Origin of the sequence: Cedecea davisae DSM 4568, assembly GCF_000412335.2 — a bacterium.
Classification (GTDB): domain Bacteria; phylum Pseudomonadota; class Gammaproteobacteria; order Enterobacterales; family Enterobacteriaceae; genus Cedecea; species Cedecea davisae.
Genome location: NZ_KE161030.1, coordinates 3029684 through 3145026 on the forward strand (window position 1 = coordinate 3029684; position 115343 = coordinate 3145026).

The following is a 115343-nucleotide window of genomic DNA, read 5'->3' on the forward strand; positions in this document are numbered from 1 at the left end:
TTGCCCCTTGTTTATTCTTGTTAATACCTCTGTCTTTCCGATCATGACGGTACGGAATGGCATGTCCGACCTTACTGAATATTCTGGCAGATTACTTTGGAGTGCTTCAAGTTCTTTCAGCGTGCCGCTTTCCTCCATTTTTTTGGAGAACTTCAGCGCTGAAGATATATGCTTTGCCATATGATAAGAACTCCTGATACTTAAGCCACTGGCTATAAATGCCTGGTAAATAGCGAGTGGTTCTCCGCTCTCTTCCGCGGCCTTAATGCTTTTACCCACAACAAGCAAATCCACCACTTTTTTTCCAACCATCAAACCATATTTCACTGAATCGCCTGCAACGTGGCTGAATCTTCCTAATTTAGCTGCAACTTTCGCATCAGGAATGGCCCCCAAAATTAAAGACATAATATTTAATATATCAGGGGGATTATGTTCCAACACATCAGCACCAATACCCGCAGCTGTTTGAGCCAAACCAATAGCAAGCCCAAGGGGTGTAAATGCAGCGGCTACATCGGAAGTGACGTCAACCCATGTGCCTATATACTCGGCCCGAATTATGTTTTGTTCTTTCTGCTGTAAAGTCTCCCCTTCGATATTGCTGAGTATTAGCTGCATCTGCCCGCCGAGTGTCGCAAAAGGACGTGAAAATGATCTTAAATATTCCTCTGGTTTTAAATTACCCCAGTCAAATTCAAGGCGGTATTTCACCTCGGTCACACTTACTTCTTGATCAGGAATTTGAGCCCCAAGGATCGCCCTATTAACCAGCTTTTTGTTATCAATCACCGCTGATTTATTTTTATAGTCCTCAGTTATGGTCTTTTCAAGTAATGTAGCGAGAACATTAATATTTATCGCCTCTGATTTATTATAATTAAAAAACCTATCAAAACTAATTACCCCATCCCTTATATCATTAACAAAACTAAAACCATTGAAAAAAGGACTATAAGCATGTCCACCAATAGATGGAATCTCTTTGTTTCTCCACTCATTTGCATCGAATGGCATTGCCCATTTGATATCCGGTAAAAGATCCTCTCCTTTCCTGACATAATAGTAAAGCACTTCCGAATCCAGACGAATAAGCATTCCGGATTTAGAGCCAGGAGAATCAGGCAGTAAAAATGTGTTATTAAGTTTGTATTTATATATATCAACAGGGACTGAAAGTGTAGCACCTATACGAGCAAGATAGGCATTACGCCTGATTTCCCTCGGTAACCTCTCATCATTTTCTATTTTAAATAACGCATATTTAATACCATACAAATAAGTCGTTTTTTTCTTATCATCAGAGAAGTTGCTAAACTTCAGGGTCTTCTCAAAATCAGCATACTCCTCATGTTGATCCCCGGCGGCAAGGGCTCTCTTATTTCTGGCCCTGCCTAAAGCAGTATTATGTTTACGGTTTTCAGAGCACGAATCAGTATCTTTTTGTGGCGGTAAAGCCGCTGGCCGCCTCACAGGTTCCACGCCATTCACAGCGGCGTCCACCAGTGCTGTGGCATAAGCGACTACAGCTGTTCTGCTTCCCGCATCCAGGGCACGCCACGGCGCTTCTCCTACAATATTTTTCGCAATTTTTTTCCCTGCCCCTTCCAGTCCCCCCTCGTAAATATCGAAACACACCAGGCTCACGCCCAGCAGAGTGGTCAGTCCGGGAGGCAGTGAAAGCATGACTTTGAGGGCCGCCGTTTTGTAAGTCTGCCTGGCGTATTCCCTTACCCCATCGCTGATATCTCCCTCACCACCGCGTATTCCCTGCCGCCCTTTGCGGGCAGCCCACGCTACTTTTGCCCCCGTAATAGCAAATTTAATCCCCATGCGCAGCGGTAGTGCGGCCAGATTCGGTATTAGATTAATCCCCTCCAGACAGGCTGCCAGAAAGACCATTCTGACCAGTTTTCTTCCCGCCCAGCCTCTTATTACCTGATTGCGACTCTTCATTCCGGCGATGATTTCGTCCATCGTTGCAGGGTAAAAGGTGATACCTTTGGCTGCATTACCCATTTCGAGCCGCAGCCTCTGAAGAAGCCGATTCCCTTCAGGATCGGACTCTCCGGATAATAAGGGAAGGTAGTGCTGAACGAGCTCAAGAAATAAACTGTCATAGGCTTTTTCAGAGGCAGTCCGGTCTTCTTCAGAAAAACGACTCAGATAACGTTGCTTTTCCGCTTCGCTCCATTCGCCCATCCTCCTGGCCAGCATTCCCTGGCGAGAAAAGTTGTTAATCGACCGACCAGTGGCTTTTATGAGGCTGGTTTTCAGATTGTTTTTTATAAGTTTAAGGCGTTGTAACCCGTTTACGGTGTACTCGTGCAGCTCTTTATATCCGGCCTCTCCACGCTCCAGGAGAGGTAACAGCGCCTGGTTCATCTCCTTATCAATGCTGGCCAGTATCTCAACGACCTCTTTTATCTGCGTATCAAAATCACTGATGACGCTGTCTGATGCCATCACCCCGGGAGCCTGGTTCAATTCATCTCTTAAAGCTGACAGAAATTTTTGTTTTATATTCTCTTCGGCCAGCGTTGTTATTTCCTGGCACCTACGCCGCAGCGATTTTTTTAACTCTTCTATTTTGTTCTGCCACTTTTCAGATTCAGCACACAGCCTGGCATCCAGAATGGCGTTGGGCGGCATATCAGATAACATTCGCCTGAGCCCATCGTAATGCGTTATGGCCTGCTGTAATGGGTGACAGGTTTGTCTGGTTTTATGTATATCGGCCGTGGTTTGCTGAATTTTATCCAGCAGTATTATTCCGACCCGAAAGATAGCTTCGTTTATGTTACGTCTGGCAGTATGTGTATAAAGAGAGTTTGAGTCGTTAATATGTTTATGCAGTATACGCTGTGCATTCTTATCTATCTTACCGGTCACCATTCCAAGAGTTGATGAATATTCCTGGACGTGTATACGCACGGTTTTCCAGGACGTAACCAACTCTTTTTTTATCGTTTCAGTGAAGGTGAGAGTTTCCCTCTGTCGGGATGATCTATGCCCGACGAGCGCCCCGCCAGGTGGGGGCCGTATATACTTCCCTTCGTACTGGATGCTTTCGATAATACCCTGAAGGATCCGGCAGAGCGTCAGGATGTCACGAGCGATCCTTTGAGTCTCAGTTTTCCCCTCTGCCTTTTCCGCATAACATCTGGTGAGAACAATATCACTCAGTAATATTCCCGATAGCCCCTCGAGTTCCCTACTCAATACCTCACGGGCCATTCTTTCATCCAGCGTGACTGAGTTCACGATGGCATTAAATTTTATGTTGTCCGGATGATTTTTAGTCAAGTTGCCACGGGTTTGAGCGGAATATTGATTGTGATGATCTTCGGTGTCTATCGGGAGGAGCGCTCTGAGGAGTTCATCGTAACTTGTTTGCCGCGCGCACTCCCACGATATCTGCTGTTCCGTGCTGCTGAGCAGGCTAATAAGATGCAGAGTACCCGAGAGATGACTGCTCATGCGGTTGGCATATTTTAGTGCTTCATTGTCATCCCGAGCTTGCGGTGAATCCCAGCCAGCGTCTTTTATCGCCAGGCGAAACTTGATGAAATCAAGCGCGTTATTGTGCCACGTCTTCTCTTTTCGAAATAATCTAAACCGGTCCAGAAAAGCGCCAGCGGCCTGCTCGAGATGTTTCTGCTGCGGTTGCATAAATGCCGGTACCTGCATTGCGTTGACTCGCGCCTGTAATGCCTCGATATCGACTGGTTTGGGATACAGAATATTACAGCCCGTTCGCCGGAATTCATAAAACTCAGGCAGATAGCCGCCGATCATAGCCTGCAAACGAGCCCTCAATTCGGCCAGCTCGTCCCCAGCCTTATCCTCATGCCCGGTAGCTGAAATCCCAGGCTGTATCTCCGTATCCGGTGTGATATCTTCGGAAACAACAGATAAGCTTTCATTTTCCATTGGTTTTCTTTGGTTATTTATAGTCAAGTTAACGCAAGGCATGAAATGTCCTTAATACACGCATAAAAATATATTCACAGAAACATCAGCATCTATGAAACATCATCGAATCAGGCACTCGATTAAAACTAATTAAAATAATTTGTTATGAACCCCGGATAAAAAGACACTTCCTGTGCCATATCTCACATCATCTAATAATTAAACGAACCACATTAATCAATTATTTACTCCTGAAGATAAAGCTCTGAAATATCCTTTATTTTTTTAAGGTAACATCTCTGTAAACACAAAACAAACCACACCGGTCACAATTATATAAATTCAGAATAAGAAGCGGAGCTGGCAGGAAAATAAAAAAAAGGATAAAAAATACCCGCCAGATGGCGGGTAGTTGAAATGACTTATAAATAATTAACAATAGATTAGAAGCTGTAATCCAGCGCCATAAAGTAGCGACGCCCGTCCTCGTTATAGCTATAAACATCGCGATTCAGGTCTTTATCGCCCAGGTTTTGCACCCCGGCTCGTACCTTCACGTTTTTGGTCGCTTTCCAGGCTGCGCCCGTGTTCCAGACTACATAGCCACCCGGCGTTTTATCCGATGCCGATACGGCACGCTGCTTGCCGGTGTAGTTTGCCGACACATAGAACGACCAGTCATCCAACGGTGCCCAGTCGAGCGTGCCGTTAGCGGTGTGGAACGACTGCTGTTGCAGTGGTTTATTGCCGCCGTTGCTCAGGTCACGCCCGTCGTTATAGGTATAGTTAAGCGAAAGCTTCCACTGGTCGTTAAACGGTATTTTCAGCTCGGTTTCTACGCCGCGAATACGCGCTTTATTGACGTTGTAGTAGCGGAAGATTGGGTTGCCGCTCTTATCAAAACCAACGAAGTTTGAGTAGGAAGGCGCGATGCTTTTGTTGGCGGTACGCTGGATATCAATCATATCTTCAACGTTGTTCTGGAAAGCAGTCACGCTGCCGCTCACGCCGTCGAGAATACCTTCATCCCCGGCGTAGTAGATGCCCAGCTCAAAGCTCTCGCTGGTTTCCGGCTTCAGGTCAGGGCTACCGACAATCTGGCAGGCGCCGCGGCAGGATTTACTGGTCCAGTCGGGGCTAAGCTGCAGCAGAGATGGCGCTTTAAAGGCCGTTGCCCAGCCGCCTTTTACCGTTACGGTATCGGTGGCGCTATACACCAGGTAAGCACGCGGGCTCCAGTGGTCGCCATAGGTTTCGTGGTCGTCCATACGAATACCGGTGGTCAGCGCCAGCGGCTCGAAGATGCGCCATTCGTCTTCAATAAACAGCGCGTACTGGCTGGCGGAGGTTTCAGAGCCGTTGCCACCGGTAATATTGACCGGATCGGTCAGCTTGTCGTGACGCCATTCACCGCCGAAGGTCAGGAACTGGTTAATCTCTGCCAGAGGCAGCACCAGCTTGCCGTCAATGCTGTTATTGCGGGAGGTAATTGGCGAGCTGTTACCCGGGTTCAGGTTATCGATTTTGTCGCCATAGAAACGCAGCTCGGTATTACCAAAATCCCAGCGCCCGTTGTGGCCGATGGAGTAATCCTGGCGTTCGATACGGTTCTTATCCAGCGAGTCAGATTCCCTGTCCTGGCGGTCGAAACCATAGCCGAATGTAACATCCTGGTTCGCGGCCGGGGTCCATGAAAATTCGGTGCTGGCATTGCGCGCGGTAAACCCTTCAATTTGCGGAGTCAGGCCCGTGTTGTTAACCGTGGACGGCTTCTGGCCATCTTTCTGGCGCTTGCCGAGGCTGCCGTAAACCTTAACGCCCAGCACGTCGTCGATAATTGGGCCGCTGGTGAAGAAGTTGCCGTTATAGGTGTCTCCGCGATCGCGATGCTCCTGCACGGTTGAGTCAACGGTGAAAGTGCCGTGCCAGGCTTTGCCTACCTTTCGGGTAATAATGTTAACCACGCCGCCGAGGGCGTCTGACCCGTAAAGGGAAGACATTGGCCCGCGAACCACTTCGATGCGCTCGATAGCGTCAGCCGGGATCCAGTTAAGATCAAAATCGTTGTGGCGGAAGACCGCATTGCGGGAGTTTACTCGCTTGCCGTCAACCAGAATCAGGGTATAGCTGCTGTCCAGGCCGCGCAGGCTGACGCCGCGGCGATTGTCACCTTCATTGGTTAACTGAACGCCGGGCACTTCCTGAAGCACATCTTTCAGATTAGTAACTGGTTTCTTTTGCAGGTCGGCCTGAGTAATAACGCTGATACTGGCGGGAGCATCTTTGAGGTTTTGCTCGATAGCGGATGCGGTAACAACCATCGTTTCTTCACGATCGTCGGCGGCAGCGGGAAAAGCCAGACCGAGTACCGATGCGCAGAGTCCTCCCCGGACAATGGGATTCAACCTTAACATTCCTTTTCTCTCCATGAGGTGAATTACAAACGAAACAACCGTTTAGCGCTCACATTGCACTATGCGCCAGCGGCTACATTGGCCGCCGGCTGCATATTGTGTTCCTTAGTATTCCTGAAAAGCTTTGTTATACGGTGGGCGTCTCGACTAAGCCGTCGATAAGCACCTGAGCGACGCCCTGGGAACAGCGCTCTATCCGCCCCCTGACGCCGTAAACCTGAGCCAGGCTGCGCGGAGTAATAACCGCTTCCGGCTCGCCGCTTGCTACCAGCTTGCCGTCGCGCAGCATTAGCACATGCTCGCTATGGCGCAGGGCAATATTGATATCGTGAACCACCACAACTGTGACGATATTACGCTCGCGGGTTTCACGGGCAACCAGGTCCATTACGTGGAACTGGTAATTTAAATCCAGGGCGCTCAGCGGCTCATCCAGCAGCAGCAGAGAGGGCCGACGGATAAGCGACTGCGCCAGGCCAACCAGCTGTTTTTGTCCGCCGGAAAGCTGGTCGAGATAGCTGAGGGCGAGATGGGAAATCCCCAGCTGTTTAAGCAGCTGCATCACCTGCTCTTCGCTTTCGGCACTGTGGCGACCGCCGGAAGCGCGCTGGGCAACGATAATCGACTCCAGCACATGCAGATGCACGCCCTGAGGCAGAGACTGCGGCAGGTAAACAACTTTCTCAGCGCGTTTGGCAAATGGCAGCGCCATCAGGTCTTCACCGTCCAGATACAGCTGCCCTTCTGCGCGGTTCAGGCCCGCGAGCGAACGCAGCAGCGTAGACTTACCGCAGCCGTTCGGCCCCAGCAGCACGGTGATTTTGCCGCGCGGCAACGCAGGCACGTTGAGGTTTTCGATAATTTTACGCTTCGGGTAACCGGCGTTGAATGCATCAATCTTTAGACCCTGCATCACACGTTCCCCTTATGGCGCAGAATAATACTCAGGAAGAACGGCACGCCCACCAGCGAGGTAACGATCCCCACCGGAATAATAACGCCGGGGATGATGTTTTTAGAGGCAACCGACGCCAGCGACAGTACCAGGGCGCCAACCAGCACGCTGCCCGGCAGATAGAAACGGTGATCTTCGCCAAAGAGCATGCGGGCAATGTGCGGCGCAACCAGGCCGATAAAGCCGATGGGGCCAACAAACGCGACCGAGAGCGCAGAGAGTATGCTGATGCGCAGCAGCGTGCCTAAACGCAGGCGCTTCACGTCGATACCGAAGCTCACGGCACGGTCTTCGCCGAGGCGTAGCGCGGTCAACTTCCACGAGCTAAGCATTGAGATAGGCATAATGATGGCAAAGGCCAGCAGCAGCACGCCCAGTTTGTCCCACGACGCGCGGGCCAGGCTGCCCATCGTCCAGAACACCAGCCCCTGCAACGTGTCTTCGCTGGCAATAAATTGCAGCATCGACACCAGGGCATTGAAGGTGAACACCAGCGCAATACCAAACAGCACCACGCCGGAACTGGCAACGCGCGTCCAGCGGGTGATGGCGTCGAGCATTAACGCGGCAAACAGGGCAAAGACAAAGGCGTTAGCCGAGATAAACCACTGATCGGGCACCCCCGGAATACCAATTCCGAGGATAATGGCAAGCGCCGCACCAAAGGCCGCGGCGGAAGAAACACCGAGGGTAAAAGGGCTGGCCAGCGGGTTATTGAGGATGGTTTGCATCTCCGCCCCCGCCAGGCCAAGCGCCATGCCGACCAGCAGCGCCATCAGCGCATAAGGCAGACGAATGTCCCACACGATGACCCTGGTGCCGGGGTTAGCATTGGCCGGATCGATCAGGGTCTGCCACAGCGTATCCAGCGGCAGCCCGGACGGGCCAAGGGTAAAGTCCAGCAACAGCGAGGCGAGGATCGCAATGACCAGCGCTCCCATCAGCAAATAACGGTGACGCAGTACCTGCTGGTAGCGCCCCATGATGGTTTCGGGTTGCGCCTCGTTTGGCATCGGATCGGTGGTGGCACTCATCAAGTCTTACCTTCGTTACTTCTTAAGATCGGTCCAGTAGGTTCCCGTTGGCTCTACCGCAAGGAACTGTTTATAAAGTTGTTGCATAGTTTGCTCCGGATTAACCCCGGCAAACTCCTGCGGGTGGAACCAGGTCGCCATCGCCTGAATAGCGAGGATGTTGTACGGCGAATTATAGAAATTATGCCATACGCCATAGGCGCGCCCTTCTTTGACCGCCGTTAACTGGTCAATGCCTTTACGCTCCAGCACTTTTTGCAGGCTGGACTGCGCTTCAGCTTTTGTTGCCTGAGCGCCCAGGACAACGCCCGGAGCGGTGGAGCCGGGTGCTTTACCGCCGCTGGCAATATAAACCTTAGGATCGGCCGCGATGACTTTTTCCAGGTTTACCGTGCCCAACGCGCCGGGCAGCAGATTTTTAGCAATATTGATGCCGCCAGCCTGGTCGATAAAGTCGCCCATGTTGCCGTTACCGGCGGAGCCGCAGCACTCTTCCATCGCCGCAGCGCGCAGTTCGATAAACACCGACGGCTTATCTTTTTCCGCCATCTTGCCGGTGACATCGGTAATCTTTTTCAGGTTCGCTTCATAAAAGGCGATGTAATCATCGGCCTGCTTTTCGCGATGCAACACTTTGCCCAGCACACGCATGCTCGGCAAGGTATTTTTGAGCGGCGAGGTACGAAAATCAACGAACACTACCGGCACGCCCGCTTTTTCAAGCTGGGAAACCAGCTCGCTGTGGCGGCCAGGACCGTGCCCGGACAGGCCAAAAATTGCCACATCCGGGTGCAGAGTCAGCACTTTCTCCGGGCTAACGCTGTCGGCCGTGGTGCTGCCAATCAGCGGAATATCGTCAATCTTCGGGAATTTTGCTTTGTACTCCGCGTAAGTCTGGGTATCCAGCTTACGGAAGTCGCCCTGCCAGCCAACGATGCGGTCGATAGGCTTTTGCCCTTCCAGCAGCGCCAGAGCATAGAAAAGACGCCCTTCACCCAGCAGAATACGGTCAACCTTCTGAGGAATAGTGACCTCACGCCCGACGATATCGGTCACGGTAGCCGCAACCGCCGTTTGCAGGCAGCCGGCGGTTAACGCCAGTGCCAGACAGATATTTTTGAATTTAATCATATGCTTCACGCCAACTCTCCTTCGTTCCTTAAAGAATGGCGTTAACGATAAAGCAAATGATAATGGTTATCAATTTAATTGTTCTCTACTATAACCTGGAGGAATTATTGCTGGCGAGAGAAATGAAAAAAGGGCGTGGTAAACACGCCCTTTAAAGAGTAACGCCTTGTTACTGACGGAATTTCGGGAACGTCATTTCGCTGTAGCGTACGAAACGGCTGCCTTTCGTTATCTTGTAGCCGAACCAGATAGCCAGGAACAGCGGGATACCGATATAGGTTGCCGCCACGCCGCCCCAGTCGATGGTGTCGGAGAGGAACGCTTCGTAGTTCTGGCCAAGGGTGATTATCAGACACAGTACGAAGGCAAAAATCGGCCCAATCGGGAAGAAGCCCGAACGATACGGCAGGTCTTTAATATCATTGCCCTGGAGCACATAGCCGCGACGGAAGCGGTAATGGCTGATGGCGATGCCCAGCCAGGCGATGAAACCGGTCATCCCGGAGGTATTGAGCAGCCACAGGTAAACGGTCTGGTTGCCAAACATCGAGGTCAGGAAGCACAGCCCGGCAATCACGGTGGTGGCATACAGCGCGTTACGCGGTACGCCGCCTTTAGACAGCTTCGCGAAGATACGCGGCGCTTTACCGTCGCAGGCCAGGGTGTAAAGCATACGCGTTGAAGCATACATACCGGAGTTGCCCGCCGACAAAACCGCCGTCAGGATAACCGCATTCATTACGGCCGCAGCGGAGAGCAGCCCTGCGTGCTGGAAGACCAGGGTGAACGGGCTAACGCTGATGTCTTTAACGTCGTTGCGCAGCAGGCTCGGGTCGGTATAAGGGATAATCAGGCTAACAATCAGGATGGCGAACACATAGAACAGCAGGATCCGCCAGAATACCTGACGCACCGCACGCGGAATGTTTTTCTCCGGGTCAGCGGACTCACCGGCGGCAATACCGATAAGCTCGGTGCCCTGGAAGGAGAAGCCGACTATCATCGCCACGCCAATCATCGCCGCAAAACCGCCGGCAAACGGCGCGTCGCCGGTCGTCCAGTTGCTCCAGCCTACCGGCTGAGCGCCTTTGAAGATGCCGACAATCATCATCACGCCGACGATAATAAAGATAATGACGGTGGTGACTTTAATCAGCGAGAACCAGTATTCCGCTTCACCAAAGCCTTTCACCGAGATCCAGTTCAGCAGGAACATAATGCCGAGGAACAGCGCGCTCCAGATCCAGCCCGGCGTGTCCGGGAACCAGTAGTTCATCACCAGCTGCGCGGCCACGAGGTCAACGGCGATGGTTACCGCCCAGTTGTACCAGTAGTTCCAGCCCAGCGCGAAGCCGAAGCCTTCTTCAACGTATTTTTGCCCGTAGGTGGCAAAGGAGCCGGAAACCGGCATAAATGCCGCCAGTTCGCCCAGGCTTGTCATCAGGAAGTAAACCATCAGGCCAATCAGCATATAAGAGAGCAGTGCCCCGCCTGGGCCAGCCTGAGAAATGGTCGCCCCGGAGGCGACAAAAAGCCCGGTCCCGATCGATCCGCCAATGGCGATCATCGTCAGGTGGCGCGCCTTTAATTCGCGGCGTAGGCCAGGCGCTTGTGTGGTTTTATCTTGTGAAACCATAGGAAATTGTTGCCTATCCAAAAAATGAGGCGAGATTGTAACAAAACGTCTTTATTCATATAGCAGAAATCCCGGGTTATAAGAGAGCTTCATGATTGCCCGGCGATTATTAGCAAGGCGCTAATCAGGCAGGTGAACCGGAGGGAATTAAAAAAACCGCCGATCCGAAACCAGGAACCGGCGGTGAGGGGGTTAACCGAGTCCGCGCACGGACGAGATAAACTGTTGCAATTCCGGTGTACGAGGGTTGGCGAAGAACGACTTACTTTCGCCCTGCTCCCACACTTTGCCCTGATGCATAAACACCACGCGGTCGCCAACTTCTCTGGCAAAGTTCATTTCATGGGTGACCAGGATCAGGGTCATTCCCTCCCCCGCCAGCTGCTCCAGCACTTTTAGCACTTCGCCCACCAGCTCCGGGTCCAGCGCCGAGGTAATCTCATCGCAGAGCAGCACTTTAGGCTTCATCGCCAGGGCGCGGGCGATAGCAACGCGCTGCTGCTGGCCGCCGGACAAGCTGGACGGATGATAGTCCACGCGCTCGCCCAGCCCGACCTTGTTCAGCATTTCCAGCGCCAGCTCGCGGCACTCGGCGGCGCTTTTATTCAGCACCCGGCGCGGTGCCAGCATCACATTTTCCAGCGCCGTCATATGCGGGAACAGGTTAAAGTTCTGGAACACCATGCCAACCGAACGGCTGATTTCACGCGCCTGGGATTCACGGTCGGTTATCGTCATGCCGCCAAGCTTGATGCTGCCGTCCTGGTAACCTTCCAGCCCGTTCATGCAGCGCAGCAACGTGCTTTTGCCGGAGCCGCTGCGCCCGATAATCGACACCACTTCCCCCATATCGATATCAAGGCTGACGCCCTTCAGCACGTGGTTGTCGCCGTAATATTTCTGTACGTCATTAATGGTGATGAGCGGCATGGAATTTTTTCTCCAGATAACGGCTGTACCGCGACAGCGGATAGCAAAGCAGGAAGTAGCCGAGCGCCACCAGGGCAAAAACTTTGAACGGCTCAAAAGTGACGTTATTCAGCATCGTGCCCGCCTTGGTCAGCTCGACAAAGCCGATAATTGAGGCCAGCGCGGTGCCTTTAATCACCTGCACGGAAAAACCAACGGTGGGCGCAACGGCAATACGCAGCGCCTGCGGGGCAATCACCCGGAACAGCGTCTGCCCGAAGCTCAGACCCAGGCAGCGGCAGGCTTCCCACTGGCCTTTCGGCAGAGCGCGAATGCTGCCATACCAGATATCCAGCAGAAAAGCGCTGGTAAACAGGGTCAGGGCAAGCGTGGCGGCGGTCCAGGCGCTGACGTCGATGCCAAACAGCGCGAGGCCGAAGAAAGCCAGGAACAGCTGCATTAGCAGAGGCGTGCCCTGAAACAGCGCAACATAGCCGCTTATCAGGCGCTTCGGCCACGTCCACCGGCCCATGCGCAGCAGCAATAGCGGCAGCGTCACCAGCGTGCCGCAGACAAAGGCAATCAGCGACAAAAGCACGGTCCAGCGCGCGGCCAGCAGTAAATTGCGCAAGATATCCCAGTCGGTAAAAGTCATCATCCGGCATCACTCCCTAACCATTTACGCCCGGCGGCAAGCAGGAGCTGGCGCATGATAAGCGACAGCACCAGATACATCAGCGTGGTGACCAGGTAGACCTCAAAGCTGAGGAAAGTCCGTGACTGAATAAGGCTCGCGGCAAACGTCAGATCCTCGCAGGAAACCTGAGAAACCACCGACGAGCCGAGCATCACGATAATGCACTGGCTAACCAGAGACGGATAAATACGCTTCAGGGACGGCGGCAGGACAACCCGCAGAAAAGTCTGGCTGCGGGTCAGGCCGAGGACACGAGCCGCTTCCCACTGCCCTTTTGGCGTAACCTGAATCCCGGCGCGGATAATTTCCGTGCTGTAGGCTCCCAGGTTTACCAGCATAGCTATTAGCGCCGCTTCTCCGGCGGTCAGCTTCAGGCCCAGCCCCGGCAGCCCGAAGACAATAAAGAACAGCTGAACCACAAACGGCGTGTTGCGGATAAGCTCAACGTAGCCGCCCCAAATCAGGCTAAGCAGCCCTGGCCTGCCGCTGCGGATAGCCGCCCCGACAATGCCGATGGCAACGCCGCCGACCGTCGCCATGGTGGTGAGCGCCAGCGTCACCCACAGGCCGGAGACCAGCTCCGACCAATAGGGAAGCAGACCAGCAAAATCAAGTTGCGTGGTCATTCCCGGCTCCTCAGGCGCCGAGATTCGCAGGCAGCGGCGCCTGCATCCATTTCTGCGACAGGGTGTTGAGGGTGTTATCCTTCAGCGCTTCGCCAATCAACTCGTCCACCTTCGCTTTCAGCGCTGGCTCGTTTTTCTTCAGGCCGATGTAACAAGGCGAATCTTTGAGCATAAATTTGCTGACCGGCGCTTTAGTCGGGTTCTGGCGAGCAATAGCCGCGACCACAAGGTTACCGGTTGCGATGTACTGCACCTGGCCTGAGAGGTAAGCAGATATAGTCGTGTTGTTGTCTTCGTAACGCTTCACCTCAGCATCTTTTGGCGCAAGGTCGCTAAGCACCATGTCTTCCACCGCACCGCGGGTTACGCCGACGGTTTTACCGCTCAGCGCTTTCGCATCGGCTACGGTGCCATCTTTAGGACCGAAAACGCCGAGGAAGAACGGCGCGTAGGCGCGGCTAAAGTCGATAACCTTTTCGCGTTCGGCGTTCTTGCCGAGGCTTGAAATAACCAGGTCAACTTTGTCGGTTTGCAGATACGGCACGCGGTTGGCGCTGGTCACCGGCACCAGTTGGAGCTTCACCTTCAGCCCTTTCGCCAGGTAAGCCGCCATATCAATATCGTAACCCTGAGGTTTCAGGTCAGCATTCACCGAGCCGAACGGCGGGAAGTCCTGCGGAACCGCCACGCGCAGCACGCCGCGCTTTTCGATATCCTGCAATTGATCGGCCATTACCGCTCCGGCCTGAGCCAGCAGAACCGTCGCGCCAACTAAAGAGAACAACCATTTTTTCATCGTCATGTGCAGCCTCGTCGCCTGATTGAAACAAAAGATTCTTTGAATTCAAATTTGCAACTAATGTGCCAACGAGGCAGGGAAGCGAGTTTTACTGCTTCATCGCGGTGAAATGAGGGTTAACGGGGAGAGCGATGCCTCACGGTTACACCCCAGACGGGTGCAACTGCGAGGTTTTGGTGCATCACGCTTCGCAATAGCGCAGGAAACGCAGCAGCGCGTTGGAAATATGCTTCTGGCGATGGTGAATGCGGTACAGGGTGCGCACGAGGCGGGGGAGCGGAACATGGACTTCAACCAGCGAGCCGCTTTCCAGCTGCTCGGCAATCACCCGGCGCGACAGGCAGCTAATGCCCAGCCCGTGGCGCACCGCATGTTTGATAGCCTCGGAGTTGCCCAGCTCCATGCCCAACTGGAACATCGGCAGGTGCGAAAGCAGCAGGTAGTCAACAATTTCACGGGTGCCGGAGCCGCGCTCACGCAGGATCCACGGCTGCTTAGCGAGGCTTTCCAGGGTTACCGGCTGGTGCACCAGCGAGTTGCCCGGCGAGGCAAACACCACCAGCTCATCCTCCAGCCACGGTTCCGCCACCAGCTCGGACATATGGCACGGCCCTTCAATCAGGCCGATATCAACGCGAAAGTCCGCCACCGCGTTAATCACGTCCTGGCTGTTGCCGACGCTAAGCTCCAGCGGCAACTTCGGGAAGTCACGGCGGTAGCGGGCTATCATCTCCGGCAGGATATAGTTGCCGATGGTGCTGCTGGCGTAAACGCGGATTGCCCCGTTGTCTTCACGAAACAGCTGTTCTATTTCGCCAGCCTGCTCCAGCAGCCCCACAACGCGGGGGTAAAGCAGCCTGCCGTGCTCGTTAACCACCAGCCTTTTCCCAACCCGGTCGAACATCTGAACGCCAAGCTGCCCTTCAAGGTCGGCAAGCGCCGCGCTAACCGCCGACTGCGAGAGCGACAGCATCTGGGAAGCCTGGGTAGTGGAGCCGCTTTTAAGGACTTCGGCAAACACTTCAAGTTGCCGCAGGGTGATATGCATAGTGGCTTTCCTGGTGGTGGCAGCGGGTTGCTTACCACTTATAAAGATTAATTATAAATATATAATCAATTTTATTTTTATGCCAGCAAGGCGTAGCCTTTTCGTCATCACAAAGGAGAAGGTTATGACTGCACTACCCGTACAAGCTCATCGTCATACATTGCGCCACTTCCTGCCGGGACTTGCGCTTTCTGCCGCCATTACCGGGCTGGCTTTGTGGCTGGGCAATATTCCTTCGGTTGCAGGACTGGGCCTTGGTGCGCTGACGCTGGCCATTCTGTGCGGCATGATTATCGGCAATACGCTGTATCCGAAAATCTGGCAGCACTGCGACGGCGGCGTCCTGTTCGCGAAACAACATCTTCTGCGCCTCGGCATTATTCTTTATGGCTTCCGGCTGACGTTTTCGCAAATTGCCGACGTCGGCGTAAGCGGCCTGGCTATCGACGTGCTGACGCTGTGCAGCACCTTCGCCCTCGCCTGCTGGTTAGGCCAGAAAGTCTTCGGGCTGGACAAACACACCAGCTGGCTGATTGGCGCGGGCAGCAGCATCTGCGGAGCGGCGGCGATTCTGGCTACCGAGCCGGTGGTTAAAGCTGAAGCCAGCAAAGTAACGGTTGCCGTCGCCACTGTGGTTATCTTCGGTACGCTGGCTATCTTTATTTACCCGATGCTTTATCCGCTGGTTAGCCACTGGTTCACGCCGGAAGCTTTCGGGATTTATACCGGCTCCACCATGCATGAAGTGGCGCAAGTCGTCGCAGCCGGCCACGCAATCAGCCCGGAAACGGAAAATGCTGCGGTGATTGCCAAAATGCTGCGCGTGATGATGCTGGCTCCGTTCCTTATTTTCCTTGCTGCACGCGTTAAAGCGCTGGCTCCGGCGGGCGCTGCGCAAGAGAGCAAAATTACCATTCCGTGGTTTGCGGTGCTGTTCATCGTGGTAGCGATTTTCAACTCCTTCCACCTTCTGCCGCAGGCGGTGGTTAATGCATTAATTACGCTGGACACCTTCCTGCTGGCAATGGCGATGGCCGCGCTGGGATTAACAACCCACATGAGCGCGCTGAAAAAAGCCGGGGCACGCCCGCTGCTGATGGCGCTGGTGCTGTTTATCTGGCTGATTATCGGCGGCGGCGCGATTAACCTCGCGGTGCACCACCTGATGGCATAATTCGAAGCAGAAAAAATGCCCCTGACCCGCTATCATTGTTTTTTCCCCGATAGCGGGTTTTGACAGGAGAAGAAAGATGAAGTTTATTGGAGCGCACGTTAGCGCCTCAGGCGGTCTGGAAAATGCCGCCATCCGCGCCCACGAACTGGAAGCGACCGCTTTTGCCCTGTTCACCAAGAATCAACGCCAGTGGCGTGCCGCGCCGCTGACCAGCGAAGTTATCGATAGCTTTAAGGCCGCCTGCGAAAAATACCATTATGGTCCGGGCCAAATCCTTCCCCACGACAGCTATCTGATTAACCTGGGCCACCCGGTTGAAGACGCGCTGGAAAAATCCCGCGAAGCTTTTATCGACGAGCTGGCCCGCTGCCAGCAGTTGGGGCTGACGCTGCTCAACTTCCATCCCGGCAGCCACCTGAAGCAAATTCCTGAAGACGAGTGCCTGAAGCGCATCGCCGAGTCGATTAACATCGCGCTCGCGCAGACCGAGGGCGTTACCGCCGTGATTGAAAACACCGCGGGCCAGGGCAGCAACCTTGGCTTCCGCTTCGAACACCTGGCGGCCATTATTGACGGCGTGGAAGATAAGTCCCGCGTCGGCGTCTGCATTGATACCTGTCACGCCTTCGCCGCCGGTTACGACCTGCGTACCGAGGCAGACTGCGAGCAGACCTTCAACGAATTTGAGCGCATCGTCGGTTTTAAATACCTGCGCGGTATGCACCTCAACGATGCAAAGAGCGAGTTCGGCAGCAGGGTTGACCGCCACAATAGCCTGGGCGCGGGGAACATCGGCCATACGCCGTTTAGCTGGATAATGCGAGATGCCCGCTTCGACGGCATTCCGCTGATTCTGGAAACAACCAACCCGGATATCTGGGCGGAAGAGATTGCATGGCTGAAGGCTCAGCAGCATGAAGAAGCAACGGCGTAACAAAGAACATTCCTCAGGAGGTGCCAACGCGCCTCCTGACGCTATTTATCAGGCCGCAAAAGAGCGTTTTTAATAAGTTAGTGGGCGGCCAGTTCGTAGAAAAAGGCTGGATTGGCCTGTATGGTTGCCAGCACTTTTGCCGCCAGCCCGGTCGGGTTTCGCCTTTTTGACTCCCAACTTTTTATTGTATCAACGCTGGTCCCCAACGCCTTCGCCATTTCACTTTGAGAAACGTTCAACTGCTCCCTTATGGCGCGCACATCCGCTACCGTATAGCGGGTTGTCCTCGCCGGAGACTTCACCCCGTTTTTAATCTCTACAGCCTCTTCGAGAGCGCTTTTCAGGTCATTAAAAAAAGTCATTTCACACCTCATCCTTCAGTAACTTAGTCAGCTTTTTTAGCTCGGATCTCTCGGCATCGCTCAAATTATCTTTAGCGATTAGCTTGATCTCCCGGGTAAACATCGTAGTTTCGATAAACTCAATTCCATGTGTCACCGGTGTACGCACCCTTGAGGGTACTAAGTACACCAACAAGGTGACATAGTAAGCCAACATTTTATTTTCCGATCGAAATTTTCGCTTTTACCTGCGAACAAACAAGTTTGAAACGTTCAAAGCATTGGAAGGAATAAACAAATGAATGCAAATGCGGGGAGTATTTTCACTCTGGAGGGAGGAGTCTCGAGAAAATGCGAAAACAACAGAAGGTGGAGGGCATTCCCCGCGCTCTCCGCGTCCTTAACAAACGCATAGAGAGAGCGGGGAAACAGAGCGGTTATGCGGCTTTAGCAGCCAGCTCGGTTTCAGGGCGTTTCAGGAAGGCGTAAGACAGGCCCGCCACCAGCGTACCGGCGATAATCGCCAGCAGATAACCCAGCACCGGCGTGATTGCGCCAGGAATAAGCAGCACGAACAGGCCGCCGTGCGGCGCCATCAGCTTCGCGCCTACCGCCATGGAGAGTGCCCCGGTCAGCGCGCCGCCGATGATACAGCAAGGCAGAACGCGCATCGGGTCACGGGCGGCAAACGGGATCGCCCCTTCGGTAATAAAGCACAGGCCGAGAACCAGAGCCGCTTTGCCCCCTTCCTGCTGCGCTTTATCAAACTTACGGCGCGCAACCAGAGTCGCCAGGCCCAGCGCCAGAGGTGGCACCATGCCCGCAGCCATAATCGCCGCCATCGGCGCGTAGGTTTGCGTACTTAACAGCCCAACGCCGAAGGCATAAGCCGCTTTGTTCACCGGGCCACCCATGTCGGTACACATCATCCCGCCAAGAATAGCGCCCAGCAGTACCGCGTTAGCGGTGCCCATGGTTTGCAGCCAGTGCGTCAGGCCAGCAAGGATTTTGGCAACCGGGGTGCCGATCAGGTAGATCATCGCCAGGCCAACAACCAGGCTTGAGAACAGCGGAATGATCAGAATTGGCTTCAGCGCTTCCATGCTTGGCGGCAGCTTCAGCTTTGAGCTAATCAACTTCGCAATATAGCCCGCCAGGAAACCGGCGATGATCCCGCCGATAAAGCCGGAACCGGTGCTCACCGCCAGCATGCCGCCGATAAGACCCGGCGTCAGGCCAGGGCGGTCTGCGATGGAAAACGCGATATAGCCTGCAAGCACCGGCACCATCAGAGCGAAGGCAGAGCCGCCGCCGATTTGCATCAGCGCCGCAGCCAGGGTGCCTGGCTCTTTAAACGCCTGGATACCAAAGGCAAAGGAGAGCGCGATACACAGGCCGCCCGCCACCACCATCGGCAGCATGTAAGAAACCCCGGTCAACAGGTGACGGTAAGCCCCGGCGCTCTCTTTCTTGCCGGACTCCTGGCCCGCGCTCGCCTTGCCCACAGCTTCATAAGGTTTGGCTTCAGCCAGCGCTTTATCCAGTTCCTGAGAAGTTTTCTTCAGCGCAAGGCCGGTAGAGGTGCGGTACATCGGCTTACCGGCAAACTTCGCCAGATCCACTTCGATATCCGCCGCAACGATAACCAGATCTGCCGCAGCCACTTCTTCTGGCGTGATAGCGTTACCCGCGCCAACCGAGCCGCGAGTTTCAACCTTCACCCACCAGCCGCGTTTTTTGGCTTCGGTTTCAATCGCTTCCGCAGCCATAAAAGTATGCGCTACGCCTGTCGGGCAGGCTGTAACGGCTACAATACGTTTCGGGCCGCTGGCGGAAACCGCCTGGGCAGGAGCCGCAACAGCCGGAGCGGTATACGGCGTGGCTTTACCTTTGGCTTCGCTCAGGAACAGCTCAGGATGCTGAACCGCACGATCGATATCGCCGAGGAAAACTTTTTTACCGTTCAGCGCGTTGTCAGCAGGAACAGCATTCCCCACCACGATAGCCAGTTCGGCATCGTTTGGGTTGTCGATAATGTCGAGATGCGCTTTTTGCGCAGCGGCACCGAGCAGCGTCTTCGCGAGATATGCGCGCGCCTGGCCCAGCCCCGGCTCAATAATTAACAGCGTTTTCATTGCCTGTCTCCTGCTGTCAGTGGAAAGGTTTCAGGTCGACACGAGCCATCATGGCGGCCAGTTGTGTGCGATCGGTAATGCCGACATTGCTCTGGCTAACGGCCAGGGCAGCAACGGCGGTGGCAAGACGTAGAGTGTGTTCGCTGGACTCGCGCATCAGCAGGCCGTAAATCAGGCCACCAACCATTGAGTCGCCCGCGCCCACGGTGCTAACCACTTCGCAAGACGGCGGCCGCGCAATCCATTCCCCGGAGGCGTTAACCCACAGCGCGCCTTCCGCACCCAGCGAAATAACAACGTGGGCAATGCCCTGCTCGCGCAGCGCGTGAGCGGCTTCAATAACATCTTTAAGTTCTGGCAGCTTGCGGCCAGCCCAGATTTCCAGCTCGCGACGGTTTGGTTTTACCAGCCACGGCGCAGCTTTCAGCCCGGCCACTAAGGCCTCGCGGCTGCTGTCGAAGATGATGCACGGGCACTGGCTGCGCAGGCGAGTCATCCAGTCGGTGAACGCCTCAGGGGAAACGCCTGCCGGCAGGCTGCCGCTAACACAAACCATATCGAACTGGCCCAGCCAGCTCAGGGAGTCCGCCACAAAGCGTTCCCAGTCCGCGCCGGTCACTTCAAACCCGGAGAAGTTGAGGTCGGTCACTTCGCCATCTTTTTCGGTCAGCTTGACGTTAATACGGGTGCGGCCCTGTACCACCTGGAAGCGGTTAGCTATGCCCAACTCGCTGAACAGCTGCTGAAAACCGTCCTGGTTATCTTTACCGAGGAAACCGCCAACGGTGACGTCGATACCGAGATCTTTCAGGACTTTGGCAACGTTAATCCCTTTACCTGCGGCATGCAGGCCGGTGGTGCGAACGAGGTTAACTTCGCCGCGCTCAATCTCCGGGCAAAAGCCCACCAGATCGTAGGCCGGGTTCAGGGTAATAGTGGCTACACGTCTGGTCATTACGCGCCCTCCCCGAGACCGGCAGCGATGGCATCGCCAATCGCCTTCAGCGCCTGTTCAGCATCTTCACCCTGGGCGGTGAAGCGCAGGCGGTGGCCCTTCTTAACGCCGAGTGCAACAACTTTCATCAGGCTGCGTCCATTTGCCGGTTTTCCGGTTCCATCAAGGTTTGTCACGGTTATTTCGCTATTAAATTGTTTAATGGTGTTGACCAGCGCCGTACCCGGGCGGGCGTGCAGGCCGTGTTCATTGCGCACGGTGAATTCAGCGCTCAGCGCCTCTTCGGCCGGAGCCTCATCGCTGGTCAGCAGCGTCAGCAAAGTTGGCGCATCGGCGCTTAACAGTTTGTCGGCGCGATTGCCAATCAGCATATCGCTCAGGCGGTTCAGCACCTGAAGCGGCTGCTCGTCGGCAACGGCGACGGTCATCAGCAGCGAGACCGGCTGGCCTTGAGCTTCGAAAGTCGCCGCCGGGCGGCTAACGGCGACCGCGCTGGCAAGGTTGCCTTCTGCGCTGTCGTTCAGCCAGATGCCCTGCCCGAGGTAGAGCGGCTTTCCGGAAATGACATTGCTGACAAAGGCTGCATCTGCCGCGCCAGCCTGCTTGAGGCGGCCAGCGTTTAGCGCCTGCAGCGTTATCAGGTCGCTGGCGTCAACGTTCAGCGCCAGCAGGCTGTTGTCCAGCAGCAGGGCCGTGGACTGTTTTTCGCCCATTAGCAGCGCGCGTAACTCTTCCGCGCCGGTGGCCGACTTCAGCTGTTCAGCAACTTCATCGTCGCTCAGCACATGGGTCAGCTGGCGCAGCAGGCCGAGGTGTTCGTCGGAGCTGGCGGCAATACCGATGGCGACGTACGCCGTCTGGCCTTCGCCCCACTCTACGCCGTCAGGAAACTGGAACACCTGAACGCCGGTCTTCAGCACCAGGTCGCGGGTGTCGGTGGTGCCGTGCGGGATAGCAATCCCGTTGCCAAGGTAGGTAGAGGTTTGCTGCTCGCGGGCCAGCATACCGTTCACATAGCCTTCACCGACATTACCGGCCTGCACCAGGGCAGCGGCAACCAGGCGGATGGCCTCTTCTTTACTCCCGGCGGATTTACCGGGATGAATATCCTGCACAGATAACTGGAACATAAATCTCCTCTCTCGCTGAATTGAAACGATTCAGCTTTTCTGAGAAAAAATACGTCATCTCCGGGTGGCGGGATGCCTAAGATGACGCTGAAACGTTTCAAGGAGTGTTGCGCTAAATCGGCTTTCTGTGCAACATTTCTCGCATTTCAGCTTTCTAAATTTAGAGCTTCAGCACATTTTCATTTTAGCAGACGACAAAGTTCAGCGCCTGAACCGACGGTAATGGTTCGGCATCAGCAAACTTCAGCTTTTACAAACGAGCGATCACCCGGACGGGTGTTAATGAGGTTTGATGAATTATTTGTGCTGGCCGTCCGACATCCTGCGAGGGTAAATCTGTTTATTTAAGGGTAACGGGCGTACACTCCGCGCATTCTTTTTCCTGCCGCCCGATAGCATGCAAAACGCTCCCGTTACCGCCGCCCGTAAGCCTCTTGATTTCACTTCATCCGCGTTTCTGATAGTCGCATTTTTGACCGGCATCGCCGGTGCGCTGCAAACGCCGACCTTAAGCCTGTTTTTGACCGATGAAGTTCATGTCCGCCCCGCGCTGGTAGGTTTTTTCTTCACCGGCAGCGCGGTGATAGGCATTCTGGTCAGCCAATTTCTCGCCGGGCGTTCTGACCGCAAAGGCGACCGCAAAAAGCTCATTTTTGCCTGTTGCCTGCTGGGCGCCCTGGGCTGCGTGCTGTTCGCCTGGAACCGTAACTACTTTGTTCTGCTGTTCGTTGGCGTGTTTTTGAGCAGCTTTGGCTCCACGGCCAACCCGCAGATGTTTGCTCTCGCCCGCGAGCACGCCGACCACACCGGGCGCGAGGCGGTCATGTTCAGCTCTATCCTGCGCGCTCAGGTCTCTCTCGCCTGGGTTATCGGGCCGCCAATTGCCTATGCGCTGGCGATGGGGTTCGGGTTTGAAGTGATGTACCTGAGCGCCGCTTTTGCCTTTGTGATTTGCAGCGCGATGGTCTGGCTGTTTCTGCCGTCAATGCGTAAAGAGCCGGTGGTAAAAACAACCGCCACCCTGGAAGCGCCCCGCAGCAACCGCCGCGATGCGCTGCTGCTGTTCACCGCATGCACCATGATGTGGGGCTGTAACAGCCTGTATATCATCAATATGCCGCTCTATATTATTAACGAACTGCATCTGCCGGAGAAGCTGGCCGGCGTAATGATGGGCACAGCCGCCGGGCTGGAAATCCCGACTATGCTGATTGCCGGGTACTACGCAAAACGGCTGGGAAAACGCTTCCTGATGCGGGTAGCTATCGGCGCGGGACTGCTGTTTTACATCGGCATGCTGACGCTGCATAACCAATATATGCTGCTTGGGCTACAGCTGCTGAACGCTATCTTTATCGGCATTCTCGCCGGGATCGGCATGATCTATTTCCAGGATTTGATGCCGGGCCAGGCCGGTGCGGCAACCACGTTGTACACCAATACTACGCGCGTTGGCTGGATAATTGCCGGTTCTATGGCAGGTGTAGTGGCGGAAATCTGGAACTATCACAGCGTATTTTTCATCGCGCTGGGGATGATTGCGATTAGCGTTTATTGCATGGCGCGCATCAAGGATATTTAAGGCGCGGTGGCGGCCTCGAGGTCAATCAGCCAGGTAATAGCCTGCTCGCGCGTACTGCCGCACATGTCGGCCGCGGGCTGAAGGCCGCCGCAAACTTTAGGCCGCAGAGGCGAGCCAAACAGCTTACAGCGCAGCCGCTCGTCGAGCTGAACGCAGGGCGTGTTGGCGGGCTTGCCTAACATATAATTATTCACTGTTTAAAATTCACATTCCTGCTGTTAGCATCAGGTCCATCTGATCAATCAATACCATCCGAAGGGAATCACACTTAATGAAACCTAAGCTGTATTCGTACGTGCGTTTTTCATCTGTGAAACAACGGGAAGGCAACTCCCTGGAGCGTCAGCAAGATACCGCTCTAAAAATTGCGACCCGTTATAATCTCGAACTTGATACAACGGCTTTCCATGATCTCGGCATGTCCGCGTTCAAAGGAAAAAATGCTCATGAAGGGAAGCTATCGGAGTTCATCAAGCAGATTGGGGTTAAAGTTCCCGTTGGTTCGTGGCTGGTAGTCGAAAATCTTGACCGCATTAGTCGTGATGATGCCTGGAGCGCTTTGGATATATTCAAGAGCATACTTAGCAAGGGGATAGTCGTTGTTACTGGTATGGATGAAAAGGTCTATAAGTACGCGGACGTAAAGAATAATCCAACCGATTTAATCATTTCGTTGTTGATGTTCACACGCGCCCACGACGAATCGTTGACAAAAAAGAATCGGGTTGAAGCCCAGGCTCGTTCGCTGATACGACACAACCTGACAAGAGAACCGGGAACACCAGCAAAAGCCATAGAATCAGTAGGTCAGAATGTCTGGTGGGTAGACACAAAATCAGGATACGTTACCCCACACTCCATTTATTTTGCCGCAGCGCAGAAGATTATCGAACTAAAACAAAACGGTGAAACTCTTCTTGGTATCCAACGATATCTTAACGAACACTACACTGCCCCTAAAAAGAGGGTTTATAAAGACAAGACAGGTCAAGCGCTGACACCCAAAACGGAGCAATGGGGCAAACATTTGATCAGAACCTTTTTGAATCCCACTGTTCACGGACAAAAAATCTTCACGCTGGATAAACGCGATGAATCAGGTGCCATCATATACGATTCCGAATCAGATGAACCGTTGAAAGAAACATTCATTATTCCGGATTACTATCCAGCACTTATGTCGGAAGTAGACTACTTGACACTTTCGAAGTTAGATCGACATCGTGCTGTCACTCGTAGTTCATCAACATATCCAGGAGGTAATCCTGAACCTGAAATACCGCTACTCTCAGGTATCGGTATTCTTTTTTGCGGTAAATGTGGATCTTTCATGTTCAAATCTGGTTCAAGTGAAAACAAGTACCGATATATATGTGGTTCAAAAATCGTTCAGGGTAAACCTTGCGGTAAAAAAGGGTTTACGTCATACCAACTTGAGCACACTGTTTTACAACTAATCGCTGATCACGTCTGGAACAACCACCAAGAGGATAAAACAGCATGGTACGAATCTGAGATTGAAAAGGCATCTGAAGCGGTTAAGAAGCTGCTAAAACTAGCAACTTTGACAGACAACATCGAAGAATTGGCAGATCAGATTAATGCCAATAAACAAAAAAAAATTACGCTTGAGAAAGAATTTCAACAGTACAAAATCAGCCGTTCAGAAATTCAAACTACTGGCTGGGATCAATTCCGACATTTCGATGTTCATGACACAAAGAATCCTGAGCGTAAGCGGATTAGACTGAAGGTAAAGCAAGCTATCAAACGTATTGATTGTTATGACATTGATGGTCGGCACAGTCATTTTGAAGTGACCTTCGCCGACGAAACAAAGCAGAGAATAGTGATTAAGTTTAATCGCAACAGATCACCTGGTATTTCGTATGTAGAGGCACAAACAGTAAACGATCATGACTTACTAAAAATGCAGGGACTTGTGTTGCACTCCTTCATTGATGAACTGATTTCACCTGAAAAATTTGCGCAGCATATTAAAGACAAACACGAAGTCAGCATTCTAAACCCGACATTTATAACCGAGCTGGAGGATGGCGTAACCCGAGACGAAGACAGTGGAATGGCTATCAGGGTAGATGGCATTACGAGCAAATCATATGCAACTGTCAACGGCATTAAGTACGAGATTAACTCACTGGAAGACTTAGAGAAACTTTCACAGTAAATAACACGCTAAATCACTCTCCCCTTGCCTACCTGACAAGGGGAAAGCAACCAAACCGTCCCCCAGAAACCATTCCATACCAAAGCCCCGTAAAACTTTATACCGAGCGTTTTAGAGCAAGGGTTCAAATTACATCGTATTCATTATGTCTACGAACTGTGCGAGTTGCACCGCTTCTTATCGAAACACCTCTATGGTTGCCGGAAACCCCGCACAAAGTAGATGGTTATGTCTTTCAATCGCAGTATTCAAGACTAAGCGCAGCCCCGCCCCACATTAGCATCAAGCATATGAACCATACAAAAACCCTGTAAATACAATCGACTTAGTAACAATCCCCTCTCTTCCTCTCATGTTAATTGATCGTTTTTATAGATCAATTAAGCAATATTGATAGATTTTATAGATCGATGTAAGATCATGATTCTTCGGTTGGTGTTTCTCGTAAACAAGACTCATGGAATGAATACTCTGTCCACGATGGAGTGAGAACGATAGAAGGCATCCAGAATGACTATCCTTATAAAAACCTTAAAAATCATGGCGTCAGGTGTTGTTTTCGTTTCAGGTATAACCACCGCCACCAGTACCGTCTATTTCTTGCCAGAGGCAAAATCAGCAGGTGTCGCAAGCAGCGACAAAAACGCCCTGATGTTTCTCGGGATGGACAGGGATGTAAATCTGAAGGGGATATGCTTCGCGATGACAAAGCAATCCTCATCAATCGTTCCGCTGGTAGATATCACTGCTACAACTGATAACGGCAGATTCACGATGCACGGACTGCGCCCAAAGAATAACGACGATACGAAGGAATTGGTCTGTTCTCTTGGTTCAGAAGCCGGGGATTTCTTGACGGGCATTTCGAAGTCAACAGTCGTTAACGTGAAGCTGGATTTCAACGGCGAGATCCGCAGTTACAGCTTCAACACTACAGAGTTCGGAAAGATATTGACTACCAATGGGCAAGACGTGTGGGAAGAAGCAGCTAAAGGCTACGCTCAGGGAGTACGTGCCCCCGTTTTCTATGGAAGCGGCAGCGAGGCCCCCAAAAACAATAAAGTAACCTCAAATGTCGATACACCCAGTTATGAAGCAAGCGATGAGAAACTTAATGCTGTCTGGAAAAGACTTAGTCCTGAAACACGAAAACGTTTACTCCCTTCTCAAAGAGAATGGATAAAGCAAAAATCCGCCTGCAATAATGAGCAGAAATGTCTTATCGACATGACGAACAATCGCATTCGTGAACTGGAATCTGAACATGGAAAATAATGCGCTGGCTTTGGTTTTAAAAAACGATTGGGTAGCTTTATCTTCTTCTAATGCCTATACAGGAAAATACACGGTCGGACGATTTCACCTGACAGATACGTTTATCATTGAGTATATGAAGTTGATACATGAAATCGAAATACCTGATTCATGGGTCAGTAGCAGTTTCACTAACATACCAGATACCGATACCCGTAGGGTTATGTATATGGAAGGCTGCGATATGTTATCGAAAGAAACAATGAACGAAATTCGTAATACGGTGAAGTCCCCAACAGACAATATGAAAATACACCGCAATGGCAATCATGTTACCAAAATAGAATTCATGGAAGAACGAAATGAAATCACCCTATGAACGTTATATTAAAATAGCAGTCATAACCGTCGCAATAGCCTACGGCATCAATCTCCTTTACGGGCTGACGCCCCCCCCATATCAGCCTAAAACCCCCGAAGTGAAGGCCAAGGTAAATGCTGATACCGTAACTCAGCAACAACCTGAGCAACCATCCAAACCATCGATAATCGATATACTTCCGCGAATGTATACAACAGGGGAAGTTTATGCGCGGTTTGAACAACATGAATTCAGGGCAACAAATGACTTCAAAAAATGTCAGTTAATGGTAACAGGAAAAATAACTGGTATCGGTACTGTTACTTTCAGAAAAAATCCTGTAGTAACATTGGGTATTCCCGGTTCAGATGAAGGCCTGAAGTTCATATTTGAAGATACGAATTACAATAACGATAAAGTTGCTGCATTGAATATTGGGGATCTGATTATAATCGCCGGGAAGAATGCACGACCAGGAACCTTTGGTGGTATCTTTCTTGATGACTCGAAGATAATGACTGATATGATTTCAAAGAAGAAACGACAAATTTTGGTTGTCAATGGTGGCGTTTACGACCGGGAAATTTGCCAGAAGTAGCGTTGTCCTTGCCCTTGAAATGGAGGGGGAGAATCCCCTCCATCACCCCTTCAACAGGTATTGGCGCAAGCAGGAATCGAGTTTGAAGGGAGCTGCATTGCAAATTGTTTTGCGAAGCATCGCCAGTAAGATGGTACTCGAATTGTGCTTCATAACATTAAAGCAGGGCCTGCCCTGCAAAATGACCAATCCCCATAGACAAAAGCATAGCCATGGTACTCCAGAACGTAATTCTTATGATCGCCCTGACAGGAGAGGCTTTACTCAAAACCGAAGATATATAGCCAAGGACTGCCAGTGAAAAAAGGGTGGAAAGGATTATCAACAAAAAAGCCAGTTTCAGAGGGGAGAGCCATGCCACGATTAAGGGTAACACCGCACCAGCGGAAAAACTCAGGGCAGAAAAGACAGCTGCCTGTAGGGGCTGTGCAGAATTTATATCCGTCAACCCCAGTTCTTCACGGGCATGAGCATCCAGGGCATCTTTGACCATAAGTTGCTCCGCAACCTGCCGGGCAAGCTCTGGCTCCAGTCCACGTTGCATATAAAGTGAAGTCAGTTCCCGCACCTCTCCCTGATAATCAGTTTCCAGCTCCCTTTTTTCCTGGGCAAGTGCTGCGTTTTCGGTATCCGCCTGAGATGAGACGGAAACATATTCCCCTGTAGCCATTGACATAGCTCCGGCAACCAGTCCTGCAACACCTGCAAGTAAAACACCGGAAGGACTGCTATTTGCAGATGCAACCCCAAGAACAAGGCTCGCTGTCGAAACAATTCCGTCATTTGCCCCCAGTACAGCTGCCCTCAGCCATCCCACTTTTTCGATACTATGTCGTTCAAGATGCATATATTTTTTCCTTCAAATACGCATACTCATCGGAATTACGGATAAATAGAAAATGCATTGACGGATAAATGCGCGGTTATAGTCTGTTTTAGCCAACCATTACAGGGCATCTTATCCATCATAAACCTACAGCACTATTCGGTAACGGGATTTTTCCTTTGGCTACGAACGGTGAGGAAGATATGCAGCAACCCCATCGCACCATGTGCCCAGAAATAGGTTTCAATAAATACAGTCAGAAACTTATGCACATGCAGGACGGTTTCTGTCAGCACAGGTGACGTGCCAAGAGCAGTATTGAGAGCAAACCAGAATCCACCACATAATGCAACGCCCAATAGTGCAAGTACACCAAGCCCCTGAACCAGAGCAGCAATCCCACCAGCATGAGCTTCAGGAAGACGGAATGATATCAGCATTTTGATATCTTCAACCACACCTCGAAAATCAAGGACCACCCAGGCAAAATAGTAACGAAATCCTCGTTGTGTCAGCATCCATGCAAGCATGACAAACCCAAGGACAATCAGTGATAATCCAGTGATAACATGGAACCATGTTACGAACCCAGTGAGAGTATAGTCACTAAGCGCATCGCTTTCGGTAAGGTTTGAATTAATAATCTGCAATAAAATCAATACAGCTACGATGATATGCAGCACACGTAGAAATGGTGTGTTTTTGTGAGGAAGAGCATTACGTAAATTTTCGTTCATAATTTAGCCACTTTTTTTAAGGTTGGTTGACCACTCAATATTATGCCTTTTTATTAATGATAACCTTAACTTCTCAAAACCAAGATGCACTCAGTAATATCCAAACCATGTTCAAAGGCCCAGTACTCGACAGGTAAATTCAGGTTCCTGAGTGGTTCTTATCGTCGCCAGATAGCCACGAAACAACGCAATGCTGTACAGAATGCTTATATCTGAACGCTTGAAATTCCAAAAGCGACGTGGATCGTACGGCACTTAATCCGACGACCGATGAAGAGTGCAGCCATGACAAAATCCATTCACCAAGCCACATTAGGTGACGTCGGAAATGATCTTCTTACGGCAAAGCACATGGCTTAGAATCCCTGTTCCAGCCTCGAAGAGGATACTGATGATTTATTTGCCGGAAAAAAGCATCTTCATGAGGGTCTCATACCGATGATGAAGACATTACGGGCATCAGTGTGTTAATCAACGGGGAGCAGGTCAATAACTTTTGGTATACTAACTGACTCCAAATATCAAAATTGATGATACAGGTTTTCATGAGAAAGCAACTGGCACACTTATTATGATTCCTTTATCATCATTTCAACGATAACTGCCCCACGGTTCCCATGCTTTTCTGAACGCGAAAAAAACGGAACACTATTTATGAAATATAACCACCTGTTGTCAGATATCGCGCTGTTGTGTTTCCCCCTGTTGGCATTAATGTTGAGCTTTTTCAACCAGAACGCTCAATGGGGGATCAATTCAACAATTGTGTTGATCTTATCCACTCTTCCTTCGTTATTGTTAACAAGTTATGAGATGGTTAAATCTTTGCTCAAACACCAGGTTGGGGTTGATGTCCTTGCGATTATTTCAATGTCTGGTGCACTTTGGATGGGAGAGTCGGCAACGGCAGCAGTGATTGCCGCTATGACCGCCACAGGCAGATTGCTTGAAAGCTATGCTCAGGGCCGTGCCGAACGAGAAATGACCTCTCTGCTTTCTAAAGCACCTCGTTCAGCGAATAGACTTCTTAAAAACGATATTCAGGTTATCCCCGTAGAATCTATTCAGCCCGGTGATTTGCTCTTAGTTAAGCCGGGAGAAACTATTCCTGTAGACGGTCCACTGGTGAGTGCGAGCGCTGTCTTGAACGAATCCTCAATTACCGGAGAATCATTACCCGCCCCCCGGAAGGCTGGTGCACTGATGCTTAGTGGTGCAATTAATGCGGGAGATGCCCTGAAAATGTATGCAGCCCGTTCAGCAAAAGACAGCACGCTTCAGGGTATTATCCGTGTGGTAGAGCAGGCCAGTCAGTCACGTGCGTCAACAGTACGACTGGCAGACCGTTATGCCGTCTGGTTTATCCCCTTTGCCCTTGGCATTGCTCTACTGGCATGGGCCGTGAGTAACGAACCCGTTCGCGCATTGGCTGTGCTGGTTGTCGCAACCCCCTGTCCACTTTTACTGGCTGTACCGGTGGCGTTGGTCTCCGGCATTTCCCGCTCTGCACAGAGAGGGGTACTAATTAAAGGAAGTGCCGCACTGGAGCAACTGGCTCGGGCAGATCACCTATTTTTTGACAAAACAGGGACCCTGACAGGGGGGACTGCAAAACTGACGTCGATTCAGAGCCTTAATCCACATTATACGCAGCAGGATTTACTCAGGCTGGCAGCAAGTCTGGATCAGTTTTCCTGTCACATTATCGCCAGCGCTATTTTACAGGAGGCACATGAACAAGGCTTAGGCTCTTTACCAATACCGGAATCAGTGCAGGAAGTGGCCGGAGCGGGTCTGACAGGAAAAATCAACGATCAGCAAGTATGTATTGGTACATTGGATTTTGTTCTGAGCCACGCCAGAAGTGGTAGCTGGTTTGAGTCCGCACGTCAGCGCTTGTTCATTGAAAATGTGACGGTAGTTGCGATCGCAATTGATGCGGAGTTGGTCGGCTGGCTATTGCTCTCTGATCAGTTACGGCTGGAAACACCAAGAGCTTTGCGCATGTTGCGAAAAGCCGGTGTGCGCGAGATAGTTATGCTGACAGGGGACAGGCAGGAAGTGGCGGACAGTATTGGTACAGGCCTTGGTGTCGATCGTGTTCTGGCTGAACTGACCCCGGAGATGAAACTGGCGCATATATTAGATGCCTCAGACTCTTTTTGCACGATGATGGTTGGTGACGGGGTAAATGATGCCCCGGCACTTGCAGCAGCTGGGGTCGGAGTCGCAATGGGGGCAAGGGGAACCGCTGCGGCAGCAGAAAGTGCTGATATCGTACTGCTGACAGATCAGTTAGACCGATTGGTTGATGCCAGACAAATAGCCAGACTTTCCATGCGTATCGCCACACAAAGTGTCTTGCTCGGAATGGGGTTATGTTGCATAGCTATGGTTATTGCAGCCCTTGGTATGTTACCACCGTTTGAAGGTGCACTTTTACAGGAATTCATTGATCTCCTGGCTATTCTCTCAGCTTTACGGGTGCTGACCTGTCGGGTTACACGCCCACTAGACAAGGCTATAAGTAACCAACAGCTTGAAACATTGAGAAACGAGCACAAGCATTTACAACCTGTTCTTCAATGTTTGGCTGAAGTTGCTGCACGTTTCCCCCTAGCAGATCAGGAAGAGCAACGTATGCTCCTTAAGGAGCTGCATGAACAACTGGTCCAGAAGATCCTGTCTCATGAGCAACAGGATGAACAAGATCTGTACCCTTCATTATCGACAATGCTGGTCGGCGATGACCCCCTTGCTGCTTTGTATCGTAGCCACAAGGAAATATATCAGGAAGTAAGGAAGTTAGGTCGACTCAGTGAACTCCTGCAGAACACAGATGTTTCAGCTGATATTATTCGTGATGTACAACGTTCCTTGTATGGGCTTGAGGCTATTCTGCAGCTACATTTTGCTCAGGAAGAAGAGTTATACAACAGTCTTCAGGCTTAAATCTTATCCACATATCCATGGTGATCCTGCAGATCTCACTATAGGTGTCTTTAACTCCTATTGAAGTGGCATACCGATGAAATGCCAGAATTTATATACAATAAGTAGTTTTATTACCGTTAGGTTTGTTCAACTTTTCCAGGATTCCAAACATACAGCCTAGTGTGTATAAAACGAAATAAGTACCTATGTACTTCATGACCAACAAACAAAACACAGACTGACGCGTGACCACCAAATATAATTTGGCCCCCTGAATCCACCCCGCGCAACACCAATAGGTACTTAACTTATGTTGAGGCAACAAACTAAAATATGTAGCATTGATAATGCATGTTTGTTACCCCAACATTTTTATATGTATTTTGCAGATAAGATAACGTTGTGAAATTTCCTCACCAGTGCATAGCTATCTGCTTGATTACAGGCACGTGTATCATGTCAGTTCAGGGATATCTTTCCAGCATATCTACCTTCACCGAATAATTCCCGGTCTCAGTCAACACCTAGTTTATTGTGGTATTTTCTCATCAGACTGCCTAGTTTCTGTGCTGCAATTTTCCCGGCGTCAAGACCTTCCTTCTCAGCGGTACTTTCAACGGCAGTTACCTCATCAATTAGAAGTGACATGCCTGCAACATACGTTTCCCTGTCATACCCTTCTACAGGGCTGTTCAGGATGGACTCTGCTGTTGCTTTCAGTTCCCGCATATCTTTCCTGAAGGATGTAACGTCCTCCTCCTTAAGTGCTGCGCGGTAGCTTTTATTCATCATCTTCATGGCATGTTCAACACCGTCAGAACCAGCCATTACACAGGGGGATAAAAGAAGAGTGGCTCCTATCACAACAGTACGCATAATTTTTCTCATAATAGCCTCCATATTGTTTACTCTCGTTTTCACAGTCAGAAGGGGTAATATTGCGCAAAAAAATAATCCCTTCCCAATCTTCTCAAAAAACAGCAGCATTCATATTATTTTTCAGGATTATTTGCCCCCGCAACCAGGACTATTATCACCTTTAAAATAAGGGTCAACATGTGTCATAACATTTAAAACATGATGATTATCTAAAACTGATTTCCTGGCCAAAACAGCAATGTCATGTCCTACTTTCACTGATAAATCACCATCAATTTCCAGATGAACATCAACAACAACAAGGTCCCCCATTTTTCTGGTCTTGAGGTCATGGATGCCTTCGACCCCAGGCGTGGACAATAATGTTGTTTTTATACTATTTTCAGTTTCAATATCCACGGCCCTGTCCATCAAGTCATGAAGCGAATCTGACATAAATGAATATCCCATTCTGGTCACAATCAGTCCCACAACCAGTGCAGCTACCGGATCAAGCAATTTAAACCCTGATAAACTACCAATAATACCAATAGCCACCACCAAAGATGAGGCGGCATCAGAGCGGGCATGCCAGGCATTGGCAACCAGCATAGTGGATTTTACTCGGGTTGCTACTGCCAGCATATAGCGAAAAAGAAGCTCTTTGATAACCAGTGCGGCTAAGGCCACCCACAGAGCAACAATATGTACCTGAGGAATATCATCTGGTTGTTGCATTTTATTTGCTGCTGACCATAACATCCCGATGCCAACAATGAATAAAATTGTCCCCAGAATTAATGATGCACCATTTTCATAACGATGATGCCCGTAGTGATGGTCATCATCGGGATTTTTTTTACTTTTATGATTAGCAATAAGCACCACAAAGTCTGAAACTAAATCAGACAGAGAATGGATACCATCCGCAATAAGCCCCTGAGATCCGGAAAATACGCCAGTAATCACTTGCCCGGATGTCAGAAAACAATTAACAAGCACACTAACCCATGTGCTTTTACGGGCCGCGAGGAAACGCTCATGAGAACTAATATCAATATCATCCGTAAGTTTGTTTACCTGCACCTGAAACTCCTAATAACAGCATCTACAGTTAATACTAAGCAGCCAATACTACCCGGCCAAGTTCAGTTTTGGTATATGAAATTTTGAGGTACTGTGGTGAAAATATAAAAATGGTGAGATTTATTCCTGTAAAGACCGCGCCATGGTGGCGATAACATTTATTTATCATAACGCCTGAACATTAATTTATTCTGAACAGAAGAGAGAAGAAAAGTTGACAGTTATCACAACTATACACTTACGCCCAGTGTGGATGGGTTCAACAAACTAAAATTGCAAACCCGATTAACTGAGGAATTGAGCGCTCTCGAAGAGGAGTTGCTTTCGGGTAGCTGTCAACCATTGCAAAATGGTAAACAACATCCTTTGGGTCCCCAACTGTGTGGCCACTGTAGTGACTGTGGTGGGTGATAGAACTGGTCACATTGATGCCAGACTTTTTCGTGCCGCATGTATGGCACACTGAATTTGATTAAGACCTGCTGAAATGAAACCGGAGTGCTTCAGCTACAGAAACTGACCAAATCGTATACCCCAAGCAAGATCTGAATACCATCCGAACAATATCTCTTTTAGGTATACCTGATAAAGACCATGACACACAGTATCAATAGGGTTAAATTTGACTCTATTGACAATAAAAACACGCACTGTATCATATGGGTATCAATTTAATACTCAAAAGAGAATGCATAATGAATGTCCGTATCTATTGCCGTGCATCTACCGAAGGCCAACATGCTGATCGTGCATTAGTTAGCCTGCGCGAATTTGCGCAAAGCAAAAACTGGCAAGTAGCCGGAGAATACATTGAGAATGCCAGCGGTGCGAAGCTGGAACGTGTGGAACTGATGCACCTACTTGCCGAAGCACGGCCTGGCGATTTGCTTCTAATTGAAGCGATTGACCGTCTCAGTCGTCTTCAACATGAAGAATGGGCTGAACTCAAAGCTACGCTGAACAGTAAAGGACTGGTTATTGTTTCGATGGATTTGCCAACAAGCTGGCAGATGGTTGAAATGTCTGGTAACGACCTTACTAGCGGCATTCTTCGGGCAGTCAATGCTATGCTGATCGATATCCTTGCGACAATGGCACGACAAGATTATGAAACCCGCCGTAAACGCCAGGCACAGGGGATCGAGAGAGCAAAACTGGCAGGTTTGTATACGGGGAAAGAAAAAGATATGGAAGCCCGTGAAACTGTTCGCGAAATGCTGGCGCAGAATGTTAAACCAGCCCACATCATGAAAGCGGCAGGTATCAGCCGCGCCACCTTTTACCGAATCAAGAAAGAGCTTTTGTGTTAAAAACGGACTTGATAACAGTATTTGCTGCCCATATGTCCTGACTTTGAAACGCTCATATTATAATTAAGGATATCCCATGGTAGGTAACTTATTCTTCAAAGGTGTTGATGAAAAAATAGGCAGACAAAAACAAGAGCAGATTGAAGAAAAAGAAACGTTAGCCCAGGAACGAGAACGCTTATCGGAAATTATTGAATCTCTCGTACCAGAAGTTGAAACGTACAAAAATGGTTTACTTGAAAGAGGAATCCACGCTGAAATTTCTACATCTGCACGGCATATAAGCTTCAATATGAAGTATAAAGACGGCGGGAAGCATGAACTTTTATTATCAGAAACTGAGCGATTTGATGGCCGCTATTCGATAACGACATTTTCTACAAACGATAATGGTCGTACTTTTAGTTCTACAAACGGTGCATCTTATAGTTCAACTACTTGGTCGAATGATGATTTCTTTAAAGCTTTAGAACGGCATATCAATTATTTCTTGTTCTATGCGAATCGTCATGGTGGTCTTTAAACAACGACCGTTGTATAACAAGCCTCGCTGAAGTGCGAGGCTTTATTTTATCCATACCGATGCTCGATTTCGATAACACCAACACATTCATCAAACCAGCAACAGTCAAATACTTTCATATATTCAGTCTAAACTGTTGTAAAATTTATCAATAGTCTGACTTTGACAAATTCATTTAATCTAATTCGTAATTTTACTTTTCAAATTAGGTTATGAATGCATCAAATCCAATTCAACCTGTGGCAGATCAAAAAAACAACCATACCTAAAATTATAATCAAAAATATTTTTAATGTATTTGGAAATTTATCTTTCCAAAAAGTTAAGGATAACTGTTCCTCAATCCATCGCTTCTCCAATTCACTGTAAAATTTATAGTGAGCATACCAATTACTACCACAAATTTGTTTAGTAATTGTGCTATTATCAAAATCTTGCATCAGAACTTCAAGTTCCTGAATATACTTAGCTGAATCTGGCTGGCTCTCTGATTTTGCATCGTAATACAGTCGTTCAATCTTTCTGAAGATGTCAGTTTGCCTTTTCCCCGCCTCTTCATATTTACTTTTATCACCATCATAGAAATTAATGTATAGGCTACCAATGCTCAGAATAATAAAAATTGCAGAAATATTCTTAGAACTCATTTCATCCATATAAAGACCAAGAACAGATACTGCGAGTGATATTATGCCAATCCAGCCAGGAAGCTTACTTACAATGTCAAATGTTGCAAAGGTTTTCTTTGCTCCGAACCCAACGTTGTATCCAGCAGAAGCAATATGATTCAGCAAGTCATTTTTTAGCATGTTTTTCACTCAATTGGAATGTCGATAGTAGCCTGGGCAATTACTATATGATTCTTAACGATATAACACCACACCTTATGACTACCTCTGAACTTTGTATGTTCAGTATGGGTAGTTTGACCTAAAATTATTTGACCTCGAATTTCATCACGTTCTTCAGCCTCTTTACCTCTATTCAATACTTTCCAGTATATGTCATAAGGTTCAGGAATCAGATCTAAACTTGCTTGATTGATCGAGAATGATAAAGTCTTATTAGGAGGTAACCAAGGTCGAGCTATATCCGAAAGGTAAGCTCTAATCGAGCGTTCCCTATACCCACTTTCTTTGACAATACAGTTTACTTCAAGTGGATATCTAATATCGACATCATCAAATTTTTCATCCGTAAATTCTTCCGTATTACGCCATGTGCGGGCAAAATATGATTCATTAACGAAATTATCTGACCCCAGCCCCAGAGAGTCTTGCATTTCCGTTGCTGCTTTAGGAAAAGTAAGTCCGAAAACTTCCCGCCAAAGTTCATGACATTTCTTTGTATAGCCATTCTCGTACGCGTCAATCGCTTGCGTGCATAGTTTGAAGGCACGTTTTGATTGTCGCTGGAAATTTTTGTAGACCTTAACCCTTTGTCCACTGCCTATTGCAGCATAGTGTTCATGAACGTCTTCTTTTTGCAAAAAATCAAAAAAGTCACGGCACATGAAACCATAACTAACCATTCCAGTTTCATCATAATCATCGGTTTGTTTAAGGAACCTCCATGCTAACGTGTCAATAAGAAGTCCTCCCATGTCTACTGTATTTCTGTTTTTCCAAGCTCGCAACATGCGACAAAGATTATGGAGATTACGACTTTTGTTATTTCGGAAATTCCTCATTTCGGTAATTTCCATACGAGGTTTAGTTACCCGCCACCCACCATTACCATTGTCAGCTTTCGTATCAGGGTATTTAAAATGATCTCCGTCAGCAAAGACTGGTTGCACCTCTATATGGAAAGAGTCAAAAACAATCTGCACTACTAATCGATCAACCTTGACTTCTTGCTGCGAAAAGGTTTGTTTTAAAGCATCTTTTACATCACGAAGTAAACGTCGTTGAGGATTCAAACCTACTTGATAAGCCTCCCACAACCCTGAAGGCATAATGTACAGCATATCTAAATCTGACGTTTTGCTGACCGCCGTACGACGACCTGCTGAACCAACCTTCAGTCGATTATTGAAACCGTTTTCAGTTTCCCGAAACCTTATGTTAAGCCTTCTTGTGGCATTTTTATAATGTGTTGCAATTGCCGTCATTCGTTCATTAGGTATTTTCAAATTGTCCAGGAAAATACGAAACATCTCTGCTGTTTGCATCTAATTATCCTTAACTGTCCAGAGGTTACACAATGTGCTGGTACTAACGCTAGTAATCACACCTTTTCATTACTTTCGTAAAATCAAGCACTTTTGAAGCCTGCATTTTAGAAAGCTTTAGAAGGCATACGGAGGCTAATGCTAATACAAAAAGTGTGTTTTTCATCCTTTTTCACACAATTACATAATCTCGAATAAAATACTAATTATATCAATAGACTACACATTGCATAGAGAACTAAAGAAGGTCTTGACCGAGCAAGGAAGGTAGGTAAAAGTTAGGCGGTTGCAACAGATATTCGTAAGCGACTTCTGGAAGCCAATATGAAGAGGTCTCAGCCAAGCAAAAAGTGGGATTAAGTCTTCCTACGATCAAAGGGAACTGGAACATGCATCAAGAATGACGGGCACGTTCCAACAACCCAAAAACAAGACCGCGAGCGAAGCGAGTTCCGTCAAGCGAAGCGAAGACGGATAGTTAGCGTTGATTAAAAAACATACGGAAATGTACTGTTTTTTCTATATATAAAATATAAATATTATAAACAGTACATAGTACACAGACACTCACTACGTTCGTGTCCCTCGCTTCGCTCGGAATTTTGAAGGAATGTATTATTCTATAAGCAAAGCAACTATAGTTGAACTATCATGCATCTGACCGAAGCATAAAGTTAACCAGCTACAAATTATGCCTTAAAACGCTCTGAGCGAGACTGTAAGCGATTTTCATGATATGGGTAATGCGATTGCATACCTTGGAAAGAAAAACGCGCTACGGGCTTCCTGTGCGATATTTACGAATTTAGTGCTTTACGACTCAATTTTGATGTTGAGTACATGCGTGTTCCCTTCCCTGTTTGCGCTTTACCACGTTCTTTTGCCAGGTAAGAAAGCCAGAATACCGGACCTTCGAGTGATGAAGGATGTTCACGATGAATGACGTAGTGATCGGGATAGTCTCTAGTGGCTTTAGACAAGTTTACCAGCGTTGCTTTACCACCTTTCAGTTTCATCCAGATTTCCGTAATAATACCAGCAATCCCTCTTTCATATACTCGTAAGCGAGTTCAGGAAGCGAGGAGCAGAGGTCTTAGCCAGTCAAAAGCGGCTGCTGGAATTAGGGTTGAGTCTTCCGACCATCAAACGGAACTGGAACCTACAGCAAGCCTGATGCAGCCACTCCCAGCGACTTCGCAAACATAGGAGGCAGCTCTGCGTTATACTGAAAAATAGCGTGACACTACTCACAAATCATAAACGTATTCATGAGAAACTAAAACCAATCAGTTATAATGAAAGGTTTATCAAACAAACATTGAAAACCGCTCTAAAACAGCCTGTATGAAGCTATAAGAGGTTTAAATCACGCAGGTAATGCGAACGTACTACCGCCCCCTTAGAAAGGCTTAGAATGTGTTACAGGAAGAATTTGTATTTTCTGTTCAAACTGACCTACACGAAAGATTTTGCCACCTGCGTTAATTACTCTCTTTCATTCTGAGCTTAGACGTTGAAAAGATCCTCTGCCCTTCCCCAGATGAAAACTTACCGCTGTTTTTCGCGAGGTACGATATACGCTCAACAAAATCCACAAGACTATCGTGATCACCCCTTACAATAGAGTATCGACTATTCTCGGCTAAATGCACGCGACTGATATTGTCTGTTAATTCATCCCAAAGCTCACTTATCAACCCAATCATGCCTGTGTTACCAAAGCCAGCAGTTTGAACCTGGAAGTAAGGTAATGCAATCCAGCAGTGGTAATGAACCTGATTAGCAGCTTTTTTTTCTCGAACCCAGCCATAAGCAAATTTTTTGATCGGCTGTTCATTCCACGCCTTCTTTTTGAAACGACCTCTCAGCCGCTCAAAAAGATTACTCACTAAGACATTACTTTCCGTAACGTGCATCCCTTCCGGCACTGATAAGTCAAATCGGAAAGCAAAAATCTTACTGTAGTGCGATTGCATAGCCTGTAACTGCTTAATGAATGCATCAATGATTTCTTTTCTGATCGGATGATAACCTTTCTTCATCGAATCATAGTTCAAACGGTATATAAGCCCATCAAGCACATATTCAGAGCTATGGATAAGTGAGTAACGGCCATCATCACGATGGTTGGTTATTTTTTGAACGACAGGAAAAAGCAGATCTACGGACATATAACTAACACCACATAACAGATATTAATAATAACCAGTATGAGGGAGAGAATCCCAAGGAGGACCAAGCCCTACAGCCACTGGCATAAATGCGGTGTTAGTAGACAAATAGAAACTCCGAAAAGTTTCCACAGCAAATTTTTATTACTATACACCATCAAATTATTTATGGCAACAACTTCATGATGAGGTCAGCTTTTCAAGATGAATCAAGTAACCCATAGCCTCATCACGATTTGTATGGCACATATCGAGTGAAGGGCGCAGATTGCTACACACCTTGGGGCGGTGGATTGACCCAAAGATGTTGCATAAATTATCTTCCGATAACTGCACACATCTTACATTTGCTGGCTTGCCTTGTGGCATCCCGGGAATAGGGCTTGATATAGAAGGAGCAATGCAACAGGCCCCACAGTCGATTCGGCATTCCATCAGGACCTCTTAAATTCTTTGTCTTCGAATAAAACATTAACACACTGTCACAATCGGAGCGATAGCATGTAACCCAGAACTATTCCCCTATAAAATGAGCGATTTTCCTCTTAGATGGGTTAATGTTCCTTTAAAAATATGAAACATATGCTGTAAAATCCACCAGTTACACCGCCCTAGCTTACGATGAATTAAGCCCCTCGTTTTACAAGGAGTTACCATGAGCTTTTACATTAAGAAAAGCATTCGAGTCGGACCGATGAGATTTAACCTATCCAAATCAGGAGTCGGTGCATCTATTGGTATAAAAGGACTGAGGTTTGGTACTGGCCCAAGAGGAAATTACATCCACATCGGTGCTGGCGGAGTCTATTATCGTGCTTCGCTTTCACCAAGCCTGGTCCCACAGAACAGAAAGAAAGTTCAACATGTACCAGACCACTCCCCAATAGAACATGACACTACACATGCACCTCTCGAGGAAATCAAGTCATCCCATATCTCGGAAATCGTTGATTCAAGTTCCCGAGAACTGCTTGAAGAGTTGAACAACAAACGTAAGAAGTCACAAATATGGCCCCTGGTCATGTGCCTTTCGATTGCGCTGTTACTTTACGGTTTTTCACAGACATGGCCTGATTGGTGCCTCGCTATAGGCTTTATCGTAGGGGTAGCAATCTCTGTTTTTGCTTACATGTACGATCAGCTAAGAAAGACTACTGTTCTTTTTTATGACTTTGATGATCAAATGATGGCATGTTACCAGCAACTTCATGAAAGTGGAGCCAAGCTCGCAAGCTGCTCAAAAGTATGGCATATAGAAGCTTCTGGAGCCGTTTATGACCCCAAGTATCATGCCGGAGCTGGTAACTTACTACGTAGAAAAGTCACCTCAATCAGCAAATCAAAGCCTCCCTTTGTTAAAACAAATATTGAGACGATTGCTATCAATGTCGGTCGCCAAACATTGCATTTTTTTCCAGATAGAGTACTGGTTTATGACCGTGAAGGTGTAGGCGCTGTTGGTTATAACCAGCTATTCGTTAATGTAGATGATAGTCGATTCATTGAGAGCGAAGGTGTACCTGGAGATGCCATAGTCGTTGGCAGGACATGGAAGTATGTGAACAAGTCTGGAGGCCCAGACAGAAGATTTAAAGACAATTCAGAACTTCCTATATGTCTTTATGAAAACCTTTCGTTTACAAGTCATTCTGGGCTAAATGAGTTATTACAACTGTCTAAAACTGGCTATGGAGAAAGCTTTTCACATTCAATTGAAACACTTAGCAAAAAAGTCATTTCTGCTTAGCTATGTCATTTTTTATACTGAGAATAATTGACTGTTAGGCTTGCCCTCCGGCATGCCGGGGATCGGAGAGGATATTGAAGGTGCGGTACAGCAGGCTCCGCAATCAGGACGACAGTCCATTTATATTTCCACCAGCGTCAGAGGGTGCGTGACAATAGCAGACCCGGTGCCTGCGTCAACGAACAATTTATTTAACATCATTCCCCCTTCCAGGATACACTCGCGCCACAACGACTACGGATCGGTAACGTTTTGTCTGGGCGCAAACTCTTTCACCGAACGGCCTCATGGCTGGCGCTGCTTGCCGTTGCGATGCTGTTTATTGCACCGGTTATCTCAAAATCGCTGATGCACCATACGGCGTGTGAACACGGCAGCACGATGATGACAATGGACATGTCTGACATGAGCCATCATATGGACATGCCTGAACCCTGCCCTCACGCAAGCCTGCCCCATAACATGCTGATGTCCGGCCCGGGCATGTCACCGGGCGAAGAGATTGCCTGCGGTTACTGCCAGCTGCTTATCCATCTGCCTTTTATCCAGTTCAGCCTTATCGTACTGCTGCTGTTATTGCTGATAGCAGTGCGCAAAGCGCCGGTTACCGCCCTGTGCTGCGCGGTGATAATTCGCCCGAGGTCTGCCCATCCGGCCCGCGCGCCACCTGCTTTCGTTCTTCATCGCTTTTAAAACTCTAAAAATTAACTGCGTAATGTTAGACGGCAGCGCTAAGGCGCGATGCCGCCCGGCCTCTTATTAATCAAGAGCCGCCGCGTTACGCCTGAAGAACAGTAAGGCATTTATGAAAACTCACCTGAAGCCGCTGGTACCTCTGGTACTGCTGGCCATCGCCTCCCCTGCTGCGCTTGCGCAGGAGCAGCACGAACATACAACAATGCAGGACGATCAGGTCATGATCGTCGCCTCTCCCGCTTCATCGCCGCTGGAGGTCATCACTTCGCCAAAAACGCCACGCCAGCCGGTTCCGGCAAGCGACGGCTCCGACTACCTGAAAACCATTCCCGGTTTCTCACAGATCCGCAACGGCGGCACCAACGGCGACCCGATGTTCCGCGGGATGTTCGGCTCACGCCTGCGCATCCTCACCAATAACACGGAGATGCCGGGCGCATGTCCGGCGAGGATGGACTCGCCAGGTTCCTATATTTCTCCGGAAAGCTTTGACCTGCTGACGCTGATTAAAGGCCCGGAAACCGTACTCTGGGGGCCGGGGAACTCGGCGGGAACGGTACGCTTCGAGCGCGAACCGCCGCGCTTTGAGAAAGCTGGCATTCAGGGCACGGCGAGCCTGCTTACCGCGTCTAATCAACGCTGGGACAGCAATGCGGACTTAAGCCTCGGCAGCGAAGACGGTTACCTGAGGCTTATCGGCAACAAATCTCATTCCGGCGACTATCAGGACGGCAACGGTGACCGGGTCGCCTCTAAATGGGATAAATGGAACGCCGACGTCGCGCTGGGCTGGACGCCGGATAAAGACACGCTCCTCGAGCTGACGGCGGGCAGAGGCAACGGTGAAGCCCGCTATGCGGGGCGCAGCATGGACGGCTCGCAGTTCAAACGCGAAAGCCTGGGGATGCGTTTTGAAGAATCCAATATCGGCGAAGTGTTTAATAAATTCGAAGCCAGCGTCTATTACAACTACGCCAACCATATTATGGATAACTACTCGCTGCGTTCTCCGGGTAGCATGCCGGGGTCTGGCGGCAGCATGCACTCGTCGATGGAAATGCATCAGCCCATGGATATGGGTGGGTCGATGAGTATGAATATGCCGATGGCGATGCAGCTCGATCGCCGTACCGTCGGCGGCCGTATGATGGGCACCTGGCTGTGGTCCGATTACGAGCTGCGCAGCGGCGTGGATGCTCAGCAAAGCACCCATCGCAACAAGCAGGATGAAGGCTGGCGGCAGGATGCCCGCTTCCAGGACTTCGGGGCATTCAGCGAACTGACCTGGCATGCCAGCGAGCAGAGCAAAGTCATCGGTGGCGCAAGGCTTGACCGAACGCGGGTGGATAACGATACCGGAAATGGCTCAGCAGAACGCAGCGCCACGCTGCCCGCCGGTTTCATGCGTTATGAGCGAACGCTGACCGACGTGCCGGTCATGCTGTACGCCGGAGTAGGTTATACCGAGCGCTTCCCGGATTACTGGGAGCTATTTTCGCCAACTTATGGCCCTGGCGGCTCTAAAAATGTATTCGATAACCTGAAAACGGAAAAAACCACCCAGCTCGACATCGGCATGCAGTACGGCGGTGAGCGCTTCAACGGCTGGGTCTCGGCTTATCTTGGGCGGGTGAATGACTTTATCCTGTTCCGCTACTCTCCCAATAACGCCCGTATTAGCCAGGCCGATAACGTCGACGCCACGATTATGGGCGGCGAGATGGGCTTCAGCTACCGGCTGACGGAGAGCTGGAAAACCGATGCCAGCCTGGCCTATGCCAGAGGTGAAAACACCAGCGACCATCAGCCTCTGCCGCAAATCGCCCCGCTGGAAACCCGCTTTGGGCTCACCTGGGAGCAGGGAGACTGGAGCAGCACAGGCCTGCTGCGGCTGGTCAGCAGCCAGCAAAGAGTCGCGCTTAATGAAGGTAACGTGGTGGGCAAAGACTTTGATAAAAGCGCCGGGTTCGCTATCTTCTCCGCCAATGCCGCTTACCGCCTCAACAAGGCCATTAAGCTTAGCGCGGGGGTCGATAACCTGTTTAACAAAACCTACAGCGAGCACCTGAATCTGGCGGGCAATAGCAGCTTTGGCTATTCGTCCAATACGCCGGTGAACGAACCAGGAAGAACCTTCTGGGGCAAGGTGAACGTCACGTTCTGATTAATCTCGCCCCTGAGCAAGGGGCGTTTACGCTTTACTACTAACCGGCCTGGAGGCTGATATGTTTGCAAAACTTCGTACCCGCGACGGTAAAAAATTCCTTATCGCGGTAGCCATTGTCTTCACTATTGTCGTTTCACTTATTTCAAAAGTGACATTTGAAGGCGTTGAAGAGCAGTACAACTGGCCGATGGAGCAGTGGACGCTGGACATGTTTATTATGCAGGGAGCCTGGGTGGCTATTTACACCATTATGTTCACTATTCTTTGCTCGACTCCTTTTGCCTTCTATTTCTTAGCGCCTAAGGATGGCCGGGGATAATGCCTCTCCCGCCGCGCCGGCATATGCTGGCGCGGCATCACAAACTGCTTTCTTGCGGCTTTGTTGATTAAATCCACTTGCCTGAATCGCGCCTCGCGGGTACTTTGACGCAATATTTTTGCATCTCAATTTTCGACAGGACACATCGATGGCAAGAGCTAACGAAATCAAAAAAGGCATGGTTCTCAATTACAACGGCAAGCTGCTGATTGTTAAAGATATTGACATCCAGGCTCCGAGCGCGCGCGGCGCGGCAACGCTGTACAAAATGCGTTTCTCCGATGTTCGTACCGGGCAGAAAGTGGAAGAGCGCTTCAAGGGCGACGATATCGTCGATACCATCACCCTGACCCGCCGTTTCGTTGACTTCTCTTATATCGACGGCAACGAATATGTGTTTATGGATAAAGAAGATTACACCCCGTACATCTTCACCAAAGACCAGATTGAAGAAGAGCTGCAATTTATCCCTGAAGGCGGTATGCCTGATATGCAGGTGCTCACCTGGGACGGCCAGCTGTTAGCCCTGGAGCTGCCGCAGACGGTAGATCTGGAAATTATCGAAACCGCTCCGGGCATCAAAGGCGCATCTGCCAGCTCCCGTACCAAACCGGCAACCCTCTCTACTGGCCTGGTCATTCAGGTGCCGGAATACATGGTTGCAGGCGAGAAAATCCGTATTCATATTGCTGAAAAGCGCTCTATGGGCCGCGCGGACTGATTTGCAGAAACGCTCTTTCGGGAGCGTTTTTTATTTATCTCCCCCGCCAAAGTTGTTATACCAATATCGCTTTTCCCTCTATTATTTTGATGTAATTCACACTTCACCGATTAACATCCCACACCAATTCCAATTGTTGTCATACAGCTTTAGACTGATCGGGTTCATTTACCGCTAAGCAGGACGTTAACCCATGCGCACTATTGCCTCAGAAACGCTTCCGTCGGCTGTCCAGTTCCCTCGTTACGACCGCAGCGCGCTGCAAACGCGCATCGTTCATTTTGGCTTTGGCGCATTTCATCGCGCACACCAGGCGCTGCTCACCGATCGGGTGCTAAACGCTCAGGGCGGCGACTGGGGGATCTGCGAGATAAGCCTGTTTAATGGCGATAAGTTAATGAGCGATCTTCGTCGCCAGGATCATCTGTATACCGTGCTGGAGAAAGGCGCGGACGCAAACCAGGCCATCGTCGTCGGCGCGGTAAAGGAATGCCTGAACGCAAAGCTCGACGGAATGGAAGCCATTATTGAGAAATTCTGCGAGCCGCAGGTGGCAATCGTTTCGCTCACCGTGACGGAAAAGGGCTATTGCATCGACCCGGCAAGCGGCAAGCTGGACGTTGCTAACGAAAGAATTATTCACGATCTGGAGCATCCGGCAGAGCCGCATTCGGTGCCGGGCATTCTGGTTGAGGCACTAAGCCGCCGCCGCGAGCGCGGGCTGCGACCGTTTACCGTGCTCTCCTGCGACAACATCCCTGATAACGGGCATCTGGTACGCAACGCGGTTCTGGGTATGGCGACGCGGCGCAGCGACGAGCTGGCGGAGTGGATTGCGGAGCAGGTGACTTTCCCGAGCACCATGGTAGACCGTATCGTTCCGGCGGCAACGCCTGAATCACTGGCGGAAATAACCGAAATCCTCGGGGTGGAAGACCCCTGTGCCATAGCCAGCGAGCCATTTATTCAGTGGGTAATAGAGGATAACTTTGTTGCCGGGCGGCCGGAGTGGGAAATTGCGGGCGTTGAGATGGTAGACGACGTGATGCCCTGGGAACAAATGAAGCTGCGCATGCTGAACGGCAGCCATTCGCTGCTGGCTTATCTGGGCTACCTTGCCGGATATCAGCATATTTCTGACTGCATGGCGGATGAGCACTTCCGCCTCGCCGCCCGCCGCCTGATGATGCAGGAGCAGGCACCGACGCTGCGCATCAGCGGCGTAGACCTTCATCAATATGCCACAAACCTGCTTGCCCGCTTTGCCAACCCGGCGCTGAAGCATCGGACCTGGCAAATCGCGATGGACGGCAGCCAGAAATTGCCGCAGCGCTGGCTGGAAAGCGTGCGCTGGCACCTGCAAAACGGAGATAGCTGGCCGTGCCTCGCGCTGGGTATCGCCGGCTGGATGCGTTATGTCAGCGGCGTGGATGATAAAGGCAGCGCCATTGATATTCGCGATCCGCTGGCAGAAAAGATCCATACTCTGGTTGCCGGAAGCGATGAAACCAGCCGTGTGGATGCCCTGCTGAGCCTGCATGAAATTTTCGGTGAAGACCTCCCAGCCAACCCGAATTTTGTCACCGAGATCCAACGGGCATGGCGGCAGCTTGCTCAGTTTGGCGCACGTAAAGCGGTCGAAAACCTGGCCGCAGGTTAGCAATCAATGCGTTTAACGCGGTTTCCTCAGGGCCAAACCGCGTTGAGCCTTCTCTTTTGTCCGGGTTTTAGTCAGGATAGTCAGCGTGAATAATTAACATAACTGGCTAATAAGCGTGGCTTACAGGCTGTAACCACCCGGAGCACCCGTGACAAAAACGAATTTAATTACCGGCTTCCTCGGGAGCGGCAAAACCACCACCATTCTTCATTTACTGGCCAATAAGCCAGCCGATGAAAAGTGGGCGGTGCTGGTGAATGAATTTGGCGAAGTCGGCATAGACGGCGCGCTGCTCGCCGACAGCGGCGCATTGCTAAAAGAGATCCCCGGCGGCTGTATGTGCTGCGTCAACGGTCTGCCGATGCAGGTTGGCCTCAATACCCTGCTCCGCCAGGGCAGGCCGGACCGCCTGCTTATCGAGCCTACCGGCCTCGGTCATCCAAAACAGATCCTCGATATGCTCACCGCCGAAGTCTATCAGCCGTGGATTGATCTACGGGCAACCCTGTGCCTGCTGGACTCGCGGCAGCTGCTGGATGAAAAAGCCCTGAATAATGATAACTTCCGCGACCAGCTGGCCGCGGCGGACATTATCGTCGCAAATAAACAGGATCGGGCAACGCCAGAGAGCCTTGCCGCGCTGCAACTGTGGCAGCAGGCCCGAGGCGATGGGCGGGAGTTGGTCAGCACTGAAAAAGGGGAAATTAGCCCCGAACTGCTCGACAGGCCGCGCCTTAATCAACGCGAGCTACCGTCCAGCGCGGAGCATAACCACGGCCATGCGGCAACTCGCGGCCTCGCGGCGCTTAGCCTTCCGGCTCACCAGCGCTGGCGGCGCAGCGTAAACAGCGGCCAGGGCTATTTTGCCTGCGGCTGGATCTTTGATGAAGAAACCGTATTCGACACCGTTGGCATCCTGGAATGGGCCAGACTTGCGCCGGTTAATCGGGTTAAAGGCGTGCTGCGCATTGCCGAAGGTCTGGTACGAATCAACCGTCAGGGCAATGACCTGCATATCGAAACGCAATCCACTCCGCCGCCGGACAGCCGCATCGAATTAATTCACTCCGACGAGCCGGACTGGAACGCTCTGCAATCCAGTCTGTTGAGCTTACGTTTAAGTTAGTAAGCCTACCTTTGCGCCCCCGTAATGAGATTTAGAAACCGCATGATGACTAATCGCCTCCCTCTGATACTGCTGCTAAACGCGCTGGGCCTCGCCCTGTTCTTTAGCTGGTATCTGCCTGAGAACCATGGATTCTGGTTCAATATTGATTCCACGCTGTTCCACTTCTTTAATAATGAACTGGTCAAAAGCCATACTTTTTTAACCCTGATAGCGATTACCAACAACCGCGCATTCGACGGGATCTCACTGCTGGCGATGGGCGTGCTGTTCTCCTGGTTCTGGTGGCATGAAGATGCTCCAGGCCGCCGTCGGCTGGTGCTGATGGGCGTGGTGATGCTGCTTGCCGCGGTAGTAATAAACCAGCTGGGTCACCTGATCCCGGTCGTCCACTCCAGCCCGACGCTGTTCTTTACCGACATCAACCGCGTTAGCGAACTGTTGCATTTCCCGACCAAGGATGCCTCGAGCGACAGCTTCCCCGGCGACCACGGATTGATGCTGCTTATCTTTACCGGCTTTATGCTGCGCTATTTCGGCCTGCGCGCATTCCTGATAGCGGCCTCTATCTTCATTATCTTCTCTGCGCCGAGAATAATGATAGGCGCGCACTGGTTTACCGATGTCTACGTCGGTTCTCTTTCTATTGCCCTGGTTGGCCTGCCGTGGGTGCTTTTAACCCCGCTAAGCGACCGGTTAATTTCCGTACTGAACCGTACAATACCGGGCAAAAATAAAGCCCGGGGCTGATGGCTAATAAGCTATTACGATTGCAAATAAGCAGAGTTCCCCCACGGTCTCTGCTTATTTTTTCGCCTTTATGACAGCGAGATGAATATTTACCCACTTCGAATCCCCTGAGATTTGAATGACCTGGCGATAAAATCAGCGCTCCTGCCGAGAGTTTGCTCAAAATAACCTTTTACTACCGAACATCACAATTTCTTATAAAAATAAGAATAAAAAGGCTCGCATCACCTGGTTTGATCGGGTACTCTCGGAAAAGTTTGCGCTACGGCTCAACGCATTCAGGCAGTGAATAAAATTGTGCGTTGTTCCACATTTTTGTGCATGAATAATTGTTTCGACGCTCAGACGTATTTAGTCTCGTCACGTTGGTATTTTTGTATAACGAATTATTCGTTAAGGACTTCAAGGGAAAACAAACAAAATGGTCAAATCTCAGCCTATTTTGAGATATATCTTGCGGGCTATCCCCGCGATTGCGGTAGCAGTTATGCTTTCCGCCTGTAGTTCGACTAACACAGCTAATATGCATTCTGAGACGCATGCAGTCGGTGAAAAAGATGGTTTTTTACTGCAAGCCTCTCAGGATGAATTCGAAGAGATGGTTCGTAATGTTGACGTTAAGTCGCGCATTATGGAGCAATATGCAAGCTGGAAAGGCGTTCGCTACCGTCTCGGTGGCAGCAGCAGAAGCGGTATCGACTGCTCTGCATTTGTACAGCGTACCTTCCAGGAGCAGTTTGGTTTAACGCTGCCGCGCTCAACCTCCGAGCAGCAGGACTCTGGTAAGTCCGTGTCGCGCAATAAATTGCGTACCGGCGATTTAGTTCTGTTCCGCGCAGGTTCTACCGGGCGCCACGTAGGCATCTATATTGGTAATAACCAATTCGTACATGCCTCCACCAGCAGCGGCGTAGTGATCTCCAGTATGGACGAGCCCTACTGGAAGAAGCGGTATAACGAAGCACGTCGCGTGCTGAGCCGTAGCTAAAAGTTTTGTGGGCTGTTATTCCCTTGGCCGCCCGCTGAAACAATCAACTTGACGATAAAGACGCTGCCCGTGCAGCGTTTTTTTATGCCTGAAATTCAGAGCATTATTTTCTTAAACGTTGGCAAAACGCAGAATAGTTGCCAGATGAAACAAATTAAACAATTTTGTGGTTATGGGTTATAGTCAGAAAAAATCATAAAACAAACGATGATTCGCTTGCCCCTGCGGGACTCATACATCAATGTCTTATAAGAACATCTTTTCGCGCTACTTTAGCACCCCAAAACAGATTGCTGTCTTCAGCCTTCTGGCGGGATTGTTTGGCGCCTTGTTAGTCGGCGGCCTGTCCAGCCTGGCGCTGCATTCAAAACGCGAGTCCGCCTATAATCTTTTAGCCCGCGATATTAGCGGCTACCTCGATACCTTCTTTAAAGACCTGCACAATACCGCCGACGGCATTCAACCTCTTAGCATGGATGAATGCGAACGGGTAAGCGGAGAGCTAACCTCCCGGGCGGCCTTTAATTCCAGCGTGCGTGCTTTCCTGCTTATCCACAGCGGTGTGGCCTACTGCTCTTCCGCTACCGGCGATATGAAGCTCTCAATGAGCGAGCTGGAACCCGAGCTTGATATTAGCAAACCCGTTGATGTCGCCATTATGAATGGCACGCCGATGATGCCCGGCAAACCGGTTATCGCGGTATGGTTTCAAAATCCGCTTTCGGCAGACCACGGCGTGTTTACTACTCTAAATGTGAACCTCACGCCTTATCTGGTGTTCACTTCACGCCAGCAGGACATCAGCTCGATGGCGCTGGTCGTGGGCAACAAAGCGCTGGCCTCCTACTCCCCGGACGTAGTCAATACCGACGAGCTCCCGCCCTCGCCCACGCGCATAGCAAATCTCGAAGGCTACCCGATTAAGCTCTACATCTACGGCACGCCGTGGCCGGTAGAAGATATCCAGTTAGCGATTCTTGCCGGTTTGCTCTCCGGCCTGCTGTGCGCCGCGCTTTGCGGCTATTTCCTTTCGGTGAAAGTGCGCGCCGGGAAAGAGATCCTCACCGGCATTAAGCGCGGGCAGTTCTTTGTGGTTTACCAGCCGGTCGTCGACTCGCAGGAGCTGAAAATGCGCGGGATAGAAGTCCTGATGCGCTGGGAGCACCCGACGGCGGGCATGATACCGCCGGATGCGTTTATCGGCTTTGCCGAAGCGCAGCAGCTGATTGTCCCGCTGACGCGCCACCTGTTTGAGCTGATAGCAAGGGATGCGGCTGAGCTGCAAAAAGTTCTGCCCGCCGGGGCGAAGCTGGGCGTCAACCTGGCACCAAGCCACCTGCACTCCCCGACCTTCAAGCAGGATATTCAGGCATTCTCCGCTTCTTTGCCTCCCAACTATTTCCAGTTGGTGTTTGAGATAACCGAGCGCGATATGCTCCAGGAAAAAGAGGCGATGAGCATCTTTGCCTGGCTGCACCAGCAGGGCTACGAGATTGCGGTTGATGACTTCGGCACCGGCCACAGCGCCCTGATTTACCTTGAGCGTTTTACCCTGGATTACCTGAAAATAGACCGCGGCTTCGTAAACTCTATCGGCATGGAAACGGTTACCGCACCGGTGCTGGACGCGGTCCTCACGCTTGCCCAGCGGCTAAATATGAATACCGTTGCGGAAGGCGTGGAAACGCCGGAACAGGCGAAATGGCTGATTGAGCGAGGCTGCAATTTCCTGCAAGGTTACTACTTCAGCCGCCCGTTAACTCTCAGCCAACTGCTAAGCTGGAACCCGTCACACAGCCTTTATGATGAGCTAAAAGACTGACAATCATTGCGCAATCTTCGTCGGCTAACTTATGATTAAGCATCATGGGCTTAGCGGCTGCTCGCTAACCTGTCAGAGCAGCAACCACCCGGCAAGGAATGAAGATGACGAAAGCTGTACGCGCGCTGATGCTGCTTTGCCTTTGCGCTGCCTCTCTGGCAGCACGAGCCGCACAAATCAATGAAAGCTACTCCTTCTCGGTGCTGGGCGAGCCCAAATATGCCGTTAACTTTACTCAATTTGACTATGTGAATCCCGCCGCCCCGAAAGGCGGAAATATTACCCTCTCGTCTATTGGCACCTTCGACAACTTCAACCGCTTTGCCCTACGCGGTAATCCCGGCGTCCGCACCGATGCGCTTTACGACACGCTATTCACCACCTCCGACGACGAGCCGGGCAGCTATTATCCGCTGATTGCGGAGATGGCTCGCTATCCGGTCAATTTTGCCTGGGCCGAAGTTTCCATTAACCCGCGCGCGCGCTTCCACGACGGCAGCCCAATTACCGCCGAAGACGTAGCCTTTACCTTCAATAAGTTTATGACCGAAGGCGTACCGCAGTTTCGCCTGGTCTACAAAGGCGCGACCGTTAAGGCCATCGCGCCGCTGACGGTGCGCATTGAGCTGGCTAAACCGAGCAAAGAGAGAATGCTGGGCCTGTTCTCGCTGCCGGTCTTCCCAGAAAAATTCTGGAAGGACCATAAACTCAGCGACCCGCTCTCCTCGCCGCCGCTGGCCAGCGGGCCGTATAAAATTACCGCCTGGAAAATGGGCCAGTACATTACCTACTCCAGGGTTCGCGATTACTGGGCGGCTAATCTGCCGGTGAACCGCGGCCGCTGGAACTTTGACTCTATCCGCTATGACTATTATCTCGACGACAACGTCGCCTTCGAGGCATTCAAAGCGGGCGCATTTGATTTCCGCGCCGAACCCTCGGCTAAAAACTGGGCCACGCGCTATATCGGGAAAAACTTTAATAATCACTACATCGTCAAAGATGAGCTGAAAAATGAATCCGCGCAGGACGCACGCTGGCTGGCGTTTAACATTCAGCGCCCCATCTTCGCAGACCGCCGGGTCAGGGAAGCCATCAGCCTGGCGTTTGATTTCGAGTGGATGAATAAAGCGCTGTTTTACGGGGCCTACAGCCGGGCTAATAGCTACTTTCAGAATACCGAATATGCCGCTCGCGGCTACCCGGATGCCGACGAGCTGATGCTGCTGGCGCCGATGAAAAAGGATTTACCGCCAGAAGTCTTTACCTCTATCTACAACCCGCCAAAATCAGACGGCAGCGGCTATGACAGGGAAAACCTGCTCAAGGCGCTGGCTTTGTTAAAAGAGGCCGGATGGGAGTTAAAAGACCAAAGACTGGTTAACGTCCAGACCGGCCAGCCCTTTAGCTTTGAGCTGCTGATTGGCACCACCGGCAATACGCAGTGGGTGCTACCCTTCCAGCATAATCTACAGCGGCTGGGCATCACCCTGAACATCCGCCAGGCAGATAACTCGCAGCTAACCAACCGCCTGCGCAGCCGTGATTACGACATGATGCCGACGTTATACAGCGCCATGCCCTACCCCAGCACCGAACTGCAAATTTCCTGGGCTTCCGAATACGTTAACTCGACCTATAACGCGCCTGGGGTAAAAAGCCCAGAGGTGGACAACCTGGTGAGCCAGATAGTTGCCAGCCAGGGCAATCAGAAGAAGCTGCTGCCGCTGGGGCGGGCGCTCGACCGGGTGTTAACCTGGAACTACTACATGCTGCCGATGTGGTATATGTCAGCCGATCGCCTGGCCTGGTGGAGTAAATTCTCCCGGCCGTCGATTCGCCCGCTGTATAACAACGGTTTTGATAATTGGTGGTACGACGTCAACAAGGCGGCGAAGCTGCCTGCCGACAGGCGATAGGGGGAGGAGACGTGGGCGCTTATATTCTGCGGCGTTTGCTGCTAATCATTCCCACGCTGTGGGCAATTATCACGATAAACTTTTTTATCGTGCAAATTGCTCCCGGCGGCCCGGTAGATCAGGCGATTGCCGCGATTCAGTTTGGCCACGGCAGCGGCGTGCCCGGCGTCAGCAACGAGATGATGGGCAGCGGCCATGCAAAAACCGGCGTGGGCGACGCCACCAGCAGCCAGTACCGGGGGGCACAGGGCCTGGATCCTGAAGTTATTGCGGAAATAACCCATCGTTACGGCTTCGATAAACCGTTACACGAGCGCTACTTCAAAATGCTCGGCGACTATTTACGCTTCGATTTTGGCGACAGCCTGTTCCGCAGCTCTTCGGTACTTAAGCTGATTAAAGAAAGCCTGCCGGTGTCCATGAGCCTCGGGCTATGGAGCACGTTGATTATTTACCTGGTGTCGATTCCGCTCGGTATCCGTAAAGCGGTCAGCAGCGGCAGCCGCTTTGACGTCTGGAGCAGCCTGTTTATTATCATCGGCTACGCCATCCCTGCATTTCTGTTCGCCATCATGCTGATTGTGCTGTTCGCCGGCGGCAGCTATCTGGACTGGTTCCCGCTGCGTGGTTTGACTTCGGCCAATTTCGACGCGCTGCCGTGGTACGGCAAGGTGACCGACTACCTGTGGCATATTACCCTGCCGGTTCTGGCTACGGTCATCGGCGGCTTCGCGACCCTGACGATGTTGACCAAAAACTCATTTCTCGACGAGATCCGCAAACAATATGTCGTCACCGCCCGGGCCAAAGGGCTGGACGAGAAGAAAATTCTCTACCGCCACGTCTTCCGCAATGCGATGCTGCTGGTTATTGCCGGATTCCCGGCCACCTTCATCAGCATGTTCTTTACCGGCTCGCTGCTTATTGAAGTGATGTTCTCGCTCAACGGGCTCGGGCTGCTGGGCTACGAAGCGACTATCTCGCGCGACTATCCGGTAATGTTCGGCACGCTGTACATCTTTACCCTGATTGGCCTGCTGCTGAATATCCTGAGCGATGTTACCTACACGCTGGTCGATCCGCGTATTGATTTTGAGGGACGAGGATGAGCCGCTTAAGCCCGGTAAACCAGGCGCGCTGGACGCGCTTTCGCCAGAACCGTCGCGGCTACTGGTCGCTGTGGATCTTTGCCGTTTTCTTCGCTCTCTGCCTCTGCTCTGAGCTGGTAGCTAACGACAAACCGCTGGTCGTAAGCTACGAAGGCAAGCTCTGGTTTCCCTTTGTGAAAAACTACAGCGAGAGCGATTTTGGCGGCCCGCTGGCAACGCTGGCGGATTATCAGGATCCGTGGCTGGCAAAACGTCTGGACGAAAAAGGCTGGGTGCTGTGGGCGCCGGTGCGGTTTGGCAGCCAGACGATTAACTATGCCAGCAGCCAGCCGTTCCCCTCGCCACCAAACGCGCAAAACTGGCTCGGCACCGACGCAAACGGCAGCGACGTGCTGGCACGTATTCTCTACGGGTCGCGTATTTCATTGCTTTTTGGCCTGATGCTAACGCTGTTTTCCAGCCTGATTGGCGTGCTGGCCGGTGCGGTTCAGGGCTATTATGGTGGCCGGGTCGACCTTTGGGGGCAGCGCTTTATTGAAGTCTGGTCGGGTATGCCGACGCTGTTTTTAATTATCTTGCTTTCAAGCGTGGTGCAGCCGGGCTTCTGGTCGCTGCTGGGCATAACGGTGCTGTTCGGCTGGATGGGGCTGGTCGGCGTGGTGCGCGCCGAATTTCTGCGTACCCGCAATTTCGATTATATCCGTGCGGCGCAGGCGATGGGCGTCAGCGACTGGTCGATAATGACCCGCCATATGCTGCCCAACGCCATGGTGGCCACCCTCACCTTCCTGCCGTTTATCCTTTGCGCCTCTATCACTACGTTAACCTCGCTCGATTTCCTCGGCTTTGGGCTGCCCCTGGGCTCTCCTTCGCTTGGCGACCTGCTGCTGCAGGGCAAAAATAATATGCAGGCTCCGTGGCTGGGCATTATCTCGTTTCTGTCGCTGGCAACGCTGCTTTCACTGTTAATTTTCATTGGCGAAGCGGTGCGCGACGCCTTTGACCCAGGCAAGGTGCGCTAACCATGACCACCCCGCTGCTCACAATCAACAATCTCTCCGTCGCTTTTCAGCAGGGCGAAACCCTGCGCCAGGTGGTGGACTCGGTTTCGCTTCAGGTTAATGCCGGTGAAACGCTTGCCCTGGTCGGTGAGTCCGGCTCGGGCAAGAGCGTGACCGCGCTGTCGGTGCTGCGCCTGCTGCCTGCTCCACCTGCGGTTTATCCCTCCGGTGAGATCCGGTTTAACGGCATCGAGCTACTAAATGCCCCGGAAAAAACCCTGCGTGGCGTTCGTGGTAACAAAATAGCGATGATTTTCCAGGAACCGATGGTGTCGCTGAACCCGCTGCATACCATCGAGAAACAGCTCTATGAGGTGCTTTCCCTGCACCGGGGAATGCGGCGTGAAGCGGCGCGAGGGGAAATTCTTAGCTGCCTTGACCGGGTCGGTATCCGCCAGCCTCTAACCCGGCTGAACGACTTCCCTCACCTGCTCTCCGGCGGTGAACGCCAGAGGGTAATGATTGCGATGGCGCTGCTGACTCGCCCGGAATTACTGATTGCCGACGAGCCAACAACCGCCCTGGATGTCTCGGTTCAGGCGCAAATTCTACAACTGCTGAAAGAGCTGAAGCAGGAGCTGAACATGGGGCTGCTGTTCATCACCCATAATCTCAGCATCGTTAAGAAACTGGCGGATAATGTTGCGGTAATGCGCCACGGAAAATGTGTCGAGCAGCAACCCGTGGCTGAGCTTTTCAGCAACCCTCAGCATCCTTATACCCGCCAGTTGTTAAACGCGGAGCCTTCCGGCCAGCCGGTCGCTTTAGACACCGGCCAGGAACCGCTGCTGAAGGTCGAAAACCTGCAAGTTGCCTTCCCCATTCGCCGCGGCCTGCTTAAACGCACCGTTGGCCATCATTATGGCCTGAAAGAGCTGAGCTTTGAGCTGCGCCCCGGTGAAAGCCTCGGCCTGGTAGGTGAGTCCGGCTCCGGCAAAAGTACTACCGGTCTTGCTCTGCTGCGGCTGATTCACTCCAGCGGCAATATCTGGTTTGACGGCCAGCCGCTGCACCAGCTCAACCGCAAAAAGCTGCTGCCGCTGCGCCACCGCATTCAGGTGGTGTTTCAGGATCCTAACTCCTCGCTCAATCCGCGCCTGGATGTGCTGCAAATTGTTGAGGAAGGCTTGCGCGTTCATCAGCGTGCATTAACCGCCGCCGAACGCAGAGCGCGTGTGATTCAGGTGCTGGAAGAAGTGGGTCTGGAAGCCGATATGCTGCACCGTTACCCGGTTGAGTTTTCCGGCGGCCAGCGTCAGCGCATCGCCATCGCCAGGGCGCTCATCCTTCAGCCACAGCTGATTGTGCTGGACGAGCCAACCTCTTCACTTGACCGCTCGGTACAGGCGCAAATCCTGGCGCTGCTAAAGTCGCTGCAGGAAAAACACCGGCTGGCGTACATTTTTATTAGCCACGATCTACAGGTAGTGAAGGCGCTTTGCCATCAAATGGTGGTGCTGCGGCAGGGAGAAGTAGTGGAACAGGGAGAGTGCGGCCAGATATTCCGGGCGCCACAGAGCGACTACTCGCGCCAGCTGCTGGCGTTAGCCTGAATTCAGAAAGGATTATTGCTGGAGAAGGACTCGGCAATGGCTACGCCAAAGTTTTTCAGGCGGCAGGTTGCGGCCAGCTCATCCTGTAAGTTAACAAACAGGCACGGCTCGCCTTCGCACTCGACTACCGAGCTATCCACTTCGATATCGCTTAATGCCTGGCTGAGCGTATCCATAATAGGCCACGCTTTTTCCCCATCCGGGCTTAACAGCTTCAGGCCGATCAGGCAGTCCTCATCGCGCTGGCCGTTTTGCGGAATCGGTTCAACTCTGGAGCCTGCAAAACCCGCCAACCAGCGATAGCTCTGCGGCAGACGGTGCACTATGGACAGTTGTATGCTATTCAATTTCATTTCCCCGGAGGTTCCACTCGGCAATTTATCTCAAACAGTTTACATAAAGGTTAACACAATGTTGATAAATTGCGTCTAAACGAGTATGGAAACGGCCGACATCCGCCGTAGTAATTTCATAACTAACGCTTTATTTTTGTGCTCTGGCACGCGTTTCGGCGCTATATGTATCGCTTTCTGAGATCTAACTCAACCTTTTTAACTACAAAGTTGTGACTTTTTACAGTTGAGGTTTTTACATACGCGAAACATATATCCTATTTTTTCGGGCGGCTGGCGGGGAATTTTGCGGGGTTAGCGAGCATTTCGCATCCGAAATGCTCGCCTGTTTTATGCCTGAGAGTGGCGCGCCCTGCTGGCGTAGAAATAGAACAGCACCGAGCAGGTGGCGCAGACGGCAATAGACCAGATCATCGGCCATGCGGTATTAAAGGTCGCCACCGACAGCAGTGCGCCGGTCAAGGCACCGATACCGAAACGGAAGGTTCCCGCCAGCGAAGAAGCCGTGCCCGCCATATGCGGAAACTCGTCAAGAATGACCGCCATCGCGTTTGAGGAAACCAGCGAAACGCAGCTGATAAATATCGCCACGCCCAGCACCATCGCCCAAAAACCAAAGTTTAGCTGGCTGCTTACCACCAGCCAGACCGCCATCGTAAACTGGATATACAGCCCGATTCGGAACATGTTTATCGCCCCGATGCGGCGCACAAAGCGGCTGTTAATCATGGTCATAACGAACAGGAACACCACGTTCAGCGCAAAGTAGTAGCCGAAGTGCTGGGGTGAAACGTGGTTAAGCTCGATATAAACAAACGGCCCGGCGCTGAGGAACGAAAACATTCCGGCAAAGCTGAAGCCGCTGGCCAGCATATAGCTGAGCACCCGCTTGTGGCGAAACAGCGTAGCAAAGTTGCCGATAGTAGTGCGCAGATGGAATTTCTGCCGCATCTCGGGTGCCAGCGTTTCGTGAATAAAGAAGAAGATCATGGCCGATGCCAGCAGCGCTGCCGCCGCCAGTATCCAGAAGATAGCATGCCAGCTGAACCACACCAGCACCGCGCCGCCGACCATCGGCGCCACCAGTGGCGCAATGGTGGTTATCAGCATCACGAATGACATCATCCGCGAGAACTCTTCCTTCGGGTAGATATCGCGCATCAGGGCATTAATCACCACGCTGGCCGCCGCGGCAGCCAGCCCGTGAAGGAAGCGCATGGCGATAAGCTGGTCGATGGTTTGCGATAGCGCGCAGGCGATTGCCGCCACGGCAAACACCAGCGTCCCGCCGAGCACCACCGGCTTACGCCCGAGGCTGTCGGCCATTGGCCCATAGAAAATCTGCCCGATAGCAAAGCCCAGAATATACGTGCTGAGGGTCATTTGCGCGCTGCCCGCCTGAACACCAAAGCCCTGGGCAATCATCGGCAGCGCCGGTAAATACATGTCGATGGACAGCGGCATTAACATCGCCAGCAGGCCAAGGATGACCACGATTCCGACAGAAGAGTTCTGTTTACGACTCAAGAGTGACTCCGGGATTTTTAGGGCATGCCAACGCTGGCAATTTCCTGCTCGGTCAATGGGCGGTATTCGCCTGGTTCCAGTTCTGGATCCAGCACTATCTCGCCGATGCGCTCGCGATGCAGGCCAACAACGCGGTTACCGACCGCGGCGAACATACGTTTCACCTGGTGATAGCGGCCTTCGCTGATGGTCAAGCGCACTTCCAGCGGGGAAATAACTTCCAGCACCGCAGGTTTGGTCAGGTGTTCTTCATTATGCAATTGAACGCCCTTCGCAAAGTGCTCCGCAGTGCCCTCTTCCACCGGCGACTCCAGCATCACCAGATAGGTTTTTTCGCAATGGTGGCGCGGGGAGGTAATACGGTGTGACCACTGGCCATCGTCGGTCATCAACACCAGGCCCGTGGTATCAATATCGAGACGCCCTGCGGCATGCAGCTTGTGGGCAACCGGCACGTCGAGGAAGTAAAGCACCGTCGGATGATCCGGGTCATCGGTGGAGCAAACGTAACCCTGCGGCTTATTCAGCATGAAATAGCGCGGGCCATTTTGCTGGATAAGCGGGTTGCCGTCGAATTCAACCTGATGCTCCGGCTTCAGTTTAAAGGAGGCATCGCGTACTACTTCACCGTCAATGGTGATGCGGCTTGCGCGAATTTCACGGCCGGCGATAGCGCGGCTGACGCCGAGCTGCTGAGAGATAAATTTATCGAGTCGCATTAATGTATTGCCTGTTCAAGAAGGTGCCGCCAGCAAGTTGACGACAGGGCCTGACGCCCAAATTCAGGTGAAAATTGGTTTGCCTGATAATTAGTTTGCCAGTATAGCGACATCAAAAACTCTCTCAAGGTAAAAGCGTGCGTTATGGCATAATCGTTGCAGTCATTTAATAACGATATTGATAAACCTGAACCCGCATGTCTTTTACTTTACGCCCTTACCAGCAAGAAGCGGTGGACGCCACCCTTAGCTACTTCCGCAAACATCCTGAACCAGCCGTTATCGTGCTGCCGACCGGCGCGGGCAAAAGCCTGGTGATTGCCGAACTGGCCCGGCTGGCTCGCGGGCGCGTGTTGGTACTTGCTCACGTTAAGGAGCTGGTGGCTCAGAACCACGCAAAATATTGTGCTCTGGGGCTGGAAGCCGATATTTTTGCCGCTGGCCTGCAACGTAAAGAGAGCCAGGGAAAAGTGGTGTTCGGCAGCGTTCAGTCCGTTGCCCGCAATCTCGAACAGTTTCACGGTGAATTTTCGCTGCTGATTGTTGACGAGTGCCACAGAATTGGCGACAGCGATGAAAGCCAGTATCAGCAAATCCTCATTCATCTGCGCGCCAACAACCCGAAACTGAGGCTGCTCGGGCTTACCGCCACGCCCTACCGGCTCGGTAAGGGCTGGATTTACCAGTTTCATTATCACGGCATGGTGCGCGGCGACGAGAAAGCGCTGTTTCGGGACTGTATCTACGAGCTGCCGCTGCGCTATATGATCAAACACGGCTACCTCACGCCGCCGGAAAGGCTGGACATGCCGGTGGTGCAGTATGATTTCAGCCGCTTACAGGCGCAGCCGAACGGGCTGTTTAGCGAGGCGGACCTGAACCGCGAGCTGAAACAGCAAAAGCGCATTACGCCGCATATCATCAGCCAGATTGTCGAGTTTGCCGCAGAGCGTAAGGGCGCGATGATCTTCGCCGCGACGGTTGAGCACGCTAAAGAGATTACCGCCCTGCTGCCCTCCAGCGATGCGGCGCTGATTACCGCAGATACCCCCGGCCCGGCGCGTGACACGCTGATTGAAGCGTTTAAAAATCAGCAATTCCGCTTTCTGGTCAACGTCGCGGTGCTGACCACCGGCTTTGACGCCCCGCATGTCGACCTGATAGCTATTCTTCGCCCTACCGAGTCAGTTAGCCTTTACCAACAGATAGTCGGGCGTGGGCTACGTCTTGCGCCGGGCAAGACTGATTGCCTGATTCTGGACTATGCCGGAAACCCTCACGACCTGTTTACCCCGGAAGTGGGCAACGCTAAAGGTAAAAGTGACAACGTGCCGGTGCAGGTATTTTGCCCCTCCTGCGGCTTCGCCAACACTTTCTGGGGGAAAACCACCGCCGACGGCACCCTCATCGAACATTTTGGCCGCCGCTGTCAGGGCTGGTTTGAGGACGACGATGGCCTGAGGGAACAGTGCGATTATCGGTTCCGCTTCAAAAACTGCCCGAACTGCAACGCGGAAAACGATATAGCCGCCCGCCGCTGCCACCAGTGCGAGCAGGTGTTGGTCGACCCGGATGATATGCTGAAGGCGGCGTTGAAGCTAAAAGACGCGCTGGTGCTACGCTGCGGCGGGATGACGCTTGAGCACGGCGGAGATGCCAAAGGCGACTGGCTAAAAATCACCTATTACGACGAAGAGGGAGCGGACGTTAGCGAGCGCTTCCGTCTGCAAACGCCCGCCCAGCGTATGGCCTTTGAGCAGCTGTTTATTCGCCCGCACTCCCGCGCGCCGGGCGTGCCGCTACGCTGGATAAACGCGGCGGACGTTGTGGCCCAGCAGGCATTGCTGCGCCACCCGGACTTCGTGGTCGCCAGGAAGAAGGGGCAGTTCTGGAACGTGCGTGAAAAGGTCTTTGATTACCAGGGGCGCTTCCGCCGGGCCAATGAATTACGAGGTTAGCGGTACTTTTCATTGCCGACATAGCGAGATATAGCTATAATGCCGCCCGCTTTTGCATCCGCAAACGCAGATAACTTTCCTGTTGCTGGGTCGCCTGTAGCAGGAGTATTTAAGAGAGAAACAGTTAATGTTTACTATTCCAGCAGTAGAACGTAAAGAGCAGGGCAAGGGTGCGAGCCGCCGCCTGCGTGCAGCAAACAAGTTCCCGGCTATCGTTTATGGTGGCGCGGAAGCTCCTGTTTCCATCGAACTGGATCACGACTCCGTAATGAACCAACAGGCTAAGCCTGGTTTCTACGAAGAAGTTCTGACCCTGTCTATCGACGGTAAAGAAGTTAAAGTTAAAGTTCAGGCTGTTCAGCGTCACCCGTTCAAGCCAAAACTGACTCACATCGACTTCGTTCGCGCTTAATCGCGAGTTGAGATCGAAAAAAAACCCGCTTCGGCGGGTTTTTTTGTATCTTGAGTGACGGATTATTTGATTAAGGTCTGGCACCCAGAGATGAGCGACATGTTGAAACCAACTCCCCCCACTTCCGTCGAAAAAACGGCGATCCAAACGCTCCAGACGATACAAAGCTATCACGCTCATATCTATTTTGATGGCCCTCAGCAACGGCTTGCGGCAGAAACGCTGCGCGAAGAAATTGCTCTGCGTTTTTCCGTTCTGCTTGGCCGCTGGCACGACGTTCTGGTCGGCCCTCATGCCATGCCGATGTACCAGGTGGCGTTTACGCCCGATGTGTTTGAACGCTTTGTGCCGTGGCTGATGCTTAACCGCCGCGGGCTGACGGTGCTGCTTCATCCCAATAGCGGCCAGCCGAGGGCTGACCATACTGAGCATGCAGTGTGGATGGGGCAAAAACTCGATATCATCAACTTGCAGCGCCTGCCCGAACGTGAAGAACCGGAGCCACCGCTGACGCCCAATACGTCTCCTTCAGTGGCTCCATAACGACAGGCTCTGGCGTTTATTTACTTGAAGTGCGGCGCTGGAGCTGATCGCGCAGGTTCGGCGGCGTGCCTTTAATCGTCAGGGTATCGGTCGCCGGATCCCAGAAAATACGCTCACCCAGCAGCATGGCGTCGAAGTTAATCGTCAGCCCACCGCCGCTACCGGCATATTTTGTCAGCTGGCGCAGGGTGCTGCGGTCGGCCGGGAAACTCTCTTCCAGCTCATAGCCTTTGTCGGCCGTAAACTGCTGGAAGTTTTTATCGTCCACCGCCCACGGCAGCTCGTCGGCCAGGGAAGACAGTTCTATCTCCTCTCCCGCCTGTAGCTGCTCGTTGCAGTAGGCGTAAACCTGCTGGCGCGCGGCCTGGCGCTCACTTTTATCCAGCTGCGCTTCGTTGGTGAAATCGTCCAGCGCCTGCAGCAGGCCTTTGTTCTGCGCTTTGGCATTAAGCCCTTCGCTTGCGCCGAGGAAGTCCATAAAGAAATCGGCCACTTTGCGCCCCACTCTTCCCTTGAGGAAGGTCAGGTAACGGGTCGATTCCGGATTGGTTTCCCATTCGGTTAAGTCGATACGCGCCACGATATCCGCGTGGTTGATATCGAGATAATGAGTAGCGCTGATATCCAGCTCTTCGTTAACGCGCATGCTGCTTAAGTTATTCAGCACCGCAACCAGCAGGTATTCAACCGCCAGGTAGCGGTAATGGCAAAACAGCACGATGCCGCCGTCGGCAAACGGGTACTTCGCCAGCTCGTCGCGCAGGCGGCCGGTTGCAGCCCGGGTAAATGCCAGGAAATCTTCATCGCCTTTACGTTGCAGGCGCAGGGCATCAGCCAGCTCGCTTTCTTCGCTAAACAGGCCGTAAGCTTTGTTTTTTGCGCTGTATACGCGGTGCAGCTCCGCCATCATATCTTCGACGGCGCCGTCGGTTGCCAGCAGTGAATCGCGCAGCACAACGTCCAGCGTCTGCTCGTCGCGCTTAATCAGTTGATGCAGGGCAATCTGGTTGATATCCAGACTCATGTTAAACTCTCCTTTAAGACCGGGCGGTATTCAACCACTGCCGATGGCGGGACGCAAGCGTGATAAAAATGCGGAAAAAAAGTCCTTGCTACGGTAAGATAACGCCCTTTCCCGAAGACGAATGATTTTTAATTTATGCCACAAACATCCCGCTATAGTGACGAACAAGTTGAAGCGATGCTGACCGAACTGGCCGGTGTGCTGGAAAAACACCACGCGCCTACCGATCTTTCCCTGATGGTGCTGGGAAATATGGTCACCAACCTGATTAATACCAGCGTGGCGTCCGCTCAGCGTCGTCCTCTGGCTCGCTCCTTTGCTGAGGCGCTTCAAGCCTCGGTGAGCGAAGATAAAGCCCACTAAGGAACTATCGTAACAAGTTATGGTGACTAACCGTCAGCGCTACCGCGAAAAAGTTTCCCAGATGGTCAGCTGGGGGCACTGGTTCGCCCTGTTTAATATCCTGCTGGCCATGCTGCTGGGTAGCCGCTATCTGTTTATTGCCGACTGGCCAACAACGCTCACCGGGCGCGTTTACTCGTACCTGAGCGTTGTTGGGCACTTTAGCTTTCTGGTTTTTGCCACCTATTTACTGGTGGTATTCCCGCTAACGTTTATCGTGATGTCGCAGCGCCTGCTGCGGTTTATCAGCGCGGCCCTTGCCACGGCGGGGATGACGCTATTACTGATAGACAGCGAAGTTTTCACTCGCTTCCATCTCCACCTTAACCCCACCGTCTGGGAGTTGGTGATAAACCCCGACCAGGGCGAGATGGCGCGTGACTGGCAGCTGATGTTTATCAGCGTGCCGGTGATTTTACTGATTGAGATGCTGTTCGCGACCTGGAGCTGGCAGAAGCTGCGCAGCCTTGGCCGCCGACGTAAATACGTGCGCCCGGTCGTGACGCTGTTCTTTATCTCCTTCTTTAGCAGCCACCTGATGTATATCTGGGCTGACGCTAACTTCTACCGCCCGATTACCATGCAGCGGGCGAACCTGCCGCTCTCCTATCCGATGACGGCGCGGCGTTTTCTTGAAAAACACGGCCTGCTCGATGCAAAAGAATACGAACGTCGCCTGGTTGAGCAAGGTAGCCCGGAAGCCCTTTCGGTGCAGTATCCGCTCAGTAATTTGCAGTTCCGCGATATGGGCATCGGCAATAATGTGCTGCTGATTACCGTCGACGGGCTGAATGCCGAAAGCGTAGCGAAAGATATGCCCGCGCTTAGCGAGTTTGCCGGGAGCAATATCAGCTTCACTCAACATATGAGTTCAGGGAACAGTACCGACAGCGGTATCTTTGGCCTGTTCTACGGCATCTCCCCGGCTTATATGGACGGCGTGCTCTCCTCCCGCACGCCTGCCGCACTGATAACCGGCCTGAATCAGCAGGGCTACCAGCTCGGCCTGTTTGCCTCGGATGGTTTCGATTCATCCATGTATCGCCAGGCCCTGCTCTCTGATTTTTCTCTGCGACCGGCGAAAAGCCAGGCCGACAGCCAGACCGCCTCCCAGTGGATTAACTGGCTGAATCAGTACGCTTCTGACGATAACCGCTGGTTCTCATGGGTGGCCTTCAACGGCACCAACGTTGATAACAGCGGCAACCAGCAGGCCTTCGAGCGCCGCTATTCGCGTGCGGCTGGCAGCGTTGACGACCAAATCAAACGCGTTCTGAATGCGCTACAGGAAGCCGGAAAACTGCAAAATACCGTGGTCATTATTACCGCTGGCCACGGCATTCCGCTTGGCGATGAGCGCGACTCTTTCGCCTGGTCACGTTCGCGTATTCAGGTTCCGCTGGTTATTCACTGGCCGGGAACGCCTGCTCAGAGCATCAGCAAGCTTACCGACCACCAGGATGTGATGACCACCCTGATGCAGCGCCTGCTGCACGTTAAAACGCCAGCCTATGAGTATTCTCAGGGTGAAGATCTGTTTGCCGCCACCCGCCGCAATAACTGGGTGATTGGTGCGGACAACAATACTCTGGCCGTGACGACCCCGGAAATGACGCTGGTGCTGAGCAACAGCGGCAACTACCGGATGTACGATCTCAAAGGCCAGAGAATAGAAGAGACCAAACCGCAGCTTGATTTACTGCTGCAGGTGCTGACCGACGAGAAGCGCTTCATCGCTAACTAATTGTTTACTTATAAGACAGTTAGCGTATGGCTCCCTTGCAATCAAATCGGAAAAATGTAGTATTGGTCTTCTGCGTCGGCACGTAGCGCAGCCTGGTAGCGCACCGTCATGGGGTGTCGGGGGTCGGAGGTTCAAATCCTCTCGTGCCGACCAAATAAACATTTAAAACCAGCCTCTTACGGCTGGTTTTTTTGTGTCTGAAAACCGAAAACCGGGATTACAGCAGGAACAGCGTCGCCAGGCCGAGGAAGATAAAGAACCCGCCGGTGTCGGTAATTGCCGTAATCATGACGCTTGCACCCACCGCCGGATCTTTGCCGAGTTTGGCCATCGTCATCGGGATAACCACGCCCATTAGCGCGGCGACCAGCAGGTTGAGGATCATCGCCAGCGTCATTACGCCGCCCATCGCCGCATCGTTATACAGCAGCCAGGTTACGCAACCCATTACCCCGCCCCAAACCAGGCCGTTTATCAGCGCTACGCCCAGTTCACGCAGCATCAGGAAGGAGATGTTCCCGGCCTGAATATGCTGCAAAGCCAGCGCCCGCACGATCATCGTAATAGTTTGGTTCCCGGTGTTTCCGCCGATACCGGCAACAATTGGCATCAGGGAGGCCAGCGCCACCAGTTGGGAAATCGTATGCTCAAACAGGCCAATCACGCGGGAAGCGACAAAAGCGGTACACAGGTTTATTGCCAGCCACGCCCAGCGGGTTTTGACGGCCTTGCTCACCGGGGCAAAAACATCCTCTTCGGCGCTCAGGCCGCCCATGCGGCGCAGGTCGCTGTCGGTCTCTTCGTAAACCACGTCAACGATCTCGTCGACCGTTAAGCGCCCCATCAGCTTGCCGGTGCTGTCGATTACCGCGGCGCTGATCAAGTCATCTCGTTCAAAGGTACGAGCGGCCTTTTCATCATGGTCTTCCGGTGCAAAACAGGTCGGATTGTCATCCATCACCTTCAGCACCGGCGTCTGCGGAGGATGCAGCAGGATAGCCGTCAATTCCAGCTCGCCTAATAGAGTTTTATCCCGGCTGGTGACAAAGAGTTTATCGGTATTTTGAGGGACTTTACCGCGGATACGCAGGTAGCGCTGCACTACTTCCAGCGTCACGTCGGGACGCACGGTGATCACTTCAAAGTCCATGATCGCCCCGACGCTATGTTTGTCATAGTGCAGGATGCGGCGAACCTGGGTGCGTTCATTTTGCGGCAACGTTGCCAGCAGGCGGCCCACCAGGTCACGCGGGAGGTATTGAGCAAGGTAGATCTGATCGTCGATATCCAGCGGGCGCAGCGCGTTAAGCAGGGCTTTATCGCTCATATCTTCAATCAGGTCATCCCAGAGCGTTTCCGAGGCCTCCACCAGTACGCTACCGCGTCTCTCTTCGGTTATCAGGCTCCACAGCGCCTGACGCTCTTCCGTCGGCAGCGCTTCCAGGACATCGGCGAGATCCGGCGCGGGCAGCCGCCCTACCAGCGTCACTATCTCGGCGATATCCTGTTCGGCGGTTTGCGTTTCAGCAAAGGGTTCTTTTGCCAGAATGCCGCTGGCGACGGCTTTATTAGTTAGCAGGAGTTGAAGAATGCGCGCGCGGTCCAGGTCACGCTCTTTGGTGCTGTATTTCTGAGTAGATGTCATAAATAAACTATTCCCTTGAAACGACGAGTTAGTTTATAGCCTGAGAAGATGAAGAAAACAAAAACCAGCCGTGAATGACTGGTTTTTTTATTTTGTTTAACAATTGCCGGTTCTTGCGACCGCGTCCCGCGAGGCTTGCTCACGCTCATGGCCGGTAAGCTCGCTAAGCTGCCCCTGACGCATCTCCAGCAGGCGGTCGGCGTGAATAAAGTAATGGTCATCGTGGCTGATGGCGAACACGGTTTTGCCCATTTGCTGCATCAGCGGCAGCAGCACCTGATAGAATTCGCGACGGAAATGCGGGTCCTGATCGGCAGCCCACTCATCCAGCAGGATGATGTCTCGTTCTTCGGCCAGGGCAAGCAGCAGCGCCACGCGCTTGCGCTGCCCTTTCGACAGCTTCAGATTAAGGATGGTGCCGTTTTCCAGCTCCAGCTTATTATTCATCTTCAGGCGTTCAAGCCAGGTGGCAATCAGCCCCGGGTTTGCCTCGCTGCCCTGCGGCCCCAGTAGGCGGTCAAACAGCCATACGTCGGTAAACACCGCCGAGAACAGCTTGCGGTAGTCGTTCTGGTTCGCCGCATCAATTTTTTTACCGTCGAGATAAATCGCCCCGCTCACCGGCTGATAGAGGCCGGTGAGCAGCATTGCCAGGGTAGATTTCCCGCTGCCGTTGCCGCCAATAAGGAACAGCAGTTCGCCGCGTTTTATCGTGAGGTTAAGCGGGCCAACGCTGAAATTATTATCGCCATACTGGAAAACCACTTCACGCATTTCCAGCTGTTGCCAGCTTTCTGCTTCTTTCGAGCGCGGGAAGGCTTCATCGTAAGGGGCCAGCTGGAATTTATTCAGCTTGTTGAAAGCAACCTGCGCGCTGAGTAGCGTAGGCAAAGCGCCGACGGCAGAAAGCAGCGGCGTGCGCAGGAACAAAAGCGTTAAAGAGAAAGTCGCCGCCACGTTGGTGTCTGACCAGCCAAGACTGTTTGCCATGTAAAACACCAGGCCAATAGCGCCCAGCATCATGATATTTGACCAGTTGACCGCGCTGAGGTGGAAGGTATCGGCCCGGATAATATGGCTGCGGTATTCTGCCGCATGAGGCGTGTAGGTATCTTCATAGACCCGCTCGGCGCGTTCGCGGTTCAGCGCCAGCTCCTTGCGCCCTTCTATCACGGTTTGATAGTCGTTATAAAGCTTGTCTTCTATCTCACGCAGCTGCGCCATGTGCTTATAAACGCGGGATACCAGCAGGTAGCCACCAACAATGGTGACCACCAGCCAGACGGTCGTCACCCCCAGCATTTTAGGCGACAGCCAGGCAAGATAGGCCGCCGAGCCAATAGCCAGGATAATGCCCTGAACCAGTTCCGGCAGGCGCACAAAGGCAATAGTAATATTGCGCACGTCGCTGGTTAAGCCCGCCAGCAGCGCAGAGCTGCCGAGTTGCTCCACGCGTTCAACGTCGGTGTCCATTAAGCGTTTTATAAATTCGCTACGCAGGCGGAAAACAAAATGGTGACCAAGCGTGGTTAAAGCCAGCTGCGAGCCGAGCGTTACCGCCATTAACAGCAGCAGTAAGCCAAGAAATTCAGGCAGTACCGACAAAGAAATATCGGGCGTTTCAATCAGACGCTGATTAATGAAGGCGATAAGACCGATGCCAAGCGCCGCGCTTACCAGGCTGAGCGCCATAACCATCATAAAAGGCCAGCGATACTGGCGGTAGACCACACGTAGCAGTTCCATCGTTCCACACCTACAAAACAAAACAGCGAGCAGTTTAAACAGCTCGCCGGTCACATCAAGAATAATTCTTATTTTTATTTGCCTTATGAGGCTTTACGGAAGGTCAGGTTGTAGCGGAAGGCATCCGTCAAGGGATGGAAACCGGGTTTGAGCGGCAAAATACCGTGGTAAAAAAGCCGGGAAGCACCGCCCCATACCACGACATCACTGTGCTCCAGCATGACGCGTTTGAGCGGGTCGCTCCGCTGCAGGCCGCCAAACTGAAATACCGCAGGCAGTCCGAGCGAGACAGAGACAATCGGCTGGCCGAGATTGGGTTCATCCTTGTCCTGATGCAGCGACAGTTTAGTGCCGGGCGCGTAACGGTTAATAAGACACGCATCCGGCTCAAAGTTGGGATAACCCGCGGCAAGAGAAGCCCGGTCTGAAAGCGCCCGGAAGGCTGCGGGGATCTGCGGCCAGGGCTGGCCGGTCTGCGAGTCCTCAGGAGAATACAGGTAGCCGTGCTGATTGGTGCTCCAGCCAACGCTGCCGCAGTTGGTCATCGCAACCGACATAATATGCCCTCCGGGGGTGACCATATGGCGGAACGGTGCCTGTTGCGCCAGGCTGTGGATGTCCATCATCAGGGCAGCGGCTTCATCCCGCGCAAAACGGCGTAAAATTGTCGCCCCCTCGGCCAGCGGCTCTTCCCACGGTTCATCCCCGGCAAACAAGTCCAGCATTACTCCTCCTGTCGTTGCGCTTCGTTTTCCAGCAGCTGACGTTTACGCTCCACGCCCCAGCGGTAGCCGGAGAGGCTGCCGTCGTTACGAATAACGCGATGGCAAGGAATGACAATGGCCAGGGTGTTGGCCGCACAGGCTCCGGCCACCGCTCGTACTGCACCGGGCCTGCCGATGCGGGCGGCTAATTCACGATAGCTAACCGTCTCTCCCGGCGGGATAGCCCGCAGAGCCTGCCAGACTTGCTGTTGAAACGCCGTCCCGCGGATATCCAGCGGCAGGCTAAATTCTGTTCCTGGCGCTTCAATAAAGCTCACTACCTGAGCCACGCGGGCGGCAAATTTGTCGTCGCCAGCGGTAAGCAGCGAGCGAGGAAACTCGGCTTCAAGTTCATGGATCAGCGCTTCGGGGCTTTCGCCCAGCAAGATAGCGCAAATTCCACGTTCACTTTCTGCAACCAGAAACTCGCCCAGCCGACAGCTGCCCACCACAAACTGGATGCTGGCGCTCACCCCACCACGGCGATACTGGCTGGCGGTCATGCCGAGCGCGGAATCGGCCTGGTGATAAAAGGCGCTGCCGGACTGAAAACCTGCATCATAGATGGCGCGCGTCACCTCTTTGCCCTGGGCAAGCTCCTCGCGCAGGCGGCGTGCCCGGTGGGCTTTTTGCCAGGCGTTTGGCGTTAAGCCGGTGACGCTTTTAAACAGCCGGTGAAAATGGAAGCTGCTCATCGCGACCCGCCCCGCCAGCTCATCCAGCGTTAGCGGAGAGACGCTGGCCTCAATAATACGGCAGGCTTCCTCGATACGCGCAACGCGCTGAAGCTCAGGAGACAGTTTATCCGGCTGGCAGCGTTTACAGGCACGGAAGCCCGCGTTTTGTGCGGCCTCCGGGGTACTAAAAAATTCCGTATTTTCACGCAGCGGGCGGCGGGCGCTACAGGAAGGTCGGCAAAATATACCGGTGGTTTTGACGGCGAAAACAAATTCGCCGTCTGCCCCGGCGTCGCGTGCCTCTACAGCCTGCCAGCGCTGCTGTTGAGTGATGTAATCGTTATGCTGTTTCATGGCTGTAACCTCATGCTTATCGTAACGATACCATCATGGACTGGCTTGCCGGATGAAAAACCCGCGTTCTTGCTTTTTAATTTTTCTCGCTAAGCAGGAAGGTTTTAAACTGAGGCGACATCCAGCTGCGGAACCCGTCGCCTTCTTTACTGATGAGGTAGACCGCAAGCCCTTCTTTCTCAGCAACCTGTTTCGCCTTTTCCTCACCCAGCACCATCAGCCCGGTATCCCAGCCGTCTGCTTCCATTGCTGTCGGCGCGATAACCGTTGCCGACACCAGTTTATGTTCGATTGGCCGCCCGGTTTGCGGATTGATGATGTGTGAAATACGTTTCCCGTCCAGCTCATAATAGTTGCGATAGCTGCCGGATGTGCTGATGCCGTGACCGTTGACATCCACCATCGCCTGTACCGCATTCTCGCGATCCGTCGGCTTCTGGATAGCCACTCGCCATGCTTTCCCCTGCGGGTTGGTGCCGCGCGTGGTGACAGCGCCCCCAACTGAAACAAGGTAGCGACTAATGCCGTTTTGCTCCATCAGGCGCGCAAGATGATCCGCCGCGTAGCCTTCGCCGATGGTCGAGAGATCGACATACAGGCCGGGCAGATCTTTTTGTAACCATTGCTTCCCGGAAGCGTTAATCACCTTCAGATGCTGTAAGCCGGTCAGCGCTTTCGCGGCGTCTATTTGCGCCTGGTTTGGCGTATGCGGAGGCTGTTTGTCCGGCCCGAATCCCCAAAGGTTGACCAGCGGCCCAACGGTGATATCCATCGCGCCATCGGTCTTTGCTCCAATACGCAGCGCCATAGTAATGATATCGCTCATCGCCTCGCTCACCGGGTAAGGCTCTGTGCTGGCCGACTGGTTAAAAAGCGACAACGCCGACTCTTTTTTCCAGGTCGACATCAGCCAGTCATCACCGTCAAGCTGAGCCTGAATTTTGTCTTTAAGCTGCGCTTGCTGAGCTTTATCCACCCCGGCCAGGCTGACCCGCCAGTAAGTCCCCATGGTTTTACCTTCCAGCACCAGCCCGTTCGCAGCGTCGTTTTGCTGGTTATCACAGCCGACGAGGGCTAAAAGAGCCACGGCAAACCAGCCGCGACGAATAATGCGTAAATCCATGGTGTTTTCTCTCCTGTTTCGGGAGTGCAAGAGTACAACAAAAGGAAAAATCAGGTGAACCGGGCGGCTATTCATTGAGGTTTCAGACATAAAAAAGGCGCCTTTCGGCGCCTTAGATTCACAATCGCGTGGATTAGAACTGGTAAACCAGGCCTACACCCACAACGTCATCAGTAGTGATGCCGGTTGCTTTAGTGAAGTCATTTTTGTCCAGCAGGTTGATTTTGTAGTCAACGTAGGTGGACATGTTTTTGTTGAAGTAGTAAGTCGCGCCAACATCAACATATTTCAGGATATCCTGGCTGCCGTAACCTTCGATGTTCTTACCTTTAGACTGCAGGTAAGCGATGGATGGACGCAGGCCGAAGTCGAACTGGTACTGAGCAACAACTTCGAAGTTCTGAGCTTTGTTAGCGAAGCCAGACTTGTTGATTGCGGTTGCGTTGTAGCTCTGAGTGTACTGAGTAGCCAGGTAGATGTTGTTGGCATCATATTTCAGGCCACCGGTGTAGGTAGTTGCGTCATCACCGTGACCCAGTACGCCAACGCCGTTCTGATCGCTGGTACGTTTAGAGCTGGAAACAGCAGAACCTACGCTGAAGCCTTCGCCCAGAGCATAAGTCAGGGAGCCGCCGAAGCCGTCACCGTTCTGATTTACAATGCTACGGCCGCCATCTTGTTTAGCTTCGCCAGACTGGCTACCGTTTTTACCCTGGTACTGCAGAGCAAAGTTCAGGCCATCAACCAGACCGAAGAAGTCGGTGTTACGGTAGGTTGCAACGCCGTTAGCACGAGACTGCAGGAAGTTGTCCGCACCGTAGGTATCGCCACCGAATTCTGGCAGCACGTCGGTCCAGGAAGTTACGTCGTAAACAACGCCGTAGTTACGACCGTAGTCGAAAGAACCTGCATCGCCAAATTTCAGACCAGCAAATGCCAGACGAGTCCACGCCTGATCGCTTGCGCCTTCTTCTTTGTTTGCCTGAACGTTGTATTCCCACTGGCCGTAACCGGTCAGTTGGTCATTGATTTGGGTTTCGCCCTTGAAGCCGAAACGAACGTAGGTTTTGTCGCCGTCAGAGCCTTTGTCATTGGAGAAATAATGCAGACCGTCTACTTTACCGTAGAGGTCTAATTTATTGCCGTCTTTGTTATAAATTTCGGCTGCATTTGCAGCGCCTGCTACCAGCAGAGCCGGTACCAGAAGGGATAGTGCTTTAACTTTCATCTTATTAACCCTCTGTTATATGCCTTATTTTATTTACCACTGCTTACTGATTAACCCTCTAATCAGTCGGCAAATTCATTGTCCAAAACAAACACCGATTAATCCAACAAGAATATGATACGAAAACTATATAGATGTTTCATTTAGCCATATAGATGTATCAAAATGTAAATGCAAGGGAACTTTTTTCAGCACGAATAGCTAATAATATAAGCACGAATAATCAAAAAATAACAACAGCAGATTAAAAACAATAACTTACTAGCAAATTAAAAAAGTAGCACTGAATGATAATTTTTTTCCCACATTCGGATATAAAATCACTCTCGCTATCATCATTAACTTTATTTATTACCGTCATTCGAATCTGAATGTCCGTTTACCCCTATTAGTACCGGATGCCCGCATCCGGTTTTTTTTACCTTCCTTTACACAACTTTAATATCCGTGTGCTATCCACGCAATTTATAACGTCTGTTAATCAATCAATCTGCTCTTTTTCTCCCTATTTCATTGTGGATACGGATTTTTCTTAAAGTAGCAATTTTAGGGTGATGCCGATGTACGGAAAAATTATCTGTACACTTCCCGAGCAGCTGTACAAATATCCTGCGTCATTTTTGTGAGAAAGCTTATTTAAGGATTTTTCCTAATAATCAGTCACCTGAAAAACTCGCCGGAACCCCCTATACTGCGTCAGGCTGCCAACAGTAACGATGACGTCACCGCCAGATAAAGGTATTCTTAATGTCGGCATGCGTGAAGGCGCAAAGGCTACACCGCCTCCCCTTTCGGTTGGCGTTCTATAATCCTGGATTGGCGAGGTTTCGCCGGGTTGCATACATATAATGAGCCAGTCTGAGACTACTTCGCTAAATAAGTTTTCGCTGTTTCCCGGCAACATCACACGCTTCTTTCTACTGCTGATAGTCGTTCTGCTGGTGGCGATGGGCGTGCTGGTGCAAAGCGCCGTTAACGCCTGGCTAAAAGATAAAAGCTACCAGATTGTCGATATCACTCATGCGTTACATAAGCGAGTAGAGACCTACCGCTACGCTACCTGGCAAATCTACGACAATATCGCCACCGCACCCGCCGCTTCCGGTGAAGGGCTACAGGAAACGCGCCTGCGCCAGGACGTTTATTATCTCGACAAGCCCCGCAGCAAGACCGAGGCGCTGATTTTTGGCTCCCACGACAGTTCCACCCTGGAAATGACCCAGCGTATCTCCGGCTATCTGGACACGCTTTGGGGTGCGGAAAATAGCCCGTGGTCGATGTATTACCTCAACGGCCAGGACAACAGCATGATCCTGGTCTCCACGCTGCCGCTAAAAGACCTCTCTTCAGGCTTTAAAGATTCCGGCGTGGGCACCATCGTTGACTCGCGCCGCGCGGAGATGCTGCAACAGGCCAATGCCCTGGATGAGCGGGAAAGCTTCTCGCCGCTGCGCAAGCTTAACTGGCAGAACGGCCACTATTTCACCCTGCGCACCACCTTCAACCAGCCGGGCCACCTGGCAACGGTCGTCGCTTTTGATTTGCCTATTAATGACCTTATCCCACCGGCCATGTCGCTGGACAGCTTCCAGCTTGAGCCGGACGACCACCAGCTCGCGGCAACAAATGCAGCGGATAAGGACGATCCGGATAGCGTAAGCATCAACTTTAACAGCGCTCGTATCGAAATTACCGCTCCGGTAGCGACCACCCAGCTTCAGCTGGTATGGCAGGTACCTTTTGGTACGCTGATGATGGATACGCTGCAAAATATTCTGATGCCGCTACTGCTGAATCTTGCCCTGCTTGGGCTGGCCGTATTTGGCTTTGCCACCTTCCGCCAACAGCCTCAGCGCCAGCCAGAGAGTAATCAGGGCAACGGTGAGCTACAGATCCTGCGCGCGCTGAATGAGGAGATTGTCGCCATTCTTCCGCTGGGTTTGCTGGTTCATGACCTGGATGCCAACCGCACCGTTATCAGCAATAAAATTGCCGACCACCTGCTGCCGCATCTGAATTTGCAGAACATTATTTCGATGGCGGATCAACATCAGGGCGTGATCCAGGCGACGGTGAACAATGAATTGTATGAGATTCGCCAGTTCCGCAGCCAAATAGCTCCCCGCACCCAGATTTTTGTTATCCGCGATCAGGATCGTGAAATTCTGGTGAATAAGAAGCTCAAGCAGGCCCAGCGCCTGTATGAGAAAAACCAGCAGGGACGCGCGGCCTTTATGCAGCACATTGGTGAAGCGCTACAGTTGCCGGCAAAACAGCTCGCCGAGCATGCTGCCAGCATTGCCGACAGCCCCCACCTGCAACTTGCCAACGATGCTCAAACCATCGTGAGGCTGGTGGATGAAATCCAGTTGCTGAATATGCTGGAAGCTGACAGCTGGAAAAGCAGCCCTGGCGAGTTTGCCATTCAGGCGCTTATCGACGAGGTGGCGCTTTCCATGCTGCCAATTATCAAGCGCAAAGGGCTGCAGCTTCTGATAAACAACAACCTGCCTGCCGATGAAAAACGCCACGGTGACAGGGACGTTCTGCGGAAGATCCTTGAACTGCTGCTGCACTATTCGGTCACCACCACGCAGATAGGCAAAATCACGCTTGAGATCTGCGAAGAAGAAGCGGGACCGGATCGCCTGCTGTTCCGCGTGCTGGATACCGGCAGCGGAATAGGCGGCGGTGAAGTGGATAACCTGCACTTCCCGTTCCTCAACGAGACCAGCGAAGATCGCTACGGCCAGGCCAACGGGCTGGCGTTCTATCTTTGCGATCGTCTGGCGCGCAAGCTGGGCGGCCACCTGAATATCAAAACGCGCCCGGATATTGGTACGCGCTATAATTTACACATCAGAATGGCCGCTGAACCGCAGCCTGAAGCTCAGGAAGAGAAGCTGCTCGATGACGTGGTAGCGATGCTCGACATCACCTCCAACGAGGTGCGCAGTATCGTAACCCGCATGCTGGAAAACTGGGGGGCCAACTGCATCTCCCCGGATGAAAGATTATCGAGTCAAGAGTTTGATATCTTCCTTACTGATAATCCGTCTAATCTTACTGCTTCGGGCTTGCTTTTAAGCGATGATGAAAACGGGATTCGGAAAATCGCTCCCGGCCAGTTCAGGGTGAACTTTAATATCAGTAACGCCATGCAGGATGCCGTTCTGCAACTGATTGAAAACCAACTGGCGGAGGAAGAAACACCTGACTCGCCTCTGGGCGGCGATGAAAACGCTCAGCTACACGCCAGCGGTTATTACGCGCTGTTTGTCGACACGGTACCGGAAGATGTAAGCAGACTGTATACTGAATCTGCAGCGGGCGACTTTGCCGCGCTGGCCCAGACGGCTCACCGCCTGAAGGGCGTGTTTGCGATGCTTAATTTGGTACCCGGCAAGCAATTATGTGAAACGTTAGAGCATCATATTCGCGAGAGCGATGCTCCCAACATACAAAAATATATCAGCGACATTGATGCTTACGTCAAAAGTCTGCTGTAGCAAGGTAGCCTATTACATGAACAGTATGAACGTAATTATTGCCGACGACCATCCGATTGTTCTGTTCGGCATTCGTAAGTCCCTCGAGCAGATCGAGTGGGTGAATGTTGTTGGTGAATTTGAAGATTCCACAGCACTTATCAATAACTTACCGAAGCTTGAAGCCAACGTCCTTATTACCGATCTCTCAATGCCGGGAGATAAATACGGCGACGGCATCACGCTGATTAAATACATCAAGCGCCACTTCCCGAGCCTGTCGATTATCGTTCTGACCATGAACAACAACCCGGCTATCCTTAGCGCGGTGCTGGACCTGGATATCGAAGGTATCGTGCTGAAACAGGGCGCACCAACCGACCTGCCAAAAGCGCTGGCCGCGTTGCAGAAAGGCAAGAAATTCACCCCTGAGAGCGTTTCACGCCTGCTGGAAAAAATCAGCGCTGGCGGCTACGGGGACAAACGCCTGTCTCCGAAGGAGAGCGAGGTTCTGCGCCTGTTCGCCGAAGGCTTCCTCGTCACCGAGATTGCCCGCAAGCTTAACCGCAGCATTAAAACCATCAGCAGCCAGAAGAAGTCGGCGATGATGAAGCTGGGCGTCGAAAACGATATCGCCCTGCTCAACTATCTCTCTTCCGTGAGCCTGACCCCGGCGGACAAGGAGTAAGCACTCCCCTACCCGGCCCGGAAAGAAAAAGCCCCCGTTTAATCACGGGGGCTTTTTTATCACTAAGGAAAACTTCACGCATCCCGCGAGCTGCGGACCCGCGCGGCATAAACCGCCAGCGTTTGTTTAATCACATCCAGCGTAACCGGCTTCGACAGGCAGCTGTCCATGCCCGACTCGAGGCAGCGCTGCTTCTCCTCCGCCAGGGCGTTTGCCGTGACGCCAATTACCGGCAGCGTCAGCCCCAGCTGGCGTATACGCTGGGTCAAACGGTAGCCGTCCATGTTCGGCATGTTGACGTCGCTAAGTACGATATCGATATGATTTTTGCTCAGGACATTTAGCGCATCAACGCCGTCGTTCGCCGTTTTACACTGATACCCCAGAGAACCCAGCTGATCTGCCAGCAGACGGCGGTTGATCGGGTGATCGTCCACGACCAGAATCATCATGTCGTCGTTTTGCTCGTCGCTTTCATTTACCGCCGCGAGCGCCGGCGAACTGCCCGGCACCTCAACATCAATACTGTAAATCCGGCCTAACAGCGGCAGCAGCTCGTGCGGAGCGGCAACGCTATGCACCCAGCGACCCGGCTCAAACTCGGCGGGAATACCAATATGGCGGCGGCAGAAAACAATCGCCGCCCTCCCGGCCCACGGCTCATCAAGGGTATCATCGGTTATCAGGATATCGTCGCTGCCCGGCGTCTCACCCGCCCAACGCTGGGCCATGAGACCATTGCCGGTCAACAGCGCTTCAAGATAGCTATTCAGATAATCGTTGCGTACCGCCAGCCAGCAGCGCTTGCCCGCCAGCCCTTCAACATTATTTTTCGGCGCAAACTGCGCCTGATAAAGCGGTATACGCACCGTAAACTGGCTGCCCATGCCCGATTCGGTATCCACCGAAATATCGCCGTCCATCATGCTGATAAGCTTTTCACAAATCGCCAGACCCAGTCCGGTGCCCTGGAAGTTACGCTGCACGCCGGTTCCCACCTGGAAGAAGGGATCGAACAGCCGGGTCACCTCTTTGGTCGGAATACCGACGCCGGTATCACGCACGCGGAAGCTCAGATAGTCGCCGTTTACCGAGACATGCAGAATAATGCAGCCGATGTCGGTGAACTTAATCGCGTTGCTCAGCAGGTTGGAAATAACCTGCTGAAGGCGCATCGGGTCGCCCTGCAATGTCAGCGGCACATCTGAGTCGATAAAGCAGTAAAGTCCGAGCTGTTTACGCACCACCAGCGGTAAATAGTTAGCGGTGATATGGCTCATCACCTCGCGCGGTGAAAACTCGCGCGGCTCGATTTTCAGCTGCTCGGACTCAATTTTAGAGAAGTCGAGAATATCGCTGATAATTTTCAGCAGCAGGCTCGATGAATTGTTCATCGCCGTGACCAGCCTGTCCACGCCCTTCGGTAGCTCTTTGGTTTGCAGCAGATCAAGGTTGCCGATGATGCCGTACAGCGGCGTACGCAACTCGTGGCTGACGGTAGCGAGGAACATTGATTTCGACTGGCTTGCCTGCTCAGAAGCCTGCGCCATCTCCTGCAACGACTCTTCCATCTTCACGCGCGCGCTTACGTCCACCAGCACGCAGATAGCCACGTTCTCATTACGGTAGCGGGAGTGAACAAAGCTAATTTGCAGATTGGTATGGTTGCTGGTCAGCACGTCCACGAAGTTCACCTGCTGCCCGCAGATAATTTGCGTCAGCCGCTGCCTGTCTTCGTGGGTGAGCATATTGAGGTAGTTATGCGCCAGTTCGTTACTCAGAATATTGGTGCCGTCCTGGGTGCGCAGAATACAAATGCCCACCGGCGCGGAGGCAACAATTTTGCGGTTAAACTGCTCGTGCTCTTCCAGCCGCTGTGCGTCGCTCTCGGCGGGAATAAATATCCGTCGCTCGTACATCCTCGCCAGGGTGAACAGCACAATGCCGACCAGTACGTTAAGCAGCAGCGCATTCAGAATAAGCATACGGATACGTTCCAGCACCAGGTCAACCGGCACCGAATAGATAACGCTCAGGGATGAAGGCGGCAGGTTCTTCTTCAATACCAGCGCTTTAAAGCCTGAGGTGTAGCCAAACCATGAACGATCCTGGATCCAGCGATTTTCCGGTTCCACGCGAGATTCCGGGCCGGTCAGAGAAATCAGCGGATGGCCGTTTTCATCAAGAATAGTCACGCCGATAGGCAGCGTTCCGGGAGTAATAAAGTTCTCGATGCGCACCGTCTGCTCAATACCCAGCAGCGCCTGAAGACGCGTGCCCAGATAGACCGGCGTCAGGGTATAGAAATAGCCAATTCCGGGGCGCGGCCCCTGGCCAATCCAGTAGATGCTGTTGGCGCGCTCATCCTGCGGTGCGGTGCGGTACTTCATGATGCGCTCATGCAGCGTTTTCAGCGCGTTCTCGCGCTCCAGCGGCATATCGCGCAGGCCAAAATCAGCCATGCAAAGATTGTCACCCCCGATCAGAAATACGCGGTTCAAGTCATAAGCGGCGGAGAAGTTGTCGCGCCAATAGCGCAGGAACCAGGACAGGGATTGCAGCGAGCTACGCCATGTCGCGCTGACCGCCGAGCAGTCCGAGTCAGGAAACAGCGGCATAAACGTTGGCGCATCCGGCTTCGTTTCGCTTTGCTCGAGCGGCGGCAGTACGCCATTCGGGGCGGTGAGACGGTTTTCAGCAATATACTTCAGCTCTTTCACCACATCCGAGGTGCGCTGAATATAGCGCTGGGCCTGGTCAAAGCTGATATTAAATTCCTGACGAATTTCCGACTCTTTATCGTGCAGCGCGTTGACGATGTAAAACACGGAAAACAGCGCAATCAGCAGCCAGAGCAAAAGCGCCAGCGCCCTGAAAAGGTAGCGCGAGATTTTAAGGGTGCTGCGAAAAGAGACGAGATATTTCAAATTTGGCCTGGGCGGTGCGAGAGCGAATAAATTGAGATGCGCTTAAGGTAGCCGCAAAACCCTTGTCCCGCAACGGCAAACAAAAAGGGCCGCCGAAGCGACCCTTTATTGACAGACAATTTCGGATTATTCTTCCGCGTCGTCCGCTACATCATCATCGGCTTCCGCTTCCGCTTCCGGGGCGATTTCATCGTCACCTTCCGCTACGCTACCGTCGATGCTGTCCAGCTCTTCGTCGTCCACCGGCTCGGCCACGCGCTGCAGGCCGACCACGTTCTCATCTTCCGCAGTACGGATGAGGATAACGCCCTGGGTGTTACGCCCAACTACGCTGACTTCCGAAACGCGAGTACGCACCAGCGTACCGGCATCGGTAATCATCATAATCTGGTCGGTATCTTCCACCTGCACCGCGCCGACAACGCTGCCGTTACGCTCGGTGACCTTAATGGAGATAACGCCCTGAGTTGCGCGAGACTTGGTTGGGTATTCCGCAGCCGCGGTACGCTTACCGTAACCATTCTGCGTGACGGTCAGGATTGACCCTTCGCCGCGTGGAATAATCAGGGAAACAACTTTGTCTTCGCCCGCCAGCTTGATGCCGCGAACGCCTGTTGCGGTTCGGCCCATGGTACGAACGGCGTCTTCTTTAAAGCGCACCACTTTACCTGCGGCTGAGAACAGCATGGCTTCGTCGCTACCGTTGGTCAGGTCAACGCCAATCAGTTCATCGCCCTCGTTAAGGTTAACGGCGATGATACCGGCAGAACGCGGACGGCTGAAATCGGTCAGCGCGGTTTTCTTCACGGTGCCGCTTGCAGTAGCCATAAAGACGTTAACCCCTTCGGCGTACTCGCGTACCGGCAGAATAGCCGTAATACGTTCATTCGCTTCCAGCGGCAACAGGTTGACGATTGGGCGGCCACGCGCACCACGGCTCGCTTCCGGCAGCTGATAGACTTTCATCCAGTACAGACGACCACGGCTGGAGAACAGCAGAATGGTGTCGTGGGTGTTGGCCACCAGCAGGCGGTCGATAAAGTCTTCTTCTTTAATACGGGCGGCGGACTTACCTTTGCCCCCGCGGCGCTGAGCTTCATAGTCGGTCAGCGGCTGATACTTCACATAGCCCTGGTGAGACAGGGTGACCACCACATCTTCCTGGTTGATCAGATCTTCAATGTTGATATCGGCGGTGTTGGCGGTGATTTCGGTGCGACGGTTATCGCCGAACTGATCGCGCATCGCTTCCAGCTCTTCGCGAATCACTTCCATCAGGCGCTCGGCGCTGCCAAGAATATGCAGCAACTCGGCAATTTGCTCCAGCAGCTCTTTATACTCGTCGAGCAGTTTTTCGTGCTCAAGGCCGGTCAGTTTCTGCAAGCGCAGATCCAGAATCGCCTGAGCCTGCTGCTCGGTAAGGAAGTATTTACCGTCGCGGATACCAAATTCAGGCTCCAGCCACTCAGGGCGTGCCGCGTCGTCACCGGCGCGTTCCAGCATCGCGGCAACGTTACCCAGATCCCACGAACGAGCAATCAGGCCAGCTTTCGCCTCTGCGGCGTTTGGCGAGTTGCGAATCAGCTCGATGATCGGGTCGATGTTCGCCAGCGCGATAGCCAGACCTTCGAGGATGTGGGCGCGGTCGCGGGCTTTACGCAGCTCGAAAATGGTACGGCGGGTCACCACTTCGCGGCGGTGACGCACGAAGGCAGAAAGAATATCTTTCAGGTTCATTATCTTCGGCTGGCCATGGTGCAGTGCCACCATGTTGATACCGAAGGAAACCTGCAGCTGAGTCTGCGAATAAAGGTTATTGAGCACCACTTCGCCAACGGCGTCGCGTTTGATCTCAATGACGATGCGCATGCCGTCTTTATCAGACTCGTCGCGCAGCGCGCTAATGCCTTCAACGCGTTTGTCTTTCACCAGCTCGGCGATTTTCTCAATCAGGCGTGCTTTGTTAACCTGGTACGGAATTTCGTGAACGATGATGGTTTCGCGGCCGGTTTTGGCGTCGGCTTCGACTTCCGCGCGGGCGCGAATATAAATTTTGCCGCGGCCGGTGCGGTAGGCTTCTTCAATCCCGCGGCGGCCGTTAATGATGGCGGCAGTCGGGAAATCTGGCCCTGGAATATGTTCCATCAGCCCTTCAACGCTGATGTTCTCGTCTTCGATATAAGCGAGGCAGCCGTTGATGACTTCGGTAATGTTGTGTGGCGGAATGTTGGTCGCCATCCCAACTGCGATACCGGATGAACCGTTTACCAGCAGGTTAGGAATTTTGGTCGGCATAACGTCTGGAATTTTTTCGGTGCCGTCGTAGTTATCGACGAAATCAACCGTATCTTTTTCCAGGTCGGCCATCAGTTCGTGGGCGATTTTCGACATACGGATTTCCGTATAACGCATCGCTGCGGCGGAGTCGCCGTCTACCGAACCGAAGTTGCCCTGGCCGTCAACCAGCATGTAACGCAGGGAAAATGGCTGTGCCATACGGACGATGGTGTCATAAACCGCGGTGTCACCATGAGGGTGATATTTACCGATTACGTCACCAACAACACGGGCGGATTTTTTATATGCTTTGTTCCAGTCATTGCCCAATACGTTCATCGCGTAAAGTACGCGACGGTGTACCGGCTTAAGTCCATCTCGGACATCTGGCAGTGCGCGGCCGACAATAACCGACATCGCATAATCCAGATAGGAGCTCTTCAGCTCTTCCTCAATGTTGACCGGCGTAATTTCTCTGGCAAGGTCGCTCATGTAACCGCTATCCCTCTAGTGTTTTCCCGGATTCAAAGGTCGCAAATTATAACACATGCGGCACTCTGTGGGGAAACCGGAACGCATTTGTCGACGCTTTATTCGCACCGCCAGCCTGATATACTGCCCGCCTCAACATCTGCAAGGAGTCACCGCTGTAATGAATGCTGAAAACCAACCGGTTATGCAGAACGTCGACCACGATGAAATCGCCAAATTTGAAGCCGTTGCTTCGCGCTGGTGGGATCTTGAAGGCGAATTTAAGCCGCTGCATCGCATCAACCCGCTGCGTTTGGGGTATATCAATCAGCGCTCCGGCGGTCTGTTCGGCAAAACCGTGCTGGATGTCGGCTGCGGCGGCGGTATTCTGGCAGAGAGCATGGCGCGCGAAGGGGCCAATGTTACGGGTCTGGATATGGGCTTTGAACCGCTTCAGGTCGCTCGCCTTCATGCGCTGGAAAGCGGAATCAAAGTCGATTATGTCCAGGAGACGGTTGAGCAGCATGCGGACAAACACGCGGGAAAGTACGACGTCGTGACCTGTATGGAAATGCTGGAACATGTGCCAGACCCGCAGTCGGTGGTTCGCGCCTGCGCTCGCCTGGTAAAGCCCGGCGGCCACGTCTTCTTCTCAACCATTAACCGCAACGGCAAAGCCTGGCTGATGGCGGTTGTCGGGGCGGAATACGTGATGCGCATGGTGCCAAAAGGCACCCACGACGTGAAGAAGTTCATCAAACCGGCCGAGCTATTAGGCTGGGTCGATCAGACTCCGCTGCGCGAGCGCCATATTACCGGGCTACATTTCAATCCGCTGACCAACAAATTCAAGCTGGGTCCAGGGGTAGATGTTAATTATATGCTGCATACTGAAGCATAAATCGGCATATCGTATAAGCATTGATTATCGATAATTGCGCGCGACCGGTTGCGCAATTATCGATAGAGTTTAAGAAATCAGCACCCGATCAAAATTTTCATTTTTTTTGCATCCCATTGACAATTCCCTCAGGCCTTACGTGACGTGGACTTAGGAAAAAAGCCCCCCGCTGAACATCATTTTATTGCCGAAATCAATACTTGTACTGAACGGATTCCTTACTAGAATACTCACCATCTAGTGACCATTTTGTCACCCACCCCCTATATGTAGTATTTATCCACAGAGTTAGTCACAGGCTGACGGGTGTGCATAAATCAGGGGAAAACTCATCTCACGGACAGGTAAAACTCACATGAATCAGAGTCTGCTGGTTACCAAGCGCGATGGCAGCAAAGAGCGCATCAATCTGGACAAAATCCATCGAGTGCTCGACTGGGCCGCTGAGGGGCTGAACAACGTTTCCGTTTCTCAGGTAGAGCTGCGTTCCCACATCCAGTTTTATGACGGCATCAAAACCTCTGACATTCATGAAACCATTATTAAGGCCGCTGCCGACCTGATTTCCCGCGACGCGCCGGACTATCAGTATCTCGCCGCACGTCTGGCGATTTTCCACCTGCGTAAAAAAGCCTACGGCCAGTTCGAGCCGCCGAAGCTTTACGATCAGGTAGTTAAAATGGTTGAGCTGGGCAAATACGATCAACATCTGCTGGAAGACTACACGGAAGAAGAGTTCAAGCAGATGGACGATTTCATCGATCACTGGCGTGATATGAACTTCTCCTACGCGGCCGTTAAGCAGCTGGAAGGCAAATATCTGGTGCAGAACCGCGTCTCCGGCGAAATCTACGAGAGCGCGCAGTTCCTTTACATCCTGGTAGCCGCCTGCCTGTTCTCCGGCTACCCGCGTGAAACCCGCCTCAGCTACGTCAAGCGTTTCTATGATGCGGTTTCCACTTTCAAAATTTCCCTGCCTACGCCGATCATGTCCGGCGTGCGCACCCCGACTCGCCAGTTCAGCTCCTGCGTACTGATCGAGTGCGGCGACAGCCTGGACTCCATTAACGCGACGTCCAGCGCTATTGTGAAATACGTTTCCCAGCGTGCAGGCATCGGTATTAACGCCGGCCGCATCCGTGCTCTGGGTAGCCCTATCCGCGGCGGTGAAGCGTTCCACACCGGCTGTATCCCGTTCTACAAGCACTTCCAGACCGCGGTTAAGTCCTGCTCTCAGGGCGGCGTGCGCGGCGGGGCTGCGACCCTGTTCTACCCAATGTGGCACCTGGAAGTCGAAAGCCTGCTGGTACTGAAAAACAACCGCGGCGTTGAAGGCAACCGCGTGCGTCATATGGACTATGGCGTGCAGATTAACAAACTGATGTACACCCGCCTGCTTAAGGGCGAGGACATCACTCTGTTCAGCCCGTCCGACGTCCCGGGGCTGTACGACGCGTTCTTCGCCGACCAAGAGAAGTTCGAGAGCCTGTACACTAAATATGAGAAAGACGACAGCATCCGCAAACAGCGCGTGAAGGCGGTCGAGCTGTTCTCCCTGATGATGCAGGAACGCGCCTCTACCGGCCGTATCTACATCCAGAACGTTGACCACTGTAACACCCACAGCCCGTTCGACCCGGCAATTGCTCCGGTTCGCCAGTCCAACCTGTGCCTGGAAATCGCCCTGCCGACCAAGCCGCTGGACGATGTGAACGACGAAAACGGCGAAATTGCGCTCTGCACCCTCTCCGCATTCAACCTGGGCGTTATCAACAGCCTGGACGATCTGGAAGAGATGGCCGTGCTGGCGGTTCGCGCTCTGGACGCCCTGCTCGACTACCAGGATTACCCAATTCTGGCGGCTAAACGTGGCGCAATGGGCCGCCGTACGCTGGGTATTGGCGTGATCAACTTCGCCTATTACCTGGCAAAACATGGCGTACGTTATTCCGACGGCAGCGCCAATAACCTGACGCACAAGACCTTCGAAGCCATTCAGTATTATCTGCTGAAAGCCTCTAACGAGCTGGCAAAAGAGCAAGGTGCCTGCCCGTGGTTCAACGAAACCACCTACGCCAAAGGCATCCTGCCGATCGACACCTACAAGAAAGATTTGGATGCGATCAGCAACGAGCCGCTGCACCTGGACTGGGAAGCGCTGCGTGAGTCCATCAAAACTCACGGCCTGCGTAACTCCACGCTCTCCGCCCTGATGCCGTCTGAGACCTCTTCGCAGATCTCTAACGCCACCAACGGCATCGAGCCACCGCGCGGCCATATCAGCATTAAAGCCTCGAAAGACGGTATCCTGCGCCAGGTGGTGCCTGATTACGAGCGTCTGAAAGATAACTACGAGCTGCTGTGGGAAATGCCGAATAACGACGGTTACCTCCAGCTGGTTGGCCTGATGCAGAAGTTTATCGACCAGTCGATCTCCGCCAACACCAACTACGACCCAACGCGCTTCCCGTCTGGTAAAGTACCGATGCAGCAGCTGCTGAAGGACTTGCTCACCGCCTATAAATTTGGCGTGAAGACCCTTTACTACCAAAACACCCGCGACGGGGCCGAAGATACCCAGGATGACCTGGCACCTTCTATCCAGGACGATGGCTGCGAAAGCGGCGCTTGCAAAATCTAACGCTTAATCCCCTCGCAAGAGGGGATTTTTTCGACGCATCATAGGATTTGACCTCATGGCCTATACCACTTTTTCACAGACAAAAAACGATCAGCTCGCCGAACCGATGTTCTTTGGCCAGTCGGTTAACGTCGCGCGCTACGATCAGCAAAAATATGACATCTTTGAAAAACTGATTGAGAAGCAGCTCTCCTTCTTCTGGCGCCCGGAAGAAGTGGACGTCTCCCGCGACCGCATCGACTTCCAGGCGCTGCCGGAGCACGAGAAGCACATCTTTATCAGCAACCTGAAGTATCAGACGCTGCTGGACTCCATCCAGGGCCGCAGCCCGAACGTGGCGCTGCTGCCGCTGATCTCTATTCCTGAACTGGAAACCTGGGTGGAAACCTGGGCGTTTAGCGAGACCATTCACTCCCGCTCTTACACCCACATCATCCGTAACATCGTTAACGATCCGGCGATTGTGTTTGACGATATCGTCACCAATCAGGAGATCCTCAAGCGTGCCAAAGATATCTCCGGCTACTATGACGATCTGATCGAGATGACCAGCTACTGGCATCTGCTGGGCGAAGGCACCCATACCGTGAACGGTAAAACCGTCACCGTTAACCTGCGCGCCCTGAAAAAACAGCTCTATATCTGCCTGATGAGCGTTAATGCCCTGGAAGCCATTCGCTTCTATGTTAGCTTTGCCTGCTCCTTCGCTTTTGCAGAGCGCGAGCTGATGGAAGGCAATGCCAAAATCATCAAGCTTATCGCCCGCGACGAAGCCCTGCACCTGACCGGCACTCAGCACATGCTGAACCTGATGCGCAGCGGCGAAGACGACCCGGAAATGGCTGAGATCGCCTTAGAATGCCGCCAACAGTGCTATGACCTGTTCGTGCTGGCCGCCCAGCAGGAAAAAGAGTGGGCGGACTACCTGTTCCGCGACGGTTCGATGATAGGCCTGAACAAAGACATTCTCTGCCAGTATGTTGAGTACATTACCAACATCCGCATGCAGGCCGTTGGCCTTGATTTGCCGTTCCAGACCCGCTCAAACCCAATTCCATGGATCAACGCCTGGCTGGTTTCCGACAACGTGCAGGTTGCACCGCAGGAAGTTGAGGTCAGTTCCTATCTGGTTGGTCAGATAGATTCCGAGGTCAATACCGACGATCTGAGCGACTTCCAGCTGTAAGTTATGGGCCGTATTACGCTAAGCATTACCGGCGCACATCTCATTAGCGAAGAGGAACACCCTTCGCTACTGGCCGCGCTGGAGTCACACAAAGTCTGCGTTGAGTATCAGTGCCGGGAAGGTTATTGCGGCTCATGCCGGACTAAGCTGCTGGCAGGTGAAGTGCAATGGCTGACCGAGCCGCTGGCCTTTATTCAGCCCGGCGAGATCCTCCCCTGCTGCTGCAAAGCGCGGGGAGATATCGAACTCGAGATGTGAAGATGTGAAAAAGGCCGCTAAGCGGCCTTTTTATTTACTACTGCTGTTTTTTAAGGAACTGCACGCCCTTGTCGGGGAAGTCGGTAAATAACCCCTCCACGCCCGCTTTGTTATAAAGCACATCATACAGCTGATTTACGTCGCTCACGTAATCCGGCAGCGCGTCCGCCCTTACCGTATAAGGATGTACCGTCAGCTTGCTGGCGTGCGCCTCGGTAACCATATCGGTCAGCCTGACGTGGCCTTTCTTCGAGTCCTTTTTCACCAGCATGTGATAGTCGGGGCCGATGCCGTCGGCATACTGCGCAATCTGCTTCATGGCGCCCGGCTTAAACATCCAGTCATAGCTGTAGTTGGCCCACTTCCCGTCCGCCTGCTTCTCCTGGGTTTCATTCCAGTCGGTATAGGCAATCAGCTGTACCAGCTTCAGGTCCATGCCCATCTTCGGCTCAAGCTGGTTCTTAATGCGCTTCAGCTCGGCGGCGTCAAAGCATTGCAGGTAAACCTTATCCTGCTTGCCGGTGTAGCCGTACTGCTTGAGCACCTCCAGCGTTTTAGCCGCGATGTCCTTGCCTTCCTGATGATGGAACCACGGAGCCTTAATTTCAGGGTAAATCCCGATATTGTGCCCGGTGGAGTGGTTCAGCCCCTGGATAAACTCAATCTCTTCCTCAAAGGTATGCACGCGGAAGTCGGACTTGCCCATCGGGAAGCGGCCAGGGTAAGTCTGCACCTGCTTGCCGTTAACGATATCGAAGCCTTCGGTAAACTTCAGCGACTTGATTTCGGCAAGCGTAAAGTCGATAGCGTAGTAACGCCCGTCTTTACGCGCCCTGTCAGGGAAGCGCCGGGCCACGTCGGTAACCCTGTCCAGATAATGGTCATGCAGCACCACCAGCCGGTCGTCTTTGGTCATTACCAGATCTTGCTCAAGGTAGTCCGCCCCCTGAGCGTAGGCCATGGCCTTAGCCGGTAAAGTATGCTCCGGCAGGTAGCCGCTGGCTCCCCGGTGGGCAATAACGATTTTGTCCGCCGTTTGGGCAAATGCGGCGCTGGTTGCCACCAGCACTACGCCCGCCAGCAGGGATTTTGCAATCAGTTTCATTTCGCTCTCCTTAGCCGTTCTTCAGCAGTTTTTCATCATGCTGTTTACGTTCGCCAATCATCACCACAATCAGCAGCAGCACCGCCAGCACGCTACCGCCAATCATGACGATGAACCCGCCGTCCCAGCCGAAGAAGTCAACGGTATAACCCACAATGGCGCTGGCCGCTACCGACCCGCCAAGATAGCCGAACAGGCCGGTAAAGCCCGCCGCCGTACCGGCAGCCTTTTTAGGTGCCAGCTCAAGTGCATGCAGGCCGATAAGCATCACCGGGCCATAAATCAGGAAGCCGATGATTATCATACAGGCCATATCCACGCCCGGATTACCCGCAGGATTAAGCCAGTAAACCACGGTGGCGATGGTCACCAGAATCATGAAGAACACGCCGGTTGCGCCGCGGTTGCCCTTAAAGACTTTGTCCGACATCCAGCCGCACAGCAGCGTGCCCGGAATGCCCGCATATTCGTACAGGAAATAGGCCCAGGAGGATTTATCCAGCGCAAAATGCTTCACTTCTTTCAGGTAGGTCGGTGACCAGTCCAGAATGCCGTAACGCAGCAGATAGACAAACACGTTAGCAATGGCGATGTACCACAGCAGGCGGTTCGGGAACACGTACTGCATGAAGATCTGCTTCGCGGTTAACTCTTCTTCCGCTTTATCGTTGTAATCCGTTGGGTAGTCGTTTTTGTACTCTTCAATCGGCGGCAGGCCGCAGGATTGCGGAGTATCACGCATCAAGCCAAACGCAACAATGGCCACAAAAATGGCGGCAAAAGCAGGCATATAAAGCGCCGCATGCCAGTCGTTAAACCACGCCATGCCCAGCATAAACAGCAGCGGAGGAATACCGCCGCCGACGTTATGGGCGCAGTTCCAGACCGAAACAATCCCGCCGCGCTCCTTCTGCGACCACCAGTGAACCATGGTACGCCCGCACGGCGGCCAGCCCATTCCCTGGAACCATCCGCACAGGAACAGCAGCACGAACATGCCCGCGATGCTTGACGTTGCCCACGGCACAAAGCCCATAAACAGCATCACCGCCGCGGCGAGTATTAAACCGGCAGGCAGGAAAACGCGCGGATTCGAGCGGTCAGAGACCGACCCCATGATGAATTTCGAAAACCCGTAGGCGATGGAAATCCCGGATAGAGCAAAACCGAGGTCGCCGCGCGAGAAGCCCTGATCAATCAGATAAGGCATCGCCAGCGTGAAGTTTTTTCTTACCAGATAGTAAGCGGCGTAACCGAAGAAGATGCCCATGAAGATCTGCCAGCGCAGGCGGCGATAGTGCGGGTCTATCTGCTCCTCTGGCATACGCGCTTTATGCGCTGCGGGTTTGAAGATACTTAACATACGTGCCTCCGTGGCCTGGATTTGCAGCGGGAGCAAACGGCTCCTGCCAAATGTTCTTTTGCGAGCGCATCTTAGTTATCAATGCGCGTATTTACTGTGAAACATCGCACACAATGTTACATTTTTATTACAAAGAGGCGAAAGCGTGCATTGAACGACGCTTTATTTTCGTTTTTTGCTCGAATTTGCTCGCAATCAAACATTTCGTTCTTTATTTATGGCTGAATACCTGTAAATAAAGCAGGGATAAAGGGAGCGCCAGGTGAGCAGAGAAACGGACGTAATTATCATTGGCGGAGGGGCTACCGGGGCCGGAATAGCGCGCGACTGCGCCCGCCGCGGGCTTAGCGTACTGCTGCTGGAACGCCACGACATTGCCACCGGCGCTACCGGGCGCAACCACGGCCTGCTGCACAGCGGCGCGCGCTATGCGGTGACCGACGGCGAGTCCGCTAAAGAGTGCATTGAGGAAAACCGCATCCTGCGCCGTATCGCCCGCCACTGCATTGAGCCCACCGACGGCCTGTTTATCACCCTTCCGGAAGATGATTTAGCTTTTCAGGGCGGGTTTATCGCCGCCTGCCGCCGGGCGGGAATCAATGCCGAAGCGCTGGAGGTAAAAGAGGCTCTGCGCCTCGAGCCGTCGGCTAATTCAGCGCTTATCGGCGCGGTACGCGTCCCGGACGGAACGGTCGATCCCTTCAGGCTCACCGCCGCCAATATGCTGGATGCCAGAGAGCATGGCGCAGAAGTGCTCACCGGCTGCGAAGTTACCGGCCTGATTCGCGAAGGGGCCAGAGTTTGCGGCGTCAAAGTCTTCAACCATTTGACCCGCCAGCCCGATGAATTGCGCGCCGCCATGGTGGTCAACGCCGCCGGGATTTGGGGGCAGCATATCGCCGAGTATGCCGATCTGAAGGTGAAAATGTTCCCGGCCAGGGGCGCGCTGCTGATCCTCGGGCATCGCATTAACAATATGGTCATCAACCGCTGCCGCAAGCCTGCGGATGCCGACATTCTGGTGCCGGGCGACACCATCTCGCTTATCGGCACCACCTCCACCCATATTGATTACGACCAAATCGACAATATGCGCGTGACCGCCGACGAAGTGGATATTCTGCTGCGCGAAGGAGAAAAACTGGCGCCGATCCTTGGGCAAACCCGCATTTTACGCGCCTATGCCGGCGTGCGTCCTCTCGTTGCCAGCGATGACGACCCAACGGGGCGCAGCGTCAGCCGCGGAATAGTGCTGCTCGACCACGCCGCACGCGACGGCATGGACGGGTTTATAACCATTACCGGCGGCAAACTGATGACCTATCGCCTGATGGCAGAGTGGGCTACCGACCTGGTTTGCCGTCGTCTCGGCAATACCACACCCTGCACTACCGCCACAACTCCACTTCCCGGCTCCGAGCAGACCTCGGAGCAAACGCTGGGCAAAGTCATTTCTCTTCCCCCAACCATTCGCGGCTCGGCGGTCTGGCGCCACGGCGACCGCGCAACCCGCATGCTGAATAACAGCCGGTTGAGCAACAGCCTGGTGTGCGAATGCGAGGCCGTCACCACTGGCGAGGTGCGCTACGCAATCGACGCTCTGGGGGTAAAAAGCCTGGGCGACCTGCGGCGCAGAACCCGCGTGGGCATGGGCACCTGTCAGGGTGAGCTGTGCGCCTGCCGTGCGGCCGGGCTTTTGCAGCGCTTTCAGCAGACCACGCCAGCCCAGTCGCTGGAACAGCTTTCCCATTTTCTTAACGAGCGCTGGAAAGGCGTGCGCCCCATAGCCTGGGGCAACGCCCTGCGAGAAAGCGAATTTACCGCCTGGGTTTACCAGGGGCTTTGCGGCCTGGATAACGGAGAACAAGGATGAAATTCGACACCATTATTATCGGCAGCGGGCTGGCGGGGCTGACCGCCGGAATACTGCTGGCAGAGAGCGGCCAGCGCTGCGCTATGATCAGCCGCGGGCAAAGCGCCCTGCATTTCTCCTCCGGCTCGCTGGACCTGCTCTCCACTCTGCCTGACGGCGACCAAGTTGCTGGCCTGGAGACGGCGTTAGATAGCCTTGCGCAGCAGGCTCCGCATCATCCTTATAGCCTGATGGGCAAAAAAACCGTGCTGGAACTTGCCGCAGAAAGCGAGCGACTACTGGCCAGAGCCGGGGTCGAGCTTGAAGGTAGCTACCGGCAAAACCACCGGCGAATAACGCCGCTCGGCAAGCAGAGAGCCAGCTGGTTAAGCCCTCCTGAAGTCCCGCAGGCTCCGCTGCCGTGGCAAAAAGTGACGGTGATTAATATCGCGGGCTTTCTGGATTTTCAGGCCGAGCTGATTGCCGGTTCGCTGTCGGACTCGGGCTGCGCGGCGCACGTTGCCGAACTCACCCTGCCCGCGCTGGACGTCCTGCGTAATAACCCCAGCGAGTTCCGGGCGGTCAACATCGCTCGCCTGCTCGACCAGCCTCAGAACCGCCAGGCGCTGACGGACGAGCTTAAAATGCTGCTGGGCAGCGGGGAAGCGATGATCCTGCCCGCCTGCATCGGGCTGGAAGGCGATACCGTCTCTTCCTTGCAAAAAGCCCTCGGCATCCCGATTAAACTGCTGCCAACGCTGCCGCCTTCGGTTCTCGGTATGCGTCTTCATGAGGCTCTGCGCCGCCGCTTTCAGTCGCTTGGCGGGCTGCTGATGCCGGGCGATGCCGTCACCGGCGCACGGCTCGAGCAGGGCTATATTCGCGCCCTGTTCACCAAAAACCATAGCGAAGTGCCGCTGCGTACCGACAACGTTATTCTCGCCAGCGGCAGCTTCTTTAGCGGCGGACTACAGGCGGACAGAGAGTGTATATTTGAGTCAATTTTCGGCCTGGATATCGACTCCCCGATGGCTCGAGCCGAATGGAGCAAGGAAGACTTCTTTGCGCCGCAGCCCTGGCTGCAATTTGGGCTAAAAGTCGATGAGCACTTTCACCCCTTCCACCAGGCCACACGGATGGAAAATTTGTACGCAATTGGTGCCGTACTCGGCGGCTTTGACCCCATCGCACAGGGATGTGGCGCTGGCGTTTCGCTGCTAACCGCCCTGAGTGCCGCCCGGCAAATTCTCGCTACCGCGGAGGAAAGCCATGAACCTGCTTGATGAAACCAGCTTTGAAAGCTGTATTAAGTGTACGGTCTGCACTACCGCCTGCCCGGTTAGCCGGGTTCGCCCGGAATATCCAGGGCCAAAACAGGCCGGGCCGGATGGCGAGCGGCTGCGTCTCAAAGATCCTTCTCTGTACGACGACGCGCTGAAATACTGCACCAACTGCAAACGCTGCGAAGTCGCCTGCCCTTCTGAAGTTAAAATCGGCGATATTATTCAGCGCGCGCGCGCCAAATATGGCGAACACAAACCTTCCCTGCGTGACGCCATTCTCAGCCATACCGATTTAATGGGCACGCTCTCCACGCCTTTCGCCCCGCTGGTTAACGCCACAACCGGCCTGAAGCCGGTGCGCAAGCTGCTGGATAAGGCGCTAAAAATTGATTCGCATCGGGAGCTGCCTAAATACTCTTTCGGCACTTTCCGCCAGTGGTATCGCGGCCAGGCGGCCCATCAGGCCAGCTTCGGGCAGCAGGTTGCCTTCTTCCACGGCTGCTTTGTTAACTACAACCACCCGCAGCTTGGCAAAGATTTAGTGAGCGTCTTCAACGCGATGGGCATCGGCGTACAGTTATTGAAAAAGGAAAAATGCTGCGGCGTACCGCTTATTGCCAACGGTTTTATTGATAAAGCGAAGAAACAGGCGACGGTAAATGCGGCTTCGCTTCGCGAGGCGGTGGAACAGCGTGGTTTACCGGTCGTTGCCACGTCATCAACCTGTACTTTCACGCTGCGCGATGAGTATCCGCACTTACTGGGCGTGGATACCGGCCCAATCCGCAATCAAATCGAACTGGCAACGCGTTATATCTGGAAATTACTGGAGGAGAATAGCAGCAGGCTAATGCTAAAAAGCACGCCGCTGCGTATCGCTTATCACACGCCCTGCCATATGGAAAAAATGGGCTGGACCCTTTATTCACTGGAGCTGCTGCGCCGTATTCCCGGCGTGGAGCTGGTGATTCTTGACTCGCAATGCTGCGGTATTGCCGGGACTTATGGTTTTAAAAAAGAGAACTACCCGGCGTCCCAGCTCATCGGCGCGCCGCTGTTTCAGCAAATAGAAGAGAGCGGCGTGGACCTGGTGGTAACCGACTGTGAAACCTGCAAATGGCAAATAGAGATGTCCACCAGTAAACGCTGCGAGCACCCGATAACCCTGCTGGCCCGGGCGCTCGCCTGACGCTTAGCGGCTAACGGACTCCACTACGTTAATCCAGCCATGATCGCTCTCAAGCGGCTGACCGTTAAGCCAGCGGCGCAGTATGTTGAGGGCCATCATGGCGCAAACTTCCTGCCGGGTGGATAAAGCATGGCGGCTGACGCCAAACTTCACGCCAAGCCCGTATGCGCCGTGCGGCGTTGCGAGGGCAAAATTAATCTGCTGCGCCTCGGCTCCGGCGACGACCAGAGCGATATCAGCCTGTTTATGCAGGCGTTGCGCAATGCTGTACTCCAGCGCCGCATTAAGCGTATCTGCCTGAGCGGGCAGAACTTCGCTGGCCTGCAAAGCGGCCTGCTCGCGGGAAAGCTGCAGCGCCAGTAAGCCGCCGGTAAACTGCTCGCTCAGGGTAATCGTCAGATTTTTTTCAGCAAGCCGACGGGAAATTTGCGCCGCCAGCCCTTCAGTGCCTTCAAAAATCAGGCTTTCACCGGCAACGCGCCTCACCTCCGGCCACACCGCTTCCATTGCCGCACGCTGGCCGGCGGGGCCGGTGAGCTTGAGTTCAATAATAGGCATTGACGAGCGGTAGCCCATCACCACGCCTTCGGGCAGAACCAGCGGATCAAGGCTCTGCGCCAGTTCGCTTTCAGAACGCCCGAAAGTAGTCAGACGCAGGCAAACCGGCGGCTCCGGCAGCGTAAAGCGCTCACGCAGGCTCGGCATTATCTGCTGGTCAACCATAGCTTTAAATTCGGACGGCACGCCGGGGGTGAAATACATCACGCAGCGGTTCAGTTTCAGGGCAAAACCGCAGGCGGTGCCGACAGGATTATCGATCATCTCGCTTCCGGCCGGGATCTGCGCCTGTTTGCGGTTGCTGGGGGCCATCACCCGCCCGCGCTCGGCGAAGAATTGTTCCATATGGGCCAGCCATTCCTCATGTTCAACCAGCGCCACGCCCGCGGCAGTTGCCGCCGCCAGCGCGCTTAAATCATCGCTGGTGGGCCCGAGGCCACCGTTAACAATCAGAATATCGGCTTCAAAACTGCGCTCTTTCAGCACCGAAACCAGGTCAGCAAGACTGTCGCCCACCGTGTTGCGGCGCGACATCGGTAAGCCCTGATTAAAGAAATAATCGGCAAGCCAGGCTGCGTTGGTGTCAATAATTTGCCCGTACAGCACTTCGTCGCCGGTTGACAGCATTTCTACTTTTAACATCTTCTACTCCGCGGCAGGGAAACGCCCCACTATAGCGCAGACTGAAGGGGCCGACAGGCACAAAAAACGCGGCTAAAAGCCGCGTTGGGGGAATTAGAAGCTGGCGCTCACGCCGACATACGGGCCGTCGGCAACCGTATCGGTACGATCGCCGTCTTTGCCGCCAAGGCTGATGTAGCGGTAACCCGCCTGCACAGAAAACGGACGCATAAAGTTCCAGCTTGCGCCCGCGCTGGCTTCTTTATAATCCTTCACGCCGCTGGAGAGCGAGTCCGGGGAGTAGTAGTAATCGCCAAATACCGCGATATCGGGAGTAATTGGCCATCTCAGGCCGCCGCCGGCCGCAAGGGCATAGCCTTCTTCACGTTTTTTCGGGTTCAGGTAAACGCCTCTGCCGCCCACGGTCGCCATCATCGGCCCCAGCGGGATATTGAAACCAAGGCCAAGCCCGACGGCGTCGCCGTTATCGTCGTTGTGCGCATAGTTGCCGGTTACCGCAATGCCGCTGCTTTCGGTGCCGAAACCCACGCCAATATTAGTGTATTCCTTGCCGACTTCGGCGCTAACGCCAATCGCGCTTGCACCAGCAGAGACCAGCAACAGACCCGCGCCGCCGGCTAAAAGTAATTTGTTCATTCCTTGGTTCCTGAAAATAGAGAAAGGGTAGCCCCTGAAAAACGCCAAATTGTAGCGCGACGCATTATCTATTCAAGACGCCGGAAAATGCCAATAATTCCTTGATTGTAAGGAAATGAAAAGAACGGCTATCCCGTTACAAGATCAATGAACACCTGGCCCCGGTAGTGACAAAGTGTTTTAGCAATTTTAAAAGACGCATTTTAAAAGTGGTCTATATTTAAAGCTTTTTGTAACGACCGTATCCGGTCCCAAGGAGGCATTGATGAGCAAGAAAGGATTAACTACCGCCGCTGGCGCACCCGTTGCTGATAACAACAACGTTGCTACCGCAGGCCCGCGTGGCCCGATGCTGCTTCAGGATGTTTGGTTCCTTGAAAAACTGGCCCACTTTGATCGCGAAGTGATCCCAGAGCGCCGCATGCACGCCAAAGGATCCGGCGCCATCGGCCATTTCACCGTGACCCACGACATCACCCGCTACACCCGGGCAAAGCTGTTCTCGGAAATTGGTAAAAAGACCGAGCTGTTCCTGCGTTTCTCGACCGTGGCCGGTGAGCGCGGTGCGGCAGACGCCGAGCGTGATATTCGTGGTTTTTCCATGAAGTTTTATACCGAAGAAGGCAACTGGGATCTGGTCGGCAACAATACGCCGGTGTTCTACCTGCGCGATCCTCTGAAATTCCCTGACCTGAACCATATTGTGAAGCGCGACCCGCGCACTAACCTGCGTAACCCGACTTATAAATGGGACTTCTTCTCGCATCTGCCGGAAGCGCTGCATCAGTTGACCATCGACTTCAGCGACCGCGGCCTGCCGCGCTCCTACCGCCATATCCACGGCTTTGGCAGCCATACCTTCAGCTTTATCAACAAAGACAACCAGCGCTTCTGGGTGAAATTCCATCTCAAATCCCAGCAGGGTATTGAAAACCTGATGGACGATGAAGCGGGAAAAATCATCGCGGAAGACAGGGAAAGCTCGCAGCGCGATCTCTATGAATCCATTGAGGCCGGTGACTTCCCACGCTGGACTCTATTCATTCAGATTATGCCGGAAGCCGAAGCGTCAAAAACGCCTTACAACCCGTTTGACCTGACCAAAGTCTGGCCGCACGGCGATTACCCTTTAATCGAGGTTGGCGTGCTGGAACTTAACCGCAACCCGGAAAACTACTTCTCCGACGTCGAGCAGGCAGCCATGTCGCCGGCCAACATCGTACCGGGCATTGGTTTCTCTCCTGACCGCATGTTGCAGGGCCGCCTGTTCTCCTACGGTGATGCTCACCGCTACCGCCTGGGCGTTAACCATCACCAGATCCCGGTTAACGCGCCGAAATGCCCGTTCCATAACTATCATCGCGACGGCGCGATGCGGGTGGACGGCAACAGCGGCAACGGCGCGACCTACGAGCCAAACAGCTTCAACGTTTTCCAGGAACAGCCGGATTTCAGCGAGCCGCCGCTCAGCCTTGAAGGCGCGGCAGACCACTGGAATCACCGCGAAGACACCGACTACTTCAGCCAACCGCGCGCGCTGTACAACCTGCTGAGCGAGGAAGAGCATCAGCGTATGTTCGCGCGTATTGCCGGTGAGATGAAGGACGTGCCGGAGAGTATTCAGACACGCCAGATTGCGCTGTTCAACCAGGTTCACCCTGAGTACGGTGCTGGCGTAGCGAATGCGCTGAAGGCATTGAAAACGGGTAAATAACCGGCCGCAGGGGTTACTCCCCTGCAACCCATTCTGTCAATTTGCGGCGGGAGATTTTTATCCCGCCCTGTTTCAGCTCCTGCGGCAGCGCAAGCCAGCGCACCGGCAGTTGAAAACGCGGCAGCTTACCGTCAAGCCATGCGGCAATATCATCGAAGGTTCCTTCTGCGGCCAGTTCAACCACCGCTACCGGCCTTTGGCCAAATTCGACATCATCAACCGGCACCACAAATACCTGCTGAACGGCTGCGTGACCGGCAATAACCCGCTCAACTTCTTCCGGCTGAATGCCTTCCCCGCCGCTGAAAAACAGGTTGTCGAGACGCCCCACAATGGCGAGCCGCCCATCAAGCAAAACGCCCCGATCGCGGGTGGCGAACCAGCCCTTATCGTTGACCAGCGGAACAAGCTCGCCGCTACGCCAGTAGCCGCTCGCCAGACTTTCTGCCCGCAGCCACACTTCCTCATCAACAATCTTTACTTCCCGCCCCGGCAAGGGTTCGCCGACATCCGGCTGGCCGTCGGCACGTTTAGCGCAAACCGTGGAGGCCAGCTCGGTTAAACCGTAGCCGCACCAGCAGCGAATACCGCGAGACTCCGCCTGCTGTGTTAACTCAACAGGAATAGCGGCTCCGCCCAACAACACCTCCCGCAAGTCCAGCGTGCCGGGCTGCTCCAGTAGCCGCCATAGCTGGGTCGGCACCAGTGAGGCATGGGTACAGCTTCGCAAGGCTTCCGCCAGAGGATGCGAAGGCCGCACCACCAGCTCTCCTCCGGCATACAGCCAGCGCCAGAATATGCCCTGCCCGGAGACGTGAAACATTGGCAGAGAAAGCAGCCAGCTGTCCCCGGCGCGATAATCCATCACCGCCAGCACGCCTGCGGCGCTGGCAAGATGAGCAGAGGCAGTATGAACAGCCGCTTTGGGTAAGCCGGTCGAGCCTGAAGTGAGCGTCATCGAAGCAAGCCGGGAAGGTTGCCACTCTTCGCCCCATGGCTGGGACTCGGCCAGCTTTAGCTCGGGCAGGCCCGGAACCGGCGGCTGGCCACTGTTTAAAGCTAAGCCGTAACTCAGCGTCAAACTCGGCAGTAATTGCCCGAGCAGCGCGTCGGGAAGCTGGGGATTAAGCGGCAGAATTCTGGCTCCGCATTGCAGCAAAGCCAGCCAGGCTAGCAGCGCCTGCGAACTATTTTTAGCCCTCAGCGCCACGCCATCTCCGGCCTTTAAGCCCTGCTGATGGAATCCGCCGGCCAGGGCATCAACGCGGCTGCACAACGCCTGCCAGTTCAGCGCCTGGTCTTCAAGGCGCAGAGCGATTTGCTCTCCCCTCTCCTGCGCCCAGTGCTGCCAGGGCCAGATGCCAAACTTCATCGTATGCGCTCGAGATGTTCTGCGTTCAGGCAGGGAAGCGGGCTGCCCGGCCAGCGGCGCTCAAGCTGGGCCTGCATCAGCGACAGCGTATCAAGCCCCGGAATGGCGTCCGGCGTGAGCCAGGCGGCAATACGTGCAAGCTGGGTCAGGCCCAGGCTCGACTCGATGGAGGAGCTTATTACCACCTTCTGCCCAAGCTGATGCGCGGCGGCCACCTGCCGACGAACCTTCTCCAGGCTGCCGGTCAGCGTCGGCTTGATGACTACGGCCACCACGCCAGGTTCAGCGGCGAAAATAAAATCGTCCTCGCGCAGGCTCTCGTCCCAGGCGATAGCAATCCCCGTTTCCCGGCTAAATTCCCGTGACTGGTCACGCGTTTTGCACGGCTCTTCGATAAATTCGATGCGCGAGCGATGGGCCGGGTTAACGTATTTGGCAAACTGCTGCGCTTTCAGCGGCGTCCAGCTGCGGTTGGCGTCAAGGCGCAGCTGAAGGTCCGGAACGGCCTCCAGCAGCAGGTTAACCACCATGCCGTCTCGTACCGCTTCGTACAGCCCAACCTTCACCTTCGCTACTTTTTCGCCGGGCATATCCGCCAGGGCGATAATCAGTTCGTCCGGGTCGCCGGTACATAGCGGAGCCGCGCGATAATTGGCGGCCTGCGGCAGCTCGCCTTTCAGCTCCGCAAGGGCGCAGCTCAGGCCAAACGCAACGGACGCCAGCCCAGGCAATGCAACATCGCCCCCGGCAAGCCAGTGCTCAAGCCAGCCCTGCGCCTGCTCCTGCGCTTCAGGCAGGGCTTCGCGACTGAAGCCCGGCAGCGGAGAAATTTCTCCCCAGCCGATAGCATCGCCTTGCGTCAGCCGCACCACCAGACCCTCACGCTGCTTCAGGCGCTGGTCGCGCAGCACTACGCCAGCCTCCATCGGAATTTGAAAGCGCCACAGCGCCGCGCTACGCATTACGGATTCCGTTTGAATTTACTGAAGTCCGGCTGGCGCTTCTGGTTAAACGCGTTGCGGCCTTCCTGCCCTTCCTCGGTCATATAGAACAGCATGGTGGCGTTGCCCGCCAGCTCCTGCAGCCCCGCCTGGCCGTCGCAGTCGGCGTTGAGCGCCGCTTTCAGGCAGCGCAGCGCCATCGGGCTGTTTTGCAGCATTTCGCGGCACCAGCGCACGGTCTCTTTTTCCAGCTCGGCAACCGGCACCACGGTGTTTACCAGGCCCATATCCAGCGCTTCTTTCGCGTCGTACTGGCGGCACAGGAACCAGATCTCACGAGCCTTTTTCTGGCCTACGATGCGCGCCATATAGGATGCGCCCCAGCCGCCGTCAAAGGAGCCGACTTTTGGGCCAGTCTGCCCGAACACGGCGTTCTCAGCGGCGATAGTCAGGTCGCACATCATATGCAGAACGTGGCCGCCGCCGATGGAGAACCCGGCAACCATCGCCACGACAGGTTTAGGGCAGGTACGGATCTGGCGCTGGAAGTCCAGCACGTTGAGGTGATGAACGCCGCTTGCATCCTGATAGCCGCCGTAGTCGCCGCGTACTTTCTGGTCGCCGCCCGCGCAGAAGGCTTTTTCCCCTTCGCCGGTCAGGATGATGGTGCCGATATTGTCGTCATAGCGGGCATCTGCCAGAGCATCGATCATCTCTTTAACCGTCAGCGGGCGAAACGCATTACGGACTTCCGGGCGATTAATGGTGATTTTGGCAATGCCGTCGGCGGATTTATGGTAGCGAATATCGGTGTAGCCTTCGGAGCAGTCCTGCCATTCAATCGGGGCGTAAAGCATTTGTTCATCAGGATAAATCATGAGAGATCCTTACAGGTCATAGTGACGAAAGAGGGTTAACAGGGCGGAGCTAAACGCGGCAGGCGCGTCGCGGTGAGCGTTGTGCCCGACGCCAGGAATTAGCGTGACCGGGCATGCCAGCTCTTTGGAAACGGCGCGAAATTTTTCGTCCCGTTCTCCGCACAGATAATGGAAAGGCGCAGCGAGCTGGCTAAGCGGCTCGCGTAAATCAGGCTGGCGGGCAAGCGATGTGGCTTCAAGCATCTGCGCCAGAGAGCGTGAATCGTTCTGGCTACGCAGCGCCACCAGATGTTTGCGCTGTTGAGCATTAAGGGAGCGAAACACCGGCTGCCGATACCAGTCGTTGAGCACGGCGGGCAAATCCTCGTCACGCAGCCGAGCCGCCCAGCGGGCGTCGCCGAGCGCTCTGGCTTCCCGCTCATTTTCGCTTTGCAGGCCCGGATGGCTGCCTTCAACCACCAGCCCGCGCAGTCCGTGAGACTCAGGCTGGCAGGCGTGATACATCGCCAAGCGGCCGCCGAGGGAGTAACCCACCAGCCAGTAATTAAGTATGTTGTAACTATTTAGCGTGGCCCGCAGCCGGTTATCCACGTCCGCAAAGTCCTTCGCCTTTATGCCCGCCGAGCCGCCGTGGCCGGGTAAATCCACCAGCAATTGAGGCCAGTCGCTAAAATGCGGGCTAATCTCCAGCCATTCCCGATGGCTGCCGAGAAAGCCGTGCAGCCAGACAATCCACGGTTTATTCGGCTTATCTGCTGAACACGTTACGGCATGAAGGGTCATGCCTGACTGACCTGGGCCAGAAGGTGCTGTAGCGTTTGCGCCCCTTCGGTTTCCGGCACGGTGATTTCAACTATCGTGGCGCCGGGGCGCAGCCAGGCTCGCTTAATCGCCTCTTCCAGCGCCTGCCAGCTAGCAGGGTTTTGATACCCGAGTTCGAACATGGCGGCGGCGTGGGAGAAATTGACGTTCTGCGGCATGCAGTAAAAGCGCTCGCGCTCTTCGGCAGGCGTGGGCAGCAGTGAGAAAATCTGGCCGCCGTTGTTATTCACCACCAGCAGCACAAACGGGGCGGACGCGTGGCGAAGCAGCGCCAGGGCGTTGAGGTCGTAGAGCGCGGAAATATCCCCAACGATAGCAAGCGTGGAACGCGCCGTTGCCCGCTGCACGCCCGCTGCGGTAGACAGCAGGCCGTCAATACCGCTCGCGCCACGGTTGCTGTAAACCGGGTAGCCTTCCGGCAATTGTGCGAAGGCGTCAATCAGCCGGACAATTAAGCTATTGCCCACAAACAGTTGGCCGCCTTCCGGCAGCAGCTTAGGTAAACGCTGGGCGACCTGGGCCTCGCCAAAGTTCGCCGTACCGGCCTCCACTTTCTCCAGCGTCTGCCAGGCAAGCGAGGTAAGCTCGTCGGCCCACGGGACGCGTTTTTCCGCCGGGTGTTTGTCCAGCCAGGATGTTATGTCGGCAGTCAGCCGGCGGCCACGGTGGTTTGCCGGGTCGAGGCGGCCGGGTAATTTATCCACCAGCCAGTACTCCTCCGGCCGGCAGGAAGACTGCCATTGCAGCACCCGTTTTCCGGTCAGGCTGCTGCCAAACTGAATAACGATTTGCGCCTGTTGCAGGCAGGTCACGGCCTGGCTGTTGCTGAGCCAGAGGTCGGCGCACGGCAGCGGCTGCCCGGTTTGCGACAACACATCGCCAATCAGCGGCCAGCCAAGCATTTGCGCCCAGGCCGCCACCTGCTCACCTTCGCTGGCGGAAAGCCGCCCGGCAACCACTACGCCGCGCTTTTGTCGCCAGAAGAACCAGTCGCGCTGCTTATGCACGTCATGATTGCCGGTCACTTCCCGCAGCCAGGGCTTGTCGCCTTCCCACCAGCCTTCAAGCTCGCCCTGCCAGTCCAGGCCGGTATCGTCGGGCGCGCCGTAAAGCGGCTCGGCAAACGGGCAATTAATATGCAGCGCGCCGCCTCTCAACTGACCGACAGCGCTATCAACGGCGGAGACAACCCAGCTGGCGGGGATGTCGTGCGTTGGGCGCGGCAGGTTCAGGGAGCTGGAAGGATGAGAGCTAAACAGGCCCGGCTGGCGGATAGCCTGATTTGCGCCACAGTCGATAAGCTCCGGCGGACGGTCGGCCGTCAGCAAAATAAGTTTTTCGCCGGTTAGCCCGGCCTCAATGACGGCGGGATAAAGATTGGCGACGGCGGTGCCGGACGTCACGATAATAGCAACCGGTTCGCCGCTCGCTTTGGCAAGCCCGAGCGCCAGATGCCCAAGGCCGCGCTCGTCGAAATGGGTGTGGCAAATAAAACTGCGGTTTTCCGCCGCGCTCAGGGTCAGGGGCGTGGAGCGAGAGCCGGGTGCAATGCAGACGTGGCGCACGCCGTGCCGGGTCAATGCTTCGAGGATAACGCCCGCCCAGCGGCGGTTAAATGAGCTTATCGACATAATATTGTCCGCAGTCAATTTCGACCATTGATTATAAATACCGTGGAAAAAGTTAAATTGATTTGCGTCGTGAATAGCTTATTCAGTTGCCGCCGTCGATAAGCAATGTTTTCAGCCCGGCCGCTTTATTTTCAATCTCTTGCCACTCTTCTGAAGCGACTGAGCCGGCAACAATTCCCGCTCCGGCATAAAGCCTTACCGCACTCCCGCTGACGCGTGCGGAGCGTAAAGCAACGCAAAACTCCGTCTGGTGGCGAGACAAATAACCCGCCGACCCGGCATACCATTCACGTTCAAAAGGTTCATGGGCGGCGATAAACGCCCGCGCCAGTTCGCGCGGCAGTCCCGCCACTGCGGCGGTTGGCTGTAGCTGTTTCAGGCAAAGTGCGTCATCCTGGCGCTTAAGCAGCGTCCAGATGCACCGCCGCAGATGCTGCACTTTTCGCAGCCTCATCACCTGAGGCGGCAGCACGTCGAGTGCGCCGACGGTGCCCTGAAGCCGCTGGCAGATATCTTCCACAACCAGCATGTTTTCACGCTGATTTTTGTCGTCTTTCAATAGCCACTGCCCGAGCTTTTCGGCCTGCATGTCGTCCGGGTGGTTGGCAACGGTGCCCGCCAGCGCTTCGGTACGCAGCGCATCATCGATACGCCGCCACAGCCGCTCCGGGCTTGAACCCAGGAAAGCATTTTGCGGGTCGAACGCCATTAAGAAATGATAGCAGTTAAGGTTAACCCGGCGGCTGGCGGCCATAAATCCGGCGGCTGAAACAGGGGACGAAAAGGCCAGGTCCGTTGCCCGCGCCAGCACCACTTTATCCAGCTTGCCCTGGCTAATAGCGCCGGTGGCAAGGTCGATAAGCCGGTGCCACTCCGGCTGCTCTGGCAGATGGGTTGCGCCGAGGCACTTCAGGTTTAACTGAGGCAGCGGTTTGGCGGGGAGCAGTTGCTCAATAAAAGCCGCAGCGGCCTGAGCATCCTGCTTTAGCGAGGTTTCGCTGTACAGATGGAGCCAGAGATGCGCCTCACCGCCCACGCGCCGCCATTCCAGACGAGAGAGGAACAGGAACCCCTGAGCCGGATCGAAAGCGTTAAGCCCCCAGACGCGCAGGAAAGGCTGGCCGGGGTGAGATTGCAGGAAACTCTGCGCCTGCCCCAGGGCGGAAAACTGGAGCAAGGCTCCCAGGGCCGCAACTTCTTCGTTACCGTTACGCTGCTGCCAGTAAAACTGAGGAAAGAGCGGCTGGGCGGTTAACCACGCCAGCGGGTCGGAGGCATCGCTGAGGGTGACCGCAACACACAGGCGCTGCAGGCCCGGCTCGTCGGCAAATTCTCCTGCTAATTCCTGCTGCATCTGCTGCAGTGCTACGGCTACTGAATTCACGACTACCTCACCCTTGCGTAAAAACCCCTGATTATACGTGGTCGTTGCCGCAAAAAAAAATCCTACCCTGGGGGTAAGATCTTTATTTGCTGCGCCCGTCTTTCACGGCGGGCGCCAGGCTAAGGCTAACGACGCAGAAGTAGCCCTACGACCAGCCCAATGGCCGCACCGGCACCAATGCCTCTCCAGGGATTTTCGTGCACATAATCATCGGCACGGTAAACCGCTTTTTTGGCGCGATAGTAATAGTTATCGGAAGCATTGCTGATACGTTCTTTCACTTCGTGCAGCGCCTGTTCCGCTTTGGCCTTCAGCTCAATATATTTTTGGTCGGCCGGGTCGCCGGATGAACGCAGCACTTCTTCCAGGGTTTCGCTCAGCAGCGCCAGGTCATCATCAAGACGAGATTCATACGGTTGCATACCTGTTCTCCGTGTTAAAAAAATTTCTCGTCCGCTAACTATAGACAACCGGGGCTGATTTCGCCTGCGTTAGCCGTTGGCCATGCCGATATGCGGGATGCCGTCTTCGTCGTACACATCCGTTACCGGCTTAAAACCGAAGCGGGCATAAAACGCCTGCAAATGTGCCTGCGCCCCGAGGTAGATGGGTTTGCCGGGCCACTGGCGCTCGCAGGCGGCAAGGGACTGTTCCATAAGCTGATTACCAAGCCTTTCTCCGCGAACGGAGGCGTCCACGATGACGCGCCCAATAACAATCGGCTCCAGGTCATTCTCACTCTTCAATATTCGGGCATAGGCGACAAGTTTACCCTCCTTCCAGCCAAGGATATGGCGGTTCTCGCCCACCAGATCTTCACTGTCAATGTCGAGATACGGGCAATTTTGCTCAACAACAAATACCGCGCAACGCAGCGCCAGCAGAGAATAGAGAGCGGCGACGCTCAGTTCAGAATGGTGTAAATCCTGCCATTTCAGCATTGAAAATTCCTTATAATTCAAGCGTCGCCGACCAAGTTTAGCGGTGACGCTGCATTAAGTGTTTTAGCACAGTTTCGAGTGGAGTGGCACCCTTGAGCGTCTCGCCTTCGAAGTCAATCCATCCCTCGTTAAAACCATCAAGCATTTGCATGCGTGGCAGAGGGTTTTTCATCCCCAGGGCGAGGAAATCCGCCTCCCAGTTTTCACGCGGAACCGCCTTCACCGTGACCGGGCGACCAAGTACCTGAGAGAACGCCTGCGCCGCCAGCTGTGGACTATAGCGCTGCGGGCCTTCCAGTTCGATGACCCGGGTCCCGGTTTGCGGCTGGGTTAACAGCTGCGCGGCAAGAGCGCCAATATCAGCGGTTGCAACCATAGGAATAGTGCGTTCCAGCGGCTGGAGATGGCTGTAAATAACGCCGGTCTCCTTCGCGCTATTAATATCCCACAAATAGTTTTCCATAAACCAGCCCGCCCGCAGAAACACGGTTGAATCGCAGATATCCGCAAGCTCCTTCTCCATCAGCCCCAAAGCATTGAGCAGGTTTGGCCGGGTAGCCTGAGCGCCTATCGTCGAGAGGCAGACAACGTGCTGCGGGCGGCTGGCCAGCAGCGCCTGCTTAATTGCGGCAATATTGGCGCGCGGCTCGGCCATATCTCCGGCAGGGTCAAAGACCGGCGGCAGCAAAATAAATACCGCCTCAGCGCCGCGGAATGCCTTAGTCAGCCCTTCGGCATCGTTCATTGCCGCAAGCGCCAGCTCGGCCCCCTGCTCAACCCAGGGCTGCCCTTTGGGTTCATTGCGCACCACGGCGCGAACGTCATGCCCGGCGGCTATCAGCGTTTTAGCCAGCGCACCGCCAACCTGCCCGGTAATACCAGTAATTGCGAACATCATGCTTCTCCATTGTCAGATTTCGCCTTGCGGCGTGGGGAGCATTATGTTGAAACGGCTAAGGTGCATCGATAACATCATAGACAATTCACTGATGACTCCGGGGCACCAATATGATTTTTAACGATCGCACTTTTGATGGTCTGGCGGTCTTCACCGCCGTGGTGGAAAGCGGCACTTTTGCCGCCGCGGCCGAGGTCATCAATATGTCTCCGCCGGGCGTCAGCCGCGCAATTGCAAGGCTTGAAAAAAGGCTCGGCATCCGCCTGTTCGACCGTACCACGCGGGCGGTTTCGCTCACCGTCGAAGGCAAGGAGTTTTACCGCCAGGTGCTGCCGCTTCTCGCGGCGCTGGAAGACGTCACCAGCGGCGCGTCATTATCCAGTAAAGCGGTCGTGGGCAGGCTCAGGGTCAATATCGATCCTTTCTTTTCCAGCCTGGTGTTTGGCCCGCAAATTGAAAGCTTTATGGCACGCTACCCCGAGCTTGAGCTGGATCTGGTCACCCGCGACAGGCTGGGCGATATGGTTTCCGACGGCTTTGACCTGGCGGTCAGGTTCGGCGTCCCTCGCAACAGCAGCCTGGTAGCCAGAAAGCTGCTGGAAACGCGCATCATGACCGTGGCAACGCCAGCCTATCTTGAGCGTTTTGGTCGCCCCACAACCCCCGAGGCGCTGATGGAACACACCTGTATCCATTTTCGCGATCCGGAAACGGGCAGGCCGTTTGAGTGGGAGTTTCACCGTAAAGGTCAGGTAGTCAAAGTGCCGGTCAACGGGAGGCTGACGCTGAACGATGCCCGCACCCTGCACGAAGCGTGCCTCAGCGGCCACGGCATCGCGCAGATGATGACATTTGGCTCGGAGGACCTGGTGAAAAAAGGCTTACTGGTTGATTTATTCCCGGACTGGCCAGACGAACGCTTTCCGCTCTACGCTTACTACCCTTCCCGTATCAATCCGGCGGCCAGAACGCGCTGTTTCCTCGATTTTATCCTCGGGCTGGCCAAAGCCTGAGCCCATAAAAAAACCGCCAACAAGTGGCGGTTTTGAACGGTTTCGTAAACCCGATTACATCAGCGGCTGCGCTAACTGCACCAGGCTGATAAGCGGCTGCGGGTAAACACCCAATAGCAGCACCAGCAGAGCAGAGATAAGCACAACTACGCCGCCCGCGGTCAGCGCCCAGTTGGATGGGGTATCGCGGTTAAGCTGCTGAGGCGCGCTCAGGTACAGGCTCACGGTGACACGCAGGTAGTAGTAGAGGCCGATGGCGCTACCCAGCACCACGGCGCCGGTCAGCCACCACAGATGCGCCTGAACGCCTACTGCAATGATGTAGAACTTACCGATAAAGCCGAGTGTCATCGGGATACCGGCCAGGGAGAGCATCATCACGGTCATCACCGCAGACAGCACCGGCTTGTGCCAGAACAGACCGCGGTAGGAGAACAGTGAGTCGGCATCCGGGCCACGGTACGGGCTGGACATCAGGCTAACCACGCCGAACGCACCCAGGCTGCTGAACAGGTAAGCGGCCAGATAAACGCCTACCGCTTCCATCGACATATTGCCGGTTTGCAGCGCAATCAGCGCCACCAGCAGGTAGCCGAGGTGGGCGATGGAGGAGTAGCCCAGCAGACGCTTGATGTTGGACTGGTTCAGCGCCATCAGGTTACCGAAGAGGATGGAGGCGAAGGCGATAATGCCCAGCACCACACGAACCGCTTCGCTGTTGCCCACAGGTGCGTAGAGGAACAGACGCATCACCACGCCAAAAATGGCAATCTTGCTGGCGGTTGCCAGGAAGGTGGAAACCGGAGCAGGTGCGCCCTGGTATACGTCCGGCGTCCACAGGTGGAACGGCACCAGAGAAAGCTTGAAGCCAAGGCCGACGATCATCAGGCCCAGACCCGCCAGCAGCAGAGGCTCGTGCAGCATGTTGTCCGCCAGGCTCTTACCGAGGCTGACAAACGACAGGCTGCCGGACTCGGCGTAAACCAGCGCCATACCAAACAGCAGGAAGGACGAAGCCGCCGCCGACAGGATAGTGTACTTGATGCTCGCTTCCAGAGAACGCTTCTGGCGGAAGGCATAGCCCACCAGGCCGAACAGCGGGAGAGAGATAAGTTCAATGCCGAGGAACAGCGCCGCCAGATGGTTAGCGTTAGCCAGCAGAATGCCGCCGAGGGAGGCAATCAGCACCAGCAGGTAGAACTCTTCGCGGTTGTCGGTGTAGCCCTGTAGCCACGGGTAAGCGAAAGTACAGGTCGCCAGGCTAGCCAGCAGCACCAGCCCGGTATAGAGCATGGCGTAGCCGTCAACGCGCATCAGCGGAGTCACGTCCATCGCCCCGGCCTGCCCCACAAACCAGAGTGAGATAAGCGCGGCGTTAAGGCCGATAACCGATAGCGTAGCATTCAGAAAATGATCGCGGCGCCACGCAATGGAGAGCATCACAACCACCACCGTCAATCCGACGATCAACAGCGGTAGCAGCGCGATCAAGTGTTGAGGAGTTAAAGTCATGAGCGAATTACGGCCTTGTAGTAGAAAGTGAACTGGTAAACCACTGCTGAATATTGCTCATCGCAGAATGAGAGGTATCCAGAATCGGCTGCGGGTAGAAGCCCAGCAGAACTAACAGCACCACCAGCAACAGAATGATAAAGAACTCGCGCATCGACATGCCCGGCAGTTGCTTATCGCTGATTTCACTTTTCGCTTTACCAAAGTAGGCGCGGTGCAGCATTGCCAGCGAGTAAACCGAAGCAAACACCAGGCCGAAGGTAGAAATCACGGTAATGACCGGCACAACGTGGAAGCTGCCGAACAGGATCATAAATTCGCCGACAAAGTTACCGGTGCCCGGCATCCCGAGGGTTGCCACCGCAAAGAACATCGACAGCGCAGGCAGCCATTTAATTTTGTTCCACAGGCCGCCCATCATACGCATATCGCGGGTATGCAGACGCTCGTACAGCTGGCCGCAGATGATGAACATACCGGCAGCGGACAGGCCGTGCGCAATCATCTGAATCACCGCGCCCTGGTAGGCCAGCTGGTTGCCGGTGTAGATAGCAATCAGTACAAAGCCCATGTGGGAAACGGAGGTGTAGGCAATCAGACGTTTAATATCGGTCTGAGCAAACGCCATCCATGCGCCGTAGAAGATACCGATAACGCCCAGCCACATGGCGATTGGCGCGAACTCGGCAGAAGCTTCCGGGAACAGCGGCAGCGAGAAGCGCAGCAGGCCGTAAGCAGCGGTTTTCAGCAAGATACCGGCAAGGTCAACGGAACCCGCGGTGGGTGCCTGAGAGTGCGCGTCCGGGAGCCAGCCGTGCAGCGGAACCACCGGCATTTTTACCGCGAAGGCGATAAAGAAGCCCAACATCAGCAACCATTGCACGCCGTGGGACATCGGCGTTTTCAGCAGCAGCTCATAGTTAAAGGTCCACACGCCGGTAGCGTTGTAGTGCACAAACACCAGGCCGAGAATAGCAATCAGCATCACCAGGCCACTCGCCTGGGTATAGATGAAGAACTTCGTTGCCGCGGTAATACGCGTCTTCCCGTCGGAGGCTTTGTGGCCCCACAGCGCAATCAGGAAGTACATCGGCACCAGCATCATTTCCCAGAAGAAGAAGAACAGGAACATGTCGATGGCAAGGAACACGCCGATTACGCCGCCGAGGATCCACATCAGGTTGAGGTGGAAGAAGCCCTGATACTTTTCAATTTCATTCCAGGAACAGAGCACCGCCAGCACGCCAAGCAGGCCGGTCAGCACCACCATCAGCAGCGACAGACCGTCGAGCGCGAGGTGGATTTCAATGCCAAAACGCGGGATCCACGGCAGAACAAACTCAGACTGCCACTGCGGCAAACCTGCCGACTGAATCAGAGAGTAGCCGCCCTGCAGCCAAAGCTGCAGCGAGAGCGCCAGTGTCAGCCCCATGGTTATTAGCGCTATCCAGCGAGGCACTTTCACGCCAAAGCGTTCGGTCTGCCAGCAGAAGAAGCCGCCGATAAAGGGGATTAGTATTAGCCAGGGTAATAGCATGGCGTTTGTGTCCCTAAGTCAAAATAATTCTTAAACATCGCTCACTTCCCGGTGCCGGGTGACGGGTTTAGCCCTCACTCCGGCCCTCCCCCGTAAGGGAGAGGGGGACGAAGAAATCCTGTTAACGCAGAACCAGCAGCAGGCCAAGTACCACAACGGCCCCGATGCTCATCGACGCAACATACCAGCGCAGGTAACCGTTCTCGCTTACCAGCAGGCCGCGGCCTGCGAAGCGGGAAAGAATTGCCGGAATGTTCATCAGCGCGTTCAGCGGGTCACGACGCAGCAGCCAGGCAATGCCGAGGAACGGCTTGACGAATACTTTGTCGTACAGCCAGTCGAAGCCCCATGCATGGAACCACCAGGTGCCGAAGAAGCGGCCCGGCGCGCTGTTAGCGATGGAGGTAACAAGCGTGCGTTTACCCAGCCACAGGAAGGCGGCAATCAGGATACCGGCGATAGCCACTACGCCCGAGATGATTTCCAGGGTCAGCACGCTGCCGTGGGCAAGCTCCGTCGTTTCCGGCAGTACGCCGCGCAGCGGTGGAACAATCATCGCGCCAACGAAGGTTGACAGCACCAGCAGCACAATCAGCGGCAGGTGGTGAGTAATGCCTTTGCCCGCGTGAGCGTGGATTTTCTCTTCGCCGTGGAAGACGATGAAAATCATGCGGAAGGTATACAGCGAGGTCATGAATGCCCCGACCAGGCCCGCAACCATCAGGTTGAGGTGGCCGTTCGCCATTGCACCGGCAAGAATTTCGTCCTTACTGAAGAAGCCTGCGGTGATCAGCGGCAGAGCAGACAGCGCCGCACCGCCCACCAGGAAGCAGACATACACCAGCGGGATAGACTTGCGCAGCCCGCCCATCTTGAAGATGTTTTGCTCGTGGTGACACGCCAGGATAACTGAACCGGAAGAGAGGAACAGCAATGCTTTAAAGAACGCGTGGGTCATCAGGTGGAAAATTGCCGCATCCCACGCCTGAACGCCCAGCGCCAGGAACATGTAGCCAATCTGGCTCATGGTGGAGTAAGCCAGCACGCGTTTGATGTCGGTCTGAACCAGCGCGGCAAAGCCTGCCAGCACCAGAGTGACCGCACCAATAATGCCGACCAGATGCAGAATTTCCGGGGTCATCAGGAACAGGCCGTGGGTACGGGCTATCAGATAGACACCTGCGGTAACCATGGTAGCCGCGTGGATAAGCGCAGAAACCGGCGTTGGGCCAGCCATCGCGTCGGCAAGCCAGGTCTGCAACGGCAGCTGAGCGGATTTACCTACCGCACCACCTAACAGCATCAGGGTTGCCCAGGTCAGCATCTGGTTACCGGCAGCAAAGTGCTGCGGCGCCAGCTCAACCATTTCGCGGAAGTTCAGCGTGCCCAGCTCGTTATAGAGAATGAACAGGCCGAAGGCCAGGAACACGTCGCCTACGCGAGTCACCACGAACGCTTTCATTGCCGCAGCGTTGTTCTTCGGATCGGTGTAATAGAAGCCGATCAGCAGGTAAGAACAGAGGCCCACGCCTTCCCAGCCGAGATACATCAGCAGCAGGTTATCGGCAAGAACCAGAACTACCATGCTGGCGATGAACAGGTTGGTGTAGGCGAAGAAGCGGGAGTAACCCTCTTCACCGCGCATATACCAGGAAGCAAACATGTGGATCAGGAAGCCAACGCCGGTGACCACGGAAAGCATGGTCAGGGAGAGGCCGTCCAGCACCAGATTGAAGCCGATATTGAAATCACCGACCGACATCCAGGTCCACAGCGGCTGGGTAAACGCCTGCTGGCCGTTGCTGAAGAAATCAACACCGGCAATCGCGGTCACTACCGCCGCCAGACCAACAGATCCCATCCCGACGGTAGCGGACAGGTTTTCTGACCAGCGCCCGCGGGAAAATGCCAACAGTACAAAGCCAATAAATGGCAGAACAATGGTTAACCAGAGAAGGTTCATCCACGCATCTCACTTACTGAATCGATATTCAGATTCTGGCGACGACGATGGAGCTGCAGTAACAGCGCGAGGCCAATACTGGCTTCGGCGGCAGCTAAGCTAATCGCGAGTATATACATCACCTGACCGTCAGCCTGGCCCCAGTAGCTACCGGCGACCACGAAGGCCAGCGCGGCGGCGTTGATCATCACTTCCAGGCTTATCAGCATAAACAGCAGGTTGCGACGGATAACCAAACCGGTCAGTCCCAGCACGAACAGAATGGCGGCGAGGATCAGTCCATGTTGCAGCGGGATCATACGTTCTCCTCCGTTTTTCTTCTCACGGCCATGTCGGACTGGCGGTTGCTCAGCACTTCACCGGCACGATCTTCACGCCCCAGATGGAACGCGACCACCAGGCCCGCCAGCAGCAGCATGGAGGCCAGCTCCACCGCAAGCACGTAAGGCCCGAACAGCGCGATACCGACCTGTTTAGCATCGATGGACGTGCCATCAATGCCCTGGTCGTTCACGGTACGGATAGCGTAAATCAGCACCACCAGCAGCACCGCAGAAAGGACGCCAGGCCCAATCCACAGCTGCGGCTTCAGCCACTCACGTTCCTGCTGCTGCACCGCGTTGCCGAGGTTAAGCATCATCACCACGAAGACAAACAGCACCATGATGGCCCCGGCGTAAACGATAATCTCCAGCGCACCGGCGAAGTAGGCCCCCAGGGAGAAGAATACCCCGGAGATAGCCAGCAGAGAGATAATCAAATACAGCAGCGCGTGCACCGGATTGGTGTGCGTGATCGTCCGCAAGGTAGTCAGGACGGCCACAATGGCGCAGATATAAAAAGCGAATTCCATTGCCTTGCTCCTTAAGGTAACAGGCCTTTGACGTCGATAGGCTTGGCTTCGTTTTCCGCTTCGCCCTTATCTTTGCCGTCGATTGCCATACCTGCCATCCGGTAGAAGTTATATTCCGGGTATTTGCC

General features: G+C 53.5%; 94 protein-coding genes, 1 tRNA gene and 4 pseudogenes (2 of these 99 running past the window's edge). 41 read left to right on the forward strand and 58 right to left on the reverse strand.

Annotation, left to right across the window (positions count from 1 at the left end; genetic code table 11):
- The 11 genes from HMPREF0201_RS13785 to yieE form a co-directional block, all read right to left on the reverse strand.
- Positions 1-3933 carry the 5' portion of a hypothetical protein gene (locus HMPREF0201_RS13785; RefSeq protein ID WP_016537335.1) on the reverse strand. It extends 315 nt beyond the left edge of the window, so the window shows 3933 of its 4248 coding nt (coding positions 1-3933); it begins with the start codon at positions 3931-3933; its stop codon lies off the left edge, out of view.
- A 425-nt stretch (positions 3934-4358) separates the two neighbouring features.
- Positions 4359-6329, reverse strand: coding sequence for a catecholate siderophore receptor CirA (gene cirA / locus HMPREF0201_RS13790; RefSeq protein WP_039898464.1), 1971 nt, complete (start codon positions 6327-6329; stop codon positions 4359-4361).
- 127 nt (positions 6330-6456) lie between these two features.
- Complete coding sequence (locus tag HMPREF0201_RS13795; protein ID WP_115586346.1) at positions 6457-7245, reverse strand: ABC transporter ATP-binding protein; 789 nt, start codon at positions 7243-7245, stop codon at positions 6457-6459.
- Complete coding sequence (locus HMPREF0201_RS13800; protein ID WP_016537339.1) at positions 7242-8318, reverse strand: FecCD family ABC transporter permease; 1077 nt, start codon at positions 8316-8318, stop codon at positions 7242-7244. Before HMPREF0201_RS13800 ends, HMPREF0201_RS13795 begins: the two co-directional genes overlap by 4 nt.
- Before the next feature lie 15 nt (positions 8319-8333).
- On the reverse strand, positions 8334-9449 hold the full coding sequence (locus tag HMPREF0201_RS13805) for an ABC transporter substrate-binding protein (RefSeq protein ID WP_016537340.1): 1116 nt from the start codon (positions 9447-9449) through the stop codon (positions 8334-8336).
- Between the two features lie 169 nt (positions 9450-9618).
- On the reverse strand, positions 9619-11085 hold the full coding sequence (locus HMPREF0201_RS13810; RefSeq protein WP_016537342.1) for an amino acid permease: 1467 nt from the start codon (positions 11083-11085) through the stop codon (positions 9619-9621).
- 192 nt (positions 11086-11277) lie between these two features.
- Positions 11278-12015: an amino acid ABC transporter ATP-binding protein gene (locus HMPREF0201_RS13815; RefSeq protein ID WP_016537343.1), complete on the reverse strand. Its 738-nt coding sequence runs from the start codon at positions 12013-12015 to the stop codon at positions 11278-11280.
- On the reverse strand, positions 11996-12652 hold the full coding sequence (locus tag HMPREF0201_RS13820; protein ID WP_016537344.1) for an amino acid ABC transporter permease: 657 nt from the start codon (positions 12650-12652) through the stop codon (positions 11996-11998). The genes HMPREF0201_RS13815 and HMPREF0201_RS13820 overlap by 20 nt, the downstream gene beginning before the upstream one ends.
- The gene (locus tag HMPREF0201_RS13825; protein ID WP_016537345.1) at positions 12649-13317 is read right to left on the reverse strand and encodes an amino acid ABC transporter permease; all 669 of its coding nucleotides are present in this window, start codon (positions 13315-13317) and stop codon (positions 12649-12651) included. The genes HMPREF0201_RS13820 and HMPREF0201_RS13825 overlap by 4 nt, the downstream gene beginning before the upstream one ends.
- Positions 13318-13327: 10 nt before the next feature.
- The gene (locus HMPREF0201_RS13830; RefSeq protein WP_039899366.1) at positions 13328-14113 is read right to left on the reverse strand and encodes a transporter substrate-binding domain-containing protein; all 786 of its coding nucleotides are present in this window, start codon (positions 14111-14113) and stop codon (positions 13328-13330) included.
- Positions 14114-14297: 184 nt separating this feature from the next.
- Positions 14298-15164: a DNA-binding transcriptional regulator YeiE gene (gene yieE / locus HMPREF0201_RS13835; protein ID WP_016537347.1), complete on the reverse strand. Its 867-nt coding sequence runs from the start codon at positions 15162-15164 to the stop codon at positions 14298-14300.
- 124 nt (positions 15165-15288) lie between these two features.
- On the opposite strand from yieE, the gene HMPREF0201_RS13840 reads away from it, so the two are divergent.
- Together HMPREF0201_RS13840 and nfo are read left to right on the forward strand one after the other, a co-directional pair.
- Entirely contained in the window at positions 15289-16338 is a 1050-nt protein-coding gene (locus HMPREF0201_RS13840; protein ID WP_039898467.1) for a YeiH family protein, read from the forward strand.
- A gap of 76 nt (positions 16339-16414) precedes the next feature.
- Positions 16415-17272: a deoxyribonuclease IV gene (gene nfo / locus HMPREF0201_RS13845; protein ID WP_016537349.1), complete on the forward strand. Its 858-nt coding sequence runs from the start codon at positions 16415-16417 to the stop codon at positions 17270-17272.
- A 77-nt stretch (positions 17273-17349) separates the two neighbouring features.
- On the opposite strand, the gene nadS is transcribed toward nfo, so the two are convergent.
- From nadS to fruB, 4 genes are all read right to left on the reverse strand, one after another.
- Positions 17350-17634 (reverse strand): NadS family protein, encoded by a 285-nt coding sequence (gene nadS / locus HMPREF0201_RS13850; RefSeq protein WP_039898470.1) that lies wholly within the window; start codon positions 17632-17634, stop codon positions 17350-17352.
- A 416-nt stretch (positions 17635-18050) separates the two neighbouring features.
- On the reverse strand, positions 18051-19748 hold the full coding sequence (gene fruA, locus HMPREF0201_RS13860; protein ID WP_016537352.1) for a PTS fructose transporter subunit IIBC: 1698 nt from the start codon (positions 19746-19748) through the stop codon (positions 18051-18053).
- A 16-nt stretch (positions 19749-19764) separates the two neighbouring features.
- On the reverse strand, positions 19765-20703 hold the full coding sequence (gene fruK, locus HMPREF0201_RS13865) for a 1-phosphofructokinase (RefSeq protein WP_016537353.1): 939 nt from the start codon (positions 20701-20703) through the stop codon (positions 19765-19767).
- Entirely contained in the window at positions 20703-21833 is a 1131-nt protein-coding gene (gene fruB, locus HMPREF0201_RS13870; protein ID WP_016537354.1) for a fused PTS fructose transporter subunit IIA/HPr protein, read from the reverse strand. Before fruB ends, fruK begins: the two co-directional genes overlap by 1 nt.
- Positions 21834-22230: 397 nt before the next feature.
- Here fruB and setB point away from each other — a divergent pair, with 397 nt between their 5' ends.
- Positions 22231-23415, forward strand: coding sequence for a sugar efflux transporter SetB (gene setB / locus HMPREF0201_RS13875; protein ID WP_016537356.1), 1185 nt, complete (start codon positions 22231-22233; stop codon positions 23413-23415).
- On the opposite strand, the pseudogene HMPREF0201_RS13880 reads toward setB, so the two are convergent.
- A pseudogene (locus HMPREF0201_RS13880) lies at positions 23412-23591 on the reverse strand (Fe-S-cluster oxidoreductase); the annotation flags it as partial. The gene setB and the pseudogene HMPREF0201_RS13880 overlap by 4 nt on opposite strands.
- Before the next feature lie 95 nt (positions 23592-23686).
- On the opposite strand from HMPREF0201_RS13880, the gene HMPREF0201_RS13885 reads away from it, so the two are divergent.
- From HMPREF0201_RS13885 to HMPREF0201_RS13900, 4 genes are all read left to right on the forward strand, one after another.
- Positions 23687-25603, forward strand: coding sequence for a recombinase family protein (locus HMPREF0201_RS13885; RefSeq protein WP_004864803.1), 1917 nt, complete (start codon positions 23687-23689; stop codon positions 25601-25603).
- Positions 25604-26113: 510 nt separating this feature from the next.
- Positions 26114-26878, forward strand: a complete 765-nt coding sequence (locus HMPREF0201_RS13890; RefSeq protein WP_016537358.1) for a lysozyme inhibitor LprI family protein — start codon at positions 26114-26116, stop codon at positions 26876-26878.
- Positions 26868-27236 (forward strand): hypothetical protein, encoded by a 369-nt coding sequence (locus tag HMPREF0201_RS13895; protein WP_000429602.1) that lies wholly within the window; start codon positions 26868-26870, stop codon positions 27234-27236. The genes HMPREF0201_RS13890 and HMPREF0201_RS13895 overlap by 11 nt, the downstream gene beginning before the upstream one ends.
- Positions 27220-27816, forward strand: a complete 597-nt coding sequence (locus HMPREF0201_RS13900; RefSeq protein WP_016537359.1) for a hypothetical protein — start codon at positions 27220-27222, stop codon at positions 27814-27816. The genes HMPREF0201_RS13895 and HMPREF0201_RS13900 overlap by 17 nt, the downstream gene beginning before the upstream one ends.
- Positions 27817-27973: 157 nt before the next feature.
- On the opposite strand, the gene HMPREF0201_RS13905 is transcribed toward HMPREF0201_RS13900, so the two are convergent.
- The 3 genes and pseudogenes from HMPREF0201_RS13905 to HMPREF0201_RS23385 form a co-directional block, all read right to left on the reverse strand.
- Positions 27974-28663 (reverse strand): VIT1/CCC1 transporter family protein, encoded by a 690-nt coding sequence (locus HMPREF0201_RS13905; RefSeq protein ID WP_000549951.1) that lies wholly within the window; start codon positions 28661-28663, stop codon positions 27974-27976.
- Positions 28664-28797: 134 nt separating this feature from the next.
- Positions 28798-29379: a cytochrome b/b6 domain-containing protein gene (locus HMPREF0201_RS13910; protein ID WP_001004932.1), complete on the reverse strand. Its 582-nt coding sequence runs from the start codon at positions 29377-29379 to the stop codon at positions 28798-28800.
- Between the two features lie 95 nt (positions 29380-29474).
- Positions 29475-29705 (reverse strand): annotated as a pseudogene (locus tag HMPREF0201_RS23385) (IS3 family transposase); the annotation flags it as partial.
- Between the two features lie 328 nt (positions 29706-30033).
- Here HMPREF0201_RS23385 and HMPREF0201_RS13915 point away from each other — a divergent pair.
- A complete protein-coding gene (locus HMPREF0201_RS13915; RefSeq protein WP_016537360.1) occupies positions 30034-32331 on the forward strand; it encodes a heavy metal translocating P-type ATPase in 2298 nt (765 codons plus the stop codon).
- 495 nt (positions 32332-32826) lie between these two features.
- Here HMPREF0201_RS13915 and HMPREF0201_RS13920 read toward each other — a convergent pair whose 3' ends face one another.
- Entirely contained in the window at positions 32827-33300 is a 474-nt protein-coding gene (locus tag HMPREF0201_RS13920) for a cytochrome b562 (RefSeq protein ID WP_000923859.1), read from the reverse strand.
- 18 nt (positions 33301-33318) lie between these two features.
- Positions 33319-34257, reverse strand: coding sequence for a cation diffusion facilitator family transporter (locus HMPREF0201_RS13925; protein WP_001198019.1), 939 nt, complete (start codon positions 34255-34257; stop codon positions 33319-33321).
- Positions 34258-34952: 695 nt separating this feature from the next.
- Here HMPREF0201_RS13925 and HMPREF0201_RS13930 point away from each other — a divergent pair.
- Together HMPREF0201_RS13930 and HMPREF0201_RS13935 are read left to right on the forward strand one after the other, a co-directional pair.
- Entirely contained in the window at positions 34953-35567 is a 615-nt protein-coding gene (locus HMPREF0201_RS13930) for a recombinase family protein (RefSeq protein ID WP_007890845.1), read from the forward strand.
- Between the two features lie 76 nt (positions 35568-35643).
- Positions 35644-36090, forward strand: coding sequence for a hypothetical protein (locus HMPREF0201_RS13935; RefSeq protein WP_016537363.1), 447 nt, complete (start codon positions 35644-35646; stop codon positions 36088-36090).
- A gap of 221 nt (positions 36091-36311) precedes the next feature.
- Here HMPREF0201_RS13935 and HMPREF0201_RS13940 read toward each other — a convergent pair whose 3' ends face one another.
- The 5 genes from HMPREF0201_RS13940 to HMPREF0201_RS22610 all read right to left on the reverse strand — a co-directional run bounded on the left by HMPREF0201_RS13940 (position 36312) and on the right by HMPREF0201_RS22610 (position 40869).
- Positions 36312-36899: an SLATT domain-containing protein gene (locus HMPREF0201_RS13940; RefSeq protein ID WP_007890843.1), complete on the reverse strand. Its 588-nt coding sequence runs from the start codon at positions 36897-36899 to the stop codon at positions 36312-36314.
- Positions 36900-36904: 5 nt separating this feature from the next.
- Positions 36905-38263, reverse strand: a complete 1359-nt coding sequence (locus HMPREF0201_RS13945) for a nucleotide-binding domain-containing protein (protein WP_016537366.1) — start codon at positions 38261-38263, stop codon at positions 36905-36907.
- A 797-nt stretch (positions 38264-39060) separates the two neighbouring features.
- The gene (locus HMPREF0201_RS22605) at positions 39061-39279 is read right to left on the reverse strand and encodes a hypothetical protein (RefSeq protein WP_071704102.1); all 219 of its coding nucleotides are present in this window, start codon (positions 39277-39279) and stop codon (positions 39061-39063) included.
- Positions 39280-39744: 465 nt separating this feature from the next.
- Positions 39745-40434, reverse strand: a complete 690-nt coding sequence (locus HMPREF0201_RS13950) for a YagK/YfjJ domain-containing protein (protein WP_004864809.1) — start codon at positions 40432-40434, stop codon at positions 39745-39747.
- 180 nt (positions 40435-40614) lie between these two features.
- Positions 40615-40869 carry a YkgJ family cysteine cluster protein gene (locus tag HMPREF0201_RS22610; protein ID WP_004864811.1) on the reverse strand — a complete coding sequence of 85 codons (255 nt, stop codon included), beginning with the start codon at positions 40867-40869 and terminating at the stop codon, positions 40615-40617.
- A gap of 220 nt (positions 40870-41089) precedes the next feature.
- Between HMPREF0201_RS22610 and HMPREF0201_RS13955 the strand changes: the two genes are divergently transcribed.
- Positions 41090-42181, forward strand: a complete 1092-nt coding sequence (locus HMPREF0201_RS13955) for a DUF4236 domain-containing protein (protein ID WP_016537368.1) — start codon at positions 41090-41092, stop codon at positions 42179-42181.
- Positions 42182-42217: 36 nt separating this feature from the next.
- Here HMPREF0201_RS13955 and HMPREF0201_RS23090 read toward each other — a convergent pair.
- Positions 42218-42301, reverse strand: a pseudogene (locus HMPREF0201_RS23090) (YkgJ family cysteine cluster protein); the annotation flags it as partial.
- Positions 42302-42433: 132 nt separating this feature from the next.
- Between HMPREF0201_RS23090 and HMPREF0201_RS13960 the strand changes: the two are divergent.
- From HMPREF0201_RS13960 to yejF, 13 genes are all read left to right on the forward strand, one after another.
- Complete coding sequence (locus tag HMPREF0201_RS13960) at positions 42434-42874, forward strand: DUF2946 domain-containing protein (protein WP_039898482.1); 441 nt, start codon at positions 42434-42436, stop codon at positions 42872-42874.
- A gap of 112 nt (positions 42875-42986) precedes the next feature.
- Positions 42987-45041: a TonB-dependent copper receptor gene (locus HMPREF0201_RS13965; protein WP_016537370.1), complete on the forward strand. Its 2055-nt coding sequence runs from the start codon at positions 42987-42989 to the stop codon at positions 45039-45041.
- Positions 45042-45102: 61 nt separating this feature from the next.
- Positions 45103-45363 carry a DUF2534 family protein gene (locus HMPREF0201_RS13970; RefSeq protein WP_016537371.1) on the forward strand — a complete coding sequence of 87 codons (261 nt, stop codon included), beginning with the start codon at positions 45103-45105 and terminating at the stop codon, positions 45361-45363.
- Between the two features lie 148 nt (positions 45364-45511).
- Entirely contained in the window at positions 45512-46084 is a 573-nt protein-coding gene (gene yeiP / locus HMPREF0201_RS13975; protein ID WP_008459912.1) for an elongation factor P-like protein YeiP, read from the forward strand.
- Between the two features lie 193 nt (positions 46085-46277).
- Positions 46278-47744, forward strand: a complete 1467-nt coding sequence (locus tag HMPREF0201_RS13980) for a mannitol dehydrogenase family protein (protein WP_016537372.1) — start codon at positions 46278-46280, stop codon at positions 47742-47744.
- A 148-nt stretch (positions 47745-47892) separates the two neighbouring features.
- Positions 47893-48870: a CobW family GTP-binding protein gene (locus HMPREF0201_RS13985; protein ID WP_016537373.1), complete on the forward strand. Its 978-nt coding sequence runs from the start codon at positions 47893-47895 to the stop codon at positions 48868-48870.
- Between the two features lie 45 nt (positions 48871-48915).
- Positions 48916-49620 carry a phosphatase PAP2 family protein gene (locus tag HMPREF0201_RS13990; RefSeq protein WP_039898485.1) on the forward strand — a complete coding sequence of 235 codons (705 nt, stop codon included), beginning with the start codon at positions 48916-48918 and terminating at the stop codon, positions 49618-49620.
- Positions 49621-50041: 421 nt separating this feature from the next.
- Entirely contained in the window at positions 50042-50608 is a 567-nt protein-coding gene (gene mepS, locus HMPREF0201_RS13995) for a bifunctional murein DD-endopeptidase/murein LD-carboxypeptidase (RefSeq protein WP_016537375.1), read from the forward strand.
- Between the two features lie 241 nt (positions 50609-50849).
- A complete protein-coding gene (locus HMPREF0201_RS14000; RefSeq protein WP_016537377.1) occupies positions 50850-52430 on the forward strand; it encodes a cyclic di-GMP phosphodiesterase in 1581 nt (526 codons plus the stop codon).
- Positions 52431-52558: 128 nt separating this feature from the next.
- On the forward strand, positions 52559-54349 hold the full coding sequence (locus HMPREF0201_RS14005; RefSeq protein ID WP_055696400.1) for an extracellular solute-binding protein: 1791 nt from the start codon (positions 52559-52561) through the stop codon (positions 54347-54349).
- Positions 54350-54360: 11 nt separating this feature from the next.
- Positions 54361-55458: a microcin C ABC transporter permease YejB gene (locus HMPREF0201_RS14010; protein ID WP_016537379.1), complete on the forward strand. Its 1098-nt coding sequence runs from the start codon at positions 54361-54363 to the stop codon at positions 55456-55458.
- Entirely contained in the window at positions 55455-56480 is a 1026-nt protein-coding gene (locus HMPREF0201_RS14015; protein ID WP_016537380.1) for a microcin C ABC transporter permease, read from the forward strand. The genes HMPREF0201_RS14010 and HMPREF0201_RS14015 overlap by 4 nt, the downstream gene beginning before the upstream one ends.
- Before the next feature lie 2 nt (positions 56481-56482).
- Positions 56483-58072, forward strand: a complete 1590-nt coding sequence (gene yejF, locus HMPREF0201_RS14020) for a microcin C ABC transporter ATP-binding protein YejF (RefSeq protein ID WP_016537381.1) — start codon at positions 56483-56485, stop codon at positions 58070-58072.
- A 2-nt stretch (positions 58073-58074) separates the two neighbouring features.
- Here yejF and HMPREF0201_RS14025 read toward each other — a convergent pair whose 3' ends face one another.
- The 3 genes from HMPREF0201_RS14025 to rsuA form a co-directional block, all read right to left on the reverse strand.
- Positions 58075-58419: a YejG family protein gene (locus tag HMPREF0201_RS14025; RefSeq protein ID WP_039899368.1), complete on the reverse strand. Its 345-nt coding sequence runs from the start codon at positions 58417-58419 to the stop codon at positions 58075-58077.
- Between the two features lie 336 nt (positions 58420-58755).
- Positions 58756-59952, reverse strand: coding sequence for a Bcr/CflA family multidrug efflux MFS transporter (locus HMPREF0201_RS14030; RefSeq protein ID WP_039898491.1), 1197 nt, complete (start codon positions 59950-59952; stop codon positions 58756-58758).
- 17 nt (positions 59953-59969) lie between these two features.
- Positions 59970-60671 (reverse strand): 16S rRNA pseudouridine(516) synthase RsuA, encoded by a 702-nt coding sequence (gene rsuA / locus HMPREF0201_RS14035; protein ID WP_016537384.1) that lies wholly within the window; start codon positions 60669-60671, stop codon positions 59970-59972.
- 197 nt (positions 60672-60868) lie between these two features.
- On the opposite strand from rsuA, the gene radD reads away from it, so the two are divergent.
- From radD to HMPREF0201_RS14050, 3 genes are all read left to right on the forward strand, one after another.
- Positions 60869-62629: a DNA repair helicase RadD gene (gene radD, locus HMPREF0201_RS14040; RefSeq protein WP_016537385.1), complete on the forward strand. Its 1761-nt coding sequence runs from the start codon at positions 60869-60871 to the stop codon at positions 62627-62629.
- 127 nt (positions 62630-62756) lie between these two features.
- Positions 62757-63041, forward strand: a complete 285-nt coding sequence (gene rplY, locus HMPREF0201_RS14045; protein ID WP_016537386.1) for a 50S ribosomal protein L25 — start codon at positions 62757-62759, stop codon at positions 63039-63041.
- 99 nt (positions 63042-63140) lie between these two features.
- Entirely contained in the window at positions 63141-63584 is a 444-nt protein-coding gene (locus HMPREF0201_RS14050) for a DOPA 4,5-dioxygenase family protein (protein WP_055696401.1), read from the forward strand.
- Between the two features lie 16 nt (positions 63585-63600).
- On the opposite strand, the gene yejK is transcribed toward HMPREF0201_RS14050, so the two are convergent.
- Positions 63601-64608, reverse strand: a complete 1008-nt coding sequence (gene yejK / locus HMPREF0201_RS14055; protein WP_016537388.1) for a nucleoid-associated protein YejK — start codon at positions 64606-64608, stop codon at positions 63601-63603.
- Positions 64609-64743: 135 nt separating this feature from the next.
- Here yejK and HMPREF0201_RS14060 point away from each other — a divergent pair, with 135 nt between their 5' ends.
- The 3 genes from HMPREF0201_RS14060 to HMPREF0201_RS14070 all read left to right on the forward strand — a co-directional run bounded on the left by HMPREF0201_RS14060 (position 64744) and on the right by HMPREF0201_RS14070 (position 66907).
- Positions 64744-64971 (forward strand): YejL family protein, encoded by a 228-nt coding sequence (locus tag HMPREF0201_RS14060; RefSeq protein WP_016537389.1) that lies wholly within the window; start codon positions 64744-64746, stop codon positions 64969-64971.
- 19 nt (positions 64972-64990) lie between these two features.
- Positions 64991-66754: an LPS biosynthesis-modulating metalloenzyme YejM gene (gene yejM, locus HMPREF0201_RS14065; protein WP_016537390.1), complete on the forward strand. Its 1764-nt coding sequence runs from the start codon at positions 64991-64993 to the stop codon at positions 66752-66754.
- Between the two features lie 76 nt (positions 66755-66830).
- Positions 66831-66907, forward strand: a tRNA-Pro gene (locus HMPREF0201_RS14070).
- A gap of 64 nt (positions 66908-66971) precedes the next feature.
- On the opposite strand, the gene mgtE is transcribed toward HMPREF0201_RS14070, so the two are convergent.
- The 6 genes from mgtE to HMPREF0201_RS14100 form a co-directional block, all read right to left on the reverse strand.
- Positions 66972-68399, reverse strand: coding sequence for a magnesium transporter (gene mgtE / locus HMPREF0201_RS14075; RefSeq protein ID WP_016537391.1), 1428 nt, complete (start codon positions 68397-68399; stop codon positions 66972-66974).
- A 96-nt stretch (positions 68400-68495) separates the two neighbouring features.
- Complete coding sequence (locus tag HMPREF0201_RS14080) at positions 68496-70145, reverse strand: multidrug ABC transporter permease/ATP-binding protein (protein ID WP_016537392.1); 1650 nt, start codon at positions 70143-70145, stop codon at positions 68496-68498.
- 83 nt (positions 70146-70228) lie between these two features.
- Positions 70229-70870, reverse strand: a complete 642-nt coding sequence (gene alkB / locus HMPREF0201_RS14085; protein WP_016537393.1) for a DNA oxidative demethylase AlkB — start codon at positions 70868-70870, stop codon at positions 70229-70231.
- Positions 70870-71940 (reverse strand): bifunctional DNA-binding transcriptional regulator/O6-methylguanine-DNA methyltransferase Ada, encoded by a 1071-nt coding sequence (gene ada / locus HMPREF0201_RS14090; RefSeq protein ID WP_016537394.1) that lies wholly within the window; start codon positions 71938-71940, stop codon positions 70870-70872. The genes alkB and ada overlap by 1 nt, the downstream gene beginning before the upstream one ends.
- Positions 71941-72016: 76 nt before the next feature.
- A complete protein-coding gene (gene apbE, locus HMPREF0201_RS14095; protein WP_016537395.1) occupies positions 72017-73063 on the reverse strand; it encodes an FAD:protein FMN transferase ApbE in 1047 nt (348 codons plus the stop codon).
- Between the two features lie 133 nt (positions 73064-73196).
- Positions 73197-74291 (reverse strand): porin OmpC, encoded by a 1095-nt coding sequence (locus HMPREF0201_RS14100; RefSeq protein ID WP_016537396.1) that lies wholly within the window; start codon positions 74289-74291, stop codon positions 73197-73199.
- Positions 74292-75139: 848 nt separating this feature from the next.
- Here HMPREF0201_RS14100 and rcsD point away from each other — a divergent pair.
- Together rcsD and rcsB are read left to right on the forward strand one after the other, a co-directional pair.
- Complete coding sequence (gene rcsD, locus HMPREF0201_RS14105; RefSeq protein WP_016537398.1) at positions 75140-77800, forward strand: phosphotransferase RcsD; 2661 nt, start codon at positions 75140-75142, stop codon at positions 77798-77800.
- Positions 77801-77816: 16 nt separating this feature from the next.
- Positions 77817-78467: a response regulator transcription factor RcsB gene (gene rcsB, locus HMPREF0201_RS14110; protein ID WP_016537399.1), complete on the forward strand. Its 651-nt coding sequence runs from the start codon at positions 77817-77819 to the stop codon at positions 78465-78467.
- A 74-nt stretch (positions 78468-78541) separates the two neighbouring features.
- Here the strand turns inward: rcsB and rcsC are convergent, their stop codons facing one another.
- Together rcsC and gyrA are read right to left on the reverse strand one after the other, a co-directional pair.
- Positions 78542-81394 carry a two-component system sensor histidine kinase RcsC gene (gene rcsC, locus HMPREF0201_RS14115; protein ID WP_016537400.1) on the reverse strand — a complete coding sequence of 951 codons (2853 nt, stop codon included), beginning with the start codon at positions 81392-81394 and terminating at the stop codon, positions 78542-78544.
- Positions 81395-81520: 126 nt separating this feature from the next.
- Positions 81521-84163, reverse strand: coding sequence for a DNA topoisomerase (ATP-hydrolyzing) subunit A (gyrA, locus tag HMPREF0201_RS14120; RefSeq protein WP_016537402.1), 2643 nt, complete (start codon positions 84161-84163; stop codon positions 81521-81523).
- Between the two features lie 160 nt (positions 84164-84323).
- Between gyrA and ubiG the strand changes: the two genes are divergently transcribed.
- From ubiG to yfaE, 4 genes are all read left to right on the forward strand, one after another.
- Positions 84324-85043 carry a bifunctional 2-polyprenyl-6-hydroxyphenol methylase/3-demethylubiquinol 3-O-methyltransferase UbiG gene (gene ubiG / locus HMPREF0201_RS14125; protein WP_016537403.1) on the forward strand — a complete coding sequence of 240 codons (720 nt, stop codon included), beginning with the start codon at positions 84324-84326 and terminating at the stop codon, positions 85041-85043.
- A gap of 355 nt (positions 85044-85398) precedes the next feature.
- Positions 85399-87684 (forward strand): class 1a ribonucleoside-diphosphate reductase subunit alpha, encoded by a 2286-nt coding sequence (gene nrdA, locus HMPREF0201_RS14130; RefSeq protein WP_016537404.1) that lies wholly within the window; start codon positions 85399-85401, stop codon positions 87682-87684.
- Between the two features lie 55 nt (positions 87685-87739).
- Positions 87740-88870, forward strand: a complete 1131-nt coding sequence (gene nrdB / locus HMPREF0201_RS14135; RefSeq protein ID WP_016537405.1) for a class Ia ribonucleoside-diphosphate reductase subunit beta — start codon at positions 87740-87742, stop codon at positions 88868-88870.
- Positions 88871-88873: 3 nt separating this feature from the next.
- Positions 88874-89128 carry a class I ribonucleotide reductase maintenance protein YfaE gene (gene yfaE / locus HMPREF0201_RS14140; RefSeq protein ID WP_016537406.1) on the forward strand — a complete coding sequence of 85 codons (255 nt, stop codon included), beginning with the start codon at positions 88874-88876 and terminating at the stop codon, positions 89126-89128.
- A 37-nt stretch (positions 89129-89165) separates the two neighbouring features.
- Here the strand turns inward: yfaE and glpQ are convergent, their stop codons facing one another.
- Both glpQ and glpT read right to left on the reverse strand, forming a co-directional pair.
- Complete coding sequence (gene glpQ / locus HMPREF0201_RS14145; RefSeq protein WP_016537407.1) at positions 89166-90233, reverse strand: glycerophosphodiester phosphodiesterase; 1068 nt, start codon at positions 90231-90233, stop codon at positions 89166-89168.
- A gap of 10 nt (positions 90234-90243) precedes the next feature.
- Positions 90244-91596 carry a glycerol-3-phosphate transporter gene (gene glpT, locus HMPREF0201_RS14150; RefSeq protein ID WP_039899370.1) on the reverse strand — a complete coding sequence of 451 codons (1353 nt, stop codon included), beginning with the start codon at positions 91594-91596 and terminating at the stop codon, positions 90244-90246.
- Between the two features lie 262 nt (positions 91597-91858).
- On the opposite strand from glpT, the pseudogene glpA reads away from it, so the two are divergent.
- From glpA to glpC, 3 genes and pseudogenes are all read left to right on the forward strand, one after another.
- Positions 91859-93473 (forward strand): annotated as a pseudogene (glpA, locus tag HMPREF0201_RS14155) (anaerobic glycerol-3-phosphate dehydrogenase subunit A); the annotation flags it as partial.
- The gene (gene glpB, locus HMPREF0201_RS14160; RefSeq protein ID WP_016537411.1) at positions 93466-94731 is read left to right on the forward strand and encodes a glycerol-3-phosphate dehydrogenase subunit GlpB; all 1266 of its coding nucleotides are present in this window, start codon (positions 93466-93468) and stop codon (positions 94729-94731) included. The pseudogene glpA and the gene glpB, both read left to right, overlap by 8 nt.
- Positions 94718-95920, forward strand: coding sequence for an anaerobic glycerol-3-phosphate dehydrogenase subunit GlpC (gene glpC, locus HMPREF0201_RS14165; RefSeq protein ID WP_039898495.1), 1203 nt, complete (start codon positions 94718-94720; stop codon positions 95918-95920). The genes glpB and glpC overlap by 14 nt, the downstream gene beginning before the upstream one ends.
- 3 nt (positions 95921-95923) lie before the next feature.
- Here the strand turns inward: glpC and HMPREF0201_RS14170 are convergent, their stop codons facing one another.
- Positions 95924-97120 (reverse strand): nicotinamide mononucleotide deamidase-related protein YfaY, encoded by a 1197-nt coding sequence (locus HMPREF0201_RS14170; RefSeq protein WP_016537414.1) that lies wholly within the window; start codon positions 97118-97120, stop codon positions 95924-95926.
- Positions 97121-97213: 93 nt separating this feature from the next.
- The gene (locus HMPREF0201_RS14175) at positions 97214-97756 is read right to left on the reverse strand and encodes a YfaZ family outer membrane protein (protein ID WP_016537415.1); all 543 of its coding nucleotides are present in this window, start codon (positions 97754-97756) and stop codon (positions 97214-97216) included.
- 265 nt (positions 97757-98021) lie between these two features.
- Here HMPREF0201_RS14175 and katA point away from each other — a divergent pair, with 265 nt between their 5' ends.
- The gene (gene katA / locus HMPREF0201_RS14180) at positions 98022-99470 is read left to right on the forward strand and encodes a catalase KatA (protein WP_016537416.1); all 1449 of its coding nucleotides are present in this window, start codon (positions 98022-98024) and stop codon (positions 99468-99470) included.
- A gap of 13 nt (positions 99471-99483) precedes the next feature.
- Here the strand turns inward: katA and menE are convergent, their stop codons facing one another.
- From menE to HMPREF0201_RS14225, 9 genes are all read right to left on the reverse strand, one after another.
- Entirely contained in the window at positions 99484-100842 is a 1359-nt protein-coding gene (menE, locus tag HMPREF0201_RS14185; RefSeq protein WP_016537417.1) for an o-succinylbenzoate--CoA ligase, read from the reverse strand.
- Positions 100839-101804 (reverse strand): o-succinylbenzoate synthase, encoded by a 966-nt coding sequence (gene menC / locus HMPREF0201_RS14190; protein WP_016537418.1) that lies wholly within the window; start codon positions 101802-101804, stop codon positions 100839-100841. Before menC ends, menE begins: the two co-directional genes overlap by 4 nt.
- Positions 101804-102661, reverse strand: a complete 858-nt coding sequence (gene menB / locus HMPREF0201_RS14195; RefSeq protein WP_016537419.1) for a 1,4-dihydroxy-2-naphthoyl-CoA synthase — start codon at positions 102659-102661, stop codon at positions 101804-101806. Before menB ends, menC begins: the two co-directional genes overlap by 1 nt.
- A 9-nt stretch (positions 102662-102670) precedes the next feature.
- A complete protein-coding gene (menH, locus tag HMPREF0201_RS14200; RefSeq protein ID WP_016537420.1) occupies positions 102671-103444 on the reverse strand; it encodes a 2-succinyl-6-hydroxy-2,4-cyclohexadiene-1-carboxylate synthase in 774 nt (257 codons plus the stop codon).
- Positions 103441-105114: a 2-succinyl-5-enolpyruvyl-6-hydroxy-3-cyclohexene-1-carboxylic-acid synthase gene (gene menD / locus HMPREF0201_RS14205; RefSeq protein ID WP_016537421.1), complete on the reverse strand. Its 1674-nt coding sequence runs from the start codon at positions 105112-105114 to the stop codon at positions 103441-103443. The genes menH and menD overlap by 4 nt, the downstream gene beginning before the upstream one ends.
- 82 nt (positions 105115-105196) lie before the next feature.
- Positions 105197-106498, reverse strand: a complete 1302-nt coding sequence (gene menF, locus HMPREF0201_RS14210; protein WP_039898498.1) for an isochorismate synthase MenF — start codon at positions 106496-106498, stop codon at positions 105197-105199.
- A gap of 125 nt (positions 106499-106623) precedes the next feature.
- On the reverse strand, positions 106624-106920 hold the full coding sequence (gene elaB, locus HMPREF0201_RS14215; protein ID WP_016537423.1) for a stress response protein ElaB: 297 nt from the start codon (positions 106918-106920) through the stop codon (positions 106624-106626).
- A gap of 69 nt (positions 106921-106989) precedes the next feature.
- Positions 106990-107439 (reverse strand): GNAT family N-acetyltransferase, encoded by a 450-nt coding sequence (locus HMPREF0201_RS14220; RefSeq protein WP_016537424.1) that lies wholly within the window; start codon positions 107437-107439, stop codon positions 106990-106992.
- Positions 107440-107476: 37 nt separating this feature from the next.
- Positions 107477-108337: an NmrA family NAD(P)-binding protein gene (locus tag HMPREF0201_RS14225; RefSeq protein ID WP_016537425.1), complete on the reverse strand. Its 861-nt coding sequence runs from the start codon at positions 108335-108337 to the stop codon at positions 107477-107479.
- 110 nt (positions 108338-108447) lie between these two features.
- Between HMPREF0201_RS14225 and HMPREF0201_RS14230 the strand changes: the two genes are divergently transcribed.
- Positions 108448-109350, forward strand: coding sequence for a LysR family transcriptional regulator (locus tag HMPREF0201_RS14230; RefSeq protein WP_016537426.1), 903 nt, complete (start codon positions 108448-108450; stop codon positions 109348-109350).
- Between the two features lie 54 nt (positions 109351-109404).
- Here the strand turns inward: HMPREF0201_RS14230 and nuoN are convergent, their stop codons facing one another.
- The 6 genes from nuoN to nuoI all read right to left on the reverse strand — a co-directional run.
- The gene (gene nuoN, locus HMPREF0201_RS14235; protein WP_016537427.1) at positions 109405-110862 is read right to left on the reverse strand and encodes an NADH-quinone oxidoreductase subunit NuoN; all 1458 of its coding nucleotides are present in this window, start codon (positions 110860-110862) and stop codon (positions 109405-109407) included.
- A 7-nt stretch (positions 110863-110869) separates the two neighbouring features.
- Positions 110870-112399 carry an NADH-quinone oxidoreductase subunit M gene (nuoM, locus tag HMPREF0201_RS14240; RefSeq protein ID WP_016537428.1) on the reverse strand — a complete coding sequence of 510 codons (1530 nt, stop codon included), beginning with the start codon at positions 112397-112399 and terminating at the stop codon, positions 110870-110872.
- A gap of 121 nt (positions 112400-112520) precedes the next feature.
- A complete protein-coding gene (gene nuoL / locus HMPREF0201_RS14245; protein ID WP_016537429.1) occupies positions 112521-114362 on the reverse strand; it encodes an NADH-quinone oxidoreductase subunit L in 1842 nt (613 codons plus the stop codon).
- On the reverse strand, positions 114359-114661 hold the full coding sequence (nuoK, locus tag HMPREF0201_RS14250; protein ID WP_008459783.1) for an NADH-quinone oxidoreductase subunit NuoK: 303 nt from the start codon (positions 114659-114661) through the stop codon (positions 114359-114361). The genes nuoL and nuoK overlap by 4 nt, the downstream gene beginning before the upstream one ends.
- Positions 114658-115215: an NADH-quinone oxidoreductase subunit J gene (gene nuoJ, locus HMPREF0201_RS14255; RefSeq protein ID WP_016537430.1), complete on the reverse strand. Its 558-nt coding sequence runs from the start codon at positions 115213-115215 to the stop codon at positions 114658-114660. The genes nuoK and nuoJ overlap by 4 nt, the downstream gene beginning before the upstream one ends.
- Before the next feature lie 11 nt (positions 115216-115226).
- On the reverse strand, positions 115227-115343 hold the 3' end of the coding sequence (gene nuoI, locus HMPREF0201_RS14260) for an NADH-quinone oxidoreductase subunit NuoI (protein WP_016537431.1). It continues 426 nt past the right edge of the window; the window shows 117 of its 543 coding nt (coding positions 427-543); its start codon lies off the right edge, out of view; it ends in the stop codon at positions 115227-115229.

What these genes read in the sequence shown, in the direction of transcription:
- cirA (WP_039898464.1), bottom strand. Translation starts at nt 6,329, where the DNA reads ATGTTAAGGTTGAATCCCATTGTCCGGGGAGGACTCTGCGCATCGGTA.
- HMPREF0201_RS13800 (WP_016537339.1), bottom strand. Translation starts at nt 8,318, where the DNA reads ATGAGTGCCACCACCGATCCGATGCCAAACGAGGCGCAACCCGAAACC.
- HMPREF0201_RS13805 (WP_016537340.1), bottom strand. Translation starts at nt 9,449, where the DNA reads ATGATTAAATTCAAAAATATCTGTCTGGCACTGGCGTTAACCGCCGGC.
- HMPREF0201_RS13810 (WP_016537342.1), bottom strand. Translation starts at nt 11,085, where the DNA reads ATGGTTTCACAAGATAAAACCACACAAGCGCCTGGCCTACGCCGCGAA.
- HMPREF0201_RS13815 (WP_016537343.1), bottom strand. Translation starts at nt 12,015, where the DNA reads ATGCCGCTCATCACCATTAATGACGTACAGAAATATTACGGCGACAAC.
- HMPREF0201_RS13820 (WP_016537344.1), bottom strand. Translation starts at nt 12,652, where the DNA reads ATGATGACTTTTACCGACTGGGATATCTTGCGCAATTTACTGCTGGCC.
- HMPREF0201_RS13825 (WP_016537345.1), bottom strand. Translation starts at nt 13,317, where the DNA reads ATGACCACGCAACTTGATTTTGCTGGTCTGCTTCCCTATTGGTCGGAG.
- HMPREF0201_RS13830 (WP_039899366.1), bottom strand. Translation starts at nt 14,113, where the DNA reads ATGAAAAAATGGTTGTTCTCTTTAGTTGGCGCGACGGTTCTGCTGGCT.
- yieE (WP_016537347.1), bottom strand. Translation starts at nt 15,164, where the DNA reads ATGCATATCACCCTGCGGCAACTTGAAGTGTTTGCCGAAGTCCTTAAA.
- HMPREF0201_RS13840 (WP_039898467.1), top strand. Translation starts at nt 15,289, where the DNA reads ATGACTGCACTACCCGTACAAGCTCATCGTCATACATTGCGCCACTTC.
- nfo (WP_016537349.1), top strand. Translation starts at nt 16,415, where the DNA reads ATGAAGTTTATTGGAGCGCACGTTAGCGCCTCAGGCGGTCTGGAAAAT.
- nadS (WP_039898470.1), bottom strand. Translation starts at nt 17,634, where the DNA reads ATGACTTTTTTTAATGACCTGAAAAGCGCTCTCGAAGAGGCTGTAGAG.
- fruA (WP_016537352.1), bottom strand. Translation starts at nt 19,748, where the DNA reads ATGAAAACGCTGTTAATTATTGAGCCGGGGCTGGGCCAGGCGCGCGCA.
- fruK (WP_016537353.1), bottom strand. Translation starts at nt 20,703, where the DNA reads ATGACCAGACGTGTAGCCACTATTACCCTGAACCCGGCCTACGATCTG.
- fruB (WP_016537354.1), bottom strand. Translation starts at nt 21,833, where the DNA reads ATGTTCCAGTTATCTGTGCAGGATATTCATCCCGGTAAATCCGCCGGG.
- setB (WP_016537356.1), top strand. Translation starts at nt 22,231, where the DNA reads ATGCAAAACGCTCCCGTTACCGCCGCCCGTAAGCCTCTTGATTTCACT.
- HMPREF0201_RS13885 (WP_004864803.1), top strand. Translation starts at nt 23,687, where the DNA reads ATGAAACCTAAGCTGTATTCGTACGTGCGTTTTTCATCTGTGAAACAA.
- HMPREF0201_RS13890 (WP_016537358.1), top strand. Translation starts at nt 26,114, where the DNA reads ATGACTATCCTTATAAAAACCTTAAAAATCATGGCGTCAGGTGTTGTT.
- HMPREF0201_RS13895 (WP_000429602.1), top strand. Translation starts at nt 26,868, where the DNA reads ATGGAAAATAATGCGCTGGCTTTGGTTTTAAAAAACGATTGGGTAGCT.
- HMPREF0201_RS13900 (WP_016537359.1), top strand. Translation starts at nt 27,220, where the DNA reads ATGAAATCACCCTATGAACGTTATATTAAAATAGCAGTCATAACCGTC.
- HMPREF0201_RS13905 (WP_000549951.1), bottom strand. Translation starts at nt 28,663, where the DNA reads ATGCATCTTGAACGACATAGTATCGAAAAAGTGGGATGGCTGAGGGCA.
- HMPREF0201_RS13910 (WP_001004932.1), bottom strand. Translation starts at nt 29,379, where the DNA reads ATGAACGAAAATTTACGTAATGCTCTTCCTCACAAAAACACACCATTT.
- HMPREF0201_RS13915 (WP_016537360.1), top strand. Translation starts at nt 30,034, where the DNA reads ATGAAATATAACCACCTGTTGTCAGATATCGCGCTGTTGTGTTTCCCC.
- HMPREF0201_RS13920 (WP_000923859.1), bottom strand. Translation starts at nt 33,300, where the DNA reads ATGCTGCTGTTTTTTGAGAAGATTGGGAAGGGATTATTTTTTTGCGCA.
- HMPREF0201_RS13930 (WP_007890845.1), top strand. Translation starts at nt 34,953, where the DNA reads ATGAATGTCCGTATCTATTGCCGTGCATCTACCGAAGGCCAACATGCT.
- HMPREF0201_RS13935 (WP_016537363.1), top strand. Translation starts at nt 35,644, where the DNA reads ATGGTAGGTAACTTATTCTTCAAAGGTGTTGATGAAAAAATAGGCAGA.
- HMPREF0201_RS13940 (WP_007890843.1), bottom strand. Translation starts at nt 36,899, where the DNA reads ATGCTAAAAAATGACTTGCTGAATCATATTGCTTCTGCTGGATACAAC.
- HMPREF0201_RS13945 (WP_016537366.1), bottom strand. Translation starts at nt 38,263, where the DNA reads ATGCAAACAGCAGAGATGTTTCGTATTTTCCTGGACAATTTGAAAATA.
- HMPREF0201_RS22605 (WP_071704102.1), bottom strand. Translation starts at nt 39,279, where the DNA reads ATGAAACTGAAAGGTGGTAAAGCAACGCTGGTAAACTTGTCTAAAGCC.
- HMPREF0201_RS13950 (WP_004864809.1), bottom strand. Translation starts at nt 40,434, where the DNA reads ATGTCCGTAGATCTGCTTTTTCCTGTCGTTCAAAAAATAACCAACCAT.
- HMPREF0201_RS22610 (WP_004864811.1), bottom strand. Translation starts at nt 40,869, where the DNA reads ATGGAATGCCGAATCGACTGTGGGGCCTGTTGCATTGCTCCTTCTATA.
- HMPREF0201_RS13955 (WP_016537368.1), top strand. Translation starts at nt 41,090, where the DNA reads ATGAGCTTTTACATTAAGAAAAGCATTCGAGTCGGACCGATGAGATTT.
- HMPREF0201_RS13965 (WP_016537370.1), top strand. Translation starts at nt 42,987, where the DNA reads ATGAAAACTCACCTGAAGCCGCTGGTACCTCTGGTACTGCTGGCCATC.
- HMPREF0201_RS13970 (WP_016537371.1), top strand. Translation starts at nt 45,103, where the DNA reads ATGTTTGCAAAACTTCGTACCCGCGACGGTAAAAAATTCCTTATCGCG.
- yeiP (WP_008459912.1), top strand. Translation starts at nt 45,512, where the DNA reads ATGGCAAGAGCTAACGAAATCAAAAAAGGCATGGTTCTCAATTACAAC.
- HMPREF0201_RS13980 (WP_016537372.1), top strand. Translation starts at nt 46,278, where the DNA reads ATGCGCACTATTGCCTCAGAAACGCTTCCGTCGGCTGTCCAGTTCCCT.
- HMPREF0201_RS13990 (WP_039898485.1), top strand. Translation starts at nt 48,916, where the DNA reads ATGACTAATCGCCTCCCTCTGATACTGCTGCTAAACGCGCTGGGCCTC.
- mepS (WP_016537375.1), top strand. Translation starts at nt 50,042, where the DNA reads ATGGTCAAATCTCAGCCTATTTTGAGATATATCTTGCGGGCTATCCCC.
- HMPREF0201_RS14000 (WP_016537377.1), top strand. Translation starts at nt 50,850, where the DNA reads ATGTCTTATAAGAACATCTTTTCGCGCTACTTTAGCACCCCAAAACAG.
- HMPREF0201_RS14005 (WP_055696400.1), top strand. Translation starts at nt 52,559, where the DNA reads ATGCTGCTTTGCCTTTGCGCTGCCTCTCTGGCAGCACGAGCCGCACAA.
- HMPREF0201_RS14015 (WP_016537380.1), top strand. Translation starts at nt 55,455, where the DNA reads ATGAGCCGCTTAAGCCCGGTAAACCAGGCGCGCTGGACGCGCTTTCGC.
- yejF (WP_016537381.1), top strand. Translation starts at nt 56,483, where the DNA reads ATGACCACCCCGCTGCTCACAATCAACAATCTCTCCGTCGCTTTTCAG.
- rsuA (WP_016537384.1), bottom strand. Translation starts at nt 60,671, where the DNA reads ATGCGACTCGATAAATTTATCTCTCAGCAGCTCGGCGTCAGCCGCGCT.
- radD (WP_016537385.1), top strand. Translation starts at nt 60,869, where the DNA reads ATGTCTTTTACTTTACGCCCTTACCAGCAAGAAGCGGTGGACGCCACC.
- rplY (WP_016537386.1), top strand. Translation starts at nt 62,757, where the DNA reads ATGTTTACTATTCCAGCAGTAGAACGTAAAGAGCAGGGCAAGGGTGCG.
- HMPREF0201_RS14050 (WP_055696401.1), top strand. Translation starts at nt 63,141, where the DNA reads ATGTTGAAACCAACTCCCCCCACTTCCGTCGAAAAAACGGCGATCCAA.
- yejK (WP_016537388.1), bottom strand. Translation starts at nt 64,608, where the DNA reads ATGAGTCTGGATATCAACCAGATTGCCCTGCATCAACTGATTAAGCGC.
- HMPREF0201_RS14060 (WP_016537389.1), top strand. Translation starts at nt 64,744, where the DNA reads ATGCCACAAACATCCCGCTATAGTGACGAACAAGTTGAAGCGATGCTG.
- yejM (WP_016537390.1), top strand. Translation starts at nt 64,991, where the DNA reads ATGGTGACTAACCGTCAGCGCTACCGCGAAAAAGTTTCCCAGATGGTC.
- mgtE (WP_016537391.1), bottom strand. Translation starts at nt 68,399, where the DNA reads ATGACATCTACTCAGAAATACAGCACCAAAGAGCGTGACCTGGACCGC.
- HMPREF0201_RS14080 (WP_016537392.1), bottom strand. Translation starts at nt 70,145, where the DNA reads ATGGAACTGCTACGTGTGGTCTACCGCCAGTATCGCTGGCCTTTTATG.
- alkB (WP_016537393.1), bottom strand. Translation starts at nt 70,870, where the DNA reads ATGCTGGACTTGTTTGCCGGGGATGAACCGTGGGAAGAGCCGCTGGCC.
- ada (WP_016537394.1), bottom strand. Translation starts at nt 71,940, where the DNA reads ATGAAACAGCATAACGATTACATCACTCAACAGCAGCGCTGGCAGGCT.
- apbE (WP_016537395.1), bottom strand. Translation starts at nt 73,063, where the DNA reads ATGGATTTACGCATTATTCGTCGCGGCTGGTTTGCCGTGGCTCTTTTA.
- HMPREF0201_RS14100 (WP_016537396.1), bottom strand. Translation starts at nt 74,291, where the DNA reads ATGAAAGTTAAAGCACTATCCCTTCTGGTACCGGCTCTGCTGGTAGCA.
- rcsD (WP_016537398.1), top strand. Translation starts at nt 75,140, where the DNA reads ATGAGCCAGTCTGAGACTACTTCGCTAAATAAGTTTTCGCTGTTTCCC.
- rcsB (WP_016537399.1), top strand. Translation starts at nt 77,817, where the DNA reads ATGAACAGTATGAACGTAATTATTGCCGACGACCATCCGATTGTTCTG.
- gyrA (WP_016537402.1), bottom strand. Translation starts at nt 84,163, where the DNA reads ATGAGCGACCTTGCCAGAGAAATTACGCCGGTCAACATTGAGGAAGAG.
- ubiG (WP_016537403.1), top strand. Translation starts at nt 84,324, where the DNA reads ATGAATGCTGAAAACCAACCGGTTATGCAGAACGTCGACCACGATGAA.
- nrdA (WP_016537404.1), top strand. Translation starts at nt 85,399, where the DNA reads ATGAATCAGAGTCTGCTGGTTACCAAGCGCGATGGCAGCAAAGAGCGC.
- nrdB (WP_016537405.1), top strand. Translation starts at nt 87,740, where the DNA reads ATGGCCTATACCACTTTTTCACAGACAAAAAACGATCAGCTCGCCGAA.
- yfaE (WP_016537406.1), top strand. Translation starts at nt 88,874, where the DNA reads ATGGGCCGTATTACGCTAAGCATTACCGGCGCACATCTCATTAGCGAA.
- glpQ (WP_016537407.1), bottom strand. Translation starts at nt 90,233, where the DNA reads ATGAAACTGATTGCAAAATCCCTGCTGGCGGGCGTAGTGCTGGTGGCA.
- glpT (WP_039899370.1), bottom strand. Translation starts at nt 91,596, where the DNA reads ATGTTAAGTATCTTCAAACCCGCAGCGCATAAAGCGCGTATGCCAGAG.
- glpB (WP_016537411.1), top strand. Translation starts at nt 93,466, where the DNA reads ATGAAATTCGACACCATTATTATCGGCAGCGGGCTGGCGGGGCTGACC.
- glpC (WP_039898495.1), top strand. Translation starts at nt 94,718, where the DNA reads ATGAACCTGCTTGATGAAACCAGCTTTGAAAGCTGTATTAAGTGTACG.
- HMPREF0201_RS14170 (WP_016537414.1), bottom strand. Translation starts at nt 97,120, where the DNA reads ATGTTAAAAGTAGAAATGCTGTCAACCGGCGACGAAGTGCTGTACGGG.
- HMPREF0201_RS14175 (WP_016537415.1), bottom strand. Translation starts at nt 97,756, where the DNA reads ATGAACAAATTACTTTTAGCCGGCGGCGCGGGTCTGTTGCTGGTCTCT.
- katA (WP_016537416.1), top strand. Translation starts at nt 98,022, where the DNA reads ATGAGCAAGAAAGGATTAACTACCGCCGCTGGCGCACCCGTTGCTGAT.
- menE (WP_016537417.1), bottom strand. Translation starts at nt 100,842, where the DNA reads ATGAAGTTTGGCATCTGGCCCTGGCAGCACTGGGCGCAGGAGAGGGGA.
- menC (WP_016537418.1), bottom strand. Translation starts at nt 101,804, where the DNA reads ATGCGTAGCGCGGCGCTGTGGCGCTTTCAAATTCCGATGGAGGCTGGC.
- menB (WP_016537419.1), bottom strand. Translation starts at nt 102,661, where the DNA reads ATGATTTATCCTGATGAACAAATGCTTTACGCCCCGATTGAATGGCAG.
- menH (WP_016537420.1), bottom strand. Translation starts at nt 103,444, where the DNA reads ATGACCCTTCATGCCGTAACGTGTTCAGCAGATAAGCCGAATAAACCG.
- menD (WP_016537421.1), bottom strand. Translation starts at nt 105,114, where the DNA reads ATGTCGATAAGCTCATTTAACCGCCGCTGGGCGGGCGTTATCCTCGAA.
- elaB (WP_016537423.1), bottom strand. Translation starts at nt 106,920, where the DNA reads ATGCAACCGTATGAATCTCGTCTTGATGATGACCTGGCGCTGCTGAGC.
- HMPREF0201_RS14220 (WP_016537424.1), bottom strand. Translation starts at nt 107,439, where the DNA reads ATGCTGAAATGGCAGGATTTACACCATTCTGAACTGAGCGTCGCCGCT.
- HMPREF0201_RS14225 (WP_016537425.1), bottom strand. Translation starts at nt 108,337, where the DNA reads ATGATGTTCGCAATTACTGGTATTACCGGGCAGGTTGGCGGTGCGCTG.
- HMPREF0201_RS14230 (WP_016537426.1), top strand. Translation starts at nt 108,448, where the DNA reads ATGATTTTTAACGATCGCACTTTTGATGGTCTGGCGGTCTTCACCGCC.
- nuoN (WP_016537427.1), bottom strand. Translation starts at nt 110,862, where the DNA reads ATGACTTTAACTCCTCAACACTTGATCGCGCTGCTACCGCTGTTGATC.
- nuoM (WP_016537428.1), bottom strand. Translation starts at nt 112,399, where the DNA reads ATGCTATTACCCTGGCTAATACTAATCCCCTTTATCGGCGGCTTCTTC.
- nuoL (WP_016537429.1), bottom strand. Translation starts at nt 114,362, where the DNA reads ATGAACCTTCTCTGGTTAACCATTGTTCTGCCATTTATTGGCTTTGTA.
- nuoK (WP_008459783.1), bottom strand. Translation starts at nt 114,661, where the DNA reads ATGATCCCGCTGCAACATGGACTGATCCTCGCCGCCATTCTGTTCGTG.
- nuoJ (WP_016537430.1), bottom strand. Translation starts at nt 115,215, where the DNA reads ATGGAATTCGCTTTTTATATCTGCGCCATTGTGGCCGTCCTGACTACC.